The sequence below is a fragment of the Streptomyces sp. AMJ-169 genome, from assembly GCF_055597585.1.
Genome location: NZ_JBVLTJ010000012.1, coordinates 111,908 through 227,250 on the forward strand (window position 1 = coordinate 111,908; position 115,343 = coordinate 227,250).

The 115,343-nt window shown below is 70.9% G+C and carries 92 protein-coding genes, 1 tRNA gene, 1 pseudogene and 1 riboswitch (2 of these 95 running past the window's edge); of the genes and pseudogenes, 40 read left to right on the forward strand and 54 right to left on the reverse strand.

Translation table 11 applies throughout. The features are described 5' to 3' along the window. The 8 genes from ACYUD3_RS27680 to ACYUD3_RS27715 all read right to left on the reverse strand — a co-directional run. Positions 1-525, reverse strand: the 5' portion of a protein-coding gene (locus ACYUD3_RS27680) for a transglycosylase family protein (RefSeq protein ID WP_470975272.1). 222 nt of this gene lie to the left of the window's left edge; only the first 525 of its 747 coding nucleotides appear in the window; its start codon is at positions 523-525; the stop codon falls past the left edge of the window. 4 nt (positions 526-529) lie between these two features. Further along, a riboswitch (cyclic di-AMP (ydaO/yuaA leader) is annotated at positions 530-707 on the reverse strand. Positions 708-926: 219 nt separating this feature from the next. Continuing rightward, positions 927-1,997: a transglycosylase family protein gene (locus ACYUD3_RS27685; RefSeq protein ID WP_470975275.1), complete on the reverse strand. Its 1,071-nt coding sequence runs from the start codon at positions 1,995-1,997 to the stop codon at positions 927-929. Positions 1,998-2,133: 136 nt separating this feature from the next. After that, positions 2,134-3,426 (reverse strand): cytochrome P450 family protein, encoded by a 1,293-nt coding sequence (locus ACYUD3_RS27690; RefSeq protein ID WP_470975278.1) that lies wholly within the window; start codon positions 3,424-3,426, stop codon positions 2,134-2,136. A gap of 374 nt (positions 3,427-3,800) precedes the next feature. Beyond that, on the reverse strand, positions 3,801-4,568 hold the full coding sequence (locus ACYUD3_RS27695) for a tetratricopeptide repeat protein (RefSeq protein ID WP_470975281.1): 768 nt from the start codon (positions 4,566-4,568) through the stop codon (positions 3,801-3,803). A gap of 4,388 nt (positions 4,569-8,956) precedes the next feature. Then, the gene (locus ACYUD3_RS27700; protein WP_470975284.1) at positions 8,957-10,105 is read right to left on the reverse strand and encodes a nucleoside triphosphate pyrophosphohydrolase; all 1,149 of its coding nucleotides are present in this window, start codon (positions 10,103-10,105) and stop codon (positions 8,957-8,959) included. Between the two features lie 240 nt (positions 10,106-10,345). Beyond that, on the reverse strand, positions 10,346-10,972 hold the full coding sequence (locus ACYUD3_RS27705; RefSeq protein WP_470975286.1) for a SurA N-terminal domain-containing protein: 627 nt from the start codon (positions 10,970-10,972) through the stop codon (positions 10,346-10,348). 254 nt (positions 10,973-11,226) lie between these two features. Continuing rightward, entirely contained in the window at positions 11,227-12,057 is an 831-nt protein-coding gene (locus ACYUD3_RS27710; protein WP_470975289.1) for a glycoside hydrolase domain-containing protein, read from the reverse strand. 75 nt (positions 12,058-12,132) lie between these two features. Further along, positions 12,133-12,750: a LysE family translocator gene (locus ACYUD3_RS27715; RefSeq protein ID WP_470975292.1), complete on the reverse strand. Its 618-nt coding sequence runs from the start codon at positions 12,748-12,750 to the stop codon at positions 12,133-12,135. A 111-nt stretch (positions 12,751-12,861) separates the two neighbouring features. Between ACYUD3_RS27715 and ACYUD3_RS27720 the strand changes: the two genes are divergently transcribed. Continuing rightward, entirely contained in the window at positions 12,862-13,311 is a 450-nt protein-coding gene (locus tag ACYUD3_RS27720; RefSeq protein WP_470975295.1) for an Lrp/AsnC family transcriptional regulator, read from the forward strand. On the opposite strand, the gene ACYUD3_RS27725 is transcribed toward ACYUD3_RS27720, so the two are convergent. The 3 genes from ACYUD3_RS27725 to ACYUD3_RS27735 are packed head-to-tail and all read right to left on the reverse strand — an operon-like array spanning position 13,259 to position 14,504. Beyond that, positions 13,259-13,474 (reverse strand): DUF397 domain-containing protein, encoded by a 216-nt coding sequence (locus tag ACYUD3_RS27725; protein WP_470975730.1) that lies wholly within the window; start codon positions 13,472-13,474, stop codon positions 13,259-13,261. The two genes, ACYUD3_RS27720 and ACYUD3_RS27725, sit on opposite strands and share 53 nt — an antisense overlap. Before the next feature lie 8 nt (positions 13,475-13,482). After that, complete coding sequence (locus tag ACYUD3_RS27730; protein ID WP_470975297.1) at positions 13,483-13,659, reverse strand: DUF397 domain-containing protein; 177 nt, start codon at positions 13,657-13,659, stop codon at positions 13,483-13,485. Positions 13,660-13,667: 8 nt separating this feature from the next. After that, positions 13,668-14,504 (reverse strand): helix-turn-helix domain-containing protein, encoded by an 837-nt coding sequence (locus tag ACYUD3_RS27735; RefSeq protein ID WP_470975300.1) that lies wholly within the window; start codon positions 14,502-14,504, stop codon positions 13,668-13,670. A gap of 146 nt (positions 14,505-14,650) precedes the next feature. Here ACYUD3_RS27735 and ACYUD3_RS27740 point away from each other — a divergent pair, with 146 nt between their 5' ends. From ACYUD3_RS27740 to ACYUD3_RS27750, 3 genes are all read left to right on the forward strand, one after another. Next, complete coding sequence (locus ACYUD3_RS27740; protein WP_470975305.1) at positions 14,651-15,067, forward strand: ATP-binding protein; 417 nt, start codon at positions 14,651-14,653, stop codon at positions 15,065-15,067. Between the two features lie 80 nt (positions 15,068-15,147). After that, positions 15,148-15,858: a hypothetical protein gene (locus ACYUD3_RS27745; protein ID WP_470975308.1), complete on the forward strand. Its 711-nt coding sequence runs from the start codon at positions 15,148-15,150 to the stop codon at positions 15,856-15,858. A gap of 74 nt (positions 15,859-15,932) precedes the next feature. Next, positions 15,933-17,330, forward strand: coding sequence for a cytochrome P450 (locus tag ACYUD3_RS27750; RefSeq protein ID WP_470975311.1), 1,398 nt, complete (start codon positions 15,933-15,935; stop codon positions 17,328-17,330). Positions 17,331-17,344: 14 nt separating this feature from the next. Here the strand turns inward: ACYUD3_RS27750 and ACYUD3_RS27755 are convergent, their stop codons facing one another. The 4 genes from ACYUD3_RS27755 to ACYUD3_RS27770 are packed head-to-tail and all read right to left on the reverse strand — an operon-like array spanning position 17,345 to position 30,302. Next, a complete protein-coding gene (locus ACYUD3_RS27755; protein ID WP_470975314.1) occupies positions 17,345-18,187 on the reverse strand; it encodes a tetratricopeptide repeat protein in 843 nt (280 codons plus the stop codon). A gap of 19 nt (positions 18,188-18,206) precedes the next feature. Next, complete coding sequence (locus ACYUD3_RS27760; protein WP_470975317.1) at positions 18,207-18,725, reverse strand: hypothetical protein; 519 nt, start codon at positions 18,723-18,725, stop codon at positions 18,207-18,209. A gap of 32 nt (positions 18,726-18,757) precedes the next feature. Then, positions 18,758-19,306 (reverse strand): SUKH-4 family immunity protein, encoded by a 549-nt coding sequence (locus ACYUD3_RS27765; protein ID WP_470975320.1) that lies wholly within the window; start codon positions 19,304-19,306, stop codon positions 18,758-18,760. A gap of 40 nt (positions 19,307-19,346) precedes the next feature. Further along, on the reverse strand, positions 19,347-30,302 hold the full coding sequence (locus tag ACYUD3_RS27770; RefSeq protein ID WP_470975323.1) for a LamG-like jellyroll fold domain-containing protein: 10,956 nt from the start codon (positions 30,300-30,302) through the stop codon (positions 19,347-19,349). A gap of 236 nt (positions 30,303-30,538) precedes the next feature. Here ACYUD3_RS27770 and ACYUD3_RS27775 point away from each other — a divergent pair, with 236 nt between their 5' ends. Beyond that, positions 30,539-31,975 carry an MFS transporter gene (locus tag ACYUD3_RS27775; protein ID WP_470975326.1) on the forward strand — a complete coding sequence of 479 codons (1,437 nt, stop codon included), beginning with the start codon at positions 30,539-30,541 and terminating at the stop codon, positions 31,973-31,975. Here the strand turns inward: ACYUD3_RS27775 and ACYUD3_RS27780 are convergent. The 4 genes from ACYUD3_RS27780 to ACYUD3_RS27795 form a co-directional block, all read right to left on the reverse strand. Next, entirely contained in the window at positions 31,962-32,726 is a 765-nt protein-coding gene (locus ACYUD3_RS27780) for an HNH endonuclease family protein (RefSeq protein ID WP_470975329.1), read from the reverse strand. The genes ACYUD3_RS27775 and ACYUD3_RS27780 overlap by 14 nt on opposite strands. A 221-nt stretch (positions 32,727-32,947) precedes the next feature. Further along, positions 32,948-36,481, reverse strand: coding sequence for a transcription-repair coupling factor (mfd, locus tag ACYUD3_RS27785; protein ID WP_470975331.1), 3,534 nt, complete (start codon positions 36,479-36,481; stop codon positions 32,948-32,950). Between the two features lie 237 nt (positions 36,482-36,718). Further along, complete coding sequence (locus ACYUD3_RS27790; protein ID WP_470975334.1) at positions 36,719-39,301, reverse strand: ABC transporter permease; 2,583 nt, start codon at positions 39,299-39,301, stop codon at positions 36,719-36,721. Beyond that, positions 39,298-40,086 (reverse strand): ABC transporter ATP-binding protein, encoded by a 789-nt coding sequence (locus tag ACYUD3_RS27795; protein ID WP_470975337.1) that lies wholly within the window; start codon positions 40,084-40,086, stop codon positions 39,298-39,300. Before ACYUD3_RS27795 ends, ACYUD3_RS27790 begins: the two co-directional genes overlap by 4 nt. 408 nt (positions 40,087-40,494) lie before the next feature. Between ACYUD3_RS27795 and ACYUD3_RS27800 the strand changes: the two genes are divergently transcribed. The 3 genes from ACYUD3_RS27800 to ACYUD3_RS27810 all read left to right on the forward strand — a co-directional run bounded on the left by ACYUD3_RS27800 (position 40,495) and on the right by ACYUD3_RS27810 (position 43,509). Then, on the forward strand, positions 40,495-41,967 hold the full coding sequence (locus ACYUD3_RS27800) for an MFS transporter (protein ID WP_470975733.1): 1,473 nt from the start codon (positions 40,495-40,497) through the stop codon (positions 41,965-41,967). 559 nt (positions 41,968-42,526) lie between these two features. Beyond that, on the forward strand, positions 42,527-42,931 hold the full coding sequence (locus ACYUD3_RS27805; RefSeq protein WP_470975339.1) for a hypothetical protein: 405 nt from the start codon (positions 42,527-42,529) through the stop codon (positions 42,929-42,931). A 41-nt stretch (positions 42,932-42,972) separates the two neighbouring features. After that, positions 42,973-43,509: a GNAT family N-acetyltransferase gene (locus ACYUD3_RS27810; protein ID WP_470975341.1), complete on the forward strand. Its 537-nt coding sequence runs from the start codon at positions 42,973-42,975 to the stop codon at positions 43,507-43,509. Positions 43,510-43,591: 82 nt separating this feature from the next. Here the strand turns inward: ACYUD3_RS27810 and ACYUD3_RS27815 are convergent, their stop codons facing one another. From ACYUD3_RS27815 to ACYUD3_RS27825, 3 genes are all read right to left on the reverse strand, one after another. Next, entirely contained in the window at positions 43,592-44,476 is an 885-nt protein-coding gene (locus tag ACYUD3_RS27815; RefSeq protein WP_470975344.1) for a cellulose-binding protein, read from the reverse strand. Between the two features lie 162 nt (positions 44,477-44,638). Continuing rightward, a complete protein-coding gene (locus tag ACYUD3_RS27820; protein WP_470975347.1) occupies positions 44,639-48,265 on the reverse strand; it encodes an SUKH-4 family immunity protein in 3,627 nt (1,208 codons plus the stop codon). Positions 48,266-48,272: 7 nt separating this feature from the next. Further along, positions 48,273-49,256, reverse strand: coding sequence for an SMI1/KNR4 family protein (locus tag ACYUD3_RS27825; protein ID WP_470975350.1), 984 nt, complete (start codon positions 49,254-49,256; stop codon positions 48,273-48,275). A gap of 332 nt (positions 49,257-49,588) precedes the next feature. Between ACYUD3_RS27825 and ACYUD3_RS27830 the strand changes: the two genes are divergently transcribed. Next, complete coding sequence (locus ACYUD3_RS27830; protein ID WP_470975352.1) at positions 49,589-50,194, forward strand: YwqJ-related putative deaminase; 606 nt, start codon at positions 49,589-49,591, stop codon at positions 50,192-50,194. Between the two features lie 267 nt (positions 50,195-50,461). Next, on the forward strand, positions 50,462-50,959 hold the full coding sequence (locus tag ACYUD3_RS27835) for an SUKH-3 domain-containing protein (protein ID WP_470975355.1): 498 nt from the start codon (positions 50,462-50,464) through the stop codon (positions 50,957-50,959). Positions 50,960-51,127: 168 nt separating this feature from the next. Here the strand turns inward: ACYUD3_RS27835 and ACYUD3_RS27840 are convergent, their stop codons facing one another. After that, complete coding sequence (locus ACYUD3_RS27840; protein ID WP_470975358.1) at positions 51,128-52,390, reverse strand: sensor histidine kinase; 1,263 nt, start codon at positions 52,388-52,390, stop codon at positions 51,128-51,130. 196 nt (positions 52,391-52,586) lie between these two features. Between ACYUD3_RS27840 and ACYUD3_RS27845 the strand changes: the two genes are divergently transcribed. The 5 genes from ACYUD3_RS27845 (at position 52,587) to pth (ending at position 56,854) form a co-directional block, all read left to right on the forward strand. Continuing rightward, a tRNA-Gln gene (locus ACYUD3_RS27845) sits at positions 52,587-52,658 on the forward strand. Positions 52,659-52,776: 118 nt separating this feature from the next. After that, positions 52,777-54,228, forward strand: coding sequence for a bifunctional UDP-N-acetylglucosamine diphosphorylase/glucosamine-1-phosphate N-acetyltransferase GlmU (glmU, locus tag ACYUD3_RS27850; RefSeq protein ID WP_470975361.1), 1,452 nt, complete (start codon positions 52,777-52,779; stop codon positions 54,226-54,228). Between the two features lie 106 nt (positions 54,229-54,334). Further along, a complete protein-coding gene (locus tag ACYUD3_RS27855) occupies positions 54,335-55,315 on the forward strand; it encodes a ribose-phosphate diphosphokinase (RefSeq protein WP_470975364.1) in 981 nt (326 codons plus the stop codon). Positions 55,316-55,522: 207 nt separating this feature from the next. Beyond that, a complete protein-coding gene (locus tag ACYUD3_RS27860; protein WP_470975366.1) occupies positions 55,523-56,107 on the forward strand; it encodes a 50S ribosomal protein L25/general stress protein Ctc in 585 nt (194 codons plus the stop codon). Between the two features lie 147 nt (positions 56,108-56,254). Then, positions 56,255-56,854 (forward strand): aminoacyl-tRNA hydrolase, encoded by a 600-nt coding sequence (gene pth, locus ACYUD3_RS27865; RefSeq protein ID WP_470975369.1) that lies wholly within the window; start codon positions 56,255-56,257, stop codon positions 56,852-56,854. Here pth and ACYUD3_RS27870 read toward each other — a convergent pair. Then, the gene (locus ACYUD3_RS27870; protein WP_470975372.1) at positions 56,842-57,057 is read right to left on the reverse strand and encodes a DUF397 domain-containing protein; all 216 of its coding nucleotides are present in this window, start codon (positions 57,055-57,057) and stop codon (positions 56,842-56,844) included. The genes pth and ACYUD3_RS27870 overlap by 13 nt on opposite strands. Beyond that, complete coding sequence (locus tag ACYUD3_RS27875; RefSeq protein WP_470975375.1) at positions 57,054-57,908, reverse strand: helix-turn-helix domain-containing protein; 855 nt, start codon at positions 57,906-57,908, stop codon at positions 57,054-57,056. The genes ACYUD3_RS27870 and ACYUD3_RS27875 overlap by 4 nt, the downstream gene beginning before the upstream one ends. A gap of 132 nt (positions 57,909-58,040) precedes the next feature. Between ACYUD3_RS27875 and ACYUD3_RS27880 the strand changes: the two genes are divergently transcribed. Next, on the forward strand, positions 58,041-58,550 hold the full coding sequence (locus ACYUD3_RS27880; protein ID WP_470975377.1) for a hypothetical protein: 510 nt from the start codon (positions 58,041-58,043) through the stop codon (positions 58,548-58,550). Positions 58,551-58,640: 90 nt separating this feature from the next. On the opposite strand, the gene ppc is transcribed toward ACYUD3_RS27880, so the two are convergent. Beyond that, the gene (gene ppc / locus ACYUD3_RS27885; RefSeq protein WP_470975379.1) at positions 58,641-61,373 is read right to left on the reverse strand and encodes a phosphoenolpyruvate carboxylase; all 2,733 of its coding nucleotides are present in this window, start codon (positions 61,371-61,373) and stop codon (positions 58,641-58,643) included. Positions 61,374-61,660: 287 nt separating this feature from the next. Here ppc and ACYUD3_RS27890 point away from each other — a divergent pair, with 287 nt between their 5' ends. The 4 genes from ACYUD3_RS27890 to ACYUD3_RS27905 all read left to right on the forward strand — a co-directional run bounded on the left by ACYUD3_RS27890 (position 61,661) and on the right by ACYUD3_RS27905 (position 63,958). Beyond that, positions 61,661-62,677, forward strand: a complete 1,017-nt coding sequence (locus ACYUD3_RS27890; protein ID WP_470975380.1) for an acyl-CoA desaturase — start codon at positions 61,661-61,663, stop codon at positions 62,675-62,677. Continuing rightward, a complete protein-coding gene (locus tag ACYUD3_RS27895) occupies positions 62,674-63,351 on the forward strand; it encodes a TetR family transcriptional regulator (RefSeq protein ID WP_470975383.1) in 678 nt (225 codons plus the stop codon). The genes ACYUD3_RS27890 and ACYUD3_RS27895 overlap by 4 nt, the downstream gene beginning before the upstream one ends. A gap of 104 nt (positions 63,352-63,455) precedes the next feature. Next, the gene (locus tag ACYUD3_RS27900) at positions 63,456-63,710 is read left to right on the forward strand and encodes a type II toxin-antitoxin system Phd/YefM family antitoxin (RefSeq protein ID WP_470975386.1); all 255 of its coding nucleotides are present in this window, start codon (positions 63,456-63,458) and stop codon (positions 63,708-63,710) included. Then, positions 63,707-63,958: a type II toxin-antitoxin system RelE family toxin gene (locus ACYUD3_RS27905; protein ID WP_470975389.1), complete on the forward strand. Its 252-nt coding sequence runs from the start codon at positions 63,707-63,709 to the stop codon at positions 63,956-63,958. The genes ACYUD3_RS27900 and ACYUD3_RS27905 overlap by 4 nt, the downstream gene beginning before the upstream one ends. Before the next feature lie 4 nt (positions 63,959-63,962). Here the strand turns inward: ACYUD3_RS27905 and ACYUD3_RS27910 are convergent, their stop codons facing one another. Beyond that, the gene (locus ACYUD3_RS27910) at positions 63,963-64,757 is read right to left on the reverse strand and encodes a trans-aconitate 2-methyltransferase (RefSeq protein WP_470975392.1); all 795 of its coding nucleotides are present in this window, start codon (positions 64,755-64,757) and stop codon (positions 63,963-63,965) included. Between the two features lie 88 nt (positions 64,758-64,845). On the opposite strand from ACYUD3_RS27910, the gene ACYUD3_RS27915 reads away from it, so the two are divergent. After that, positions 64,846-65,343, forward strand: coding sequence for a MarR family winged helix-turn-helix transcriptional regulator (locus ACYUD3_RS27915; RefSeq protein WP_470975396.1), 498 nt, complete (start codon positions 64,846-64,848; stop codon positions 65,341-65,343). A gap of 691 nt (positions 65,344-66,034) precedes the next feature. Here ACYUD3_RS27915 and ACYUD3_RS27920 read toward each other — a convergent pair. Then, entirely contained in the window at positions 66,035-66,802 is a 768-nt protein-coding gene (locus ACYUD3_RS27920) for a LuxR C-terminal-related transcriptional regulator (RefSeq protein ID WP_470975399.1), read from the reverse strand. A gap of 273 nt (positions 66,803-67,075) precedes the next feature. Here ACYUD3_RS27920 and ACYUD3_RS27925 point away from each other — a divergent pair, with 273 nt between their 5' ends. Continuing rightward, positions 67,076-67,528 carry a GNAT family N-acetyltransferase gene (locus ACYUD3_RS27925; RefSeq protein ID WP_470975401.1) on the forward strand — a complete coding sequence of 151 codons (453 nt, stop codon included), beginning with the start codon at positions 67,076-67,078 and terminating at the stop codon, positions 67,526-67,528. Here the strand turns inward: ACYUD3_RS27925 and galK are convergent. Genes galK through galT form a run of 3 tightly spaced genes read right to left on the reverse strand, consistent with a single transcriptional unit; the run spans position 67,525 to position 70,716 of the window. Then, positions 67,525-68,673 (reverse strand): galactokinase, encoded by a 1,149-nt coding sequence (gene galK, locus ACYUD3_RS27930; protein WP_470975736.1) that lies wholly within the window; start codon positions 68,671-68,673, stop codon positions 67,525-67,527. The two genes, ACYUD3_RS27925 and galK, sit on opposite strands and share 4 nt — an antisense overlap. 19 nt (positions 68,674-68,692) lie before the next feature. Next, on the reverse strand, positions 68,693-69,658 hold the full coding sequence (gene galE / locus ACYUD3_RS27935) for a UDP-glucose 4-epimerase GalE (protein WP_470975404.1): 966 nt from the start codon (positions 69,656-69,658) through the stop codon (positions 68,693-68,695). Continuing rightward, the gene (galT, locus tag ACYUD3_RS27940) at positions 69,655-70,716 is read right to left on the reverse strand and encodes a galactose-1-phosphate uridylyltransferase (RefSeq protein WP_470975407.1); all 1,062 of its coding nucleotides are present in this window, start codon (positions 70,714-70,716) and stop codon (positions 69,655-69,657) included. The genes galE and galT overlap by 4 nt, the downstream gene beginning before the upstream one ends. A 103-nt stretch (positions 70,717-70,819) precedes the next feature. Here galT and ACYUD3_RS27945 point away from each other — a divergent pair, with 103 nt between their 5' ends. After that, positions 70,820-72,502, forward strand: a complete 1,683-nt coding sequence (locus tag ACYUD3_RS27945) for a sodium:solute symporter family protein (RefSeq protein ID WP_470975410.1) — start codon at positions 70,820-70,822, stop codon at positions 72,500-72,502. 20 nt (positions 72,503-72,522) lie between these two features. Beyond that, a complete protein-coding gene (locus ACYUD3_RS27950; protein WP_470975413.1) occupies positions 72,523-72,834 on the forward strand; it encodes a hypothetical protein in 312 nt (103 codons plus the stop codon). Positions 72,835-72,888: 54 nt separating this feature from the next. Here ACYUD3_RS27950 and ACYUD3_RS27955 read toward each other — a convergent pair whose 3' ends face one another. The 11 genes from ACYUD3_RS27955 to ACYUD3_RS28005 form a co-directional block, all read right to left on the reverse strand. Beyond that, entirely contained in the window at positions 72,889-73,239 is a 351-nt protein-coding gene (locus tag ACYUD3_RS27955) for a hypothetical protein (RefSeq protein WP_470975416.1), read from the reverse strand. Between the two features lie 9 nt (positions 73,240-73,248). After that, entirely contained in the window at positions 73,249-73,929 is a 681-nt protein-coding gene (locus tag ACYUD3_RS27960; protein ID WP_470975419.1) for a helix-turn-helix transcriptional regulator, read from the reverse strand. A gap of 263 nt (positions 73,930-74,192) precedes the next feature. Continuing rightward, positions 74,193-76,040 (reverse strand): outer membrane protein assembly factor BamB family protein, encoded by a 1,848-nt coding sequence (locus ACYUD3_RS27965; RefSeq protein WP_470975422.1) that lies wholly within the window; start codon positions 76,038-76,040, stop codon positions 74,193-74,195. Between the two features lie 58 nt (positions 76,041-76,098). Continuing rightward, positions 76,099-78,048: an outer membrane protein assembly factor BamB family protein gene (locus tag ACYUD3_RS27970; protein WP_470975425.1), complete on the reverse strand. Its 1,950-nt coding sequence runs from the start codon at positions 78,046-78,048 to the stop codon at positions 76,099-76,101. A gap of 487 nt (positions 78,049-78,535) precedes the next feature. Continuing rightward, positions 78,536-80,341, reverse strand: a complete 1,806-nt coding sequence (locus ACYUD3_RS27975) for an ABC-F family ATP-binding cassette domain-containing protein (protein WP_470975428.1) — start codon at positions 80,339-80,341, stop codon at positions 78,536-78,538. Positions 80,342-80,427: 86 nt separating this feature from the next. After that, positions 80,428-80,799 (reverse strand): hypothetical protein, encoded by a 372-nt coding sequence (locus ACYUD3_RS27980; RefSeq protein ID WP_470975431.1) that lies wholly within the window; start codon positions 80,797-80,799, stop codon positions 80,428-80,430. A gap of 8 nt (positions 80,800-80,807) precedes the next feature. Further along, complete coding sequence (locus ACYUD3_RS27985) at positions 80,808-81,275, reverse strand: glycine-rich domain-containing protein (RefSeq protein ID WP_470975434.1); 468 nt, start codon at positions 81,273-81,275, stop codon at positions 80,808-80,810. Positions 81,276-81,415: 140 nt separating this feature from the next. Further along, a complete protein-coding gene (locus ACYUD3_RS27990) occupies positions 81,416-82,264 on the reverse strand; it encodes a helix-turn-helix domain-containing protein (protein WP_470975437.1) in 849 nt (282 codons plus the stop codon). After that, entirely contained in the window at positions 82,261-83,001 is a 741-nt protein-coding gene (locus tag ACYUD3_RS27995; RefSeq protein ID WP_470975440.1) for a DUF6879 family protein, read from the reverse strand. The genes ACYUD3_RS27990 and ACYUD3_RS27995 overlap by 4 nt, the downstream gene beginning before the upstream one ends. A gap of 150 nt (positions 83,002-83,151) precedes the next feature. Continuing rightward, positions 83,152-83,652, reverse strand: a complete 501-nt coding sequence (locus ACYUD3_RS28000; RefSeq protein ID WP_470975443.1) for an NUDIX domain-containing protein — start codon at positions 83,650-83,652, stop codon at positions 83,152-83,154. A gap of 36 nt (positions 83,653-83,688) precedes the next feature. Further along, on the reverse strand, positions 83,689-85,044 hold the full coding sequence (locus ACYUD3_RS28005; RefSeq protein WP_470975445.1) for a tetratricopeptide repeat protein: 1,356 nt from the start codon (positions 85,042-85,044) through the stop codon (positions 83,689-83,691). A gap of 229 nt (positions 85,045-85,273) precedes the next feature. Between ACYUD3_RS28005 and ACYUD3_RS28010 the strand changes: the two genes are divergently transcribed. From ACYUD3_RS28010 to ACYUD3_RS28025, 4 genes are all read left to right on the forward strand, one after another. Continuing rightward, the gene (locus tag ACYUD3_RS28010; RefSeq protein WP_470975448.1) at positions 85,274-86,023 is read left to right on the forward strand and encodes a hypothetical protein; all 750 of its coding nucleotides are present in this window, start codon (positions 85,274-85,276) and stop codon (positions 86,021-86,023) included. A gap of 78 nt (positions 86,024-86,101) precedes the next feature. Further along, the gene (locus tag ACYUD3_RS28015; protein WP_470975451.1) at positions 86,102-87,013 is read left to right on the forward strand and encodes an aminoglycoside phosphotransferase family protein; all 912 of its coding nucleotides are present in this window, start codon (positions 86,102-86,104) and stop codon (positions 87,011-87,013) included. A gap of 2 nt (positions 87,014-87,015) precedes the next feature. Continuing rightward, positions 87,016-87,723 carry a class I SAM-dependent methyltransferase gene (locus ACYUD3_RS28020; RefSeq protein ID WP_470975454.1) on the forward strand — a complete coding sequence of 236 codons (708 nt, stop codon included), beginning with the start codon at positions 87,016-87,018 and terminating at the stop codon, positions 87,721-87,723. Between the two features lie 29 nt (positions 87,724-87,752). Continuing rightward, on the forward strand, positions 87,753-88,343 hold the full coding sequence (locus tag ACYUD3_RS28025) for an HAD domain-containing protein (RefSeq protein WP_470975457.1): 591 nt from the start codon (positions 87,753-87,755) through the stop codon (positions 88,341-88,343). Here the strand turns inward: ACYUD3_RS28025 and ACYUD3_RS28030 are convergent. Together ACYUD3_RS28030 and ACYUD3_RS28035 are read right to left on the reverse strand one after the other, a co-directional pair. Beyond that, positions 88,318-88,512 (reverse strand): DUF397 domain-containing protein, encoded by a 195-nt coding sequence (locus tag ACYUD3_RS28030; protein ID WP_470975460.1) that lies wholly within the window; start codon positions 88,510-88,512, stop codon positions 88,318-88,320. The two genes, ACYUD3_RS28025 and ACYUD3_RS28030, sit on opposite strands and share 26 nt — an antisense overlap. Further along, positions 88,509-89,375, reverse strand: a complete 867-nt coding sequence (locus ACYUD3_RS28035; protein WP_470975463.1) for a helix-turn-helix domain-containing protein — start codon at positions 89,373-89,375, stop codon at positions 88,509-88,511. Before ACYUD3_RS28035 ends, ACYUD3_RS28030 begins: the two co-directional genes overlap by 4 nt. A 165-nt stretch (positions 89,376-89,540) precedes the next feature. On the opposite strand from ACYUD3_RS28035, the gene ACYUD3_RS28040 reads away from it, so the two are divergent. After that, positions 89,541-90,269 (forward strand): ATP-binding protein, encoded by a 729-nt coding sequence (locus ACYUD3_RS28040; RefSeq protein ID WP_470975466.1) that lies wholly within the window; start codon positions 89,541-89,543, stop codon positions 90,267-90,269. A 20-nt stretch (positions 90,270-90,289) separates the two neighbouring features. On the opposite strand, the gene ACYUD3_RS28045 is transcribed toward ACYUD3_RS28040, so the two are convergent. The 8 genes from ACYUD3_RS28045 to rsmI all read right to left on the reverse strand — a co-directional run bounded on the left by ACYUD3_RS28045 (position 90,290) and on the right by rsmI (position 99,384). Then, positions 90,290-92,284, reverse strand: a complete 1,995-nt coding sequence (locus tag ACYUD3_RS28045; protein WP_470975469.1) for a sensor histidine kinase — start codon at positions 92,282-92,284, stop codon at positions 90,290-90,292. A gap of 95 nt (positions 92,285-92,379) precedes the next feature. After that, on the reverse strand, positions 92,380-93,159 hold the full coding sequence (locus ACYUD3_RS28050; protein ID WP_470975472.1) for an MHYT domain-containing protein: 780 nt from the start codon (positions 93,157-93,159) through the stop codon (positions 92,380-92,382). A gap of 204 nt (positions 93,160-93,363) precedes the next feature. Then, positions 93,364-94,269: a 4-(cytidine 5'-diphospho)-2-C-methyl-D-erythritol kinase gene (locus ACYUD3_RS28055; RefSeq protein WP_470975474.1), complete on the reverse strand. Its 906-nt coding sequence runs from the start codon at positions 94,267-94,269 to the stop codon at positions 93,364-93,366. A gap of 245 nt (positions 94,270-94,514) precedes the next feature. Then, entirely contained in the window at positions 94,515-95,381 is an 867-nt protein-coding gene (gene rsmA / locus ACYUD3_RS28060) for a 16S rRNA (adenine(1518)-N(6)/adenine(1519)-N(6))-dimethyltransferase RsmA (RefSeq protein ID WP_470975477.1), read from the reverse strand. A gap of 44 nt (positions 95,382-95,425) precedes the next feature. Then, entirely contained in the window at positions 95,426-96,724 is a 1,299-nt protein-coding gene (locus tag ACYUD3_RS28065; protein ID WP_470975480.1) for a ubiquitin-like domain-containing protein, read from the reverse strand. A 148-nt stretch (positions 96,725-96,872) separates the two neighbouring features. Further along, entirely contained in the window at positions 96,873-97,757 is an 885-nt protein-coding gene (locus ACYUD3_RS28070; protein WP_470975483.1) for a TatD family hydrolase, read from the reverse strand. A gap of 117 nt (positions 97,758-97,874) precedes the next feature. Next, positions 97,875-98,264, reverse strand: coding sequence for a hypothetical protein (locus ACYUD3_RS28075; protein WP_470975486.1), 390 nt, complete (start codon positions 98,262-98,264; stop codon positions 97,875-97,877). A gap of 265 nt (positions 98,265-98,529) precedes the next feature. Beyond that, positions 98,530-99,384, reverse strand: a complete 855-nt coding sequence (gene rsmI / locus ACYUD3_RS28080; RefSeq protein WP_470975489.1) for a 16S rRNA (cytidine(1402)-2'-O)-methyltransferase — start codon at positions 99,382-99,384, stop codon at positions 98,530-98,532. 63 nt (positions 99,385-99,447) lie between these two features. On the opposite strand from rsmI, the gene ACYUD3_RS28085 reads away from it, so the two are divergent. Together ACYUD3_RS28085 and ACYUD3_RS28090 are read left to right on the forward strand one after the other, a co-directional pair. Continuing rightward, complete coding sequence (locus ACYUD3_RS28085) at positions 99,448-101,211, forward strand: dolichyl-phosphate-mannose--protein mannosyltransferase (RefSeq protein ID WP_470975492.1); 1,764 nt, start codon at positions 99,448-99,450, stop codon at positions 101,209-101,211. Positions 101,212-101,260: 49 nt separating this feature from the next. Then, positions 101,261-102,883, forward strand: coding sequence for a penicillin-binding transpeptidase domain-containing protein (locus ACYUD3_RS28090; protein ID WP_470975495.1), 1,623 nt, complete (start codon positions 101,261-101,263; stop codon positions 102,881-102,883). A 394-nt stretch (positions 102,884-103,277) separates the two neighbouring features. On the opposite strand, the gene ACYUD3_RS28095 is transcribed toward ACYUD3_RS28090, so the two are convergent. Continuing rightward, positions 103,278-105,032: a CocE/NonD family hydrolase gene (locus ACYUD3_RS28095; protein WP_470975497.1), complete on the reverse strand. Its 1,755-nt coding sequence runs from the start codon at positions 105,030-105,032 to the stop codon at positions 103,278-103,280. Positions 105,033-105,311: 279 nt separating this feature from the next. On the opposite strand from ACYUD3_RS28095, the gene ACYUD3_RS28100 reads away from it, so the two are divergent. Next, positions 105,312-106,982, forward strand: a complete 1,671-nt coding sequence (locus tag ACYUD3_RS28100) for a penicillin-binding transpeptidase domain-containing protein (protein ID WP_470975500.1) — start codon at positions 105,312-105,314, stop codon at positions 106,980-106,982. A gap of 15 nt (positions 106,983-106,997) precedes the next feature. Here the strand turns inward: ACYUD3_RS28100 and ACYUD3_RS28105 are convergent, their stop codons facing one another. Further along, positions 106,998-107,345: an SsgA family sporulation/cell division regulator gene (locus ACYUD3_RS28105; protein ID WP_470975502.1), complete on the reverse strand. Its 348-nt coding sequence runs from the start codon at positions 107,343-107,345 to the stop codon at positions 106,998-107,000. A 156-nt stretch (positions 107,346-107,501) separates the two neighbouring features. On the opposite strand from ACYUD3_RS28105, the gene ACYUD3_RS28110 reads away from it, so the two are divergent. The 8 genes and pseudogenes from ACYUD3_RS28110 to ACYUD3_RS28145 form a co-directional block, all read left to right on the forward strand. Then, the gene (locus ACYUD3_RS28110) at positions 107,502-108,521 is read left to right on the forward strand and encodes an energy-coupling factor ABC transporter permease (protein WP_470975505.1); all 1,020 of its coding nucleotides are present in this window, start codon (positions 107,502-107,504) and stop codon (positions 108,519-108,521) included. Position 108,522: 1 nt separating this feature from the next. Beyond that, positions 108,523-109,272 (forward strand): cobalt ECF transporter T component CbiQ, encoded by a 750-nt coding sequence (cbiQ, locus tag ACYUD3_RS28115; RefSeq protein WP_470975508.1) that lies wholly within the window; start codon positions 108,523-108,525, stop codon positions 109,270-109,272. Beyond that, positions 109,269-110,018 (forward strand): energy-coupling factor ABC transporter ATP-binding protein, encoded by a 750-nt coding sequence (locus ACYUD3_RS28120; protein WP_470975511.1) that lies wholly within the window; start codon positions 109,269-109,271, stop codon positions 110,016-110,018. Before cbiQ ends, ACYUD3_RS28120 begins: the two co-directional genes overlap by 4 nt. 96 nt (positions 110,019-110,114) lie before the next feature. Further along, positions 110,115-110,570, forward strand: a complete 456-nt coding sequence (locus ACYUD3_RS28125; protein ID WP_470975514.1) for a MarR family winged helix-turn-helix transcriptional regulator — start codon at positions 110,115-110,117, stop codon at positions 110,568-110,570. Positions 110,571-110,751: 181 nt separating this feature from the next. Then, positions 110,752-111,198, forward strand: coding sequence for an organic hydroperoxide resistance protein (locus tag ACYUD3_RS28130; protein ID WP_470975517.1), 447 nt, complete (start codon positions 110,752-110,754; stop codon positions 111,196-111,198). Between the two features lie 91 nt (positions 111,199-111,289). Beyond that, the gene (locus ACYUD3_RS28135; RefSeq protein WP_470975520.1) at positions 111,290-112,669 is read left to right on the forward strand and encodes a serine hydrolase domain-containing protein; all 1,380 of its coding nucleotides are present in this window, start codon (positions 111,290-111,292) and stop codon (positions 112,667-112,669) included. 1,063 nt (positions 112,670-113,732) lie between these two features. Next, a pseudogene (locus ACYUD3_RS28140) lies at positions 113,733-114,686 on the forward strand (permease); the annotation flags it as partial. After that, a protein-coding gene (locus ACYUD3_RS28145) for a TIGR03943 family putative permease subunit (protein WP_470975523.1) crosses the window boundary here: on the forward strand, positions 114,683-115,343 show its 5' portion. Its footprint extends 35 nt past the window's final position; only the first 661 of its 696 coding nucleotides appear in the window; its start codon is at positions 114,683-114,685; its stop codon lies beyond the right edge, outside the window. The pseudogene ACYUD3_RS28140 and the gene ACYUD3_RS28145, both read left to right, overlap by 4 nt.

Below are 115,343 nucleotides of genomic sequence, written 5' to 3' on the forward strand. Positions count from 1 at the left end.
GCGGGAGGAGGCGGGGGTCTCGGTGCGGGTGCTGCTGGAGCTGCTGCCGCTGTTCGAGGAACTGGAGCTGGAGCTGCCGGAGTTGGAGCTCGACGAGCTGCTGCCGGAGTTCGAGCTGGAGGAGCCGGAAGAGCTGGAGGAGCCGCTGTAGCTCGCGCCGGAGAGGCCGGTGCCGCAGGTGGGCCAGGCGCCCTTGCCCTGCGCCGCCAGGACCTTCTCGGCGATCTCTATCTGCTGCGCCTTGGTGGCCCGGTCGGCGGTGGCGGCGTACTGCGTGCCGCCGTACGCGGCCCAGGTGGAGGCGGAGAACTGGACGCCGCCGTAGTACCCGTTGCCCGTGTTGATGGCCCAGTTGCCGCCGGACTCGCACTGCGCGACGGCGTCCCACTCGGAGGCGGTCGCGGCGGAGGCGCCACCGGCGGCCATCAGCGGGGCGGCGACGGCGACGCCGGTGACACCGGCGAGCGCGATGACACGGGTGGCCTTGGACGGGCGGCGGTGCTTGCCCTTGCCGGAGAACAGCATGGATCGATCCCCTCACCGACGCCTGCGAGGTGAGCTGTCGGGTTCGGGCCGGTTGAGTTGCCCGGCCGCACGCGCTCCCCTTCAGGAGCCGTACGGCTTCACCCCAAGCCGGGTCCGGCGTCAACTGCCGTTCCCAGCGCTTACCTTGGGTCCCCCGCTCCTGCCGACGGCGCTCGAAGCGACGACTGTTCCCGTGCGGCCACTGGCAGGATTAGGCGTGTGCGGCAGCAGGGGCCCGAGTTCTCAGGCGGCTCGACCGTAGACATGCCCGGAGCGGAATTTCAAAGACGATCAGGGCTTGTGAGACTCATCCCACACTTTCCCCAAAACCGACATACGACCCGAACCGCCCCGCCGAACTGCCGCTTTCGGACGCGTTCTTGGGGATTTCTTACACTGCCTCAATTACCGAGCCGAAGCGTCTGACCGGGGACGATGGCCCCGGGGTCGCCCCCGATGACGTTCCGATTCTCCGCATAAAGGGCACGCCATCCGCCGTCAAGCCCAAGGGAGTCGGCGATGGAGACGAGCGAGTCGCCCGCGCGGACGGTGTACGACTCCGGCGCGCTGACCCCGCGATGCTTTCCGGTGCCGTTGACCGAGAGGGTCACGGGGGCCGGATCGGCGCTGGTGTCGACGAGGCTCGAATACCCGGTGGGCTGCGGAGTGTTGTCCGAGTTGTCCTGGTACGAGGGTGTCGTGGGCTCGCTGTTGGGGGGCTGGACGATCCGGCCGCCGCCGGTGGAGGTGCCGGGCGTATCGGATGTTCCGGACGAGTCTGATGTACCGGACGAGTCCGATGTGCCGGAGTTGCCCTTCTCTGCCGGGGGGTTGCTCGGGGAGGGGGACGGGGAGGGGGTGGCGGGGTCGGTGTCGGTGTCGCCGGGGGTGGTGGGGGTGCTGGGGGTATTGGGAGCGCTCGGGGCGCTGGGGGTACTGGGGGTGGTGGGGGTGCTGGGGGTGTCGTCGCCGGTGCTCGGGGAGCTGGCGCTGGAGCCTGCGCCGGAGCCGTTGCCGTTGCCGTTGCCGGACGTGGATCCTGAGCCGCCGCTCCCGGGACCGGACGCCCCGGGGTCGACCGAGGAGGCGACCCCGTTCGCTTTGGTGAGCCCGGTGGTGATCGCGCAGACCGGCCAGGCCCCGACCCCCTGATCCGCGAGGATCTTCTGGGCGACGGTGATCTGCTGGTTGCGGCTCGCGAGGTCGGGCCGCTCGGCGAACTCCGTCCCGCCGTACTTCTTCCACTCGTCCAGCGAGATGTGCAGCCCGCCGTAGAGCAGGGAGCCGGTGTTCTCGCTCCAGGTGGCGTCCGTCTCGCATTCGGCGACCTTGTCCCAGACGGTCCCGTCCGCCGCGCTGGCGCCGCTCGCGCCGAGCAGGGGGATGGCGATCGCGGAGCCGGTCACTCCGGCGGCGACGAGCAGCGCCGGAGCCTGGCGGGGTCGACGGTGACGGCCGTTCCCGGAGAGCATGCGGGCACCCTTCTCACGACAGCAGTGACGCGTGCGGCGTGGGGACCGCACTGATGTGTGAACGTATCCGGACCCGATCACTTGTCACAAGTTAATGCCACACAGATCACGTGAAGATCACAGAGTTGAGTGTGTGTCATGTTTGCGAAGGACTACTGGTTCTGGCAGTGGACTTCGGAAAGCTTGGGTCAACGGGGTTGAATCGCACGGGAAGTGTCCGCAGCCCGCGCATGATGAGTCCGCCACGCCACCTCAAGTCTGTTGTTTCTGCTGCGAGTTGAAGATCAGGCAGCCTGGTCAGCAGGGTCGCGAGGGCGGTCTGTCCCTCCAGCCGGGCCAGCGGGGCGCCGAGGCAGTAGTGGATGCCGTGCCCGTATCCGAGGTGCTGGTTGTCGCGGCGGGCGAGGTCGAGGGTGTCGGGGTCGGTGAAGCGGGCGGGGTCGCGGTCGGCGGCGGCGAGGACGACGAGTACGGGGTCGCCGGGGCCGATGTCCTGTCCGCCGAGGCTGAGCGGCTCGGTCGCGAACCGCCAGGTGGCCAGCTCGACCGGGCCGTCGTATCGCAGCAGTTCCTCGACGCCGGTCTCCAGGAGTCCGCGGTCGCCGGCCGCGAGGGAGTGCTGGAGGCGGGTGCGCTGGTCGGGGTGGGTGAGGAGGGCGAGGGTGCCGTTGCCGATCAGGTTGACGGTCGTCTCGAACCCGGCGAACAGGAGGATGAACGCCATCGCGGCGGCCTCGTTCTCCGTGAGGTGTTCGCCGTGGTCGGAGGCGCGGATCAGGCCGGAGATGAGGTCGTCGCCGAGGTCGCCGCGTTTGCGGTGGATCAGGTCGAGGAGGTAGGCGCGCATCTTCTTGACCGACCGCGCGACGCCGCCCCGGGGGCCGCCCCCGTGCCGGATCATCATCCCGGCCCAGTCCCGGAAGTCGTCCTGATCCTCCCTCGGGACGCCCAGCAGGTCGCAGATGGCGTAGATGGGGAGGGGGAAGGCGAAGTCGTGAATGAGGTCGGCTTCGCCGTGCGCCGCGAACCTGTCGATGAGCTGGTCCGTCAACTCCTGCACCCTGGGGGCGAATTCGGCGACCCGGCGGGGGGTGAACGCCTTGCTGACGAGTCTGCGCAGGCGGGTGTGGTCCGGCGGGTCGATGTTCAGCAGATGCGTCATCAACTCGGCCTTGCGCTCGCCGGGGATGCCGGTCTTGCCCTTGGCGTGCGCGGGTTCGTCATGATGCGCCGGGTTCTTGGAGAGGCGCGCGTCGGCGAGGGCCTGCTTGGCGTCGTCGTACCGGGTGACCAGCCAGGCTTCTACGCCGCTGGGGAGGGTGGTCCGATGCACGGGGGCGTGCTCGCGGAGCCAGGCGTAGGCGGGGTAGGGGTTGGCGGCGAAGTCCCAGGTGAAGAGGGGTGGGGGGTGGGGGGTGTTGGAGGTCACTGGGTGACGGTATCGGGGTGGGGGGTGGTTGGGGGGAGGGGGTTGGGGGTTGGGGGTTGGTGGGTGTGGGTCGCGGGGCGCGGGTTGGGGGCGTGGGGCAGTGGGCGGGAGTGCGGTTGGGGGTGAGGGTCGGTGGGCGTGGGTCGTGGGTTGGAGGCGCGGGGCAGTGGGCGGGGTGCGGTTGGCGGGGCGGCCCGGTGGGGCGCGGGTCGGTGAGGGCGCGGGTCGGTGGGCTGGGGCTGCGGCTGGCTCGATGGGGGCGGGGGTGAGGGGCGGTCCGGCTTCGGGCGCCGCTGCCGTCGTGGCTGGGGCTGGCGGAGCTGGCGGAGCTGGCGGAGCTGGCGGAGCTGGCGGAAGGCTAGTCGTCGGGGTCGCTATGGCTGGCTGGGCCGGCGCAGTCGTCGTAGCTGGCGTTTCGCGAAGAGGTCGTTGGCGGCGGCTGCTTCGTCGTATGCCTGGATCGCCTCCTCTGTACGGCCCTGTCGCTCCAGTACTACGCCCAGATGCGCGCGGTCCTGGGGGTCGGTGCTGTGTCTGAAGTAGGACTCGGCGGCCTCGGGGGGCTGTGGGCCGGCGTCGGTGTCCGCCAGGAGGCGTACGGCTCTGTCGTCGCCCTCGTCCGCCGCGCGGGTCAGGTAGGCCCTGGCGGTCTCGGTCTCGCCGCGCAGGAGGTGGTGGACGGCGAGGCCGCGGGAGTCGTTGGCCTGGTCCCTTTCCTGCCGGAGCTGGTATTGGGCGGAGGGGGAGTGGGCGTTCGTCCGGAGCGGGTGCTGGGAGGAGGGGGGACCTGTGTCCGTCCGGAGCAGGTGCTGGGCGGCGCGGGAGGAGTCGCCGCGCCGGAGGAGGTGGTGGCCCAATTGCCGTGCGGCGTCCGTGTCCTGGGCCTCGGCTGCGGTGCGCAGCGCTTCTTCCGCGAGGGCGAGGTGGGCTTCGCCGAGGAGGCGGTGGGTGTGGGGGTCGGGGGTGTGGCGGGCGGCGGTCTGGAGGTAGGGGAGGGCGGCGGCGGGGTGACCGGCGGCGAGGAGGTGAGCGCCGACGTGTGCGGCTGAGGCGGTTCGTCCGGCGTCTGCGGCTTTGCGGAACCAGTGCAGGGCGGTTTGCGGGGTGCCGTCGGTTTCTTTGAGGAGGCCGAGGATGTGCATGGCGTCGGATTGTTCGGTGGGGGTGGGGGTTGCGGTTGCGGGGGGTTGGGCTGGGGTGGCTGGGGTCCGGGAGGCTTGGGCTGGGGAGGCGTCGGCTGGGGAGGCTGCGATCTGGGGAGTTTCGGTCCCGGAGGCTTCGGCTGGGGAGGCTCCGGCTCGGGAGGCTCCGGCTGCGGAGGCTCCGGCTGGGGAGGCTCCGGCTGCGGAGGCTCCAACTCGGAAGGCTCCGGCCATGGGAGCTTCGACCGAGGGCGCTTCAGCCGGGGGCGCTTGAGCTGATGGTGCTTCGACCGCTGAGACTTCGGCGGCCGGGGCTCCGGCTCGGGAAGCTCCAGCTGCGGAGACTTCAGTCCGGGAAGCTCCAGCCACGGGAGCCTCGACCGAGGGCACTTCAGCTGGGGACGCTTGAGCTGGCGGCGTTTCGGGCGCAGCGGCTCCGGCTCGGAAGGCTCCAGCCGCAGAAACTTCAGTCGCGGAGGCCCCGGTCCGGGAAGCTCCGGCCACGGGAGCCTCGACCGAGGGCACTTCAGCCGGGGACGCTTGAGCCGATGGCACCTCGACCGCTGAGGCTCCGACGGCCGGGACTCCGGCTCGGGAAGCCCCAGCCGCAGAAACTTCAGCCGCGGAGACTCCAGTCCAGGAAGCTCCAGCCACGGGAGCCTCGACCGAGGGCACTTCAGCCGGGGGCGCTTGAGCTGGCGGCGTTTCGGGCGCAGCGGCTCCGGCTCGGGAAGCTCCAGTCCAGGAAGCTCCGACTGCGGAGACTCTGGCTCGGGAGGCTCCAGCTGCAAAAGCCTCAGTCGCGGAGGCTTCAGTCCGGGAAGCTCCGGTCACGGGAACTTCGACCGAGGGCACTTCAGCCGGGGACGCTTCAGTCGCAGCGGCTCCGGCCCGGGAAGCTCCAGCCGTAGAAACCTCGACCGGCGAGGCCTCTGCCAGCGGGGTGAAGTGGGCGCGGGCGGTGCTGCGTACGGAGTGCTGGGTTTCGGGGTCGAGGGTCGTACCGGTGAGCAGGTGTTCCCAAAGGGCGATAGGGACCGGGCGGACCTGGGGGGCCCTGGGAAGTCGTACGGCGTCCGCGACGAGGGAACCGTACGGCCGCCAGGTGCCCTCCCCGGTCCCGGGCACAAGCATCCCGGCGACTCCCCGCACCGGACTGGAGGCCCAGGCCAGCGCCGACTCCATGCTCTCGTCGCCGTGCACGGGGTAGTACCGGCAGGCCTCCTCCAGCAGCCCCTCGGAGATGTCCCCGCCGACCCCGCACCGGACGAGATCGACGGCCGCGCACAAGACGGCCAGGCCCAGCGGGTGGGCATCGCGGGACATGTCCGCGCGGCGGCGCTTGGCCGCGAGGAGGTGGGAGAGGGCGAGGTATTGGGTGACTCCGGTGCTGCCTCGGTGGCGCAAGGCTTCGCCGGGGCGGGGGTCATCGGTGGGGCGAGGGGCGTCGACGGGGCGGGGGTCGTCGACGGGGCGAGGGGCGGCGACGGGGCGAGGAGCGGCAACGGGGCGAGGAGCGGCAACGGGGCGAGAGGCGGCAACGGGGCGGGAGACGTCGACGGGGCGAGGGGCGGCGGCAGGGTCATCGGCGAGGCGAGGGGCATCAGCTGGGCGAGAGCCGTCGGCGGGGCGAGAGACATCGGCGAGGTAAGGGGCGTCAGCGGGGCGAGAGGCGCCAGCGAGGTCATCGGCGGGGCCGGTGGAGGCACCGGCAGAGTCGACGGAAGCACCGGCGAGGTCGGCGGAAGCATCAGGGGTGAGGAGGGGGGAGGCCCCGGGGCCGGCGACAAGCGAGGCCGCGAAGTCTCCGACGCGGACGACCCAGTCTCCGGCCCCGGTCTCCGCAGTGAGGTCGGCTGCACCGGCAAGGCGGGCCAGCTCTCCGCCGCTCCAACTGGTCCGCAACCGCGCCTGCCTGGCCAGGGAGAGCAACTGTTCCGTCCGCCCGTAGTCGTCCATATGCCGGACGTACGTCTCGTCATGCATCGTGCCTACGACCGGGACACCCAGCGGCTTCAGCTCGTTCAGCAGCTGCCGGCTGAGCCCTTGTCCGCCGAGGTGTCCGTCGAGGTCGTCCAGCCAGAGGACGTATCCGTCCCCGGCGTGGCCCGACCGCCTGCCGTTGTCGAGCAGGTCGGGCAGCCCGCGCAGGTCGGTGCCCGGTTCGGGGGCGCAGATCCGGGTGCCGGGGGCCAGCTCTCTCCGTACGGCTTCCCAGGCGGTACGGGTCTTCCCGGAGAACGGCCCCCCGGTGATCACCAACAGCACGGTCCGGACCCACCCCTCCAACTCCGCGTCCACGTCCCGCCGCACGTACTCCGTCACCTGCGACAGCCCCGGCAGCCCCTGCGCCGCCCGCACTCCGAGCAGCAGGGGGTTCGCCGTTTCGATGATTTGCCAGTTGGCGGGGGCGGAGAGGCCGAGGGGTGACGGGGGTTGGAAGTAGATGAACTGACTGGATTCGTTGAAGACCACGCTGGAGCGCGTGCCGGCACCGGAGTCGACGTGGTCGTTGGCAGCGGGGTCGGGGGCGTCGGCTGAGCCGGGGGCGGGGTGCTGAGGGGAATGGGGGGTGCCGGGGGAAGAGCTGCTGTCGCTCGCTCCGAGAGACGGGGCCGTCTCGGATGGCTGCGCCGGGACGTCGTGCGGGGACATCGCGATGTCCGCTGGGCTTTGGCCCGGTGTCGGGGAGGGAGCATCGAGGCTCTGGCGCTCAGTCGCTGGGTCAGCTGTTCCGGAGGTCTCCCGGCCCTCGGCCACACCGACTCCACCGAAAGCCTCTGGCCCTGAGGCAGCCTCGCGCGAGACATGCCGTTCGCCGCCGGCGGAGAGAGCCCTCAAAAGTTCCCGTACCTCCTCTCCCGCAGAGGGTCGTCGTGCAGGGGCTCCTGGAATCTCCGCGCCCGGCGCTGCGGAATGCGCGTCCGGAATGCGCCCGTCCTCCCCCGCAGACTCCTCCCCCGAGACTTCCCGGCCGGAAGCCTGCTGCTCCAGCCGCCGGACCACTGCCTCCAGTTCCTTGAGACCGTCCGGCTCCAGCTCGGCACTGTCGTTCACCAACCGGTCCCACTCCTGGACCCGGCGCCCCGCCTCCACCCATTTCTCGGCTCCGGACGCCCTGAAGTCGAAGGCGTCCGACGCGCCTTCGCCGAACTCCCCCTCAGCCTCGGCCAAGTCCGGCTTTCCGCCGCTCTCTGCTGTCCCCTCAACCGAGCCTGCGTGATAGGTCTCCAGCAGCCGGTTGTACAGCTCCGGCCCCCAGCGGAGCACCGCAGGTTCACCCCCCGTGTCTGGCTCCCCTATATCCGCCGCCGACTCCGACCCGTACGCCGCTGCCAGCCTCCTCATCAGCCCATACGACATGAGACGACCGGACTGCCCAGGTCCCTCCAGCAGATCCGAACCGTAAGCCTCCGCCGGCCGGTGCAACTCCGCCTCGGGGCCAGCCGACCCATGCTCACCCTCTGAGCCCGGCTCCCCGAACTCCCCCATGTCCGCTGCCGATTCCGCCCCCTGAGCCTTCGCCGATCGGTGAGGCGCCCGCTGCCGATCGCCGCGCTCCCCCTCGAACCTCCCCACCAACTCGACAAGTTGCTCGGCGGCCCACTCCTCCTCGGCTCTCTCCAACACAGTGCGGAAGTGTCGGGGCCGCAGGAGAGGCAGTTTCTCTTTTTGGCGGGTTGGTGGGGCGAAGATGACTGATGGGTGGACGCCGTCCGGGTCCGCGTCGTTGAACCACTTCCGCAAGGCCGCGCGGGCTTCCGCGCCGTCGGGGGAGTACATCGCGGAGTTCAGCACCTCCGCCGCTCTGGCGGCCAGTCGCTCCAGTGCCGCCGACTCCCGCTCCATGCCAGCCCCCGCCGCCTTCGAACCGGATCAGAACTCCCACCGTACTAGCGCCGGTCCGGCGGATCGGGCTGGACGAAAGGGGGGCACTTATCGAACGTCCGGCGGTGTATAGCGACTTCTCGGAAACTCCCTGCCGCTTCCGAAGATGCCCTGCCGACTCGCCGCTCTCGAAGATGCCCTGCCGACGGGTATGCGCGGGGACGTCCGAGCGCGTGAGCGGGGACGTCCGGGACGGCTGGGCTGGTGCCGGGGCGGCTGGGCCGATGCCGGAGCAACTAAGCCAGTTCCGGGACGGCTGGGCCGAGGCCGGAACCGCAGAGCCAGTGCCAGAGCGGCAAGGCCGATACCAGAGCAACTGAGCCAGCGCCGCAGCCGCAGAGCCAGTTCCGGTGCGGCCAGGCTTCGATGCTCTCTCCACGACACCGCACCAAGGACCCTCAGACATCCCGGTGTCCCCGCACCACGGTGTCCCCGCAGAACATCCCGGCGAAGCTCCCCGAGACCACCCCCGTTCCCGGAACAAAGCGACAGCCGCCCCCTCACTCCCCCACCCCCTCAACCCCCCGAACCCTCTCCCGATACTCCCGAGCAACCCCCCGCAAAGCCGCCTCAGGATCAACCCCCTCCGCGTCAGCCTCCACCGCCAGCCCCAGCAGCCGGTACCCCACCCCTTCCCCCACCGGCAACGGCACCTCAAGCCCCGCCGTCCGCACCCGCGACGCCAGCTTCGCCGCGAGGGCGAGGGCGGGCTGGTGGACGGGGACGCCGTCGGTCACGGACTCCCGTTGCTTCTCCACCGCCTTGGTCCGCAGCCAATGCGCCTTGACGTCCTCCGGGGTCACGGCGACCTCGTCCCCGAAGATATGCGGATGCCGCCGGATCAACTTGTCGACCAGGCCCGCGGCGACATCGTCGATGGAGAACGCCACCCCAGAACCACCGCCCCCAACACCGACCGCCTCACCGTCCTCCGCGTCACCCACCCCAGCGCCCTCCAAGCCAGCCGCCCAAGCACCGGCCGCCTCACCGTCCCCAGCGTCCTCCGCACCGACCACCTCCCCGTCCCCAGCGTCCTCCGCACCGACCACCCCACCGCCGGCCACCCCACCCCCCTCCTCAGCGATCCGCGCATGAAACACAACCTGCAACAACACATCCCCCAACTCCTCCCGCAACTCCGAGTAATCCCCCTCCTCGATCGCCTCCACCAACTCGTACGCCTCCTCGACCGCGTACTTGGCGAGCCCCTTATGCGTCTGCTGCGAAGACCAGGGGCACTCGGCGCGGATGCGATCCATGACTTGGACGACGTCGAGGAGGCGGGCGCCGGGGATGTCGTACGAAGCGTGGAGGAGTTCCAGGTCGGGCAGGGTCGTACGGCCGCTTCCGGCGAGGCGGGCCAGGCCGTCGGTCAGGGTCGGCTCGCCGTCGGCGGCGGCGAGTACGACGACCGTCCGGCCCCCGCCGCACGCCTCCACCGCCTCCTGCGAGCTGAGCGCCGCGATGTCGACGCCGACGCCCGCCTCGGTGAGGTACGGCAACTGCGGGTGCGCGGGGTCGCGGCAGACCACTCGGTCCGCCTGATGCAGGGTCTGCCATGCCTGCCAGGTCAGCAGGCCGGGGGCGACCCGGTGGGTGGTGGTGAGGAGGACGATCCGGCCGGCGTTTTCAGCACTGTTCGTGTTCACACCTCGAACGTAGCCCACGTCCCCGTTCCGCCCCGGAAGTTATCCACAGCCCCGGTGAGACAGTCACACAACCCGACCGAACCAGCGCCGTCAGCCGCACGCCCACCAGCCCCCGCCGCCAGCCCCCGCCGCCAGCCGACCACCGCCCAGCGACCACACCGCCCTCGCTGACCACGCCGCCAGCCCCCTCAGCCCAGCCCCCCCCTCAGAGGCCAAACATCCCCTCCCCCCGCCCCACCCCTAAACCCCCGAAACCTCCCGAACCCAAGGCACCCGCCCCTCCACCCGGCTCACCTTCTCCGCATCCCAACTCCCGTACCGAGGATTGAGATCCACCCTCAACTCCTTGGAAGCCACGGACAACGCACTCCAGAACGCAGGCTGCCCCGTATCCGTCCCCAGCTTCGCCGCCAGCTTCTGCGCCTCCAGCTGCAACCGCAGATTCTCGTCGAGCCGCTCCGGCGGAATCCCGTACTGCTGGAGCCAGGCGGTCTCCAGCCCCTTCGCGCCCCCGGCCTGCTTCTCCAGACCGGACCGCATCTCCTGGATCTCGTGCCGGCTGACGCTGACCCCGGCGTTGGACGCGGCGCGTTGGAGGACCGCGTCGAGGACCATCCCGTGCAGCGTGTCCCGGGTGAGACTCCCGGTCTGGGCGATGACCTGCGCGTACTGGGCGCTGTCGGGAACGGCGGCACGCTGGGCGTCGCGCACCTCGTTCACCCGGTGCTCCAGCTGCGCGACGGTGATCCGCTGCCCGCCGACCACGGCGGCGGCGCCGGGGTGCGCGGCGGCGCCGCAGGCGGAGAGGAGGGGGGCCGCAACGATCGTGGCGGTCAGCAGGAGCGCGGTACGACGTCGGCGGTGCAAGGGGACCTCCTGTGGGAGCTTGTGCGGCGGTGCACAAAGTCTTGCGGTGATCGATGGTAGGCAGTGGTACGCCTGGGGCCAACCCATTCGACCAACGATTCACCGCCAGTTGGGGCACCGCCGCGCCCACGTCACGCCGTCAGGGGAGGGCTGTCCGGCAGGTGTTCGAGAAGCGGCCCCCTACGACGCCGGGTCCCCCTACGACACCGGGTCCGCCCAAGTCCCCGCGCCGCCCCTCCCCCGACTCACGCCCCTCAGCCGACGATCGCCACCGGCGCGTCCCAGGAGTCCCGGTCCACGGTGATCGTGTAACCCCCGCGCGTCTCCTTGCTGTTGACCTGATACTGATGCCCCCGGCTGTGATTCGTGAACTGATCAGCCCCCCAAGGCCAGTCCGCGGTGGTCGTGTCCTTCCCGTCCCACAGCGCGTACCAGAGATTCCCGGGCAGGTCCGTCTTGTTGGTGGCGGTGGCGATCGCCTTGGCGCTGGAGGAGGTGAACCCGTAGTACCCGGCCCGGTAGACCTTCGCGCGCAGCGTCTTCGTGAAGGACCGCACGTACGCCAACACGGCGTCGTTGCACGCCTTGTTGGTGATGTCGTACGCCTCCATGTCGAGGTAGATCGCGCTGCCGGCCTTCATGCCGAGCGCGGACGCCTTGCTGACGGCGTCGGCGGCGTCGGTGGCGCCCAGTGAGGTGGCGGTGGCGGCGCTGATCTTCTCGGGGCTGGCGCCGGTCTGGCAGGGCGGCTGCGCGCCGACGTACAGCGGGATCAGCTTCCAGCCCTGCGAAGTGACCGTCTTCACCCAGGAGTTGGTGAGGTTGGGCTGGGCGCAGCCGCGGTTCTTGCCGCCGATGTAGACGGCGGCGCCGCCGTAGTAGCCGTCCGCCTTCCACGCCTTCATCGCGGCCGACGACGGCGCGGTGCAGGTGTCGAACGCCCGTCCCGTGTACGTCTTCTGGGCCGGCCACACGGTCGCGGCCATCGACTGCTGCGCGGCGATCCCGCCCCCGGCGACCACCGCGGCGCCCGCGACGCCCCACGCGATGTATCTCCGCTTTCTGGACTGCCGGTGCTCTGCCATTTCCCCACCCCAAGTGTGTGCAAAGAGGCGCCGCGTACGTATGGACGACGGCCGGAAACACACCCTACCCAGCCCTCACACCACGACCTGCTCCCCCAGCAGCACCGCCCCGATCACGATCATCAGCCCCCCGGAGACCCGCGTCACCACCCGCGCGGCCCCCGGCCGGGCCTTCAGCACCCGCCGCGCCAGCAGCCCGACTCCCATATATACGACGGCACAAGCGCCGGTGTGCAGCCCGCCGAGCACCCCGCTCTGCACGCCCACCGACCACCCGCCGCCGACGTCGATGAACTGCGGAAACAGCGAGAAGTAGAGCAGCAGCGCCTTCGGATTGAGCCCACTGATCCCGGCCCCCTTGAGCATGACCTGCCACCCGGACCCGCGTACGACCCCCTCGGCGGCCGCCAGCACGGCCGGCCGCCGCAGCACGCCCCACCCCAGCCACATCAGGTACCCGGCCCCGGCGACGGTGAGCGCGGTCAGCAGGGTCCCCGAACCGGCCACGATCACCACCAGCCCGGCGATCGCGAGCACCGTGTACCCGGCGTACCCCACGAGCAGCCCCGCCACCGCCGGTACGACCGACCGGTCCCGCAGCCCCGCCGCGATGACGTACGCCCAGTCCGCGCCCGGGGTCAGCACCAGCAGCAGATCGACGGCGAGGAACGCCGCCACGGTGGATATCTCCACGTCAACCTCTCAGATGAGCCCAGCCCCCTGAGAGGGAAGATTAGGAAGAAACGGGCGGAAAGTGTTCCCGGATTTTCCGCTGCACTGGCGATTCCGGGGGAAAATCTCCTCATGGACGCCACCGACCGCAAAATCCTCACCGAGCTACAGCTGGACGGCCGCCTCACGATCACGGAGCTGGCGGCCCGGGTCCAGCTGAGCGTGTCCCCCTGCCACCGCCGCCTGCGCGACCTCGAACGCAGTGGCGCGATCCGCGGTTACCGGGCGGTGGTGGACCCCGCCGCACTGGGGCTGACCTTCGAGGCGCTGGTCTTCATCACCCTGCGCTGGGAGGACAGGGGGACGGTGTCGTCGTTCGAGGAGGCGGTGGCGGCGATCCCTCAAGTGGTCCAGGCGCAACGGTTGTTCGGGGACCCGGACTACTTGTTGCGGGTGACGACGGCTGACCTGGCGGCGTATCAGCGGCTGTACGACGGGGAGTTGGCGAGGTTGCCGGGGGTACAGCGGCTCAACTCGACGCTGGTGATGAAACATGTGGTGAGCGAGCGGCCGTTGCCGTGAGGAAGGGGGTGAAGGAGGAGGGGTGGAAGGTGAGGGTGACGAGGGCGGGGTCTTTGGAGTCGCGGACGGCGACTTCTGCAAGGGAGTTGGCGATCAGGACGCAGTGGTTGCCGTCGCCTTCGCCCGAGTAGGACGACTTCCGCCAGTTGTCGGGCGCGGCCATCAGATGCGTCACCGCTCTTTGAGTGAGGCGAGGAAGGGGGTGAAGGTCTCGGCCGGGAAGGTGAGGGTTGCCCGGGAGGGGGCCTTCGAGTCGCGGACGGCCACCTCCACAAGGGAGTTGGCGATCTCGACGCAGTTGTCGCCATCGCCGTCGCCAGAGTAGGACGACTTACGCCAGTTGTGCATGTGGTGCCTCACAGCTCCTTCGCCAGCTCATGAATGAAGTCACGCGATCGCTCACGCCCAAGCGATACGGCTTCAACCCTACGGAAGCGGATTCGATAAGTGTTCAGCTGCGCCTCGGAATCGACAAGGAGGGCTCCATGAGGCGCATCCCGCACCACGGTGTCCAGCTTGGGCACAGAGCCACCCGCGTACATCATCGAGCTTGAGGCCGAGGCGAAGTTGTCCAGGTCGAAGGGGATGACGCGCATGGTGACGTGGTCCGCCTCGGAGAGTTCCAGCAACTTGACGAGCTGAGCCCGCGCAGCGGGGCGATCGCTCACCCTGATACGCAGCGCCGACTCATGAATCAGCAACTCGTAGGGAATAGTTGTCTGTTGACGCCTCATCCGATGGGTGACGCGCAACTCAAGTTCTTCTGGGGTCAGTTCGGGCACCCTGGACGAGAAGACGGCACGAGCATAGCTCTCCGTCTGCATCAGGCCGGGCACGTACGGGATGGCCACCTCCCGCTGGAACAAGCTGTAGTGATCCAGCTCGGCGAGGTTCAGGAACGACGTCGGCAGCAACCCCCGATACTCCTCCCACCACCCCCGCGTCCGATCCGTCGCCATAGCGACCAACGCATCGACGAACTCCCCGTCCGTACACGCGTAGTGAGACGCCAGCCGCCGCAACCTCTCCTCGCTCACCCCCGCGAGCGCCGACTCGATGTGCGTGATCTGCGGCGCCCCCACCCCCAACAGCTCCGCCGCCTGACGGGCGTTGAGGCCGGCCGCTTCCCGGAGTCTGCGCAGTTCGACCCCCAGGCGCAGCTGCCGTGCCGTCGGCTCACGCCTCAGCGCCATTCACCACTCCTCACTCTCAACACACCCTTTCGGGGGCAGATTACGCGATCCGGTTGCACGACATGAATCCTTAGACCTACCGTCAGTGATGCGGCACACACGTTGCAGTGTGCCCCAAAACCCCACGCACCCCCTGGAGTTGAGCCATGCCCGAAATGAACTCCTCCCGGAAACCCTGGAAGTACTCCCTCCAGATCCCCAACGACCCCCGCGCAGCGACGATCTCCCGCCGCCTCGTCCGCCTCCTCCTCACCTGCCACGGCCACATCCGCCTCGCCGACGTAGGCGAACTGGTCACCGCGGAACTCGTCGCGAACGCGTTGCTCCACACCAACAGCCTTGTCGTACTGAGGATTTACTGGTCGGCCGGGGTCTTGAGGATCGGCGCCTGGGACGGCGACCCCCAGCCCCCGGACTTCCCCACCGCCCGGGCGAACCCGGCGCAGGAGGACGGCCGGGGCCTGGAGATCGTCAAGGCGTGTACGGACGACTGGGGTTGGCAGCTGATGGAGCGCAACGGCCAGAAGGGCAAGTACGTGTGGTGCGAATTGACGGCGGCGTGAGGGCGGCGTGAGGGCAGCGGCCCCTTTGAGATGATCATCGGGCCACCCCCTCAACTCCCAAGGTTCACAAGGACAACAAGATGCGTTCCTCCTCTCCGGCGCTCAGGGCGATCACGCTCGCGGCGGCCCTCCCCCTCGTACTGACGGCATGTGGCGGCTCGGACGAGGGAGGCAGGTCGGGCGGCGCCGCTTCCCCGGCCGCGGGCAAGCCGAAGGACCCCAACGCGGGCCTGCTGACCGGGACGCAGCTCAAGAAGGCGCTGGCACCGGCGAGTTACTTCGCGGCGGGCTTCGCGCTGGACCCGACGGTCACGCGGGACACCGGCGACAGCTACCGAGCTCCGGCGACGAAGAGCGCGGCGAGACCGGACTGCGCGTCGTTCGGCGCCACCGCGTGGATCAACCTGACCGGCATCGAGGGCGTGTCCTTCGCGCAGTCGTCGTACTTCGACAAGAACCGCACGGCGGAGCTGGACCAGGAGATCGACACGTACCGGGGCACGACGGCCACGGACGTGATGGCGGCGCTGAAGAAGGTCGTCGCCGCGTGCCCGGGTTACACGGACAGCGGCACCAGCGGCAAGGTGAAGATCACCGGTACGCCGACCTCGGCGCTCGGCGACGAGGCGTACACCATCACTCTGTCGAGTGACGTGTGGGAGACAGGGACGACCCTGATCGCGGCGCGGGTCGGCACGAACGTGGTGAGCGTCCTGTCGACGGACGGCGCCGACGACGGCGCGGCCAGCGCGAAGAAGCTCACCGCGCACATCGTCGCGAACCTCGGCTGACGCCCTCTCGCGCGGCGCGGACAGGGGCATGTTCAATGGCACCATGCCCCTGACCGTCGTACGCAGGAGGGCGCATGGCAGAGCGAGTACGGGCCTTCTTACGGCGCCCCCGCGCGTTCGTCCCCCGTACGTCCCGGCCGTTGGCCGTGCCGCCGGCCGGGAGTGGGCTGCATCCGGTGATGGGGGCGCCCGGGCTGCCGTTCCTGGGGCAGACGGTGGAGTTCCTGCGCGCGCCGCACGCGTTGTCCGCGCGGCTGATCGAGGCGTACGGGCCGATTCACTGGATGCGGTTCGCGGGGCGGCCGATCGTGCACGCCATCGGGCCCGACGCCGCTGAAGAAGTGCTGGTCAACCGGGACAAGGTGTTCCTCAACGGGCCGGCGTGGTCGTATTTCATCGGACCTTTCTTCCGGCGCGGGCTGCTGCTCCTGGACGGCGAGGAGCATCTGCACCACCGGCGCATCATGCAGCAGGCGTTCGCGCCGGCGCGGCTGCCGGGGTACGCGGAGCTGATCGCGCGGCGGGCGGCGAAGGAGTTGCCGGCGTGGCCGACGGACCGGCCCGTGCAGCTGTTTCCGCTGGTCAAGCGGCTGATGCTGGATGTCGCCGGGGACATGTTCCTGGGCGGCGGCACGCTGGACGCGGCGACCTCCGCGCGCGTCAACCAGGCATTCACCGACACCGTCCGCGCGGGTCTTGCCGTCGTACGCCGTCCGGTGCCCGGCGGGCGGTGGGCTCGGGGGCTGGCCGGGCGGGCGGTCCTTGAGGAGTACTTCCGTTCCCAACTCCCTTCGAAGAGGCGGGAGTCGGAGGGGTCCGACCTTTTCTCGGCGCTCTGTCAGGCGCGGACCGAGGACGGGGAGCGGTACACGGACCAGGAGATCGTCGATCACATGATCTTCGTACTGATGGCGGCGCACGACACCGTCACCATCACGGCCACGACGATGGCGTACCACCTCGCGACGAACCCGGCGTGGCAGGAGCGGCTGCGCGAGGAGAGCGCTCGACTGGGGCCGGGGGCAACGGACTTGTCGGCTCTGCACACCCTGGACCGGGCGATGCGCGAATCCCTCCGCCTGGTCCCCCCGGTCCCCGGCTTCCCCCGCTGGACGGCGCGGGACACCGCCCTCCAGGGCCACCACGTCCCCGCCGGCACCCTGGTCACAGTCTTCCCCCGCATCAACCACCTCCTCCCGTCCTACTGGCCCAACCCCACCACCTTCGACCCCGACCGCTTCACCCCCCACCGCCACAAGGAAACCCCGCACCGCTATGCCTGGACCCCTTTCGGCGGGGGTGTCCACAAATGCATCGGGCTGTATGTGGGCGGGGTGCAGGTGAAGGCGGTCATGCATCAGCTTTTGCTGCGGTATGCGTGGTCGGTGCCGGAGGGGTACGAATGGAGCTTGGACCACAGCACACTGCCGAAGCCGAAAGACGGCTTGCCGGTACACCTGAAACGGCTCTGAGCCTCCGGGTTCACCTATTTCCCGGTCAGCGCCGCGGCGTCGCCGGGGCGTCCGGCCAGCCGGCCGGCCTCCCTGACCTGTTCGGCGGTCATCTCCCTGGCCAGCTCGATCGCCTCATGGATACCGTCCCCGTTGCCGCGGTCCAGCATTCCGAGAAACCACCTGACCGCCTGCACCGGATCCGCCTCGACACCGGTTCCGTCCCGGTAGCGCCGGGCGGCGGCGAGCATGGCGGGCGCGTGGGACGAACGGGCCGCGCGCACGTACCACCGGAGGGCTTCCTCGTCCTGCCGTTTGAGGGCGTACTGGTCGGCGAGGACCGCGCAGGCTTCGGGGATTCCGAGGTCGGCGGCGATGCGCAGCCATTTGCTGAACTCGCGGAAATTCTTTCCGGCGCCGCGGCCCTGATAGAAATTGACGGCGAGGTTGAAGGCGGCGTATCCGTCTCCCATTTCAGCGGCCTGTCGGAACAGCTCATTGGCACGCACTGGGTCGGCCGCCGCCACCAGCCCGCTGTCCATCAGAAACCCGAGCTCCCGGACCCCCTCGACGACACCACCCCGGGCAGCCTCCTCCAACAGCCCGGCGGCTCGCTCAAGCCGCTCCTTCCTCTCCAGCAGCACCCCGGCCACCAGCACCTTCGCATCCAAATCACCGAGCGCCGCGGCTTCTTCCAGCCGGGGCAGCACCCGAAGAAGCCCGTTCACCCCCTCGACGGCCCCTCGGCGTTTGGCATGAAAATACCAATACCCACCCCCAACAAAATCCCCACCCTCGACCGCCGCCTCAGCCATCCCGACAAGCTCAGCAACAGAAAACCCTTCGGGAAAACCTCGCCAACTCTGCGTCATATCCATCACTGAAGAGGTTTTCCGTTCAGCTTACGCCCCTTGCGAGGTCGCGATAGTTGAGTTCTCGGGGGCCCAGCGCATCACGGAGGCCATGAATTCCGTCCACACGCAGCCGGCTGACTGATTCCCGCTGACAGAACCGCTCGAATTCTTGCAGGTCGGCATACCCCTCGACATCCACCGTCCCAGGCCAGAGCGCGGCAACCTCAACCGCCTTCCGGAACACCATGACATGGGATTCCGAGGTCTCGCCGAAGTCGGCTTCGACCACATCCAGCACCGACCCCAGGAGCCCGAACCCACCCAGAGCGAACTGGAATGTCCGCTCAGCTCCGGAGAACTCGGCGGTCAAACGGCGGCAGGCCTTCTTGGCGATACGAACCACATCGGCGTTCAGGCGCCTCCCCTCGCAAGACCTGAGCCCGGCACGTACACCGGCATCCACCTGGTAGTAAAGGTCTCCTTGCCCGGCCGCTTCAGCGAGGATATACAAACCGCCGCCCACACGAAGAGCCGCTACACAGCTCAACGCCTTTGAAGACATGCCGTCCAGAGAACACCTTCCCTCGCACCGGCTCACCAGCCTTCGATCACGCCGTTCCACCAGCTGAAGCGTGCATCGTCGCGGATTGCCTCGTCAACCCCTTGAACATACTCCTGGAACCTCTCCAGGGAATCGTAAAGATACTCGTAGTCCTCAACACCGAGGAGGATTCTTCTTACAAACGCCCATCTCCATGAGATGTCGACGAATCGAGCCGCGGAGGTGTTGATGAGGCTCACCCCCAGGGACTCATCATCAGGGACCCCCACCACTTCCCCGCTGGCGACGTCGACACCGATCTCGCGACGCCAGTAGGAACCCAGCGAGTAGGCCTCCACTTCACGGCGACGAATAAGCGGCTCGTTCCCCGCCTGAAGAGAACCGACCAGCTGAATCCCGCCCCGCCCGCCTCCTTCCTCGAAGACAGCGACTCCGTATTCCCTGAGGGCGAGAGCGTCATCATCAGCAATGACCCACTGCTGCTCACGCCCCAGCCGAGAGGCCGGAAGACCCCAGCCGGCCACCTGGGAGAGGGGAGCACTGAGACATTCTTCGACTGTGGGCGTGAACTCATGTCGCATGCGGCATCGCTTCTCTCTGACAGAACCCCATCATGAACAGCTACCCTACCCACTCGAACTTCGGGAGCCCAGGCGGCGCCCCTCGATAGCCCCCCATGACTCTTGCTATCGCGCCCGCGTTTTTGGCGCCATTTCTCACTCCGTCAGGGTTCAGGCTCCAAGAGATATCAGCGTTCTGGTATCTGCCCAGGCTACTGGCACAGTTATGCGGATCAGTACCACAGGGAACTCGTTCGGAATATATCTCCGTCACATCGTCGAGGGAAATACCTTGACTGTCGATGTGCTGGTTGAGGATTTCCTCCGAGTGCAGCCCACCAGGGTCGTTGGCAGCCGCCAGGAATCTGGAATCCTCCCCGCTGCCGATTCGGTAAACTGCCACATTCTGCCCCGGCTTCACCTTATTCGTCATACGCGCATGCATCGCGACCTGCGAAGCCTCGGACGACGCGTCGTTGAGGGGGCATACGCCGTTGACATTGTGAACGAGGACGGAAACGTCCCCCGCCACCACGTAGTACGTGTGCAGCGCCCCGACCGTCAGGTCATACGTCGTCGTGCCCGCGTGGTAGAGGCGGACGGCCACGACCTCGGCCGTCCCCGTCGGGGTCTGGAGGGTGTCTCCGGGGTGGAGGTCCTTTGCCTCTACGAATGCCGAGCGGGTCTCGTCGTAGAACGGGTGGTGGAACGTCGTCGTCAGGCGGCCTGAGTCCGGAGTGGCCGCCGTCGTGACCGATGCCACCGGAGCCGGGTCATGCGTCCCCGACACCGTCCCCAGCAACGCCACCGACGCCGCCAGACCGAGTGCCGCCTTGTGCAACACCTTCCTCGCCAGAGTCCGGGGCCTCTCGTCAACCGACCCCGCCCCCGACCCCTTCCTCACCGTCACATCCACAAAATCCCGGTCCGTCCGCGTCACGATCACCGCGGTCACCGCATGCGCCTGCGTCCCCGCCACCCCCGGAACCGAGTCGGCGATCTCATCCCCCACCCGCACCTGATCGATCCGCTTCGTCGCGCCGTCCGCCATCAGGACCGGCGTCGAGCCCGTGAAGCTGTGCGGCCGGCCGGGGACCGGGCAGTCGGTCTCGGCCGACTCCGCCGGCTCGTCCGACCGAGACTGCGACCGGGTCCCCGCCCCCTCCGACTCCGCCGCCGAAGCCGCCTCGTCCGTGGCCGAAGAAGAAGCCGAGGCAGCATCTGACGTCCCCTTCCCGAACAGCCCCCCGACCACCTTCATCGCCTTCGGCGCCACCTTCGCCAGCAGCTTGCCGCCCAGTTCGCCGAGCTTCCCGCCGATCGCCCCGGCGACCGCACCGGTCACCGCCGCCCCCGCGAACGCCCCGGCGTCACAGTCGTCGCCACCCTTCTGCGCGCAGGCGAAGCCCTGCTCCACCAGCGAGCCGACCGCGCCCGCCGCGGCCGCGCAGCCGATGGAGCCGACGCCCGCCGTCAGCGCCTCGCAGCCGGCGAAGACGGCGGCGGAGACCACGAAGGAGGTGATCGCGGCGGCGTGGTGCTTGACGAACTTCTCGGTCGCCTTGGCCGCCGAGACCGTCGCGCGGTACGCGGTGCGGGCGGCGTGGGCCAGGCCGTGGGCGGCCTTCTCCGCCACCTTGAGCACCTTGTGCGCCGCCTTCTTCACCACATGGACCGCGCGGTGCACCGCCCTCGACACCGCGTGATAGGCGGAGTGCACCGCGTGCACGACCTGGTGATAGGCGCGTCTGACGTGCCGTGACGCGTAGTGGTAGACCCGCCGCGTGTAGCGGACGGTGGCCCGGTAGGCGTCCTTCACCTGGTGGACGATCTTGTGCGCGACGTGCTTCACGGCCCGCACCACGTGGTGCACGGCCTGCACGGCGCGGTGATAGACGTGCGTGGCGACGTGCGTCACCGCCCGCGTCACCGTGTGCGCGGCCTTCTTCACCCCGCACACCACGTCGTACCAGGAGCAGTTGCCCGACGTGTCGGTGCCCGCGAGGGGGTTGTCGTCGACGTAGGCGAACGGGTTCGCCGAGACGGAGTTCGGGACCGGGTTCAGCGACGCGCTGTCCTTGTTGAGGAAGACGCCCGTCGCGGGGTCGTACCAGCGGGAGGCGGTGCCGACGCTGCCCGAGCCCGGCTCGGTCCAGCCGGACTGGAAGCCGAGGTGGCCGGCGGTCGAGGACAGGCCCAGGACCTTGCCGAGGGGGTCGTAGGACGCCGTGCCCGCCAGGGTCGTGGCGCCCGGGGCGAACGTGCCGATCACGTCGTCGTGCTGGTCCGTCATGGCCAGCACACCGGCGACGCCCGTCGCCTTGACGCCCACCACCCCGCCCGCCGGGTCGTAGGTGTACGTCGCGTCGCCGTCGGAGGCGATCGTGTTCGACGCCCCCGAGTAGGTGAAGGTGCGGCTGGTGCCCGTCGCGGTGTCCGCGTCGGTGATGTTCCGGCCGGCCGCGTCGAGGGTGTACGACTGGGTGCCGGCGACGATCTGGCCGCCGAACGCGTCCGCCTTCAAGGAGACGGTGCCGCCCGCGGTGGACGACTCCTGGGTCATCGTGCCGCGCGCCGCGTACGTGTAGCCGCGGGTGCCGTCGGAGGTCAGTTCGTCGCGCGCGTCGTAGGTGTAGACGTCGGCGCCGTTGCGGACGCGGTTGCCGCTCGCGTCGTAGGCGTACTGGGTGGTCGTCGTCCCGTTGTTCCAGGACGTCAGGCGGTTCGCCCAGTCGTAGCCGTAGGAGTTGACGGCCCCGCCCTCGGTCTTCGACGTCAGGTTGCCCGCCGGGTCGTAGCCGTACGCCACGCTCGCCACCGTGGAGGCGCCCTGGACGAGGACGTCGCTGGTGAGGCGGTGGGAGCTGTCGTAGCCGAAGGTGCGGGTCTGGCCGGTCGCGCCGTAGTTCACGGACGTCAGTTCGTTCAGCTTGCCGTAGTGGTACGACAGTCGGGTGCCGGTCGCCGGGTCGTCCAGGGTGGCCAGGCGGCCCGCGGTGTCGTAGCCGTAGCTCGTGGTGCCGGCCGCGTCGGTGCGGGTCAGGGCCGCGCCGTCGGCGTCGTAGGTGAAGGACGAGGTGCCGGCCGAGCCGGAGGCGGTGAGGAGGTCGCCGCGGTCGTCGTAGGTGAACGCGTCGTGGGTGGCCGCCTGGTGGTCGGCCGCGCCGGTGGCGCCCGCCTCTGCGGTGTCGGCGGTCAGGATGCGGCCGTCGGCGTCGTAGCCGAAGCTGCGGGTCGCGGTGGCCGCCTCGGCGTCGGTGCCGGACATCGAGGTGAGCCGGCCGAGTCCGTCGTACGCCATCTTCGTGTGCACCCCGCCGGGCAGGGTGACGTCGGTGGGGCGGCCGTCGGCGTCGTAGGCGTAGGTCGTCGTGGTGTCGGCGGCCGTGGTGTACGCGGCCGTCGTCGGCTCGGTCACCTTCTCCTGCTGGCCCCACGGGGTGTAGGCGTAGCGCCAGGAGTTGCCGCGGCCGTCGGTGAAGCGGGTGCGGTTCCCGGCCGCGTCGTAGCCGAACGTCGTGGTGATCGAGGTGGTCGCGTCGACCGGCTGGGTCTCCTGGGTGACCGTGCCGGCCGCGTCGTAGGTGAAGTGGCTGGTGTGGCCGCGCGCGTCGGTCGTCGCGACGACGTTGCCGACGCCGTCGTAGGTCTGTGAACTCTGCGACAGCAGCGTCCCGTTGGCGTCGTACTGGCGTACCGCGACCGGGTCGTCCGAGGCGTTGTAGTCGGTCTGGCTCGAAGTGCCGTCCGCCAGCGTGGTCCTGACCTGGTTGCCCGCGAAGTCGTAGCCGTACGACGTGGTGTCGCCGGCGCCGTCCGTCACGGCGGTCACGTCGCCCGCGCGGTTGTAGGCGTACGACGTCGTCACCCCGCCCGGGGTCGTGTCGGAGGAGGCGTGCGCCCCGTAGGGGTTGCCCGCCGTCACCGCGTAGGAGGTGGTGGCCGTCAGGGTGCGGGTGGCGGGGTAGCGCTCCAGGGTGGTGCGGGTGAGCGCGCGGCCCAGGAAGTCGTAGGTCGCCTGGGTCTGGGCGCCGGTGGCGTCGGACGCGGTGAGCTGGTCGCCGTCGGCGTCGTAGGTGGCGTGGGTCTTGGTGCCGTCCGGTGCGGTGAGCTGGGCGAGGTCGCCGCTCTGGTCGTAGAGGTAGGAGGTGGTACGGCCGCCGGGGGTGGTGGCCGAGGTCTGGTTGCCCTCGCTGTCGTACGTCCACACGGTGGTGCCCGAGTTGGGGCTCGTCGCGCCCGCCGGGGTGTACGCGGGGAGGGTTTCGGAGACCTTGTCGCCGTTCGCGTCGTAGGCGGTCGTGGTGATCCGGCCGTCGGGGTCGCTCTCCTCGACCGCCTCGCCGAAGGTGTTGAAGCCGGAGGAGGTGACCGGGCGGACGGTGGCGGCGGTGGTGCCGTCGGATTCGGCCTGGACCGCGGGGGCGGTGGTCGTGGCGAGGTTGCCGGCCTCGTCGTAGGCGTAGGAGGTGGTGTGCTGTTCGGCGTCCGTCATGGACGTCGGCAGGCCCCGGCGGTCGTAGGTGTACGTCGTCCGCTGCTCGGCGGAGGAGCCGAGTGTGCCGCCCGAACGGCCCTTGCCGTACAGGGAGTTGACGTCGGATGCGGTCAGGGCCCGCTGGTAGACCTGGACGTCGGCGACCGAACCGGGCAGCAGGTCGGCGATGTTGCCCGCGTACTTGTCCGAGCCGGCGGTGAGGGGGCCGGTGGCGGCCCAGGGGGCGGTGTCCGTGCCGGAGCCGGAGAGGGTCCCGTCGACGTAGATCCTGCTGGTGCCGGTGGCGGAGTCGTACACGCCGACGAGGTGGGTCCAAGTGGCCGTCTTCGGCACGGCCGTTGAATACGCCGAGGGGAAGGACGTACCGGAGGCGTCGGTGCTGGTCTGTTCCATGCTCCACAGCGGGGCGCCGGTGTGCGCGTAGTTGTACTGGAGCATGAACGCGCTGTTGGTGGTGCCGGTCTGGGCGACGACGGCCGCGTTGTGGGTGGGCAGCGAGGCCATGTTCACCCAGGCGGAGACGGTGTAGGACGAAGTCGTGTCCAGGACCGGGCCGTTGGTGGCGACCTTCTGACCGGCCGCACCCGCGAAGGAGGCCGCGCCGTCCGCCCACGTCACGCCGGTGGCCTGGGCGGTGTTGCCGCCGCCGGAGGAGTCGGTGACGGACGTGCCGGAGGCCTGGTCGAGCTTCCACCAGCCGGCCGGATGCCCGGAGGCGTCGCCGTAGAGGGTCTCGCCGAGCAGGTTGCCCATCGCGTCGTAACTGCTGCTGATGGTGCGGTCGTTGCCCGCCGCGTCGTGCTCGCTCTGGGTGGCGACCTGGTCGTCGGGGGTGTACGACACGCTGGTCACGCGGTCCACGCCGGTCGGGTCGAGGGTGGTGGACGTGGTGCGGGAGGCGGCGTCGACGGTGTGCGCGGTGACCTGCTCGCCGTTGTCGGTGGTCTGCCGCACGAGGTTGCCGGCCGCGTCGTACGCGTCGGACTCCAGGACATAAGCCTGGCCGCCGTCGGCGCTCTTCTTCGTCGCCGTGGCGAGCAGGCCGTCGTCGAGGTAGGTGTACGAGGTGGTGGTGCCCATCGCGTCGGTGACGGAGGCGAGGCGGCCCGAGGGGTCGTAGGCGCGGGAGGACTCGGTGAGCGCGGTCGCGGTGTGCGGGCTGACGGGGTCGCCGGTGGACATCAGGACCTGCGTCAGGAGGTGGCCCTCGGCGTCGTAGGTGTAGTCGGTCTCGTTCCCGGCGGAGGTGACCTCCTTGGTCTTCTCGCCGGACGTGTCATAGGTGTACGACGTGGTGTTCCCGTTGGCCGCGCCCGCCCCGGCGTTGGCGTCCGCCTCGGTCGCCACGTGGTCGTAGGCGTCATAAGTCCAGTTCTGGGTGCGGGACTTGTCGCCGCCGGAGGCGTCGGCCACGGTCTGCGCGGTGACGTCGCCGTCCTCGTCGAAGACGGTCGAGGTGACCGCGCGGTGGGTGGCGCCGGTGACCCGGTCGGTGATCTGCGGGTCGGCCTCCTGGACGACCTGGTCGGCGGCGTCGTACGTGTACGCCGTGGCCAGCCCGTCGGGGTAGGTGTCGGAGACCACCTTCTGCCCGGTGACCCGGCCGAGGCCGTCGTAGGTGTACGAGGTGACCAGGCCGAGGGCGTCGGTGGTGGCGGCGACGTCGCCGTCCGTGAAGTAGGAGACCTGGTTGACGGCGCCGCCGGGGGTCGTCGACCGCACCGGCAGCCCGGCCGGGACGGCCCCGCCGTCCGCCGAGGGGTAGGCGCTGGTGCCGTCGCTGTACACCGTGGAGGTGGTCCGCCCGTCGAGGGAACCGGCGACGGGCGGTCCCGTCACGGCGGTCTGGTCGCCCGCCGCGTCGTAGGTGTACGACGTCAGGTAGGTGCCGTCGGCCGCGGACGCCGAGCGGCCGTCGCGTTCGGTGAGCAGCTGGTCGTTGCGCGGGTCGGCGGTCGTCAGCTGGGCCGTGGTGTCGTCGGGGTAGTACGCGTAGTACTCGGTGGAGCACTTCGCGGCCGTCTGGTCCTGGCAGGTCGTCGAGGAGACGATGTTGCCGCGCACGTCGTGCCCGGTGACCGTGGTCGCCCCGTTCGGGTCGGTCACCGTGTGCTCGAAGCCGCTGGTGTCGTAGCCGAAGCGGGTGGTGTTGCCGAGGGCGTCGGTCTCGCTGAGCTGGCGGTCGCCGTGCAGGACGTCGTAGGTGTAGGTGAGGGTCGCCGCCGCCGGGGTGGTCACCTTGACCGTCTTCACCGGCAGCAGGCCGGTGGAGTTCCTCGCCGCCGCGTACTGCGCGTCCGCGTCGGCGGCCGTCAGCTCGGTGCGGTAGAAGGCGGGTTCGGCGATCGAGCCCTTGAAGTAGGTGGCGTAACCGGTGTTGCTGGAGGTGCTGGCGTGCGTCTCGTCGGGCCAGCCGCCGCCGATGAAGCCCGCGCCGACGTACACGTTCGACTGCGCGGACATCGCGGCCGTGCCGGTCTGGGTGCCGACCAACTCGCCGTCCAGGTACAGGGATTGGGCCGTCGCCGAGGAGGACAGGACGACGTGGTGCCACTTGCCGTCGGTCACCGCGGCGGCCGTCACCAGCGGTTTCCCGGTGCCGCCGCTGAACCAGTACTCGGCGTGCAGCTTGCCGCTGCTGCCGACGTACAGCACCGGCGTGTACCCGCCGGCCGTGGTGCCCGCGCCGAGCTGGTCCTTGGCCGCGCCGAGCAGCACCCCGTTCGCGGTGGCCGTGCTGAACCACAGGCTGACCGACTCGGCGCCCGAGCCGGGCACGCCGGCGGCCGGGAGGGTCACGGAGGAGCCGGTGCCGTTGAAGGACCCGGTGGTGTGGTCGCCGAACGGTCCTGCCGCGCCCAGCGTGACCGCGCTGTAAGTGCCGTCGCCGCCGCGCACCTCGTCCAGCGCCTTCGCCGCGCCGGCCGGCTCGCCGAAGCGGTAGTACTGGCCGGGCGCCCCGCCGAGGACCGCGCCCCGGTAGGTGTCGCTGGAGCCGGTCACCGCGGGCGCGCCGAGCGTCCAGGCGCCGCCGTTCTCGTCGGTCAGCCGGGTCAGGGCGGCGGCGTCGGTGTCGTAGGTCAGCGCGGCGAACGTCTTGCCGGAGGGCCGCTTGACCGAGCTGAGCAGGCTCGTGGCGTGGGTGCCGTACGTGTAGAGGGAGTTGACGTCGGCGGCGGTGAGCGGGCGGCTGTACCAGGCGGCGTCGGCGAGGGAGCCGTCGAAGTAGGTGGCGGTGCCGGTGGCCGAGGTCGTGGAGTGGTTCGGTTCGTCGGGCCAGGCGCCGCCGAGGAAGCCGGTGCCCAGGTAGTTGAAGACCTGGTTCTTGCCGAACGCGTCCGCGCTCTTGATGGAGACGGTCCCGGAGCGGGAGCCGACCTTCGCGTTGTCGAGGTACAGCGTCTGGGAGGTGCCGGCCGCCGACAGGACGAGGTGGTGCCACTTGCCGTCGGTCACCGCGGCGGACGTCTGGATGGGGTTCTCGCCGCCGCTGTACCAGAACTCGGCGTTCAGCTTGCCGTCGGTGCCGACGTACACGGACGGCGTGTAGAAGCCGGCCGCCGTCTTCGAGCCGATCGGCTGGGAGGCGTAGGAGTAGAGGACGCCGGGCCCGGCGGAGGTCTTGAACCAGAGGGACAGCGCCCCGGAGTCGGTGTCGTTGCCGAGGTTCTTCGGCAGCGAGACGTCGGAGGAGGTGCCGTTGAAGACGGCCGCCTTGGCCGCCGAGCCGGTCAGCGGTCCCGCCGATCCCGCGACGGTGACGTTCTCGTACGTCGCGTCGGTGGTGCCCTCGTTCGCGAGGACCGCGTCCTTGGCGCTCGTCCCGGCGGTCTCCGACAGCGGCCAGAAGGCGTGCGGGTCCAGGTCGAGGGCGGCGCTCTGGTAGGGCGAGCCCGAGGTGTAGCCGTACGTGGTGCACTTGGTGGCGGACACGGGCGGGCAGACCGTGGTCAGCTGGTCGCCGCTGTAGCCGTAGGTCCAGGTCAGCGCGGTGGACGCGGTGCCCTTGGCCACGGGGTCGGTGACGACGGTCGCCACGTGCGGGGCGAGCGCGCCGGACGGGGTGGACCAGGTGAGGGTGAGCGAGCGGCCGGAGACGGCGGACGCCAGCTTCACGACGTGCCCGCTGCTCCAGCTGAGGTTCAGGGAACGGCCGTTGGAGTCGGTGACCTGGGCCAGCCCGTACGCCCCCGAGCCGAGCGACGTGGTGAAGGAGTACGTCGTGTCGTCCTTGTCGGTCAGCGTGTAGCCGCCCGCCGACACGGACTTGACGGTCGCGAACCGTCCGCTGCCCGAGGTGAAGGAGCCGTCGCCGTTGCGGCCGTAGCCGACCTGGGAGCCGTCGGGATAGGTGACCTGGAGGCTCGCGACGGCGCCGGCGGCGGTGTACTGCTCGCTCGCGCGGGCGTCGGCGAGCGAGGACCAGCCCGCGCCGAACGCGCCCGTCCAGCGCGGGTCACGGGAGTTGTAGTCCCGCTGGACGTCCAGGGACGGGCCGACGGTCGAGATCGAGGCGTCCGTGTCGGACGTCGTGTAGTTGCGGCTGGTCGCGTCGAAGCCGTGGTCGCTGCTGTTCTGCGAGAGACCGGAGGTGATCACGGTCTGCGGCACCTGCACCGCCAGCGCGTACGGCACGGCGGTGGAGTAGAGGGCCGTGGCGGAGTCGTAGGCCTGCGCGGTCCAGGTGTACGTCTGTCCCCAGGCGAGCTTGCCGGCCGGGACCGTCCAGTCGCCGGACGCGCTCGCCGCGAGCAGGCCCGAGTCGGCGACCTTCGCGCCGCTCGCGTCGTACACGCGGAACAGGTACTGGTTGCCTGTCCCGGCGGTGGAGTTGGCGCCGCCCGCCCAGGCCGTCAGCTCGGGGGTGGTCGTGTACGCGGTCGCGTTGTCCGCCGGGAACTGCTCGTACAGCTGCGGCGCGGTGTTGCCGGTGTAGGTGACGCGGATGTGCGGGCCGTCGGCGGGGTCGTTGAAGGAGCCGAACTGCTTCCAGTGCAGGGCGTCGGTGGTCGGCGCGTAGATCGCCAGGCCATGGTCGGCGGTGGTGCCGCTGAACCAGCCCTGGATCGCGGACGTCGACAGCGGGACCTTCAGCCAGTCGCCCACCGTGCGGTCGGCGTCCTTGTTCGCGCAGGCGGTGGGGACGTCCGGGGTGAGGCTGCCGATGGCGGCGCCGTGCGAGGGGCCCGGGTAGGTGGTGACGCTCTCGGGGGTCCAGGCGCTCGTCACCAGCGCGACGTCGAACTCCTCGGGCGTGCAGGTCGCCGCCCAGGTGTCGAAGAGGTCGAGGTGGGCCTCGGTGACGGTGGCGCCGCTGGCGTCCCAGGCGGTGTCCCAGTGATTGGCGAAGCCGATCGCGCTGTGCGTGCCGGAGTCGTAGGAGCCGGCCTTGATGGTCTGCTCGTAGGAGCGGTCCTGCGGGTCGTACCCGGACTCGGCGTAGGTGGTGGTCCAGCCGTCGTCGACCGTGGGGTCGACGGTGACCGGGAAGACCCGCGCCGGATCGCGCAGCCAGTCCGCGTCGAGGGTGACGCGCAGCGCCCACCCGTCGCCCTGCCGGATCAGCTCGGTGGTCACCGCGTGCGTGGTCGCCGGGTCACCGGAGCGGGGGTCGACCTTCGCGTCATAGGCGTACGACGGCGGGATCCGCTCGACGGTCCTGCCCGAGGTGTCCTTCAGGTCGGTCCAGCCGTCGCTCTCCTGCTGCGGGGTGAGCCCGCGCAGCGTCAGCGGGAACGTCCAGCTGTTGCCGGCCGCCGCCGAATCGAGGACCAGCGACTCCTTCACCCCGGTCGCGGTCGGCGCGAGTTCGAGATCGGTCCCGCCCAGCACGTTCTTGTACGACACCGTCGAGCCGACCGCCGTGCCCTGGACGTCGGCCGCGCCCTTCAGCCCGTAGGCGACGGAGTGCGCGGAGTCGGGGGCGAGCCGGGCCAGCGCCGGGTCGGTCGCGCCGGGGGCGAAGTCGACGGCCACGGAGTTGGCCTTCTCGTGCCAGCGGCCGTCCGCCCCGGCCTGGACGTCCACGTCGATGGGCGCCCAGCTGTCCTTGGCCGCCTGGTAGTTGACCGGCCCGGTGGACAGGTCCCGGGTGCGGCTGCCGTCGGCGTTGTCGTAGACGGTCTCGGTCCGGGTGGACGCGCCGGCGTCCCGGCGACTGGTCCTCGCGTCGAAGTGGCCGCCGCGGCTGCGGCCCTGGCGTACGGCGGTCTTGTGCGGCCGGTAGGCGGCGAGTTCGCCGCGGCCCTTGCCCGCCTTGTGCCCGGCGCCCCGGCCGGCGGCCGTCGCGGTGGCCGGGACGTGGTGGGCCCTGCCCGCGGCGGTGCCCGAGCTCTGCTTCGGCACCCTGCCCCAGTGCGGGTCCTGGAACCAGGCGGCGACCGACGCGAGGCTGAGGTGCGGCAGCCGTACGGCGCCCAGTTGCCGGCCCTCGGCCGCGGCCTGCTGGGTCGTCAGCATCAGGGCGAGCGCCGTGAGGACAAGAAGCGCCACCCGGCGCCGGACACGACGAGTACGCACAGCAGGACTCCCCCGAGCAAGAAGCAATCAAGAAACAGACAAGACAGGCACAGAAACGATGAGGATCGTGCCTGTTGTGGTGGAGCTGTGAACAGGGGGGAAAGGGGATCTTGGTCCGGTCTTGAGCGTGTGTTGCCGAACCTGACCGTAAGGTCACCAAGAGTGGCGTTTGCCCCTTGTGAAGCCCTTTACAGAATGCCTACTTCGGGTTGTACTGCCGGGGGAGGTGATCAGGAATGCCGGTCGGGCTGATCGCGCTGGCCCTCGGAAGTTTCGGTATCGGGCTCACCGAATTCGTGATCGCCGGGCTGCTGCCGCAGGTCGGGGCGGATCTGGGGGTTTCCGAGGCCGCCGCCGGGTGGCTCATCTCCGGGTATGCGCTGAGTGTCGCCGTCGGGGCGGTCGCGCTCACCGCGCTCACGCATCGGCTGCACCGCAAGACGGTCCTCGTCGCCCTCGTCGGACTCTTCGTCCTCGGCAACCTCCTCTGCGCCCTCGCCCCCGACTACCGAATCGCCCTGCTCGGCCGGATCGTCGCCGCCCTCTGCCACGGCTCCTTCTTCGGCATCGGCTCCCTCGTCGCCCGCCGGATGGTCCCACCCGAGCGCGCCTCACGGGCCGTCGCCGTCATGTTCGCCGGCCTGACGGTCGCCAACGTCCTGGGCGTACCCTTCGGGGCGCTCGTCGGGGAGCGGTGGGGGTGGCGGGCGACGTTCTGGGCGATCACCGGGATCGGGGTGGTGGCGATGGGGGCGATCGGGGTGGGGGTGCCGGGTTGGGCGGGGGGACATGAGGCGGCGGGACATGAGGCGGGGGGACATGAGGCGGGGGGACATGAGGCGGGGGGACATGAGGCGGGGGGACATGAGCGGCGGCCCGCCGGGCACGCCGACCGGCCGCAAGCAACCGGGCTCCACAGCCGAACGCCCGCAGCCGGCCTCCGCAGCCGGACGCCCGCCGCCGAAACCCCCATCGGCCTCCGCGCCCAACTGCACACCTTCCGCTCCCCCCAAGTCTGGCTCACCCTCACCGCCACCGCCCTCAGCTACGGCGGCATGTTCGGCGCGTTCAGCTACATCGCGTACACGTTCACCGAGGTCAGCGGGTTCGGCGACGGAGACATCGCCTGGCTGCTCGTCGTCTACGGCTGCGGCCTCGTCCTCGGGAACGTCCTCGGCGGACGCGGCGCCGACCGCAACCGGGACGGGACCCTCCTCGCCGCCCTCACGGGGCTCGCCGTCGTCCTCGCCCTGTACGGCGCCCTCGCCGCCAGCCGGCCCGCCTCCGTCGTACTCCTCTTCCTCATGGGCCTGTTCGGCTTCGCGAGCGTCCCCGGGATGATCACCCGCGTCACCGACGCCGCCCACGGCGCCCCCCTCGCCGCCAGCGCGAACGTCTCCGCCTCCAACGTCGGCAACGCGCTCGGCGCGTGGCTCGGCGGCGCGGCGATCAGCGCGGGGCTGGGGTACACCGCGCCGCTGTACGTGGGGGCGGGGGTGGTGGGGGCAGGGCTGGTCGTGATGGTGGCGGCGGCGCGGACGTCGGCTACGGAGACGGAGCCGAACCCGCAGCCCGGCGCAGCCGCCTGTCAAGGGGCGCGGGGAACCGCGCGACCAGCCACGAAGACGCCGCACCGGCCCAACTCCCCGCCCCCACCCCCTACTTCGCCTTGAACCTCTCCGGCGCCTTGGTCGGATTCCCCCCGCTCGGCAGCTTCTGCTCAGGGCACCCCTTCAGCACCGTCACCATCGCCGCCTTCTCCGCATCGCTCACCCACAGCTCGTACTTCGCCTTCACCGCGACCTGCCCGGCGACATACGCGCAGCGGTACTTGGCGTTCGGCGGCAGCCAGGCCGACGCGTCGCCGTCGCCCTTGGAGCGGTTGGTGCTGGAGTCGACGGCGAGGAGGTTGAGGGGATCGTTCGCGAGGGCGATCCGCTTGCTGGCGTCCCAGTACTTCGCGCCCTTCTGCCAGGCGTCGGAGAGGGCGACGACGTGGTCGATGTCGACGAGGCTCTTGCCCCGCTGATACGTCACTTCCTTGGCGGAGTACGGGTCCGACTCCAGTATCCCGTACGTCACTTTGCAGGTCCCGTCGCTGAACTTCACGTCCGCGAGGTCCCGTTTGAGGATGTCGTCACGGGTGTTGCAGCCGTTGGAGTCGGTGTCCGCCCAGGCGGAACCGAACGCCTCGCGGGAGTAACCGGTCTTGGGCGCCCGCCCCTTGACCGGCAGCGCCTCGGCGGCGGCGAGCGCGGCCCCCGCCTGAGCGCCACCCGCACCGCTGCCCGCACCACCGCCACCGCTGGCACTGGGACTGGCGCTCGCCCCACCACCGCTCTTCGCGTCGTCGCCGCCGCTACAGCCCGTCAGTACCCACACCAGCGCGACGGCCACAGCCGCCCCGCCCCGAACACGCTTCACGCGCGTCCCTCCCCTTGACCCTGCCCGGTAGTTCCTAGATCACCCCGTACCGGAAACGTTTCCCCCGGTCACGGGCAACTACACGGTAGCGAGGAGGCGTTCGGGGTCGAACGGGAGGTGCGGGGTCAGCGACGACCGACGCCGGTGACCCCGCCGGACACCCCGCACGACCCCGGTACCTGTTTACGACTCCGGCGCCCCTTCATGCCCCCAGCCCCTGTTCACGACCCCAGCACCGCCGCCAAGAACTCCCCCACCCACCCCAGCAACTCCCGCCCGACCAACGGCTTCCCCCCCACCTTCGCGGTCTTCGGCCGAGGCACCAGCACCTGATGCGCCGCCCCCTTCACCACCGACCCCGGATACAGCCGCTTCAGCCGCAGCTCCTGCGACTCCCTCAACTCCACCGGCGCGAACCGGATGTTGGTCCCCTGAAGGACGACTTCCCCCACCCCGCAGGCCCTTGCCAGCATCCGCAGCCCGGCCACCAGCAGCAGATTCTCCACCGGCTCCGGCAACTTGCCGTAACGGTCGGTGAGTTCCTCCCGTACGGCCTTGATGTCGGCCTCGGAGTTCGCGGCCGCGATCGACCGGTACGCCTGGAGGCGCAGCCGCTCGCCGGGGGCGTAGTCGTGCGGGACGTGCGCGTCGACGGGCAGCTCGATCTTCACCTCCAGCGGCGGCTCCTCCTCGATCTCGCCCGTCTCCAGCTGCCGCCGGTAGTCCGCGACCGCCTCGCCGACCATGCGGACGTACAAGTCGAAGCCCACGCCCGCGATATGGCCGGACTGCTCGCCGCCGAGGAGGTTGCCCGCGCCGCGGATCTCCAGGTCCTTCATGGCGACGTACATGCCCGCGCCCATCTCGGTGTGCTGGGCGATCGTCGCGAGCCGCTCGTGCGCGGTCTCCGTCAGCGGCTTCTCCGGCGGGTACAGGAAGTAGGCGTAACCGCGCTCGCGGCCACGGCCGACTCGGCCGCGCAGCTGGTGGAGTTGGGACAGGCCGAAGGTGTCGCCGCGTTCGACGATCAGCGTGTTGGCGTTGGAGATGTCGATGCCGGACTCGACGATCGTCGTGGAGACCAGGACGTCGAACTTCTTCTCCCAGAAGTCCACCACCACTTGTTCCAGGGCCTGTTCGGACATCTGGCCGTGCGCGGTCGCGATCCGCGCCTCGGGGACGATCTCACGCAGCCGGGCGGCGGCCCGGTCGATGGACTCGACCCGGTTGTGGATGTAGAACACCTGGCCCTCGCGCAGGAGTTCACGCCGGATCGCGGCGCCGATCTGCTTCTCCTCGTAGGGGCCGACGAACGTGAGGACCGGGTGCCGCTCCTCAGGAGGCGTGGTGATCGTCGACATCTCGCGGATGCCGGTGACGGCCATCTCCAGCGTGCGCGGGATCGGCGTCGCCGACATGGTGAGGACGTCGACGTTCGCGCGCAGCTTCTTCAGCTGCTCCTTGTGCTCGACGCCGAAGCGCTGCTCCTCGTCGACGATGACCAGGCCGAGGTCCTTGAACCTGGTCTCGGCGGAGAACAGCCGGTGGGTGCCGATGACGACGTCCACCGCGCCCTCGCGCAGCCCCTCCAGAGTGGCCTTGGCCTCGGTGTCGGTCTGGAAGCGGGACAGCGCGCGGACGTTGACGGGGAACTGCGCGTACCGCTCGGAGAACGTCCCGAAGTGCTGCTGGACCAGCAGCGTGGTGGGGACGAGGACGGCGACCTGCTTGCCGTCCTGCACCGCCTTGAACGCGGCCCGCACCGCGATCTCGGTCTTGCCGTAGCCGACGTCGCCGCAGATCAGCCGGTCCATCGGGACCGTCTTCTCCATGTCGTCCTTGACCTCGGCGATCGTGGTGAGCTGGTCCGGGGTCTCCGCGTACGGGAAGGCGTCCTCCAGCTCGCGCTGCCAGGGCGTGTCGGTGCCGAAGGCGTGTCCGGGGGCGGCCATGCGGGCGCTGTACAGCTTGATCAGGTCGGCCGCGATCTCCTTGACGGCCTTCTTGGCGCGCGCCTTCGTCTTCGTCCAGTCCGCGCCGCCCAGCCGGTGCAGGGTGGGCGCCTCGCCGCCGACGTACTTGGTGATCTGCTCCAGCTGGTCGGTGGGGATGTACAGGCGGTCGCCGGGCTGGCCGCGCTTGGCGGGGGCGTACTCGACGACCAGGTACTCGCGCGTCGCGCCCTGGACCGTGCGCTGCACCATCTCGATGTAGCGGCCCACGCCGTGCTGCTCGTGCACGATGTAGTCGCCCGCCTCCAGCGTCAGCGGGTCGATCGTCTTCCGGCGCCGCGCGGGCATCCGGGCGCCGTCTTTCCCGGCCGCCTTCTGCCCCGACAGGTCGGTCTCGGTGAGCACGGCGATCTTCAGCCGGGGGTCGACGAAGCCGTAGTCGATGGAGCCGCACGCGACATGGACGACGGAGGGTTCGACGGCGCGCAGTTCGATGTCCAGGCGGGCGGCGATGCCCTCGCCGCCCAGCACCTCGACCGTGCGGGACGCCGGGCCGTGCGCCTCGGTGACGTACACCGTGCGCCAGCCGTCGGCCAGCCAGCCCTTGGTGTCGGCGAGCGCCTTCGCGGTGTCGCCCCGGTAGGTCTCGGGGGCGTGCATGGACAGCTTCAGCGTGTCCGCGTCGAGTTCTTCGTCCGCCGCGAACGGCGACACCGACCACCACATCATGTCCAGCTCGCGCGCCCGGTCCCGGACGTCGGCGATCGACCACAGCGAGGCCGCGCCCACGTCGATCGGCGCCTCGCCGCCGCCGGCCGTCGCCGCCCAGGAGGCGTGCAGGAACTCCTGCGAGGTCGCCACCAGGTCCGACGCCCGCGTCCGCACCCGCTCCGGGTCGCAGACGACGGCCATCGAGCCCTTCGGCAGGACGTCGATCAGCAGCTCCATGTCGTCGACGAGCACCGGCGCCAGGGACTCCATGCCCTCGACGGCGATCCCCTCGGCGATCTTGTTCAGCAGCTCGCCCAGCTCGGGGTGGTCCTCGGCGAGCGCCCGCGCCCGCTGCCTGACCTGGTCCGTCAGCAGCAGCTCACGGCAGGGCGGCGCCCACAGCCCGTGCTCGGCGACCTCCAGCGAGCGCTGGTCGGCGACCTTGAAGTACCGGATCTCCTCGATGTCGTCGCCCCAGAACTCCACCCGCAGGGGGTGTTCCTCGGTGGGCGGGAAGACGTCCAGGATGCCGCCGCGGACGGCGAACTCGCCGCGTTTCTCGACGAGTTCGACGCGGGCGTAGGCGGCGGCGGAGAGCGCCGCGACAGTGTCGTTCAGATCCGCCCGGCTGCCGGTGCGCAGGGCCACCGGCTCCAGGTCGCCCAGCCCCTTCACCTGCGGCTGGAGCACCGAGCGGACCGGGGCGACGACCACCGAGACCGGGCCCGTCTCCGGGTCGTCCGGGCGCGGGTGCGCGAGCCGTCGCAGCACCGCGAGCCTGCGCCCCACCGTGTCGCTGCGCGGGCTCAGGCGTTCGTGCGGGAGGGTCTCCCAGGAGGGGTACTCCGCGATCGTGTCCGGGGGCAGCAGCGAGCGGAGGGCCGCCGCCAGATCCTCGGCCTCCCGCCCTGTCGCGGTCACCGCCAGCAGCGGCCGGCCCGCCTCCCTCGCGAGCGCGGCGATCGCGAACGGTCTCGCCGCCGGGGGGCCGACCAGGTCGACGTGCATGCGGTTGCCGTCTGTGGCCGCCTGGACCGCTTCGGTGAGGGCGGGGTCCTTGACGACGGAATCGAGCAGACCGTACAGGCTCATGGAGCGGCAATCTTTCGAGAGGGGGCATCAGGGGCTGCGGGCAGCACCATGGGCCCGACGCGTGTCACGGGGCGGGGTGTCCAGCGTACGACTTACCGTCCGACGGCGCCGGAGATGCCCTCGCCCCGGCCGCCCCTTGTCCTCGAACGCCGGACGGGCCGAAAGACGCCGGCGCCGGGAGTCCCCCAAGACTCTCCGGCGCCGGACCTTCCCCCGCAACCCCCGTATGCGGTGGCTCTAATCCGTCGCGATCGCGTTCAGTACGTTCATCCTGCCCGCCCTGAACGCCGGTACCAGCGCCGCGAACAGCCCCACGAACGCCGAGCCCGCGAACACCGCGATGATCGTCGGCCAGGGGATCTCCAGCGTCGTCAGGCCTTGCAGCGCCAGCAGTTTCTGCGCCGTCGCCCCCCAGCCCATCCCCAGCCCCAGCCCCAGCAGCGCGCCGAACAGGGCGATCACCACCGACTCCAGGCGGATCATGCGGCGCAGCTGGCGGCGGGAGAGGCCGATGGCGCGCATCAGGCCGATCTCGCGCGTCCGCTCGACCACCGAGAGCGCCAGCGTGTTCACCACACCCAGCACCGCCACGATGATCGCCAGCGCGAGGAGACCGTAGATCAGGTTCAACAGCTGCCCGATCTGGTCCTTCAGGGCCTGCTTGTAGTCGGTCTGGTCGCGGACCTTGTACTGCGGGTAGTCGTGCAGCGCCGACTTCAGGGCGGTGTACGCCCGCCCCTGCTCGCCGTCCTTCGCGGAGGCGAAGACGATCGTGTCGAGGGGCATCTTGTCGGCCGGCACATACTTCGCGAGGGTCGCGATGGACATGTACTTGGCGCCGGAGTCGATGACGTCGTCGCTGCGGGTGATGGCGCGGACGGTGAGATGGGCCGTCGAGCCGCCCTTGAAGGCCACGGCGATCTTCGAGCTGAGGGTGATCCCGTGCTCCTTGGCGAAGGTCTCGTGGACGGACATCGAGTCGGGCCGGTAGGCGTCCTCCAGATCGCCCGCGACCGTCTTCTTGCGCAGGTCGGTGGCGTAGGACGGATCGGCGGCGGTGATGTCGGTGTCCTTCAGGACCTTGCCGTCGGGCGTGGTGTAGTCGGCCTTGAGCCACTTGTACTCGGTGACGTGGCTCAGCCCCGGCGTCCCCTTGACCGCCCGCACGGCCTCGGGCGTGATCAGCTGCCCGTTGTCGGACTGGACGATGAAGTCGGTGCCGACGGTCTTGTCGAGCTGGTCCGTCGCGGAGGCCACCATCGACGAGCCGACCACCGACAGACACGCGACCAGCGCGAGCCCGATCATCAGCGCCGCCCCCGTGGCCCCCGTACGCCGCGGATTGCGCAACGCGTTGCGCTCGGCCATCCGCCCGACCGGACCGAAGGCCCGCAGCAGCAGCGCCCCGAGGACGCGTACGACCCCACTGGCGAGCAGCGGTCCGACGACGATGAAGCCGAGCAGGGACAGCACGACCCCCGCCCCCAGCCACAGCGAGCCCTCGCCCGCCTTGGCGGCCGTGCCCGCGAGGTAGAGCGTGTACCCGCCGGCGCCGGTCAGCAGCAGGCCGAGCACCGCCCGGATCCGCCCCGCCCGCGCGTCGGCGGGCGCCCCCGCGTCCCGCAGCGCCGCCATCGGCGACACCTTCCCGGCCCGCCGGGCAGGCAGATAGGCGGCGAGGACGGTGACGACGATCCCCAGCACCATCCCGATCACGGGCGTCGTCCAGGCGACGGTCAGATCGTCGGTCGACAGGTTCATCCCGGCCGCGCCCATCAGCTTCATCAGCCCGACGGCGATCCCGACCCCGGCGCCCACCCCGAGCACCGAGCCGGCCGTCCCCAGCAGCAGCGCCTCGATCAGCACCGACCGGTTGACCTGCCGCCGCGAGGACCCGATGGCCCGCATCAGCCCGATCTCCCGGGTGCGCTGGGCGACCAGCATGGAGAACGTGTTGATGATGAGGAAGATCCCCACGAGGAACGCGATCCCGGCGAAGCCGAGCATGGCGTACTTCAGTACGTCCATCAGGGCGCCGACGCTCTCGCGGTTGGCGTCGGCCGTCTCCTTGGCCGTCTGGACCTTGTAACTCCCCGCGCCCAGCGCCTTGGTGACGTTCTGCTTCAGCTGCTCGTCGGAGACCCCGGCCGCCGCCGTGACGTTGACGTTCGTATAGACACCGGCCTTGCCGGCCAAAGCCTGCTGCGCGGTCGCGGTGTCCAGGTAGAAGATGGCCGCGCCGGGGTTGGTGACCTGGAAGGCGGCGACGCCCGAGACGCGGGCGGTGTGGGTGCCGACGGCGGTGATGACGCCGATCCGGTCGCCGAGCCCCAGATGGTGCTTGTCGGCGGTGTCCTGGTCGACCATCACCTGGCCGGAACCCTTAGGGGCCGCCCCCGAGACGATCTTCATCGTGCGGGCGTCGTTGCCGTTCCAGCTGCCGACGATGGTCGGGCCGCCGCCGGACGGACCGAGGTTGTCCTTGTCGGCGTCGACGACGGTCACGGAGGTCGAAACCACCGTCCCTTCCGCCGACTTGACGCCCGGCACGCGCTGGACATCGGCGACCACGGACGCCGGCAGCACCGGCGGACGCCCGTTGCCGGACCGCGTCTGCCCGGAGTCGGTGGCGTCCTTGGCGCTCACCGTCACGTCCGACGAGGTCGCCGCGAACAGCTTGTCGAAGGTGGTGGACATGGTGTCGGTGAACACCAGCGTCCCGCAGACGAACCCCACCGACAGCAGCACCGCCACCGCCGAGAGCGCCATCCGCCCCTTGTGCGCGAGGAAGTTGCGCATCGAGGTCTTGAGGACGGTCATGACGTACGCCCCCGGGCGTCGAAGTCCTTCATACGATCCAGGACGGCGTCGGCGGTCGGGCGCAGCATCTCGTCGACGATCCGCCCGTCCGCGAGATACAGCACGCGGTCGGCGTACGACGCGGCGACGGGGTCGTGGGTCACCATCACGATGGTCTGCCCGAGTTCGTCGACGGACCTCCGCAGGAAGCCCAACACCTCAGCTCCCGCACGGGAGTCGAGATTCCCGGTCGGCTCGTCACCGAAGATGATCTCCGGGCGGGCCGCCAACGCCCGTGCCACGGCGACGCGTTGCTGCTGTCCGCCGGAGAGCTGGGCGGGCCGGTGCTTGAGCCGCCCGGCGAGCCCGACGGTCTCCACGACCCGCGCCAGCCACTGCTGGTCGGGTTTACGGCCGGCGATGTCCATCGGCAGCGTGATGTTCTCGATCGCGTTCAGCGTGGGCAGCAGGTTGAACGCCTGGAAGATGAACCCGATCCGGTCGCGGCGGAGCTGGGTGAGTTTCTTGTCCTTCAGGCCGGTGATCTCGGTGTCGTCGAGATAGATCTGTCCCGAGCTGACGGTGTCGAGCCCGGCCAGGCAGTGCATCAGCGTGGACTTGCCGGACCCCGAGGGGCCCATGATCGCGGTGAACTCCCCCCGCGCGATGTCCACATCGACGTGGTCGAGCGCGACGACCCGGGTCTCCCCGGCTCCGTACGCCTTCACGACCTGCCGCCCCCGCGCGGCGACGGCCGTACGCCCTCCGGTGCCCCCGGGGAGGGGGATTGTCACGGCCGATGTCATGGAAGGTCTCCTCAGTAGGTGATGGCTTGTGGGTACGCCGATGAGTCTGGCGTCGGGCGGAGGTGCGGCGCGCTGGGGCCGGACCCCCTTTTGCCGGGGGGTTATCCCCACCCCCCGATGTAAAGCCAGGCTAAGAAACCCGCACGGCCGTTCTCGTCCTCCGCCGGGACGAACCCACCCCGAGACTTCCTACGGAGGTTCCCCTAGGGGATCTCCACCGCCGGGTGGAGCATTTCTCGGGGCCGTCTCCACCCTGCCGCGACCGCAGGTCAAGTGAGAAGCTGGCCTCCGGCAGGTAGCTGCAAGGGGCACGGAAGTGCTCGGCTCGGGGAGGGGCTTGCGGTGGGAAGCGCGGGAAGTACCGGGGACACAGGGAGCGCCGGGGACACCGGCAGCGCGGAAGCGGCGATACGCGGCGCGGCCGGCGGCCGTACGGAGCACCGGCACCGGGGCCCGGTCGCCGCCGCGCTGATGCTGGCGATGGCGCTGGCCGCGCTGGACTCGACGATCGTGTCGACCGCCGTCCCCCAGATCGTCGGCGACCTCGGCGGCTTCTCCGTCTTCTCGTGGCTGTTCTCCGGCTACCTGCTCGCGGTGACCGTCACCCTGCCCGTCTACGGCAAGCTCTCCGACACCTTCGGCCGCAAGCCGGTGCTGGTGGTCGGGGCGGCCGTGTTCATCGCCGGGTCGCTGCTGTGCGCGGTGGCCTGGAACATGGCCGCGCTCATCGCGTTCCGGGTGGTGCAGGGCATCGGCGGCGGGGCGTTGCAGGGGACCGTCCAGACACTCGCCGCCGATCTGTATCCGCTGGAGCAACGGCCCAAGATCCAGGCGAAGTTGTCGACCGTGTGGGCGGTGTCGGCGATCGCGGGGCCCGCGGTGGGCGGGGTGCTCGCCGAGTACGCCGGCTGGCGGTGGATCTTCCTCGTCAACGTCCCGGTCGGGGCGGTCGCGTTGTGGCTGATCGTGCGGTATCTCCACGAGCCGGTACGGGAGTTCACGCGGGCGCGGGTCGACTGGGCGGGCGCCGTCGCCGTGTTCGTCTGCGGGGGTGTGCTGCTGACGGCGCTCGTGCAGGGCGGGGTGGCCTGGGCGTGGCTGTCGGCGCCGTCGCTCGCGCTGTTCGGGCTGGGGCTCGCGCTGGTGGGGCTGGTGGTCGTGGTCGAGCGGCGGGCAGCGGAGCCGATCATTCCCGGGTGGGTGTGGCGGCGGCGGACGATCGCGGCGGTCAACTTGGCGTTGGGGGCACTGGGGTTGCTGATGGTCGCGCCGACGGTGTTCCTCCCGACGTACGCCCAGTCGGTGCTCGGCCTCGGCCCGGTCGCGGCGGGCTTCGTCCTGTCGGTCTGGACCCTGAGCTGGCCCGTCTCGGCGGCCCTGAGCCAGCACGTGTACCGGCGAATCGGCTTCCGGGACACGGCACTTGTGGGGATCGGGGCGGCCACGCTGTTCCTGCTGGCGTTCCCGTTCCTGCCCTATCCCGGGTCGGCGTGGCAGCCGACGCTGGTGATGCTGTTCCTCGGCGCGGCGCTGGGTCTGTTCCAACTCCCGTTGATCGTAGGGGTGCAGTCGACGGTCGGCTGGAGCGAGCGGGGCACGGCGACGGCGTCGATCCTCTTCTGCCGCCAGACCGGCCAGACGATCGGCGCGGCGGCCTTCGGCGCGATCGCGAACGCGGTGCTCGCTGCGCGGCTGGGCGGGGGCGGGGACCTGGACTCGGTGACGCGCTCGTGGGGTTCGGGGGGTGCGCCGGAGGAGGTGCGGCGGGCGGTGGCCGATGCCGTGCACGCGGTGTATTTCGGGACTGCGGGGGCGGCGGCGGTGGCGTTTTTGGTGTTGTTGTTCTTGGCGCCTAGGAGGTTTCCGGTGTTGGAGAAGTGAGGGGGCGGGCTGGGGGGCGCCGGGGCGGTTGGGGGTGCGGGGCGGTCTGGGGGTGCGGGTCCATCGGGGCACGGGGCGGTCGGGGGCACAGGTCGGTCAGGGCACGGGCCAGTCGGGGGCACAGGTCGGTCGGGGCACGGGGCGGTCTGGGGGCACAGGTCGGTCTGAGGGCGCGAGTCGGTCGGGGGCGCGGGGCCGCGAGGTTCGCCCGGCGGGTCTTGCCGGGCCGCGAGGTCGGCTCGACCGACCCTGCCCGGCTCGCGGGGTCGAGGAGTTCGCCCGGCGGATCCCGCCCAGCTCGCAGGGTCGAGAAGTTCGCCGACGGATCCCGCCCAGCTCGCGGGGCCGCGAGGTACGCCCGGCGAGTCTTGCCGGGCCGCGAGATCGGCTCGACCCATCCCGCCCACCTCGCGGAGTCGAGAAGTTCGCCCGGCCGATCCCGCCCGGCCCGCAAGGTCGTTCACCCGTTCGGAGGACTGTCGGTATATCCGGCATGCCGGACCCCGGCCCGCTCCTAGGCTGGCTGGCCCGCTCTCGCCCGACCGGAAGAAGGCCCCCCATGCGACCCGCACGCTTCCAGAGCTGGCTGATCGACACGGTGAAGAACACTCCGGGAGCCGACGGCGTACGCCCCCTCTCCGAGGCCGACGACGCCGTCCACCCCTTCGGCGTCGCCCTGACCCGCGCGGGCCGGGAGGAACGCTGGCAGCTCACCCACCAGTTAGCCGACGGCGAGAAGCACGAGCACGACGAACGCCCGGTCCAGTCAACGCCGTTCACCGCCTCGCCCCCACCGCCGGACGCCCCGCCCGACCTGTGGCTGATCGGGGCGATCGGCGCGTCGGAGTCCCCGGAGATCGCGGCGGTGACCCGCTGGACGGACCGCCCGGAACCGTCGTCGCAGACGGGGTTCACGGTGGTGTTCCACTCCGGCGCACGCTCCTTCGTACGCCCTCTGTCCTAATTGGTTTGCGGTGGCCCGATCCGGTCGGATAGCAAGCTCACATGCTTAAAGGCAGCAAAGTCGGGCTCAGAGCCCGGCACGCGGAGGACATCCCGGTCCTGCGGACCGAGCTCTACGACGACGTGGCCGGCGCCTCGCGCGCGGAGGGCGGCCCGTGGCGCCCGGTCACGCCGGGTGCGAAGGACCCGAGGCTGGTGGTGGACGACCCGAAGCCGGACGTCGTCCCGTTCTCCGTCGTCGAGCTGGAGAACAACACACTGATCGGCACGGCGACCCTGTGGGGCATCGACACCCACAACCGCTTCGCCCACCTCGGCCTAGGCCTCCTCCCCGCCGCCCGCGGCAAGGGCTACGGCACCGACGTGGTCACCGTCCTGTGCGACTACGGCTTCACCGTACGAGGCCTGCACCGCCTCCAGATCGAGACGCTGGCCGACAACACCCCCATGCTCGCCGCCGCCGAACGCAACGGTTTCACCCGGGAGGGGGTACTGAGGTCCTCGGCGTGGGTGATGGGGGAGTTCTTGGACCAGGTGGTGCTGGGGGTGTTGGCGGGGGAGTGGAAGAGGGGGGTGTAGGGGACGGGGGCGCGGGTCCGGGCGGGCGTAGGCCGGGGCGGGCGCCGCTCCCCCGCCCCGCAACTCAGCAGCCGACCCCTGCTTACTCCACCGCCCGCCCCGTCAACGCGCTCAAACTGCTCCGTACGTAATCCATGTGCGCCCGCACGTCGTCCCACCGCTCCCCGTGTTCCCTCAGCACCGCCTCCGTCTCGCGGGCGATGCGGTCGGCGCGGTGGTGGGCGGTGTCGAGGAGTTCGGTGGCGTGGGTGCGGGCCTCGGTCTGGAGGCGGCGGGCGGAGTGCTGGGCGGCGGCGCAGGACTGGTGGGCCTCGGTGAGGCGCTGCTCGGCGGCGGCCAGGAGGGCCGCGTGACGGGACTCCAACTCCTCGGCCTGCCCTACGAGTTGACGGTCCAGCTCCTTCCAGCGGGCCTCCCACTCCGGCTCCCGCCCGGCCTTCAGCTCCTCCGTCCGCCGCCGCACCTCCCGCAGCCCGGACAGCACCTCCCCCCGCCCCTCCTTGATCTCCCGCCGCGCCGCGACCCGGATCTCCTCGGCCTCCTCCCGCGCCGCCGCGACCCGCCGCACCGCCTCCGCCTCGGCGCGAGCGCACAGCTCACGCGCCCCCTCCTCCGCCTCCCGCCGCACGACAACGGCGCGTTCCTGAGCCCGCACGCCCTTCTCCCGCGCCTCCCGCCGGGCCAGTTCCCAGACCCCCGCCGCCTCCTCCCGCGCGAGCCGGAACACCGCCTGGGCCCGCTCGCCGAGTTCGCCGTACGTCTGGGGCCTGAGCCCCACGACGGCCTCCCGCAGCCGCGCCGCCTCAACCTCCAGCTCCTTGACCCGCGCCGTCAGCCGCGCGGCCCGCTCCCAGGCGGCGTCGCGGTCGGCGGAGAGCACCGCGGCGAACCGCTCGACCTGCGCCGGGCGGTAACCGCGCCCCCGGGCGGTCATGAATCCGTACGGCGGGACCGACGCACTGGCCATGCTGAGACTCCCCACGACGTCCGAACGATTTTCCGCATATCTTGACGTCTTGGGATGAAAAGAGTGAAACGTGACACTCCGTCAAAAGTAACGCAGAGAATACGAAAAGGGCCGGGCGGGTTCACGAATGAACCCGCCCGGCCCCTCACCGAGAAGGACGGCTTACAACAACCCGTCCCACATCTGCTCCAGCAGCACCGACCACCAGCTGTCCGGCGACCCCAGCGCCGCCGGGTCCAGCGAGGCGAGCTGCGCCTGGAAGTCGACGGTCCAGCGCCCCGCCTGCTCCGGGTTCAGCCCGTACCGCAGCCGCCACATCCGCCCCAACAGGGCGAGACAGCGCGCGAATTCGGGCAGCCCCGTGTTGACGAACTGCGGCGGCACAGGCGTCCCGCCGGGCCCGGCCTCGACGGGGACGGCGACGATGTTGGCGGTGCCGTACTGCACACAGACCGCCTTGCCGAAGTCGCTGCCCATGACGAGGTACGACCCCGCGTCCGGCGCCGCCTGCACCCCCCGCTCCTGCGCCAGCTCCGCCAGCGTCGGCACCGGCCGCCCCGGCTGGGCCTGCGCCCAGAAGAACGGCCCCATGTCGGCGGGCAGTCCCGCGACGACGAGGGTGTGCGCCACGATCGGCGGCACCCCCTGCCGGGCCACCGCCGTCTGCTCGAACCGGAACACCCCCGGTCCGAACGCGGCGGCCAGTTCCTGCCCTATGACCTCCGGCGGCACCCCCGGCACCTGCTGCACCGGCGGCAACGGCGCCCGCACCGGCGCGGGCCGCTTGGGCCCATCAGCAACCTGATGCAACTCCCCCTGGTGCGCCAGGAGTTGCTGCATCCCCTGCTGCCGGCTCGGGTGATCCGTCCCGTACGGCGCGATACTCGCGATCCGCGCCTGCGGCCACTGCTCCCGGATCATCCGCGCACAGTACGCCCCCGGCAGCTCACACGACTCCAACTCCGTGTGCAGCTCCAGCACTTGATCCTGCGGAACGTTCATAGCCCGCAGCTCGTGAAAAATCTGCCACTCCGGGTGGGGTGTGCCCGGGGCACTCCGCCGAATGAGCTGCTGCTCGGAGCCGTCTTGGGCGCGGTACCGGAGGACGGCTTGGTAGCCGGGGCCGACGGTGGGGTGGGGGGTGGGGTTGGGGTAGCCGTAGGTGGGGGTGGAGGGGGTGCCGAGGCCGGGGGCGCCGGGAGCACCGAGGCCAGGGGCACCAGGAATGCCGAGGCCGGGAGCGCCGTGGGCGCCTGGAGCGGCTGCGCCGGGGGCCCCTACGGGGGCTCCCGGAGGCATGCCGGGGGCGCCCGGGAAGGCGGGGGCGGCGGGGGGCATACCGGGGGCGGCGGGCGCTCCCGGGGGAGGTGAGGTGGCCTGGCGGCCTGCGGCGCCGGGTACCCCGGGGGCACCTGGCGGGGGCGGGGGCATGCCGGGGCCGCCGGTGGAGGGGGAGGCCAGCATGGTCGCGGCTTGGTGCATGCCGGCGGGGGCGGAGGGGGGAGGGGGGGTGGCACCGGCGGGTGGGGTGGGGGCGCCGGGTCCGCTGGGAGCGCCGGGTACGCCAGGAGTGCCGGGCCCGCTAGGAGCGCCGGCTGCGCCAGGGACACCGGGTCCGCCAGGAACTCCGGCTGCGCCGGGGACACCGGGTCCGCCAGGAGCGCCAGTTACGCCGGGAACACCGGGCGCGCCAGGAGTGCCGGGGGCACCAAGGACCCCGGGCGCGCCAGGGACGCCGGGAACCCCGGGGGCGCCGGGAGCGCCAGGTACGCCGGGAACCCCGGGGGCGCCGGGAGCGCCAGGTACGCCGGGAACCCCGGGGGCGCCGGGAGTGCCAGAAGTTCCAGGGGCGCCGGAAGAGCCGAGTGCACCAGATGCACCGGAAGTTCCGGGAGCGCCAGAGGCTCCAGGGACGCCGGGAGAGCCGGGTCCACCGGGAGAGCCGGGTCCACCGGGAGAGCCGGGTCCACCGGGTGCTCCAGGCACGCCAGTTGCGCCAGGCACCCCGGCCACTCCAGGTCCGCCGGATGCGCCGGAAACCCCCGGTGCCCCGGGTGTACCGGGAGCGCCAGAGACGCCGGATGCTCCAGGCATGCCGGAAGCGCCGCGTGCCCCAGGAGCCCCGGGCGGCTGAGGTGCCCCCGGTCCGCCGGGCCCGTCCGGACCCAGTGAGGACACCAACTGCGTGGGTACATAAGCCCCGCCGGTCCCGGCGGCACCGGCTCCTGGTACTCCGGGCGGCGCGGGCGGAGGCGGAGTGGACCCGCCCCGGCGCGGCGGCGGCGCCTTGCTGGTCGCCGCGTCCGAGATGTCCGCGACCTGCGTGGGAGCGGCGGGCTGCCCGGCGGGGGGCTGGGGATAGCCGGAAGGAGGCGTACTGGAGACGGCGGGCGAGCCCGGAGGGGGCGTGCCGGGGGCGGCGGAACCTTGGGGGTAGCCGTACGAAGTAGGCGTACCCGGAGCGGGAGTCGACCCCGGAGCGGGCGCCCCTGGAGGGGTGACCCCCGGGGTAGGCGTGCCCGGCACGGCGGCCCCCTGCGGGTAGCCGTACGAAGTGGGCGCACCCGGCGCGGGAGTCGACCCCGGCGCGGGCGCCCCCGGAGGGGTGGCACCCGGAGCTGCCGTACCCGGCGCAGCCGAACCCTGCGGGGAGCCGTACGAGACAGGCGCGCCCGGCGCAGGAGTCGACCCCGCCGCAGGCACCCCCGAAGCAGACGCCCCCGGCGTGGCAGGACCGCCCGAAGCAGACGCCCCCGGCGTAGAAGGACCGCCCGAAGCAACAACCCCCGGCGCAGCCCCCCCACCCGGCCTCACCACCCCCGCCGCATCCATCGCCGGCGCCACAGTCGTACGCGGCAACTGGCTCCCCCCAGCGATCAGCTCAGTCCTCGCCTCAGCGCTCACCCCAGCCCCCCGCCCCCGCTCCTCGTCCACCCCGCTCAGCGGCGGCGCGAACACAGTCGCGGGCAACGGGACCGAACGGTCGTCGCCCTCATCGGCGTTGGTGTCGGTACCGGCCCAGGGCGTCGCACCGACAGGAGCAGCCGGAGAGCCAGGAGCAGCCGCCCCCGAAGCCCCGGAAGCCCCGGAAGTCCCCGAAGCCCCGGCCCCGGACGGACCCCCGGCGCCGAAAGGATCCGAGCCCGGCCGGAAACCGCCACCCGAAGAACCCGGGCCCGAACCCGAACCCGAACCCGAGCCCACGCCCAAGCCCCCTCCAGCCCCGGCCACAGCTCCAGCACCAGCCGCCCCTCCAGCAACCCCAGCGCCACCAACAACCCCAGCCCTCGACCCCCGAGAGCCCCCCGGAACCCCGGCCCCCGGACCACTCACCCCAGCAGCCCCGGAGCCGCCCGGAACCCCGGCCCCCGAACCCCTCGTACCGTCCCCCCGCGAACCACCCGAACCCCCCCGCTCCCCAACCCCCAACTTGTCCGCCGCCTCCTGCAACCACTCCGGCGGAGTCAGCAGGAACGACGTCTGGTTGAGGTCCACCCGGGCCGCGGGAGCCGGCGCCGCGGGGGTCTGCTCGCGGCCGTACAGCTCCTCGTACCGCCGGATGACCTCCCCCACCGGCAAGGACGGCCACAGCGTCGCCTCGCCGCTGTCCTTCGCGAGGACCAGCCGCTGCGCGCCGCCGTCCGAGCGGGGACCGTCCGCGCGGTCCTCGGCCCAGACCACGAAACCCAGGTCGAACTCCCGGACCCGCACCTCACGGTGCTGATAACCGGGCAGCTCCCCGTTCACCCACTCCTCGGCACGCTCCTGCGCCTGCGCGAATGTCACCATCGTCGGATCACTCCCCCGAAGCGGTAGGGACGGCACGGGCGAAGCCGCCGTCGACCATCAGATCGGCCACGGTCACCAGCTCCGGCGGATCACCGGCCAGCCGGGACAGGAACGCGTCGAAGTCGTCGCCGCACGGCACCAGCAGCCGCGCGGTCCGCTCGGCGGGCGGCAGGGCCGGATCGGCGTCGCGGACGTCGTCGTACGCGCAGAACCACACCGAACCGGTCCGCTCGCCGCGCACGCGGACCGCCAGCAGGCCGCCCTGGACGAAGCCGACGCCCAGGTAGTCCTTCGTGAGGTGGTCGCGCAGGCATTTGTTGACGTACACGAGGTCGTTCATCGCGGCCTCGTCGCGGACCGTGAAGAACGGCTGGTCGACGAGGAGCCCGAGTTCCGCGTCCAGCGCGACGGCCACCGGGGCGCAGCCGCCCGCCGCCTTCAGGAAGGAGCGGTAGGCGCCCGGGAGGCGGTAGCCGAGGTCCTCCTCGACCCCCTGGACCTGCGACTCGGTCACGGCGACACCGGACTTGGGCAGCCGGAAGTGCGCGGGCCGGGTCTCCTGGAGCGGGCGGGTGCCGCGCTTGGCGTGGTCGACGCGGGCGGTGGCTATCCCGCCGTGGTGCCGCAGCAGCGCCTTCACCTCGACGGGGACCAGCTCAAGGCGGCGGGTGCCGGCCACGTGGTGCCAGGTCCAGCCGTGCGGGGTGGCCACGTCCGCGACCGTGTCCCACAGCTCGTGCCCGGACGCCGCCAGCGCCTTGTTCGCCGACACGTAGTCCGTCAGCCGCAGTTCGTCCACGCCGAAGCCCTCGGGCGGCTCGGCGATCTCCGCCGCCGCCCGCGCGTACGGCGCGAAGTCGGGGTAGCCGCGCTCGTCGACCCGCACCCCTCTGGGATGCCGGGCCGCCCGGACCGGATCCGGGAAGTGCACGACCTGCCCGGCGTAAGCCGCGTTCGGCGGCACGGCCTGCCCGAGCCGACCTGTCGTCATGGCGGTTGCCCCCTGCGGCACTCTGTACGGGGCCCGCCGCCTCGTAGCGGGGCGCGCGGCCTCGTATCCGAACTCCGTACGGGGCACCCGGCCCCGCACCCGATCTGTGTCCCGCGAGCATGCACACGACCCGCGGTGCGGACAGCCTATGCGGTACGACAAGAGGGGTCACCGGCCCTCCGCCCGCCCCTCCCCACGCCGTGACCAGCCGTCACGAAGCCGTGACAGCGCGCCGGGAACCGGGCGTGTCGCGCGGCCCCAGCTTCCGCACAGGCCACGCGGTTTGGCACTCTGTGTCCTCCGGGGGGAATCCCTGGGGAGGGAAAACGATCATGAACGCGACGCAGACAGGGCCGCACGGCACGGACCGCGGCACACTCCACAGACTGCCGAACGCCCCCCAGTCCAGCCCCCGTAGAGCGGATGGCACAGGCCACGGCGACCCCCGCGGGGTGGGCGACGCCGGCCGGGGTGACCCGCGTATCGGCTGGTCCGCCCAGGACGCGCCGCTGGTCCCGGCCCTGCGCCACCGCCGTGACGGCATACTCCCGACGGTCGCCGCGGCCCTGTCGGTACGCGGAGCGACCCTCACGGGCACGGCCGCCCGCGGCGACCACCCCCCTCAACTCCACCACCTCGTCCAGGACTTCCTGGACTCCCTCCCGAGCGACCGCCGCGACCGCTTCACCGGCCGCTGCGCCGAGGCCCTGCTCATCTCCCGCCACCTCACGGCCGCAGACGCCGCCCGCAGCAAGCGCGCGGCCCGTAAACCCATGACCAACGGCGAGGCACGCAAAGCCCTCAAACAGGCAAAACTCACGGCCCGCCGCATCCGAGAGGACGGCGACCCCCTCCACGGCACCTTCGCGGCCCCCTGCCGGGCGTGCACGGCGCTGAGTTCACATTTCGGGATCCGGGTGGTGGAGAGCGAGGAGTAGCCGTCCGGCGGCGGAGGGAAAGCTGCGGGTGCCGGGGCAGGGTCCGGCCGGAGGCGGAGACCTCCGAACTCTCCCAGGCAGAGCGGGACTTGCGGGAGCAGGACCGGGACCCGGAAGAGGGCGGCCACCGCCTGCGGGCGGCCGGGCCGGAGAAGCCGCCCCGCCCCCCGGACCGACCCCGACCGCCCCCTCGGCCGGCCCCGCACCACCCAGCCCCACCGACCGCCCCTCCTCGCCCGCCACGAACTACGCACGAACGAACGGCAGATGCAGCACACCGACCGCACCACCACCCGCTTCCCCGCCCCCGTCGACACCGCCCTGCGCGCGGCCGGCTGGCAGCCGGGGCGCTGGGACATCAAGCAGGCGGAGTTCTGGGCCGACGCCCTCCGCGACCACACCTCCCCCGCCGGCCACCGCCACGCGGTCTTCCCCGCGGCGGTGGAGGCGTGGGCGGAATTCGGCGGCCTCCACATCACCCCGCCGGGCCCCGGCCGCCAGATCGCCCCGGTGACCTTCCACCTGGACCCCCTGCACGGCCTCCATCTCGCCCGCACGCTAGGAGATTTGGGCAGAGCTTTGGAAACGGACCTCAGCCCCCTGGGGGCGGAACCGGAAACCCACTCCCTGCTGGCGATCGACGCGGAGGGGAGGGTGTACGCGCTGGATCACACGGGGGACTGGTACGTGGGGGCGAGCATCGATGTGGCACTGGGGACGTTGATAGCGGGGGCGGCGCCGAGGAGGTTGGTGATGGAGGGGTAGGGGAGGCTCTCGGCGGAAGCCGGGCCTCTCTTGAAAACGCCGGCACTGCAACGAGGTTCAGGGGCGCGGGGCTGTACCAATTTGCGGCTCCGCCGCGTGGGCGCGACAAGCCCCAACGGCGCCGCACCCGGCACCCCCCAGAACCCCCCACCCCAGCCTCCGCCCCCCTCACCCCACCGGAATCACAGCAGAAACCCGAAACCCCCCCGCCTCAGTAGCCCCGGAAACAAACACACCCCCCAACGCCACCACCCTCTCCTTCATCCCCACCAACCCATTCCCCCCCGAAGGCAACCGAGCCGAAACCACCGCCTCAGGCGCCGCCTCATTCTCGACCTGCATCGCGATCTCACCCCCCCGATGCGCGAGCCGCACATACGTCTTCGCCCCCGCCGCATGCTTATGCACGTTGGTCAACGCCTCCTGCACCACCCGATAAGCAGTCTGCTCGACCTCCGCCGCATACCCCCGCACCTCCCCCTCCACCCTCAGCTCCACCACCATCCCGGCAGCAGCCGACTGCCCCACCAACTCCTCCACCTCCGCAAGACACGGCCCCTCCCCCTCCTCAGAAACCACGACCGCCGCGGAAACCGCCACCGGCGGCGAACCCCCACTCCGCAACACCCCGAGCATCTCCCGCAACTCCGTCAACGCCTGCCGCCCCATGTCCCCCACCAGCACGGCGTTGCGCACCGCCTTCTCAGGATCCTTACGCGCGACGGCCTGCAACGCGGCCGCATGGACGACCATCAGACTCACCCGATGCGCGACGACATCATGCATCTCCCGAGCGATCCGCGTCCGCTCCTCATTACGCGCCCACTCCGCCCGCTCCTCCGCCCGCTCCGCCAGCAACTGCAACTCCCGCTCCAGCGAGTCCGCCCGCTCCCGCAACGACTCCATGAGCCGCCGCCGCGCCCCGACATACAGCCCGAGCAGTACGGGAGGCGCCGTGATCCCCAGCGAGGTCGCGATGGAGGCGAACGGGATGAACCAGTCCCCGAGCGTGAAGTCCCCCCGCCCGACGACCCCCTGCTTCAACCGCACGAACGCCACCACCAGCGTCCCCAGGAACGACATCCCGGCGAGCGCCCCGATGATCCGCCGCGGCACCTCGGAGGCGGCGAGGGTGTAAAGCCCGGCGATCCCCATGAGGAACCCCATCTGGGCCGGCGTGATCGCGATGGCGACGAGCACGACAGGAATCGGCCACTTCCGCCGTACGACGAGCACGACCCCGGCGAGCACCCCGAACACCACCCCGGCGACGACGGGAATCCCGGCGTCCCGGGCGAACGGCACCCCCTCGACCCCGCATTCAAGGCCCGACAACACCCCGAGCCCCACATCGAACACAGCGCTACGCCGCCGAGGCCACCACCACAGCCCTCCCCGCCCGCCGACGCCCTCTTCCCCCGTCCTGGTCATACCCCCACCCTACGGGCGCCCCCCACCCCACACCGGGCGAGTTTCCTCACGCCGCCCCGGCCCTCTCCCGCCGGGCCCGGGAATGACCGCCGGAAGAAGGGAGTGGATCTGTACCGTCGCGTCGAAGGCTCTTGGTACGGCATAGTATTGAGAGCCGCTCGGCCACTTGGACAACTGTCCGTTTAGCCGGGTTTGATCCCCTGTGGTGTAATTGGCAGCACTGTGGCTTTTGGTGCCATCTGTCCGGGTTCGAGTCCTGGCGGGGGAGCACACCACGTTCGGGCCCTGACCGGCACAGCCCCGTCAGGGCCCGCTCTCATGTCCCCAAAGAAACCCCCCGGTATCCTTCGGATGTCCCCACCTCACCCCACCCGAAGGGCCACTCCGTGAGCGCCATCCGCCCGGCCGCCGTCGTCGTACTCGCAGCGGGTGAGGGCACCCGTATGAAGTCGGCCACACCGAAGGTCCTGCACGAGCTCTGCGGTCGCAGCCTGGTCGGCCATGTCCTGGCCGCCGCGGGGGAGTTGAGCCCGCGAGAGCTGATCGTCGTCGTGGGGCACGCCCGGGAGAAGGTCCGCGCGCACCTCGCCGAGGCGGAGGCCGACACCGGCGTCCGCACCGTCGTCCAGGAGCAGCAGAACGGCACCGGCCACGCCGTCCGCATCGCGCTGGAGGAGCTGGGCGGGAGCGTCGAGGGGACCGTCGTGGTCGTCTGCGGCGACACCCCCCTCCTCTCCGGAGCCACCCTCTCCGCCCTCGCCGCGACCCATCACACCGACGGGAACGCCGTCACCGTGCTGACCGCCGAGGTGCCGGACGCGACCGGGTACGGGCGGATCGTGCGGGATGACCAGGGCGCCGTCACCGCGATCGTCGAGCACAAGGACGCCTCCGACGCCCAGCGCGCGATCCGTGAGATCAACTCCGGGGTGTTCGCGTTCGACGGGCAGCTGCTCGCCGAGGCGCTGAAGAAGGTGCGCACGGACAACAGCCAGGGCGAGGAGTATCTGACCGATGTCCTCGGCATCCTGCGCGAGGCGGGGCACCGGGTCGGGGCGTCCGTCGCCGGGGACCACCGGGAGATCGCCGGGATCAACAACCGCGTACAGCTGGCCGAGGCGCGCCGGATCCTCAACGACCGGCTGCTGACGCGGGCGATGCTGGACGGGGTCACCGTCGTGGACCCGGCGACGACGTGGGTCGACGTGACCGTCACCTTCGGGCAGGACGCCCTCGTCCACCCGGGCACGCAGCTGCTGGGCGCCACGCACATCGGGGAGGGCGCGGAGGTCGGGCCCAACACCCGCCTCAAGGACACGCATGTCGGCGCGGGCGCCCGGGTCGACAACACCGTCTCCGACTCCGCGCGGATCGGTGAGGGCGCGAACGTGGGGCCGTACGCCTATCTGCGGCCGGGGACGCGGCTGGGGGCGAAGGCGAAGATCGGGACGTACGTCGAGACGAAGAACTCCTCGATCGGGGAGGGCACGAAGGTGCCGCATCTGTCCTATGTGGGGGACGCGACGATCGGGGAGCACACCAACATCGGTGCCGCGAGCGTGTTCGTGAACTACGACGGCGAGAACAAGCACCACACGACCGTGGGCTCGCACTGCAAGACGGGTTCGGACAACATGTTTGTGGCACCCGTCACCATCGGGGACGGCGCGTACACCGCCGCCGGCTCCGTCATCACCAAGGACGTACCGCCCGGTTCGCTGGCCGTGGCCCGTGGCCAGCAGCGGAATATCGAGGGCTGGGTGGCCCGCAAGCGGCCCGGAAGCGCCGCCGCGCGGGCCGCCGAGGCCGCCTCCCCCGCGGGAGACGGCGCTAGCTGACCGAAAACGGGTGCGCTGAACAGGGCGTACCGTGATAGAGCCGACGCCATTCGGCCCAAGTGCACACCCGCACCCCACCGGCTGACACCTCTGAGGAGACAGTGCTGTGACCGGGATCAAGACGACCGGCGAGAAGAAGATGATGTTCTTCTCCGGCCGCGCCCACCCCGAGCTTGCCGAGGAGATCGCCTACCAGCTGGGCGTCGGGGTCGTGCCGACCCGGGCGTTCGACTTCGCCAACGGCGAGATCTACATCCGCTACGAGGAGTCGGCGCGTGGTGCGGACTGCTTCGTGATCCAGAGCCACACCGCCCCGATCAACCAGTGGATCATGGAACAGCTGATCATGATCGACGCGCTGAAGCGGGCTTCGGCGCGGTCGATCACGGTGATCGTGCCGTTCTACGGCTACGCCCGCCAGGACAAGAAGCACCGCGGCCGCGAGCCCATCTCGGCCCGCCTGATCGCGGACCTGATGAAGACGGCGGGCGCCGACCGCATCCTGACGGTCGATCTGCACACCGACCAGATCCAGGGCTTCTTCGACGGCCCCGTCGACCACCTCTTCGCCCTCCCGCTGCTCGCGGACTACGTGGGCGCGAAGGTGGACCGCAACAAGCTGACGGTCGTCTCCCCCGACGCCGGCCGTGTCCGGGTCGCCGACCGCTGGTGCGACCGGCTGGGGGCGCCGCTGGCGATCGTCCACAAGCGCCGTGACAAGGACGTGGCGAACCAGGTCACCGTCCACGAGGTCGTGGGTGAGGTCGAGGGCCGGGTCTGTGTCCTCGTCGACGACATGATCGACACCGGCGGTACGATCTGCGCCGCCGCGGACGCGCTGTTCGCGCACGGTGCGGAGGACGTCATCGTCACCGCCACCCACGGTGTCCTGTCCGGCCCGGCCGCGGACCGGCTGAAGAACTCCCGGGTCAGCGAGTTCGTGTTCACCAACACCCTCCCCACCCCGGGCGAGCTGTCGGCCGATCTCGACAAGCTGACGGTCCTGTCGATCGCGCCGACCATCGCGAGCGCGGTGCGTGAGGTGTTCGAGGACGGTTCGGTGACGAGCCTCTTCGACGAGCAGTGAGGTTTCTGCACGCTCGGTGACGGGCGTGGATGATCCTTTTGGGTACGGCCTCCCCGCCGGGTAAGCTACGAAAGTTGCTCGGCGAGGGAGGCCGTCCCGCTTTTACGGGGGCCGGTGATCCGTTATCGACGCGCTCTTCGTAGCAGGCCGTTGTACATGGCCGGGTGACCAGCTTCCGCCACCTATCTCTACGAGGAGTTGATCCCCATGTCCGAGGTCAAGCTCGCCGCCAGCCCCCGCACCGAGTTCGGCAAGGGCGCCGCCCGCCGCATCCGCCGTGCCAACCAGGTTCCGGTCGTCCTGTACGGGCACGGCACCGAGCCCCAGCACCTCACCCTCCCGGGTCACGAGCTGCTGCTCGCCCTGCGTACCCCGAACGTCCTGATCTCCCTGGACATCGACGGCAAGGGCAACGAGCTGGCGATCCCGAAGGCCGTTCAGCGCGACGCGATCAAGGGCTTCCTCGAGCACGTCGACCTGCTGCTGGTCAAGCGCGGCGAGAAGGTCACCGTCGAGGTGCCCGTGCACGCCGAGGGTGAGCTGGCGGCCGGCGGGAACCTGCTGGAGCACGTCCTGAACACGCTGACCGTCGAGGCCGAGGCCACGCACATCCCCGAGGCCGTCACCGTCTCCGTCGAGGGCCTGGAGGCCGGTGCCTCCATCCACGCCAAGGACATCAAGCTGCCGGCCGGCACGACGCTGGCCATCGACGCCGACGCGGTCGTCCTCCAGGTTCTGGCCGCGCAGGCCGAAGAGGCCGAGGCTTCCTCCGACGAGGCCGCCGAGGCCTGAGCCCAGGCCTTCGGCGAGTAAGCCGACAGGCGTGAGTTGCTCTGGGCCTCTGCTTGACGGGCGCCCGGAGCCGCTGGCTGCCAGTGTGGGCCGTCGTCTCCCTCCGGAGGCGGCGGCCTTCGCACATCCCCCAAGGAGACCCCTCTCATGACCACCCCCTCCCCCACCGACCCCTGGCTCGTCGTCGGGCTCGGTAATCCGGGACCCGAGTACGACATGAACCGGCACAACGTCGGGTTCATGGTGGCCGATCTGCTCGCGCGGCGGATGGGGGGCCGGTTCAAGCGGGCCGGGAAGGCTCAGGCGCAGGTCGTCGAGGGGCGGATCGGGGCGCCGGGGCCCGCTTCGCGGCGGGTGGTGCTGGCAAAGCCGACGTCGTACATGAACCTCTCCGGCGGCCCCGTGAACGCGCTGCGGGACTTCTACAAGGTGCCGGTCGCCCACATCGTGGCCGTCCATGACGAGCTGGACATCGACTACGGCGTGCTGCGGCTCAAGCTGGGCGGCGGGGACAACGGGCACAACGGGCTGAAGTCGATGACGAAGGCGATGGGGGCCGACTACCACCGGGTCCGGTTCGGCATCGGCCGGCCCCCGGGCCGGATGCAGGTCGCCGACTTCGTGCTGAAGGACTTCTCCTCGGCCGAACGCAAGGAGCTGGACTACTTCGTGGACCGCACCGCCGACGCCGTCGAGGCACTGGTGACCGAGGGGCTGGAGCGGGCGCAGCAGTCCTACAACTCCTGAAGCGTCCCGCCCTTCACCGCGCCGACGAACGCGGACCATCCGGTGTGCGGGACCGTGAGGGCGCCGCGCTCGGGGGTCTTGCTGTCACGGACGGGGACGACGCCGGGGAAACCGTCGGCGACCTCGACGCAGGACCCGCCCTCGCCATTGCTGTACGACGACTTGCGCCAGGCGGCGGCGGTCAGGTCGGGTGTAGTGCTCATAGTCGTGTGTAGTCCTCCGCCGCCGATGCGATCAGGGCCAGGGACGCCGACGGCGACAGAGCGGCGGCCCTGACCAGATCGTATGACCTCTGGTACCTGGCCACCAACCTTGGTTCTTCAAGGAGTTGACCGCTGTGCGCGCTCTCCGTGTACACCACGGGAGGCGCGTCGGCGAAGGTCATGAGACTGAACATTCCGTGGTTGAGCGCGTAGGCCCCTTCCGTGAAAGGCAGGACCTGCACCAAGACTTGGGGGTGGCTGTCTCCCATCTCCGCCAGATGCGCCAACTGCGCGGCCATGACCGCCGGTCCGCCGATCGGCGTCCTGAGCATCGCCTCGTGGACCACCACCCACAGCTCGGGGGCTTCCGCCGAGTCGAGCAGCTTCGCGCGCGCCAGCCTCTTGGAGACGTGTCCCTCGATCTCGTCCGCCGGAGCGAACGGCAAGGTGGCGCGCGACAGGGCCCTCGTGTATTCCTCCGTCTGCAACAGCCCCGGCACCACCATCAGCGCGTACTCGCTGATCGTCCGCGCCCGCTTCTCCAGCTCCGCCGCGTCCACGAAGTACTCCGCGTACCCGGTCTTGCGGGCCAGGTGACAGAGCCGCTCGAAGTGCTTTCCGGTGCCGAAGATCCGGTCGAACTGGATGGACAGGTCGACCTGCGGCAGCCGGAGCGCGGACTCGAACAGGCCGATGTACGCGCCGGAGCAGAAGACCAGCGCCGCCAGCTGCTCCTGCGAGTACCCCGCTTTCTCCCGCTCGCGGCGGAGTTCGGCGCCGTAGAAGACCCTCGGCGACGCGTACGGGTCGAACCCCGGTACGCCCTCGCCCTTGGCGGTGGGCTTGGTCATGTCGGTCACGCTCCTTTTGTCGGCAGTCGTCTTCTACCGAAGGTAGCGCCGTGATGCCGCTCCGTGAGCGGGAATCAGGAGACTCAACTCCCCCATTGACGGACCGCGCAGGCATGGCCAATGATCCCCGCCATGCCAGCCTCCCGTGCCCGGTCCCGCCGGAAGGGCAAGCCCCGTCGTACCCCGTCGGCCGCGCTGCGTGCCGGGCGGCTCGGGGGGATGGGGCTGGTCATGCTGCTGATCCTGGTCGCGGGGGTGTGGGCGTCCTGGGGGACCGCGCAGCACGTGATGCTGACGCAGGGCAGGGAGCAGGGGACGGTGACCGTCGCGCGCTGCGGCGAGGAGTCCTGCACGGGGTCCTTCACGCCGGTCTCGACCGGGGCGACCGCCCGCGAGAGCGTCGTCATCGCCGAGCCGATCGCGGTCGAGGAGGGGCGGACGTACGCGGTGGTGGTGAAGCCCGGCTCCGACGAGGTCGTCCGCTCGGGCCCGGCCGGTGTGCTGTACGCCTGGGTCCCGTTCGGCGGGGCGCTGCTGCTGGCGTCGGCGGTGGCGGCGGGCGGGCTGCGCAGTACGCGGCTGGGGTGGGTGTTCGCGGGGGCGGGGGTGGCGTTGGTGACGGCGGCTTTCCTCGCCGTATAGACGAAGCGCCGCCGCGGCTTTCCACGACGTAGGGGGCGCCCAACTCCTGGACGCCCCCTATGACTTGACCGACCGTCAACTCCCGCTGGCTCAGCCGGTGTTGCGCAGCCCCGCCGCGACTCCGTTGACGGTGAGCAGCAGTGCCCGGGACAGCACCGGGTCGGGCTCGGTGCCGGCCGCCGCCGCGTCGCGCTGCCGCTTCAGGAGGGTCACCTGGAGGTAGGAGATCGGGTCGAGGTAGGCGTCCCGGATCGAGAAGGTCTGCTTCAACACCGGGGTGGCGTCGAGGAGTTCACCCTCGCCGGTGATCTTCAGGACCTCGGCGACGGTGAGTTCGTGCTCGGCGCGGATGCGGTCGAAGACGTGCCGGAGGTTGTCCGGGACGAGGGTGTCGACGTAGTGCGCGGCGATCCGCAGATCGGTCTTGGCCAGGGTCATCTCGACGTTGGAGATGAAGTTCTGGAAGAAGTGCCACTGCCCGTGCATCTCGTCCAGGACGCTGTCGAGCCCGGCCTCGCGCAGCGCCTTGAGGCCGGAGCCGACGCCGAACCAGCCGGGGACGATCTGGCGGGACTGGGTCCAGCCGAACACCCACGGGATGGCGCGCAGCCCGTCGAGCCCGGCGCCGGAGTCGGGCCGGCGGGAGGGACGGGAGCCGAGGTGGAGTTCGGCGAGCTGGTCGACGGGGGTGGAGGCGAAGAAGTACGCGGGGAGGTCGGGGTCCTCGACGAGCCGGCGGTAGGCGGTGTGGGCGGCGTCGCTGACGACGTCCATCGCCGCGTCCCAGCGGGCCAGCGCCTCGTCGGACTGGCGGGGCGCGGTGTGCAGGGCGGAGGCCTGGAGGGTCGCGGCGACCGTGAGTTCCAGGTTCTCCCTGGCCAGCGACGGGATGAGGTACTTGTCGGAGATGACCTCGCCCTGCTCGGTGACCTTGATCTCGCCCTCCAGGGTGCCCCAGGGCTGGGCGAGGATCGCGTCGTGCGAGGGGCCGCCGCCGCGGCCGACGGTGCCGCCGCGGCCGTGGAAGAGGCGCAGGCGTACGCCGTAGCGGTGGGCGACGTCGCGCAGCCGGCGCTGGGCGCGGTGGATCTCCCACTGGGAGGTGGTGATGCCGCCGAACTTGGAGGAGTCGGAGTAGCCGAGCATGACCTCCTGCACATCGCCGCGCAGGGCCACGAACCGCCGGTAGGACGGGTCGGACAGCATCTCCTCGAGGATGGTGTCGGCGGCCTTCAGCTCGTCGGTGGTCTCCAGGAGCGGGACGATGCCGATCTTGGCCCAGCCGGCGTGCAGGTCGACGAGTCCGGCCTCGCGGGCGAGGACGGCGGCGGCGAAGACGTCGTCGGCGCCCTGGCACATGGAGATGATGTACGACTCGACGACCTCGGGTCCGAAGACCTCCAGGGCCCGCTTGACGGTCTGGAACACGCCGAGCGTCTTGGCGCCGGCGGCGTCGACGGGGGCGGGGGTGCCGGCGAGCGGGCGGCGCGAGCGGAGTTCCTTCGCGAGGAGCTTCGTACGGTATTCGCGCGGCATGTCGGTGTAGCGCCAGGACTCCTCGCCGAGCCGGTCGAAGAGCTGGCCGAGGGCGTGGTGGTGGGCGTCGGCGTGTTCGCGGACGTCCATGGTGGCGAGCTGGAGGCCGAAGGCCGCGAGGGTCCTTATCGTGCGGTTCATGCGGCCGTCGGCGAAGAGGCCGCCGCGGTGGGCGCGCAGGGAGGTCTGGATGAGGGTGAGGTCAAAGAGGAGTTCGCTGGTGCCGAGGTAGTCGCGGCCCTCTTCGTGCGGGATGCCCTTGGCGAGGCGGGTCTTGGTGTTCTCCAGCTTCTGGCGGATGCAGGTGGCCTTGAGCCGGTAGGGCTCCTCGGCGTTGAGCCGCTTGTAGCGGGGGCTGATCTCGGGCAGCCGCTCCAGGTCCAGGGCCAGCGAGTCCAGAAGTTCCTGCGTGGCGCCGGTGTAGCGGATGGAGTTGGAGAGGAAGCCGCGCAGCTCGTCGATGGTCTCCAGGGCGTCGTTGATGCCGTGCTCGTGCTGGAGGATCAGGACGTCCCAGGTGACCTGGGGGGTGACGTTGGGGTTGCCGTCGCGGTCGCCGCCGATCCAGGTGCCGAAGGTGAGCGGCCGGGTCTCCTCGGGCAGCTCGACGCCGACGCGCTCCAGCTCGGCGGTGAGGTCTTCGAGGACGTCGCCGACGGCGCCGGCGTGCAGCTCGTCGAGGTAGTAGATCGCGTTGCGGGCTTCATCGGCCGGCTCGGGGCGGACCACCCGCAGTTCATCGGTCTGCCACACGAGGTCGATGTTCTCGGCGAGGCGGGTGTCGTAGCGGCGCCGGTCGGACTCGATGACCGGGGTCTCCAGGAGGGCGGCGATGCGCCGGAGCTTGTTCAGGACGGAACGCCGGGCGGCCTCGGTCGGATGGGCGGTGAACACGGGCCGCACATTCAGATTCCGCACGCTCTCGCGGACGTGCTCGGGGTCGGCGTCCTTGAGCCGGTCGGCGGTGCGGGCGAGCAGGCCGCCCTCGGCGGCGCGGCGGGCGCGCAGCTCACGGCCGCGGTGCACCTGCTCGGTGACGTTGGCGAGGTGGAAGTACGTGGAGAAGGCGCGGACGAGCTTGGCGGCGGTCTCCAGCTCGGTGCCGCGCAGCAGCTCGGCGGCGGCCTCGCCGTCCTCGCGGGTGAGGCGGCGGACCCTCTCGACCAGTTCGAGCAGTTCGGGGCCCTCCTGGCGGACGAGGGTCTCGCCCAGGAGATCACCCAGCCGGCGGATGTCGGCGCGCAGCTCGGCGGAGGTCGTCGTGCTCTGGTCGTCGGCACTGCTCACAGGTGCGGCTCCTTGCAGTGGTGAAGCTCGTCTGGCATCTGGAGAAACCCGGAGGTCAGGCGGGTACGCGGAGACTTTCGCATACGGGCCGGACATCAGGGAAGAAAACAGAGCGGACCGCGCTGTCCGACCGAACCCAAGGATAGGTGCCCGGCGCGGCGCGCAGTCGGTCGGGCTCTTGCCGCTCCGCGATGCACTGCCATACTTACGACGCCGTAGGTTACGCAACCGTAGGAAACCGCGGCCCGGTATCTCTCTCCCATCTCCGACCCCACAGGGGACGCCCCATGGCCACAAGCTCCGATGTGATCGACGACGCCCCGAAGGGGGCGCACTCCCCTGACGCGCCGCCGCAGTCGGCGACGCTGGGCGGGGAGCAGAAGCGCTCGATCGAGCAGATCGCGCTGCTGATCTTCATCATCGTCCCGTTCCTCGCCGTGCTCGCGGCGGTCCCGCTGGCCTGGGGCTGGGGGGTGAGCTGGCTGGATCTCGGGCTGATGACCGGGATGTACTTCCTGACCTGCCACGGCATCACGATCGGTTTCCACCGCTACTTCACGCACGGCTCCTTCAAGGCGAAGCGCCCGCTGCGGATCGCGCTGGCCGTCGCGGGTTCGATGGCGGTGCAGGGCCCGCTGGTGCGCTGGGTGGCGGACCACCGCAAGCACCACAAGTTCTCCGACGCGGACGGCGACCCCCACTCGCCCTGGCGGTTCGGCGAGACGATCCCCGCGCTGCTGAAGGGCCTGTGGTGGGCGCACATCGGCTGGCTGTTCGACGAGGAGCAGACGCCGCAGGAGAAGTACGCGCCGGATCTGATCAAGGACGGTGCGATCCGGACGATCTCGCGTCAGTTCGTGCTGTGGACGCTGCTGTCGCTGGCGATCCCGCCGCTGGTGGGCGGGCTGGTGACGATGTCCTGGTGGGGCGCGTTCACCGCGTTTTTCTGGGGTTCGCTGGTCCGGGTGTCCCTGCTGCACCACGTCACCTGGTCGATCAACTCGATCTGCCACGCGGTCGGCAAGCGCCCCTTCAAGTCCCGGGACCGCTCGGGCAACGTCTGGTGGCTGGCGGTCCTGTCCTGCGGCGAGTCCTGGCACAACCTCCACCACGCCGACCCGACCTCCGCGCGGCACGGTGTGGAGCGCGGCCAGATCGACTCCTCGGCGCGGCTGATCCGCTGGTTCGAGCTGGCGGGCTGGGCGACGGATGTGCGCTGGCCGTCACGCTCGCGTATCGATTCGCGCCGTAACGGGGGCGAGGGGCGCTCCCGGCAGGGGAAGGCGGCGGCCGAACCGGCATGATGGACGGCGTGGCCATCGATCCCAGCAGCACCGCGAGCAACGAGAAGCCCCGGCGGGCACGCCGTACCCGCATGACCGGTGCGGAGCGCCGCCAGCAGCTGCTGGAGATCGGCCGCACCTTGTTCGCCGCGAAGGGTTTCGAGGCGACGTCGGTGGAGGAGATCGCCGCCAAGGCGGGCGTCTCCAAGCCGGTCGTGTACGAGCACTTCGGGGGCAAAGAGGGGTTGTACGCGGTGGTGGTGGACCGCGAGATGCGGCGGCTGCTGGACATGGTCACGAGTTCTCTGACGGCAGGGCATCCCAGGGAGCTGTGCGAGCAAGCGGCGTTCGCGTTGCTGGACTACATCGAGGAGTACACGGACGGCTTCCGCATCCTCGTCCGCGACTCCCCCATCCCCCAGTCCACGGGCTCCTTCGCCTCCCTGATCTCGGACATCGCGACCCAGGTGGAGGACATTCTGGGCCGCGAGTTCAAGAGCAGGGGTTTCGACCCGAAGCTGGCGCCGCTGTACGCGCAGGCGCTGGTGGGGATGGTCGCGCTGACGGGGCAGTGGTGGCTGGATGTACGCCGCCCGCGGAAGGCGGAGGTGGCGGCGCATCTGGTGAATCTGGCGTGGCACGGGCTGGACGGGATGGAGGCCAAGCCGCATCTGATAGGGCGGCGGAAGAACTGATTCCGTCAGCCGGTGGGGGTTCGGTCACTCGCCTCGGGGACAAGATTCACACGAAGGTGCGTAACCAATAAGGCGAAACGTTAACCTTGTGTCATCATGCCCTCATGACCGAAATCACGATCAGCGCAGCCCGCGGCCAGCTCGGTGACCTGGTCCGCCGCGCGGCCCACAACCGCGAGACCATCGCTCTCACCGACCACGGGCATGTGGCGGCGCTGCTCGTCTCTCCGCAGGTGATAGAGGATCTGGAAGACTCGCTGGCTCTCGCCGACTTCCAGCGGCGCAAGGCCGAGGGGACTCTTGAGCCGGGCATCCCGATGGCAGAGGTACGCAAGCGACTGGGGCTCGAACAGAAGTGACCTACGAGATCATCTTCGAGCCGCACGCCCTGAACGCTGCCGCTCGATTCCTCGAAGAAGACCCGAACGGCCTGGCGTTACTCCTGGACACCATCGACAAGCTGGCCGACAACCCTCGGCCGACCGGCTCGTACGCATACGGCTCGCCCGACATCCGCCGTATGCGCATGGGCGACTACCGCGTCCTCTACTTCATCGACGACGAAGTGATTCGCGTCCTCATCACCCACCTGGGCCGCACGACATAGCCCTTCACGCCCCCTTCGTAGCCACCGCGAACAGCCTGCGGAACGGGAAGACCGTTCCGTACGGCTCTCTCGGGTACGCCTTTCTGAGCAGACCCCGGTATTCGTTGACGAATGTCTCCTGGGCCTCTGGGTCGTCGGTCAGGGCGTCCAGGGCCGGGCGTAGGGCTGTGCCCTTGACCCAGTCCAGGACCGGGTCTTCGCCCTGGAGGGTGTGGAGGTAGGTCGTCGTCCAGATGTCGGGGGTCAGGTCTTCTCCCGCCAGGATCCTCAGGTAGGTCTCCGGGAGTTCCACCGAGTTCTCGCCCCGCAGGACGTCCGCCAGCCGGTGTCTCCAGCGGGGCGCCGACGCCAGTTCACGCATCAGGGTGTGGTGGGGGGCGTCGAGGTTGTACGGGATCTGGAAGGCGAAGGTGCCGCCGGGTCTCAGGGACGCCAGCCAGGCCGGGAACCTCCTCACATGCCCCGGGACCCATTGCAGGGCCGCGTTGGAGATCAGGAGGTCGTACTCCTCGTCCGGGGTCCAGGTCGTCAGGTCGGCAGGCGCGAAGTCCAGCCTCTCCGTCGCGTACCTCTCCGCCTCCGCCAGCATCCGCGGCGAGTTGTCGTACCCCGTGATCCGCGCCTGCGGCCAGCGGTCCGCGAGGAGTCTCGTGACGTTGCCGGGGCCGCAGCCGAGGTCCGCGATGCGGGGGGTCGGGGCGGGGAGGGCGGGCACTCTCGACAGGAGGTCCGTGAAGGGGCGGGAGCGGTGGTCCGCGTGACGGAGGTACTGGGCCGGGTCCCAGGAGGGGTTCGTCATGCTCCCAGCCTCCAAGAGTCGGTCTCTCGATGTCAAGAGACTCGACATCAAGAGACTTCACGTCGACACAACCACTACACTGATCCGCATGGAGGACGAGGTCGATCGGCTGGTCGCGGCATGGCGTCGGGAGCGCCCGGACCTCGACGTGGAGCCGCTGGAAGTGCTGAGCCGCGTCAGCAGACTGGCCCGCCATCTGGACCGGGCCCGCCGGCTGGCCTTCGCCGAGCATCACTTGGAGCCCTGGGAGTTCGACGTCCTGACCGCGCTACGCCGCGCAGGCGCCCCCTACCAACTCTCTCCCGGCCAACTCCTGACCCAAACGCTGGTCACCTCCGGCACGATGACCAACCGCATCGACCGCCTGACCAAAAAGGGCCTGGTGGAACGCCTCCCCGACCCCACCGACCGCCGAGGAGTCCTGGTCCGCCTCACCCCAGAGGGCCAAGACCGAGCAGACCAGGCCTTGGCAGGCCTACTCACCCAGGAACGAGCCATCCTGGCGGAGCTGTCGGGCCATCAGAGGGCCGAACTGGCAGCGTTGCTGAGGCAGTTGACGGCCCCGTTCGACAATATCCCGGGTTGACGCATCGGTTGAGGGGTGGGGGGGATGAGGGGCGGGGCTGACGGGGCGCGGGCTGAGGGCGCGGACTGAGGAGCCGAGGGCTACAGCCCGGAGGGCCGAGGGCGAGGGGCTGCGGCTGAGGGGCCGAGGGCTGAGGGGCTGGGGCTTGAGAGCCGAGGGGCTGGGGCTTGAGAGCCGAGGGGCTGGGGCATCGAGGGCCGAGGGGCTGAGGCTTGAGGGCCGAGGGCGAGGAGCCGCGAAGGCCGAGGTCGAGGGCTGAGAGGCCAGGGCTAAGGGCGAGGAGCTGAGGCCGAAGGCGAGGGGCTGAGGAGCCGAGGCGAGGCCGGGGCTGACGGGGCGAGAGCTGAGGCCGCAGGCCGGAGGGCCTACAGGCTGGAAGGGCCAAGGGCGGGGAACCACGTACGGCGGGCAGGTGTTGACGGAACCCCCGCCGACAGGCAGCCGCCCACGGCGGGAAGGGGACGTGGCGGGGGGTGTCCGCCCGCAGCGTCCGGCGTCAACTCCGGTGCAGGCATGAGAAGCAGACCCGCCGGACCGAGGACGGACACCCCCCGGCGCGGCACCGACCCACAACCGAACCGCAGGCGACCACCCACCGGCCGAGCCACAAGCACCCCCACCGGCGGAAAGCCGAAGAAGCACCCCCAACCCCCCTTCAGTACCCCCCGCTCAGCCGCCGGACGGCACCCCCCTACGCCAACCGCCCACCCCTCTCCGCCACAGCCACCGCCAGATCCACCGGCCCCACCCCCGCCCGCCGGGCCAACGCGACCGCCGCCAGCGTCGAATGCACCCCCAACTTCCCCAGCACATTCTGCATATGCGTCCGCACAGTATGCGGCGACAAGAACAACCGCTCAGCCACCGCCTTCCGCCCCAGCCCCGCGACCATGCACCGCAACACCTCCCGCTCCCGAGGCGTCAGCGACTCCACCAACCGCTCGCTCTCGGTCCGATGCTTGCGCGCCGCCGTCAACTCCCGCAGCACCCCGGTGAGAAGAGCCGGCGGCAGATGCGTCTCGTCCCGCAGCACCCCACGAATCACCGTCAACAACCGCGACAGCGAACAGTCCTTGGCCACCCACCCCGACGCCCCGGCCTGAAGAGCAAGCGCCGCCCGCCGAGGATCGTCCTTCTCGGCGAGGACCACCGTCCGCACGTACGCCTGGGCCGAACGCACCCCCGCCACAAGGGAGATGCCGTCCACCTGCCCGTCCTCCCCCGCCTCCTGGAGCGGCGGAGCGGCCCGCAGCCCAGGAACGCCGGCCCCCAAGTCGGCGTCGACCAGCAGGACATCGAACCGCCGCCCCTCGGCGGCGGCCCGCTCAAGACTGCGCAGCGCGGCGGGACCGCTCCCCGCCGCGGAGACCTCCACATCAGGCTCGGCCGCCAGCGCCGCGGCCAGCGACTCGGCGAAGATACGGTGATCGTCGACGACCAGGACTCGGATACGAACCACGAAACCCCCTTCCCCTTCAGCTCCTAGACGGAAGCAGGGGACACCCCGGACGGACCGGAGAACCGGTGAACGGACGGCTGCGGGTACGACGCCCCGGGATGCGGATGCCGCACGGCCGCCGCCGTACGCGTACTGCCACCCCCATCACGAGCGTCGTACCCGACTGTCTCGCCCCCTGAACAGACATCGGCCCCCCGCCGACGTCAGTTCACAGCCTAGGCCCGGGAGCAGGGAGCGGAAGGAAAATCACAGAACTGGCCGACTTCCGCGTTTATGGTGTGCCGCATGTTTCGTCTAGAGGCAGAAGTCGACAACACCCGGCGCGATCTTCTCCGCTCCCGGCTGCGCGCGACGAACACCGCGGCCTCGCCGGTGCTGCGAGCGCTCCGCGACAGCGGGCAAGCGCATGAATCCCCGCTGCACCTCTGGGCGATGACCGACACGGGCGATCTGGCGGGCGGTCTGGTGGGCCACACCTGGGCGGGCTGGCTGCACGTCACGTTCCTGTGGGTGGCCGACGCGCACAGAGGCATCGGCCTGGGCGGCGAACTCCTCGCCGAGGCCGAGCGCACGGCCCGCGAGGAGCGCGGCTGCATGGCCGTACGCCTGGAGACGTGGGACTTCCAGGCGCCGGGGTTCTACCGCAGGAAGGGGTACGACGAGGTGTGCGTGATCCCCGACTACCCGCCGGGGATCACGGAGTACACCTTCACGAAACGGCTCTAGGACAGGCGGCGCGCCCCCGGCGCCGGAGTCGCCTCGAAGACGCGCGGAGCGGTGAAGCCCGCCGAGGCGAACGCCGCCTCCACCGCCTTCGTGACCGGCTCGACGTCGGTCTCCTCGACCAGCACGATCGCCGAACCCCCGAAGCCGCCGCCCGTCATCCGCGCGCCGAGCGCCCCGGCCGCGACCGCCGTGTCGACCACGAGGTCCAGCTCCGGGCAGCTGATGCGGAAGTCGTCCCGCAGCGAGGCGTGCCCCTCGACGAGGATCTCGCCGATCGCGCGCGTCCCGCCGCCCGACTCCAGTACCGCGACGACGCGTTCGACCCGCTCGTCCTCGGTCACGACGTGCTTGACCAGCCGGCGGATCTCCTCGTCGTCGATCCGCGCCAGCGCCGCCTCCAGCTCCCCGTAGGGGACGTCGCGCAGGGCGGTGACGCCGAGCAGCGCCGCGCCCTCCTCGCAGCCCGCGCGCCGCTTGCCGTACTCGCCCTCGCTGTGGGCGTGCTTGACCTGCGTGTCGACGACCAGCAGGCGCAGTCCCTCGGCGGCGAGGTCGAAGGGGATCTGCTTCTGGGAGAGGTCGCGGGTGTCGAGGAACAGGGCGTGGCCCTCTTCGCAGCACGCCGAGGCCGTCTGATCCATGATGCCGGTGGGCGCGCCGACGTAGACGTTCTCGGCGCGCTGGCACAGGCGGGCCAACTGCCAGCGCTGGAGGCCGAGTTCGTACAGGTCGTTCAGAGCGAGCGCTACGACGACCTCCAGCGCCGCCGACGACGACAGGCCCGCGCCCGTCGGGACCGTCGAGGCGAGGTGGATGTCGGCGCCCTTGACCGGGTGCCCGGCCTCGCGCAGCGCCCAGACGACGCCGGCGGGGTAGGCGGTCCAGCCCTTGTCGGCGCCCGGCTCAAGCGCCGTGACCTCGACGACGCCGCCCTCGATGTCCGCCGAGTGCAGCCGCAGCGCGTCGTCCTCGCGGCGGGAGACGGCCGCGATCGCGGTGTGCGGGAGGGCGAAGGGCATGACGAAGCCGTCGTTGTAGTCGGTGTGTTCACCGATGAGGTTCACGCGGCCGGGCGCGGCCCAGACGCCCTCGGGCTCGGTGCCGTACAACTCGGCGTACGCGGCCCGGACTTGCTGTGCGCCCAGCTCAGCCGACTCGGCCAACTCAGCTCTCCTCTGCGATCTTCTGCGCGAATTCCCACGCGTCGGCGACGATACCCGCGAGGTCCGCGCGGGACGGCTGCCAGCCCAGCCGCTCACGGGCGGCGCGGGCGGAGGCGACCAGGACCGCGGGGTCGCCGCCCCGGCGGGGGGCCACGACTTCCGGGATCGGGTGGCCGGTGACCTGGCGGACGGTCTCGATGACCTGGCGGACGGAGAAGCCCTCGCCGTTGCCGAGGTTGCAGATCAGGTGCTCGCCGGGCTGCGCCGCCTCGAGGGCCAGCAGGTGGGCGTCGGCGAGGTCCGCGACGTGGATGTAGTCGCGGACGCAGGTGCCGTCCGGCGTCGGGTAGTCGTCGCCGTAGACGGAGATCGCCTCGCGGCGGCCCTGGGCGACCTGGAGGACGAGGGGGATGAGGTGGGTCTCGGGGTCGTGCCGCTCGCCCTGGGCGCCGTACGCGCCCGCGACGTTGAAGTAGCGCAGCGAGACCGCGCCGAGGCCGTGTGCCTGGGCCTCGCTGGTGATCATGAAGTCGACGGAGAGCTTGGAGGCGCCGTAGGGGTTGGTCGGCTTGGTGGGGGCGGTCTCGACGATCGGGACCTCCTCCGGCTCACCGTAGGTGGCGGCCGTGGAGGAGAAGACGAGCTTCCTCACGCCGGCCTCGCGCATCGCGCCGAGCAGCGCCATCGTCCCGCCGACGTTGTTCTCCCAGTACTTCTCGGGGCGGACGACGGACTCGCCGACCTGGGAGAACGCGGCGAAGTGCAGGACGGCCCCGTACGAGGCGTCGAGCCACTTGCCGGCGTCGCGGATGTCGCCCTCGATGAAGGCGGCCCCGGCGGGCACGCCCTCGCGGAAGCCGGTGGAGAGGTTGTCGAGGACGGTGACCTCGTGGCCGGCCTCCAGCAGATGCTGGGCCACCACGCTGCCGACGTACCCCGCACCGCCCGTGACCAGGTACTTGCTCATGAACTCGCTACCTCTCGCAATCGCTCGGCCGCGGCTTCCGGGGGCACGTCGTTGATGAAGACGCTCATGCCGGACTCGGAGCCCGCGAGGAACTTCAGCTTGCCGGACGTACGGCGGATCGTGAAAAGCTCCAGATGCAGCGCGAAGTCGTCGCGGCTGACGCCGTCGAACTCCTCCAGCTGGCCGAACGGCGCCTGGTGCCAGGCGGCGATGTACGGCGTCACGGGCTGTCCCTCACCGAAGATCCGGTCGAAGCGCTTCAAGAGTTCCAGGTAGACCTTGGGGAATTCTGTGCGCGCGTCCTCGTCGAGCCCGAGCAGGTCGGGGACCCGGCGCTTGGGGTAGAGGTGCACCTCGTACGGCCAGTGCGCGGAGTACGGGACGAACGCCACCCAGTGCTCGGTCTCCAGGACGACGCGCTCGCCGGCGAGTTCGCTCGCGAGGACGGCGTCGAAGAGGTTCTCACCGCCCGTCGCCTCCTTATGAGTTGCGACAGAACGCAGCATGAGCGCGGTGCGCGGGGTGACGAACGGGTAGGCGTAGATCTGTCCGTGCGGATGGCCGAGGGTGACGCCGATCTCCTCGCCCCGGTTCTCGAAGCAGAACACCTGCTGGACGGAAGGAAGATGCGACAGCTCCGACGTGCGGTCCGTCCACGCCTCGAGCACCAGCCGCGCCTGGTCCTCGCTGAGCGCGGCGAAGGACGAGTCGTGGTCGGAGGTGAAGCAGACGACCTCGCAGCGCCCGGAGTCCCCGGCGAGCGAGGGGAAGCGGTTCTCGAAGACGACGACGTCGTACGCCGAGTCCGGGATCTCGCTGAGCCGGTCGCCCTGGGTCGGGCAGAGCGGGCACTGGTCGGCCGGCGGGTGGTACGTGCGCCCCTGCCGGTGGGAGGCGATCGCGACCGCGTCGCCGAGCAGCGGGTCCCTGCGTACCTCCGAAGCGGTGACGGTGCGCTCCAGCGGGCGGTGGTCCACCGCGTCGCGCACCGAGTCGTCGCGCAGGTCGTAGTAGATCAGCTCACGACCGTCGGCCAGCCGGGTCGAGGTCTTCTTCACCGTCGGCGCTCCATCCCTGTTTCCACTCAGCGGAACTACTCCAACAGAACCGAACACATCAAACCACAAACACACACATCCGGTCACCCTTAAGAGGCGCCCTGTGCATCCCCCCGCCCTCCCGCTCGCCGCAGAGCTGCGGCTGCCGGTCAACGCCCTCGACTACACGATCCTCGGCATCTATTTCGCCGTCGTCCTCGGCATCGGCTTCGCCGCCAGACGCTCGGTCAAGACCAGCCTCGACTTCTTCCTCTCCGGCCGCTCGCTGCCGGCCTGGATCACCGGTCTCGCCTTCATCTCCGCGAACCTCGCGGCGACCGAGATCCTGGGCATGGCCGCCAACAGCGCGCAGTACGGCGCGTACACCGTCCACTGGTACTGGATCGGCGCGATCCCGGCGATGGTCTTCCTCGGGCTCGTGATGATGCCGTTCTACTACGGCAGCAAGGTCCGGTCCGTCCCCGAGATGCTGCTGCTGCGCTTCGACAAGTGGGCGCACGTCCTGAGTTCGGCGCTGTTCGCATTCGCCGCGATCCTCATCGCCGGCGTCAACCTCTACGCCCTCTCGATCGTCGTCGAGGCGATCCTGGGCTGGCCGCAGTGGGTGGCGATCGTCGTCGCCGGGTTCTTCGTGCTCGCCTACATCACCCTCGGCGGGCTGTCCTCCGCGATCTACAACGAGGTCTTGCAGTTCTTCGTCATCCTCGCCGCGCTGATCCCGCTCTCGGTGCTCGGGCTGAAGAAGGTGGGCGGCTGGGACGGGCTCACCGACAAGCTGACCGCCACGCACGGCTCCGACTTCACGACCGCGTGGGGCGGGACCGGCATCGGCAGCGTCAACCCGCTCGGCGCGAACTGGCTGACGATCGTCCTCGGCCTCGGCTTCGTGCTGTCCTTCGGGTACTGGACGACGAACTTCGCGGAGGTGCAGCGGGCGCTGTCGGCGAAGAACCTCAGCGCCGCCCAGCGCACGCCGCTCATCGCCGCGTTCCCGAAGATCTTCATCGTGTTCCTCGTGATGATCCCGGGCCTGGTCGCGGCGGCGCTGGTGCCGAAGATCGGTACGAGCGCCTCGGACCTCCAGTACAACGACGCCATCCCGTACCTCATGGAACGGCTGCTGCCGAACGGGGTGCTGGGGATCGCCGTGACCGGGCTGCTCGCGGCGTTCATGGCGGGGATGGCGGCGAACGTGTCGTCGTTCAACACCGTGTTCACCAACGACATCTGGGCGAAGTACGTGGTGCGCGGCCGGGAGGACGGCTACTACGTGCGCTTCGGGCGGCTGATCACGGCGATCGGGGTGGCGGCGTCGGTGGGGACGGCGTTCCTGGCGTCGTCGTTCTCGAACATCATGAGCTACCTCCAGACGCTGTTCTCCTTCTTCAACGTCCCGATGTTCGTGGTGTTCATCATCGGGATGTTCTGGAAGCGGGCGTCGGCGCGGTCGGGCTTCTGGGGCCTCCTGGCCGGTACGACGGCGGCGATGATCAACTACTTCGTCCTCTACAAGCAGGACGTCATCAGCATCCCCTCCGACCAGGGGGCGAACTTCGTCTCGGCGATCGCGGGGTTCGTGGCCGGGGCGGTCGTGATGGTGATCGTGTCCCTGTTCACGGCGCCGAAGCCGGCGGAGGAGTTGCAGGGGCTGGTGTACGGCACGCGCTCGCCCGGGATGCAGGAGCCGCCCGGGGTGGGCGACGACGCCTGGTACCGGCGGCCGGCGCTGCTGGGCTGGGGCGCGGTGGTGCTGGCCGCGCTCTGCTACATCCCGTTCTCGTTCTGACCGCCTGAGGGAGACTTGAGATGTCGGACCACTATTCGGAGAAGGACGTCCACCGCGAGGTGACGGCCCTGGAGGAGCAGTCGGCCACCGCCGCCCGCATCTTCGACCTGCGGCGCATCATCGGGGGCCTGTTCGTCCTGTACGGCGTCATCGTCACGATCACCGGCATCACGGACGGCGACGCGGAGATCGACAAGGCCGAGGGCATCAACATCAACCTCTGGACGGGGTTGGGGATGCTGCTGCTGGGCCTGTTCTTCCTGGCGTGGCTGTGGCTGCGCCCGACGACTCCGCCCCCGCCGCCGGACGCGGAGGAGCCGGGCTCGGAGTGAGAGAGGGTGCCTGTCCCGGGGGAACCGGGACAGGCACCGCTTGTGTCCGGACAGTCAGAGCCAGCGCCGGGCGGCCTCGTAACTGTCACTGATGCTGGTGTTGAAGGCGATCGCCGCCTGCGGGGCGTACTGCCGGACAAGATTGACGGTCGCCTCGAAGAGCGGCAGCAAAGGCTCGGCCTTCCGGATCCCGCCCCCGACGACGACCACACTCCACTCCCGCTCCCGCAGCCCCCGGACGATCGCCGGCTCAGCGCTCTCGTCGGCGACCACCAGCACGGTCCCCGCCTCGATCCCCTCCGCCTGACACTTCGCCAACTCGGCATCAAGGGCAGCGACCATGGGGGCGGCATCGACACCGGGGATGGCTTCGGGGTCGTAGCCGATGATGAGTACGGAAGTCATGGCCGCAACCTAACCCTCGCTCCCCCTGGGCGCAGCCCGGTCGAGCAAGCCTGTCCGGGCGGCGAGGGCCGCTGCTTCCAGGCGGGAGCCCACGCCCAGTTTCATCAGGACGCGTTGGACGTGGGTGCGGGCGGTGGAGGGGGCGATGCCCATTCCTGCGGCGATCAGGCGGGTGTCTTCGCCGTCGGCCACCCGGACCAGGACTTCTACCTCTCTGGGGGTCAGCATCTGGAGGAGGCGCTGGCCTTCGTCGTCCGGTTGCGGGGTCGGGTTCAGGAGGTCGCTGAAGGCGCCCTGCAAGAGTTGCGGGGCTACCGCCGCCTCGCCCGCTCTCGCCTTCATGATGGCCCGTTCCACGCCCTCGATGCGTTCGTCGTGGCGGACGTAGCCCGAGGCGCCCGCCGCGAACGCCGCCGCTATGCCGCGCGGGCTCGGCACCGGACCCAGCACCAGCACCGCCACCTGCGGCCGCTCCCGCTTGATCCGGGCCACCGGGTCGAAGACCCCGGGTTCGGCGGGAGCCGCCGTGCCCAGCAGGCACACCTCGGGCGCTCTGGAGATCACCAGTTCCGCGGCCCCCGCGGACGGCGCTGCGGCGGCGAGGACGCGGTGTCCCCGTAGTTTCAGAGCCGACGCCAGCGCCTCGGCCAGCAGACGGTGATCGTCGACCACCATCAGCCGCACTCCCATAGAGCCACCCCCCAGTCCCCCCACCATGGATGCCCAACCCGGACAGAATCACGCGAAGGGCACCCCCCGGCACCCCTGTCTTTCATGCCCCCGGAAGCTACACGCTTGTTCGACGTCGCGCTCCCCCTACGCGTGAGAAGTGCCCCGGATCGCCGATATTCCTCTCATACGACGGCGATGAGTAGTACGCGTACGGCCCCGTCCCTGAACAGGTGCGGGGCCGTAAAAACTTCGGAAACCGATCAGATGGAGCTAGTGATCGATCAGCTCGCGCCGCCGAAAGCGATCACCAGACGTTCGTCCCCGACCGACACACTGCTCGTGTACGTCTCGGACATGAACAGCCGCCCCTTCGCGTACCGCACCTCCGCGTACTTCGGCGACATCCCCGACTCGATGTCGACGCTCGCCCCGGTGTCGGGGTTCTTCAGCAGGACCGTCGCCTTGAACGTCGTCCCGTCGATGCTGACGACCTCGCCGCCCTTGTCGTACGGCGCCCGCTTGTAGGCGATCAGGTTCGGGCCGTCCATGCGCAGCGGGAAGAGGGTGTGGCCGTCGCCGGCGTCGGCGCGCTGGCCGGTCTGCTTGCCGGTGGTCACGTCGAAGGCGACGATCTCGTTGGTCTTGGAGTACGTGTCCGAGGTCCCGTCGTGCTCCTCGGTGAGGATGTACAGCTTGCCGCCGCCGGCGGTGACGCCCATGCAGCCGTCGACCTGGAGGATGTCGCACTCGGCGCCGAACTGCGCGCTGGGCACGGAGATCCGGGCCAGCAGCTTGCCCGTCCTGTTGTCGATGGAGAACAGGTCGGACAGCGCGCTGCCGTCGGTGGCGCTGTCGCCGACGTCCGCGCCGACGACCAGCGGCTCGGTCGAGATGACGCTGGCGTACTTGATGCCGGCGGTCATCTGGTAGTCGGAGAGCACCTTCCCGGAGGCCGGGTCGAGAGTCTGCACCTTGAGGACCTGGTTGTCGTACCCGCCGCAGCGGCGCAGCGCGACCAGCTTCAGGCCGCCGCCGTACCCGGCGTCGTAGCAGGAGTCAGTGGTCTTCGGCTGCCACAGCTCCTTGCCGCTCGCGAGGTCGAAGGCGGCCCCGCCGCTGGTCCCGCCGACCGCGACGGTCCCCGCGCTGACGGTGATGTTGTCGAGCGGGACGACGCTGTCGCCGGCCGCCACCGTCTTCGTCCACAGCAGCTTGCCCGCGTCCAGGTCGAGCGCGCCGACCTGGGTGCACGGCGCGGAGGAACCGGCCGTCGGCATGGCCGACTTGAAGAGGACGGCCGTCTTCGTGCCGTCGCCGCTGAGGAACCTGCTGGCGCGGCAGACCGGCCCCGGCAGCTTGACCGTCCACAGCTTGGTGCCCTTGTCGAGGTCGTACCCGTCGACCTCGGCGACCCCCGACTTGGCGTACACCTTGCCGGTGATCCACGACCCGTCCAGCGCGATGCTCTGGTTCTTGTCGGCCTTCGGCATCGGCAGCTCGAAGAGGACCTTCGAGGCGGGGTTCGCGGGGGCCTTCTCGCTGGGTACGGTGCTCTCGGCCGAACCGCCGGTGCCGCCCGGACTTCCGCCCGCCGTACCGTCGTTCGCCGGGCTCGCGCTCGACTTGTCGTCCTTCTTCGCCGTGTCGGAGGAGGAGCCGGACTTCGAGTACAGCACCCCGCCGCCGATGATCAGCGCGATCGCGACGACCGCGGAGACGATGATGAGGAGCTGGGCGTTGACTTTACGGCCGCCGTTGCCGGGGGCGCCGGGCTGGGGGTGCGTGGCGAGGGTGGGGGGCTGGGCGGGGTAGCCGTAGCCGGGCGGGGCGGGGTAGCCGTAGCCCGGGGGCTGTTGGGCGTAGGGGTTGGGCTGCTGCGGCGGTGCGGCCGGGTAGCCGTAGGCGGGTTGGGGGGACTGCTGGGGGTAGCCGTAGCCGGGGGGCTGGGCGGGGGGCTGCGGGGTGCCGAACGCCGGGGGCTGCTGGGGCTGCTGCGGCGGGGGCTGGGGCGCGCCGAACGCCGGGGGCTGCTGGGGCGGCTGCGGCGGGGGCTGGGGCGCGCCGAACGCCGGGGGCTGCTGGGGCTGTTGGGGTGCGCCGAAGCCCGGCTGCTGGGGAGGCTGGGTCATGGTGTGGGTACCTCAAAGGGGAGCGCGTTGACAGGGACGTGGGAAAGGGAAGGCGCGCTCACTTGCCGTACGCGAGCATCAGCTTCTCCTTCGCGTCCTTGTCCCCGGACAGCCGCGTCGACGAGATGTAGAACCGGCCGCCGGCCCAGGCGATGTCCCGGCTGTAGAAGCTGTCCTCGATCCCGGCGGTGGCCTGCGGGAGCTGGAGGAGGGTGCTGGGGGTGTGGACGGCGCCGGCGGTGGGGAGGGAGACGACGCGGCCGGGGCCGTCGTACGAGGGCTCGACGTAGGCGACGAGGGACGCGCCCTCCGTCCGGACCGGGCGCATCGGGTTGTCCGTCGGGGACTTGGCGCGCCACTTCTCCTTGCCGGTGGCGAGGTCGATCGCAACGATCTCGTTCGCCTTGGAGCTCGAATCCGTCGGCAGATAAAGGGTGTCGGCGTCGGCCGCCGTGCCGTCGCAGCCCGCCAGGTCGCGGCCGGCGAACGACCAGGCGCAGTCCGTGCCCAGCTTGAGGTTCACCTTCACCTGGGAGCGGAAGGAGCCGTTCGCGTTGAACGCCGTGATGTTCCAGGCCTTTTGGTCGCTGTTGGTGCTGTAGACGACCAACGGGTCGACAGAGAAGACCCGTTCGACCTCCCAGCCCTTGGCGAACTTCTGCGTCCAGCGCGCCTTGCCCGTCGCCGGGTCCAGCTCCTGGATCTCCTCGTGCTCGCCCGCCTCCATCGCCGCGCAGGACGCGACCGACACCAGCCGCGCGGCAGAGCCCGCGAAGGCCTTGGGGAAGCAGGCGTCGCCGTACTTCTGGACGTCGTACAGCTTCTTGCCGGTGCGGACGTCGTACGCGGTGCCGGACTGGGAGCGGCCGACGAGCAACTTGTCGCCCGCGAGGGTCAGTTCGACGCTGATGGCGCTGTCGAAGAGCTGGCCGTCGGCGACCGTCGCGGTCCAGCCCTTGGCGCCGGTCCTCAGGTCTATCTCCTGGAGGAGATTGCATTTCGCCCGGTCGCTGACGCCGCTCATGTAGGCGACGACGACCTTGTCGTCCGCCGTCCTCGCGCTGGTCGCGGCGCAGATCTTCTGCGGCAGCTCGACGGTGTTCCACGCGGGCGCGCCGTCGGAGATCCTGTACGCGACGACCTCCTTGTACGCCGCCTTCGCCGCCACCGTGTCCGTGATCCACATCGCGGGGGCGTCGGCGCCGCCGTTCGGCGTCCTCGGGGCCTCCTTGTACCAGAGGACCTTGGCCTCGCCGGGCTTGCGGTTCGCGTTGAGGTCGGTGGTCTCCTGCTTGCCGTCGCCGGTGCCGTCGCCCGGGTCGACGGGGGTGTCGGAGGCGGGAGTCGTGGCGCTCGGGCTCTCCTGGGCGACCGGTTTCTTGTCGCCGTCGCCGCCGGAGGTGGCCGCGTAGACGGTGCCGCCGACGATGAGGAGCGCGGCGGCGGCGAGGCCGGCGATGAGGGCGGGTTTGCGGCGGGACTTGGGGGCGGGAGGCTGGGGGGAGGTGGGGAATTGGGGGTGGCCGTAGTTCTGGGGCGGCTGTTGGGGGTAGCCGTAGGGGGCGCCGGGGGTGGGTTGGGCGTAGGGGCCGGCGGGGGGCTGGGCGTACGGGCCGCTGGGGGGCTGGGCGTACGGGGCTGTGGGCGCGGGGGGTTGGGGGTAGCCGTAGGCCTGCGGGGGCTGTTGGGGCTGCGGGGGCTGGTACGGGCCTGGGGGCGCGCCGAACCCTCCGGCGGGCGGCGGGACTTGGGGCGGCAGCGACCCTTGAGGCGGCAGCCCTTGGGACGGCGGCGGGCCCTGGAGCGGCGGGCCTTGGGACGGCGGCGGGCCCTGGAGCGGCGGGCCTTGGGACGGCGGCGGGCCCTGGGACGGCAGCCCCTGGGACGGCGGCGGGCCCTGGAGCGGCGGGCCTTGCGGCGGTGGCGGGCCCTGGGGCGGCAGCCCTTGGGACAGCGGCGGGCCCTGGAGCGGTGGCGGCCCCGGTGTCGGCGTCGGCGTCGGCCCCATTGGCGGCGGGCTTCCGAAGCCCCCCTGTGACGGCGGCTGTTCAGGCGGCTGAGCCATCAGCGTGATCCCCCGTAATGCACTGTTTCCGGCCACGCGCGGGACCGGCAGGGGTCCAGCGGCGTGCGCGCACAGTTGTCGACAGTTCTCAGATGGCTCTTTCTATCACTCGCCTCTGACACCGAAACGGCTCAAATCCACCCCCGTTTCCAAGGGCGAACCGGCCCGTGATGCCTCCGTGACGCGCGACGCCGGGTCTTCACACGGCCTCCACCAACTCCGGCGCCGGAGGTGCGCGGTCGGGACCGCCGTACGCCTCCGCGGCGGGCGCGCGCCTGTCAGCGGGCGCATACCCGCGCCCCGAGCCCGTCCGTGGGGGCGCGCCCCTGTCCCGAGCCCGTCCATGGGGGCGTGCACGGCGCATTCACTCCCGCCGCGACGCCCCCACCCGCCTCACCCCACCCCGCTCACGCCCCCTCCCCGCACCCCCCTACGCCTCCTCGGCCAACTCCAGCCACCGCAGCTCCAGTTCCTCCCGCTCCCCGGCCAGGGCCCGCAGCTCGGCGTCGAGTTCGGCGACCTTCGCGAAGTCGGTCGCGTTGTCGGCGATCCGGGTGTGCAGCTTGGTCTCGGCGGCGGAGATCTTGTCCAACTGCCGCTCGATCTTCTGGAGTTCCTTCTTGGCGGCGCGCTGGTCGGCGGCGCTCTTCTCGGTCGTGGCCGCCTTCTGGGGGACGACGGTCGCGGCGGCGGCTGCCTCCTCCATACGGGCCCGGCGCTCCAGGTACTCGTCGATGCCGCGCGGCAGCATCCGCAGCGTGCCGTCGCCGAGGAGGGCGAAGACGCGGTCGGTCGTGCGCTCGACGAAGAACCGGTCGTGGGAGATGACGATCATCGAGCCGGGCCAGCCGTCGAGGAGGTCCTCCAGCTGGGTCAGGGTCTCGATGTCGAGGTCGTTGGTGGGCTCGTCGAGGAAGAGGACGTTCGGCTCGGCCATGAGCAGCCGCAGCAGCTGGAGCCGGCGCCGCTCACCGCCGGAGAGGTCGCCGACCGGCGTCCACTGCTTCTCCTTGCTGAACCCGAACGTCTCGCACAGCTGCCCGGCGGTCATCTCCCGCCCCTTGCCGAGGTCGACGCGCTCCTTGATCTCCTGCACGGCCTCCAACACCCGTAGAGAGGCGGGGAGTTCGGTGACGTCCTGGGAGAGGTAGGCGAGCTTGACGGTCTTGCCGACGACGACCCGCCCGCCGGCCGGCTGGGTCTCCCCGGCGCTGCGGGAGGCGTCGGCGAGGGCGCGCAGCAGGGAGGTCTTGCCGGCCCCGTTGACCCCGACGAGCCCGATCCGGTCGCCGGGGCCGAGCTGCCAGGTGATGTGCTTCATCAGCACCTTGGGCCCGGCCTGCACGGTGACGTCCTCCAGCTCGAAGACGGTCTTGCCGAGCCGGGAGGAGGCGAACTTCATCAGCTCGCTGGAGTCGCGGGGCGGCGGTACGTCCTCGATGAGCGCGTTGGCGGCCTCGATCCGGAAGCGGGGCTTGGAGGTCCGGGCGGGCGCCCCGCGCCGCAGCCAGGCCAGCTCCTTGCGGACGAGGTTCTGCCGCTTGACCTCCTCGGTGGCGGCGATGCGCTCGCGTTCGGCGCGGGCGAAGACGTAGTCGGAGTAGCCGCCCTCGTACTCGTACACGTCCCCGCGCTGGACGTCCCACATCCGGGTGCAGACCTGGTCGAGGAACCACCGGTCGTGGGTCACGCACACGAGCGCGGAGCGGCGTTCGCGCAGGTGGCGGGCGAGCCAGGAGATGCCCTCGACGTCGAGGTGGTTGGTCGGCTCGTCCAGGATGACCAGGTCCTGGTCCTCGATGAGCAGCTTCGCGAGCGCGATGCGGCGGCGCTCGCCGCCGGAGAGGGGGCCGATGACGGTGTCCAGCCCCTGCGGGAACCCCGGCAGGTCGAGCCCGCCGAACAGTCCGGTGAGCACGTCCCGGATCTTGGCGTTCCCGGCCCACTCGTGATCGGCGAGGTCCCGGATGACCTCGTGCCGCACGGTGGCGGAAGGATCAAGGGAGTCATGCTGCGTGAGCACCCCCATCCGCAGCCCGCCGGCCTGGGTGACCCGCCCGGTGTCGGCGTCCTCCAGCTTGGCGAGCATCCGGATGAGCGTGGTCTTCCCGTCCCCGTTCCTCCCCACGACCCCGATCCGATCCCCTTCGGAGACCCCGAGCGAGATACCGTCCAAAAGCGCACGCGTCCCGTACACCTTGCTGACGTTCTCGACATTGACGAGGTTGACGGCCATTTCTCTCCTGCATAAGGGGATGGATCGCTTACCAGCGTAATGCGCTGGGGGGACGGCCTTGGCGGAGAGCCGCCCGGCCCCCTCTTTCAGAGATCCAGCAGGGTCATCCGGCCGGTCATCAGTACGTCGTGGTTGGCGTAGAGGGTGGCGAGGGTGTGGCGGCGGTGGATGGCGGCGGTCCAGGGGGTGTGGGGGTGGTCGCCGGCGGCGGTCACGCGGGCGCGGGTGGCCTGGGTGAGAATCCAGCGGGCCTGTTCATGGAGGGCGGTACGGCCTCCGAGGTGTTCGGCCAGCTTCCAGAGTTCCTCGCCCTCGCTGTGGGGCCTGTCGAGGAGGGCTACGACGCCGATGTCGCCGAGGTTTCGGGGGTCGCTGGAGCGGGTGGTGTAGGCGACGGAGAGGCCGTCGAGGGCGAATACGGTGACGCGGCCGGTGCCGGCGAGTTCGGTGAGCGGCATGGGACGGGTCAGCAGCAGGGGCCGTCGCCGCAGCAGGCGGGTGCGTTGCAGCTGGCGGCCGTCCCCCAGAGGCGTTCGTCGACCTCGAATCCGGCGGCACGGAGCCTGGTGGTGACGTCGGTCATGAGACCCCGGGTGCGGGTCTTGCTGTTGGGGGCGTGGTGGAGGAAGTAGCCGAACTGTTCCTGGCACCAGGCGGCGTACCAGTCGGTGTGCAGGATCAGCGTGTGCCAGCCGGGGTCGACCTGCCGGGAGGGGGCCATGTCGGCGCCGGCGCGGGTGGTGCCCATGACGTGGACGAGGGCCAGGGCCTGGTCGACGACCCGGTCGGCGACGGTCCGTTCCAGGCCGTACTCGCCGGCACAGAACGCGGCCAGCGTCTCGAAGTCGGAGGCGGGGACGAGGGAACGGCCGGTGCGGGATGCGGTGAGTTCGGGGGTCAGGTCTGCGGCGCGGGCGGGGGCGTGCACAGGCATGGGCACCTCACAGAGGAGAGACGCTTGCCGGACTTGCCGGGCGGCATGTCCGTTGCCTGGACGCTAGGGGGCACGATTGCCGTCTTGTTTGGTGATTGCGTGCGATTGCGCATGAAATCAGGGCACTTGAGCATGATTGCTCAGGGTAGGTCCAGCGATGCCCTCGCACGGCCGATGAGTCGGCGGGCGGCTGTCCCGTACACGGCGGATGCGGCGAGCCAGTCCCAGGCCCGCTCGTACAGCTGGATGTCCTCGTCCTCTTTGAGCCACAGCTCTTCGCTGATGGTCTCGACGTTCACCAGGCGGCGGTCGAAGATCCAGAACCCATGGGACGGCAAGCGGCGCATCTGCACGCCGAAGGGGAGGATGCCGAGTTCGACGCGGCGCTGCCCGACGAGGTTGTAGAGCCGGTCGAGTTGTTCGGCCATGACGTCCGCAGGACAGTGCCGGAAGTAAAGGGCGGCTTCGCAGAGGAGGAAGCGGAAGCTCTTCTCCGGGTCGTACAGCGTCTCCTGACGTCGCATCCGGGCCTCGACCGCGGCTTCGGTGGTCGGCGGGATGCCCTGGAACTCCGCCAAGGTGTCGAACATATGGCGGGCGTACTCCGGCGTCTGGAACAGGCCTGGGACACAGGTCACTTCGACGCCCCGGATCAACGTCGTCGCCTGGGACTGCCGCACCGCGACTTCTTGACGGCCCCGGTGCCCGCCCGCCAGCTGACGCCGCCAGGAACGGTGCCGTTGTTGTATCTCCAGCCCGGACAGGAGCCCTTGAAGCTCAGCTTCCACGTCCGGCCTGCCACAGGCGTGCGCCCACGCGGTCAGATCAGCCGGAGACGGCGTCTGCTTGCCGTTCTGTAAACGGGAGACCTTAGACGGCTGCCACCCCAGCCGGTCGGCAAGGCCCTTGCCACTGAGTGAAGCCTCGGTGCGCAGCTCGCTCAGCCGCGCGCCGAGGGCTTCTCTGGCGGTCTGGTAGTCCGTGCTCACATAGCCGAACGTACCCGCCTGGCGAACTCTTCGGTACGGACGGCGTGGTGCCAGGCGGCGTCCCGGGCCTGGCAGGCGACGAGGACTTCGGCCGGGTCCTCGGTGACGTACACACCGAGGGTGGTGTCTTCCTCGTCGATCAGGAAGCGGGCGACGACCTTGGAGTCGAAGAGCCAGAAGTCGTAGTCGGGAAGCCTCAGTTGCTTGGCTTCGGCTCGGGTGAGGTTCCGGATGTCCTCGCCGGCGGCGATGTTTCCGGGTGCGGTGGCGAGGAGGAACTCCTGTCCCTGGGTGGGCGGTTCATCGACCAGGCGGACCCGTTCGAAGCGCTTGCCCTGCGCTGTCTGAGCCTTGACGTTCTCACGCCAGGGGTTACGCGGGTCCTTCGAGACGTCCTCACCGGCGAGGAACCGGCTCCACTTGGGGCTCTCGCGGTCGGACGCGTAGCCTCGCTGGGTTTCCAGGCGCCAGGCGGTGTGCTCGAAGTCGCTGAACAGGTGGGTGATGGCCTCGAACGGCTGGAGTTCAGGGGCTTCGTGCTTCGGTGCGTACCGGGTCAGCAGGTCGCGCGGGACGCGGACGAATGTCTCGGACTCCTTGACGTCCTTGAGTTGCGCCAAGTGTCCGGGATCGGTCTCCCGCTCGCCTTGTACGAGGATCTCGTCCGTGCCCTCGATCTCGTACAGGGTGGGGCAGTTGCCGTGATCGCTGGTCGTCCCGATGAACCTGAGCGTCATGTAGCCCTCCGTTCTTGCTGGTTGGAGGATCAGCATGGCGGAACGGCCAGGGGCGGGGGCGGGGATTGCGGGAGATTGCTCACATAGGGCAGGGGGCGGGATTGCGTGCAAGCAACCCCGCCGGCCGGGTCAGTGCTTGGCCGGCTGAGGCTACCGCCATCCGTCCAGCGACACCTGTGGTCCGCCGGTCAGGTAGTGGTGGAGGGCGCTGGCGGTCGTGTCCACGAACTGCTCGGGGATGGCGTCGGTGTCGGTCCAGCGGACCTGGGCGTGTTTGAGGGGTTCGCGGTTTTCGGGTTCGCCGGTCCATTCGTGGGTGGCGAAGACGACGGTGAGGAACCCGCCCGGGGCTTCGACGCCCAGGGCGCTGTGGATGACGTGGACGACTTTGAGGGATTCCGGTTTCACGGTCAGGCCGGTCTCCTCGTACAGCTCGCGTACGGCGGTGGTGGTGATGGGTTCGCCGGGTTCGCTCTTGCCGACGGGGAGGTCCCACAGGCCCTGGGCGAACTTGGCGTTCTGGCTCCGCTGGAGGAGGACGACGCGGCCTGCGGTCTGGTCGTGGACGATGACGGCGGCGACCAGCAGGGTCATGGATTCGAGGGCGGGCGGCAGGGGTGTGGGCTGGTTGTCGGTTGTCCGCTGAGCCACGGCTGGTGTCCCTTCGTCGGCCGGTTGGTGGGCAGCTTAGGCGAGTGTTTCGCGTGCGCGGCGGGCGAGTTCGGCGGCTCCGGGGACTTTGCGGCGCCGGTAGACGGCGAGGGTGGAGTGCAGGGAGGTGATGGCTTTGCGGGTGCGGTCGGAGGTCATGCCGTCCATGAGGGTCAGGGCCTGGGTCCAGGCGGCGACGGCTTCGTCGGCGCGGGCCTGGGCGGCGAGGCTGTCGCCGAGGTCGGCGTGGGTGAGGGCGTGGACGCGCTGGTACTTGTGGGGGTCCCAGCGGGTGAGGGCGTGGCGGTGCTGCTGTTCGGTGCCGGTGTGGTCGGCGAGGTCGGTGAGGGTGCGGGCGGTGTGGCTGGCGATGGTGCCGGCGGCGGGTCCGCTGACTTGGGAGTAGGCGGGCTGGGGGCCGTCGTCGCGCAGGAGGGCGTCTTCGGCGGCGAGCAGGGCGCGGGCGGCCAGGGGGTTCTCGCCGGTGGCGGCGTAGGCGCGGGCGTGGGTGATGTGGAGGAGGGCTTCGGTGCGGCCGTCGACGTGGCCGAGCCCGCGGGTGAGGGCGCCTTCGACGAGGTCGACGCAGTGGTGGGGCTGTTTGAGGCTGAGGGCCTGGTGGGCGAGGGCGCGCATCATCCAGGCGGCGTGGCCGTGGGGGTCGGCTTCGCAGGCGAGGCGGTAGCCGCTCTGGTAGTAGCGCTGGGCGGCGCCTTCGTGGCCGAGGTCGTGGTGCTTCCACCCGGCGAGGTAGGCGAGTTCGGCCACGGCCCCGAAGGCAGCCCGGCGTGCGGTGTCGTCGGGGAAGCGGCCGCGGAGCATGGGGGCGGCGGTGTCGGCGAGGTAGGCGGTGACGGTGGTCAGGCCGTGTCCGCCGCCGAGGCGTTCGTCGGCGGCGGAGAAGGCCGCGGTGATGTGGCGTACGACGTCCACGTCCTGTGCCCCGACCAGGGAGGTGCCGGTGCGGGCGCGCAGCATGCGGGCGGTGGCCTCGTGGTCGTAGGCGAGCGGCATCGCGACGCCGGCCGTGGTGAAGGCCGCCACCGTGAGGAAACGGCGGCGTTCGACGTCGGCCCGGCCGAGCCCGGTCACGGCCGCGACCGGGTCGGGCTCCTCCAGCAGTGCGGTCTCGGGCGGGCGCAGGCCGATCCCGGCCGGGGTGATGACGCGGCCCGTCCGGCGTGACAGCGCTTCGGCGAGGTACTGGCCGGTCCGCCCGGCGGGTCTGCGGGTGCCGTTCACCCAGTGCGAGACGGCCGACTTGTTGGTCTGTAGCATCTCGCCGTTCTCGGCGGCGACGCGGCGCACGTCCCTCGCCAGGGCCTCGTACGTGCAGCCGGCCGCTTCGACGGTGTCGCGTAAGCGGGAGTCGGGTTCTTCGGGTGCTGTCACGCCGGCCTCCCGTCCGGGGCTGTACACCGTGTATACCGCTTCGGCTGCCGCCCACCGTACCCACGGTGCGTGACGGACGGTTCACTGAAACAGCAGCCGCCCACTGCCCGGCCGGGACCTGAGGCCGGGCTCCGCGTCCGGCCGGGCGGCTGCGCTCAAGTTCCGTACGCCCACGCCGGGTTCACGCACCACTGTGTCCTGGGCCCGGCCGATCAGAGACGGAGGCACGGTGACCACCACCGACACCACAGCGATCACGGTCGAACTGCCCGGGGAGTTCGACGCACGCTGGAGCCGCCTGCCCGGAATCCGGGCCGACGGCCGGCGCATCACCGTCGACCCGGCCGAGTACTTCTTCCGCTTCGAGTCCCACACCTGGCTCGTCGCCGACTGGGAGCTGGTCAAGGACCGGCTCCTGGACGTGGAGGAGACGGCCGAGAGCGCGGTCGAGCAGCTCGCCCTCGACTTCATCAAGCAGCACGGCGAGTCCACCTCCGACGCGGCCCGGGTCCTGGCCACCGCCTACGAGGTGTACGCCTACCTGTTCCGCGAGGAGCACCTCGCCGGCCTCGGCCTGCCGCAGGTCACCGCCGGGCATCTGCGGATGCTGCGCGAGGCGGCGACGCTGATGGCGCTGAACAAGGTGGAGCTGGACGGGCACATCTCCAACGTCGGCCCGTGCTGGTTCTTCCCCGCCGCCACCTCCGTCGTCTTCGACCTCGACGACGACACGGGCGGCATGCTGGACGAGGTCTACCACGGCGGCTGGTTCAACGAGCACCGCCGTATCGAGTCCGTCAAGGCCCATGCCGCGCTCGGCGGGCGGCTCGTGCACGGCTGCCAGTCCGTGCCGGACCAGACCGGCGGTGTCGTCGCCCCCTACGGTGCCTCGATGAACGCCTTCCGCGACGACCTCGCCGCGTTCAAGACGGGCTGGATCGCCCGGGTCCACGCCCACCGCGCGCACCCCGCCGCCTAGCCCCCGGTGTCCGGGGCCGCTGCCGGCACCTGCTGCCCGCCCCGGACGCCGCGAACCGCACTGGAGCACCCCTTCCCCATGGACGCGAACCGCACCACCGAACTCCTGGACCACCTGCTGACCCTCACCGGCCGGCCCGCCCCGGTACGGCAGGAGGTGCGGGTGTGGTCCATGTCCGGCGTCGAGCGCCTTACCTTCCCCGACGCCGCCACCGTCATCTTCAAGTACGCCAAGAAGCCCTTCGACGGTGAGGACCGGGCACTGCGCCTGGCCCGCACGCTCGGCGTTCCGGTCCCCCGGGTTCACGCCTCCGCCGTCCTGGACGGCCACCTCGGCATGCTCCTCGAAGACCTCGGCACCGCCGTCCGTGACGCCGACGACCTCGACGGCGCCGTGGCCGCAGTGGTCCTGCACCGCACCCGCGCCGCTGCCGCCCTGCCCGTCCTCGACCCCGAACAGCTGCGGGCCCTGCCCGGCCGGGCCCTGGACCACCTCGCCGCACTCCGCAAGGCAGACCGGTGGCCGGACGCGGACGACGTCGAGGACATGCTCGGGCGCACCGCCCGGGCCGCCAGCGCCCGCTCGGCAGGCACGACTACGCCTCCGTTCGGCTGGGCGCACTCCGAGTTCCACCCCACCAGCCTCCACATCGGCCAACAGAGCTGGCGGCTGCTGGACCTGGCCCGTGCCTTCACCGGCCCCGGCCTCCTCGACCTCGCCAGCTGGCACGGCACCCTCGACACCCCCGACCCCGACCGTCTGCGCGCCTTCCTGGAGACCTATGTCGCCCAGGGCGGCACCCCCGACGCCCTCGCCCGGCGGGGCGGCCTTCCGGCCGAGCAGTGGGCGCTGGGCTGGCACCGCATGTGGGCCGTGGAGTGGTTCATGGAACAGTCCGTCCGCTGGATCGACGACCCGGCCACCGACCCCGCCTACCTCAAAACCGTCCGCCGCCACCTCACCGACGTCCTCCGCCTCCTGGAGATCTGACCGTGCCCGCCCCCGCGTCCCCATGGCACGCCCACGCCCTCCAGCGCACCACGACCGCTCCCGCCGGGCCGCTGCCCGTCCCCGCCCGGATGGAGTGGACGACCCGGCCCGGCACCGGCCCCGGCGCGGAAATCCTCGGCCCGGAGCTGGCGGGCAGACGGCTGCTGGAACTCGGCTGCGGCCCCGGCCACAACGCCGCCCACCTCGCCGCCTCCACAGAAGAACCATCAACAAGTGCCCAGGTAACGGGAATTGATGTGGTGGTCCACCAGGTACGCCGGGCCCGCGCCCACTACGGCCGGCTGCACAACCTGACCTTCACCGCCGCACACGCCCTGCACTACCTGCATGTCTCCGCCGAGCGCTTCGACGCCGTCTGCTCCGTCTTCGGCGCCGTCGGCCTCGTCGCCCCCGAACTCCTGCTCCCCGCCATCGCCCAGCACCTCAGCCACGGCGGCGTCCTCGCCTTCTCCGTCCCCCACCCCCATCGCGACGGCCACCCCCCCTCCACCGACGACCACCCCGTCCACGGACATCTCGCCCTCCCCGACCACACCCGACTCCCCCTCACCCGCTGGGAGTTCGACACAAGCCGCTGGGAGAAACACCTCAGCCGGGCCGGACTGCGCCTCACCTCGGCCCAGGGCTTCCCCGACGCCCACCACACCGGCCGGCCCGCCACCCTGCTGATCACCGCCCGCAAACCCTGACCCCGCCCCGGCTCCCCTGGGAGAACCCGATGCGCCCGCCCTACCTGCTCCTCGACATCGACGGCGTCCTCATCCCCTTCCCCGACCCGGAAGGAACCACCCCCGCCACCCACACCCGCCACCAGATCGTCCCCACCGGCCGCACCACCGACAACCCGGTCACCGTCTGGCTCAATCCCGCGCACGGCCCCCTGCTCACCGACGTCCTCCAGTCAGGCATCGTCACCCCCGTCTGGTGCACCAGCTGGCGCCACGACGCCACCACCCTCATCAGCCCCCTCCTCGGCCTCCCGCCCTTCCCGCACATCGACCTCCCCCGCCCACAGATCACCACCAGCCACCCCCACGGCTACCTCTGGAAACGCGACCACGTCGCCCCCTGGCTCGGCACCGCACCCGCCCTCTGGATCGACGACGACTTCACCCGCCTCGACCACCAATGGGCCACCGACCGCACCACCCACGGCCACCCCACCACCCTCATCCAGCCCGACCCCCACACCGGCCTCCTCCCCGAACACCTCCTCAAAGCCCTCGCCCAGGCGGCACGGTGGACATACCGGCCGACTGGGCCGGGGCGGGCTTCGTCGCTGGTCAGCGGAGGGGGAGGCTGCCGATGAAGGTGGTGAAGGCGGTGTCCGGGACGGCGAGGGTGCCGAGGTGGGGGGCCTTGGAGTCGCGGAGGAGGATCGCGGTGCCGGCGAAAGCGGCCTCTACACAGTTGTCGCCGCCGTTGCTGTAGCTGCTCTTGAACCAGGCAGCGTCAGCGAGGTCGATCTTCTTGTTCATGTGTAGCGGTCCTTGATCAGGTCGTGGATAGCGCGCCGCGAGGCTTCCGTTTCGAGCGCCTCACTGCGCAGATGGCCGAACGCCATCTCGTAGCGCCCGATGTCGCTATCTTCCTCCAGGTACAGCGAAGTTGTCATCGGCTCGACCACCACCACGGGCGGTCCGACAGGGAAATGCAGCAGGTGGAACGGCCCGTCGAAGCCGGCGTGAGCCCCCTGCGTGAACGGCAGTATCTGGAGGGTCACATGCTTGTGCTCTTCGGTCACTGCCAGCAGATGTTCGAGCTGAGCCTTCATCACTTGCTTGCCGCCGACCTCTCTTAGGAGCGCCGACTCGTCCAGCACACACCAGAGATGGAGAGGACTCTCTCGCAACAGCGCTCGCTGCCTGGCCATCCGTAGCTCGACGAAGTTGTCGATCTCCCGAGTGGTCTGCCACTTACGGCTGCGCTCCACAACCACGCGAGCGTAGTCAGGGCTCTGGAGCAGGCCAGGGATCATCCAAGCGAACGTCTCGCACTTGGAGGCCAGCTCCTCCAGGTGCAGGTACTCGGCGAACGGGTCACGGACAGACTGGCGGTACTGGTCAAGCAAGTTGGTGCGCTTATTCGAGTTCGCCAGCGACGTCAGCTTCCGGATCTTCTCGATGCGCCCCTTGTCCTGAAGCTCGTACACCTCGAAGAACCCCGCGAGCGCGATGCCCGGCACCCTCTGCTTGCCGTTCTCGATCTTGCTCAGCGCCGAGGCTCCGGAAAAGCAGAGTCGTTCGGCGGCCTCGGTCAGGCTCATGCCCGTGGCCTTGCGTAGGGCGCGCAGTTCCAGGCCCAACCGGCGTCGGTGCAGGTTGGGTTGGGCGTCGGTCATGTTTCCCACCTCCTGGCGCGGAGAGTACCGCCGGCCGGACAGGGCGATGCCAGTTTTCGTACAAGCCACTCGTTAGGGTGATGGGCTTGCGAGACAATTTTCTTGCTGGAATCTTATTGTGAGTCAGGCGACAGCCAACTGCCCAACCCCACCCCTGGAGTTGCCGTGCTGATCAACCACAACGGAGACCACCAGCCCGAGTTCATCCGCCACCTCCCCCACCCCACCGCCTCAGGCCGCCCCGCCCTCCTCATCTCGGACACCCCCTACGGCCCCGTCTCCCGAGTAGCCGCCCAGATGGAGACGGCCCAACTCGCCCTGGCGGAACGCCTGCTGGCCCGGGCCCGCAAAGCAGACCCTCACCGGACTCACCAACTGGCAAGCCTGCTACCCCAGTTGGCGAACGCCCTGGCCGACACCCTCCACATCGCCCACGGCAGGGGCACCCCGTACGACGGCCCGATCCCCCGCTACGACGACACCCTCACCCTCCCCGGCACCGAGGGCACGACTTCCCGCGCCGCCCGCCATCACATCCGGGACGCGGCGCACGCGAAGGGTCTCCCCCCACAGCTGATCGACGACTTGGAGATCGTCACGGGCGAGCTGACCGCCAACGCCCTTGAGCACAGCGGCAGTCGCACGATCACCGTGAGCTTTGTCCTGACCTCCCGCACGGCGGCGGTGACGGTGACGGACGAGGGGAACGGCGGGGACGACGGCCCGGCGCGGAAACACCCGGCCCCCGCCCTGACTCTCGTCCCCACCCAACGCCCCGCCCCCGACGAGGAACACGGCCGAGGCCTCCTGATCACCGCAGCCCTGTCCGCCCGCTGGGGCACCTGCCGCACCCGCAGAGGCCTGACGGTCTGGGCCGAACTCGCCCTCAACTAGCCTCCGTTACCCCCAGCCCCCTAACCCCCCACCCGCTGCTGCGGAATCAACGCCGAAGCCGGCGCCAACCCCCTCCCCCTCTCCCCCGCCGGCATGTCATCCCGGATCAGCTGCTCCGGGATGAAGACCGCCGCGACGACACCCCCGCTCTGGGACCCCCGTACCTCCACCCGTATCCCCTGCCGCTCCCGCAGCCGGTTCACCACGAAGAGGCCGATCTGTTTGGCGTCGAGGAGGTCGACCTTGTCGGACTGGATCTTCCGGTTGGCCTCGGCGAGGGCCTCCTCGTTCATGCCGAAGCCGCTGTCCTCGACCTCGATGAGCACGCCGTCCCGCATCCGGGCGGCGCGCAGTTGGACCTGGGTGGACGGCGGCGAGAAGGAGGCCGCGTTCTCGACCAGTTCGGCGAGCAGATGGATGACGTCCGCGACCGAACCGCCGACCACGGAGACCCGGGGCACGGCCCAGATCTGCACCCGCCCCGCCGACTCGATCTCCGCGACCGCCGCCCGCAGGACGTCCGTGAGCGCGATCGGGTCGCGCCAGCCGCGCCCCGGGGTGATCCCGGAGAGGATCAGCAGACTCTCGGAGTGCCGCCGCATCCGCGTCGCCAGGTAGTCCACCCGGTACAGCTCGTGCAACTCGGCCGCGTCCTGCTGCCGTTGCTCCATCGCGGAGAGCAGATCCAGCTGCCGGTGCAGCAGCACCTGACTGCGGCGCGCGAGGCTGACGTACACCCCGGAGATCCCGCTGAGCAGCTCCGCCCGCTCCGCCGCCGCCTTCAGCGCGGCCCGCTGCACAGCCGTCAACGCGGTCCCGACCTGGGCGAGTTCATCCCCGGCCAGCCGCCGCATGGGCGCCTCCGCGTCGATGTCGACGCCCTGCCCGGCGTGCAGCCGCCGCATGGCCTGCGGCAGCCGCCGCCCGGCGACCTCCAGCGCGGAGTTGCGCAGATCCAGCAGCTCGACGATCAGCCCCCGGCCCACCAGCACCGACACCAGCAGCGAGAGCAGGACGCCTACGAGACCCAGCACCACGGCGACCCCGGACGCCCCCAGGGTGTCCCACCCGAAGGGGTCCGCCTTGGCGGTCGCCCCGACCCCGGCCGCCGCCTCGGCGCCGGCGAGCCCGCTCAGGACGTGCGCGACATCGCCGTCCCAGCCCGCGAGCGAGGGCAGCGCGCCGGGCCGCACCTGGTCCTCGACGGCCTTCATCCGGGCGAACTGCTTGCTGTCCAGCACGTTCTGGTACGCCGTCTGATGGGCGGGCCGCAAGTCGTCGACGGCGGACCGGAGCAGCGCGCGCTGCGTCGCGACGGCACCGACGAAGAGGGCGTACTCCTCGTCGGAGAGCTTCCCTGAAGCCGAAGCCGAAGCCGAAGCCGAAGCCGATTCCGAAGCCGACCCCGCCCCCGAAGCCGCCCCCAACAGCGCCCCCTCCCTCGCCACCGCATCCCGCGCCCGCCCCAACTCCAGCACCACCCGCGCCTCGGACGCCGCCGCGCTCCCCTTGTCCCCGGTGAGCGCCCCCGCGACGGCGAACGCGTGCTCCACGACCGCCGAGTACCGCCCGTACGTCTGCACGGCCGTCGCCGACCTCTCCGTGACCTGCCGCCGCAGCGCCGCGAACCCCCCGGTGTCCGCCTTCAGCTTCGAAAGCCGCCCGGGCAGCGCGGAGTTGAGCAGCCCGGCGTCGGAACCCGCCGAGTCGATGCCCTCGCGCACGGCGGAGGCGGCGTCCTCGGTCGCGGACTGGGCCCTGGTGTACGCCGCCGGATCCGCCGCGTACCGCAGCGCGGCGGCCCGCTCGGCCTGCACGGCCGTCACCAACTCCCCGACCGGCTTCAGGAGTTGGGAGTTGACGGACTTCGCGCGCTCGGCGTCGCCGATGCTCTGCGCGGTCGTCACCGCGGCGAAGCCCCACAGGGCCATCAGGGAGACGACCGGCAGCATCAGCAGCGCGACGATCTTCGCCCGCACCGATCGGGGCCGCAGCCAGGCGGGGGGTCGGGGCATACGCATGGGGACCTCGTCCGGGTCGGGGTACAGGGAAAGTACGGGGGCGCGCACCCCCGTCGCGCGCCCCCGCCGGTTCAGGAAAAGAACAGCCCTCAGGCCGTCGTCAGCTCCACCTCGCGCAGCAGCGCCGCCGCCATCGCGGAGTCCTGCCGCCGCCCGGCCGGGGACAGCGCCACGTACGCGGCGGTCAGGAAGAGGAAGGAGCCGAGCAGGACGGCGAGCGGGAAGATGAACTCCGTGGCCGGCGCGCCCGGCAGGGCCGCGCCGCTCGGGGTGAGTTCGACGCTGACGGCGTACATCGCGGTGTAGTGCATGCTGCTCACTGCCAGGCCCATGACAAGCGCACTGAGGCCGGCGAGGAGGGCGCCGCGGACGACGAGGGTCAGCATCAGCGCGACGGTCGCGGCGACGACGGCGATCACGACGGACGCGATGACCAGCATCGGGTTGTAGCTGACGGTGCCGTGCAGGTTGAGCGCCGCCATGCCGGTGTAGTGCATCGCGGCGACCCCGAGCCCGGTGCCGAGCCCGCCGAAGAGGACCGAGGTGACGCGGGAGCGGCCGTACCCGGCGGTGAAGACACCGGCCGCGACGACGCCGACGGACATCAGCAGGCTCAGGACGGTCAGCGGTACGTCGTAGCGGATCGGGGTGCCCTCGACGCCGAAGCCCAGCATGGCGATGAAGTGCATGGTCCAGATGCCGGAGCCGATGGCGAGGGAGGCGAGCAGCAGCCAGTTGCGCTTGGACGCGCCCTCGGCCTCCAGCGCGCGGACGGTGCAGTGCAGACCCAGCGCCGAGCCGACGCACGCCATCGCGTACGACAGGACGGGGGTGACCCATCCGGCGCTGAAGTGGTCCATGTGTCCCATGGGGGATTCCTCTCGACCAGGGGTTGGCCGATCATGCCACCCCGCGCCGACCGATCAGAGTGGCGCGAAATGGACCATGAACCCACATTGCCGAACATTGGACCGGTGTGGCCTAGCTAACATATCCATGCAGGTCAGCACCGCCCTTACGGGATCATGCGCACCTCTTCACAAGCTCTCCCCAGCGTTCACCGGAAGGTGATTTCAAGCCACCCCGGGTACGACGGTCGCCCCGGCCGCCGGTCCCGGCGCGGTCCGTACGCTCCGGCACGTCCCCGACGCCGCCAGCGCCGCCGCGACCTCCGCCGCGCCCGCCGCGTCCCGGGCGAGGAACGCGGTCGTCGGCCCCGACCCCGACACCAGCGCCGCGAGGGCTCCCGCCGCGCGGCCCGCGTCGAGGGTCGCGGTCAGCTCCGGGAAGAGGGAAAGGGCGGCCGGCTGAAGGTCGTTGGAGACCGTGGCGGCCAACGCCTCCGGGTCCCCCTTCGCCAGCGCGGCCAGCAGCTCGGGCGAGGCGACGGGCTCCGGGATCACCCGCCCCTGCGCGAGCCGGTCGAACTCCCGGTACACGGCAGGCGTGGACAGCCCGCGCACGGCGGTGGCGAACACCCAGTGGAACGTCCCCCCCACCTCCAGCACACTCAGCTGCTCCCCCCGCCCGACCCCGAGCGCGGCTCCCCCGACGAGACCGAACGGCACATCACTGCCCAACTCGGCGCAGATCTCCAGCAGTTCAGCCTGGGACGCCCCGATCCCCCACAAGGCGTCACACGCGAGCAGCGCCCCGGCCCCGTCCGCACTCCCGCCCGCCATGCCGCCCGCGACGGGGATGTCCTTGGCGATGTGGATGTGTACGTCGGGGGCCCGCCCGTACCGCTCGGCGAGGGCGAGGGCCGCGCGGGCGGCGAGGTTGGTCCGGTCGAGGGGGACTTGACCGGCGTCGGGCCCGCTACAGGTGACGCGCAGTTCGTCGGCGGGGGTGACGGTGACTTCGTCGTAGAGGCCGACGGCGAGGAAGACGTTGGCGAGCCCATGAAACCCGTCGTCCCGAGCGGCACCGACGGCCAGCTGGACATTGACTTTGGCGGGGACGCGGACGGTGACGGTCACGGGGGTCTCCTTAGGGGGCGGAGGAGGTGCGGCGGGCATCTCTGCGGGGCGGGGGCGCGGCGGCCCAGGCACATTCTTCCGCCTCAAGGACCGCGACTTTCCAGCGCACGCCCGCACAATCCAGCCCGTCCGGCGCTTGAGGACAAGGCCCGTTCAGGGCCGGAGCGGGGGTCTGGGGGCGCAGCCCCCAGGGGACGGCGCCCGGAACACCGGCACCCTCACCGACCCCGGCCAGTACAGCTCCCTCACGCCGCCCCCTTGCACTCCGCGATCCGCGCGAACTCCTCCACCGTCAAAGACTCCCCCCGCGCCTGAGGCGAAACCCCGGCCCCCACCAACGCCGCCTCCGCGGCGGCAGCCGACCCCGCCCACCCGGACAACGCCGCCCGCAACGTCTTCCGCCGCTGCGCGAACGCCGCGTCGACCACCGCGAACACCTCCGCCTTCGTCGCGTCCGTCTTCACCGGCTCCGCCCGCCGGACCAGCGACACCAACCCGCTGTCCACATTCGGCGCCGGCCAGAACACGTTCCGCCCGATCGCCCCGGCCCGCTTCACCTCGGCGTACCAGTTGGCCTTCACCGACGGCACCCCGTACACCTTCGACCCGGGCGGCGCGGCCAGCCGGTCGGCGACCTCCGCCTGGACCATCACCAGCGTCCGCTCGATGCTCGGGAACGTGTCGAGCATGTGCAGCAGCACCGGCACCGCGACGTTGTACGGGAGGTTCGCGACCAGCGCGGTAGGGGCGGGCCCCGGCAGCTCCCGCACCTGCATCGCGTCGGAGTGCACCAGCGCGAACCGGGAGGCCCGCTCCGGCATCCGCGCCGAGATCGTCGCGGGCAGCGCGCCCGCGAGGACGTCGTCGATCTCGACGGCGATCACGTGATCGGCGGCTTCGAGCAGGGCCAGCGTGAGAGAGCCCAGCCCGGGACCGACCTCCACGACGACGTCGTCCGGCCGGACCCCGGCGGTACGGACGATCCGGCGGACGGTGTTCGCGTCGATGACGAAGTTCTGCCCGCGCTGCTTGGTGGGGCGCACGCCGAGAACGGCGGCAAGCTCACGGATGTCGGCGGGCCCGAGAAGGGCGTCGGGAAGAGGGCTGCTCACCAGGCAAAGGGTACGGGGTCCCCCGTACGCGGCGCCGGACACCGTCACCCATGAAGCCGCCCCCCGCAATGCGGCCAAGGACTGGCCCCCCGCCGCACATACAACTTCTTCGCCCGGAACGTCTGCTCGGCGGCCGGCGCGTCCTGCGGCCGCCCGCTCCCCCCGAGCCCCTGCCAGGTCCGCGTGTCGAACTGATACAGCCCCCCATAAGTCCCGGACGCGTCAACGGCGTTGGCCCGCCCCCCGGACTCGCACGCGGCCAGCCCGCCCCAGTTCAGCCCGTCCGCCCCGGCCACGGACGACGGCAGCGCCCTGGCCCCCACCCGCACCACCTGCGTACGCGCCTCCCGCACGACCTCGACCCGCATCCGCCGGGGCTTCTGCTTGACCCCGTTGACCACCCGCAGCGCGTACGTCACCCGCCGCAGCCCGTACTCCCCGACCTGGTCGACGACCTCGGTCCCCTTGAACAGCGACGGATCCTGGGTCCGCTCGATGTCGAAGGGGATCGGCTCCTCGCGGACTTCTCTGGTCCCGGTGATCCGCAGAACGGTGACCGTCTGCCCGTCGCGGGGGAAGCTCCCCGGCGCCACGGACGTCGTGTCCTGCCCGCCGAGCGTGACCCCGGCCGCCTCGACCGCCTCCCGGACGGTCGCCGCGTTGGTGCGCACGACCCGGGCCCGCCCGTCGGCCATGACGGTCACCTGCCGCTCGGTACGGACGTCCAGCTCCAGCCCCTCCCGCCCGATCCGCCGGGCGCGCGAGGTGGAGATGTACGCCCCCTCCGCGCGCACCCCGAGCTGCCTGAGCGCCCCCGCGACGGTCCGGGCAGTGGTCCACACCTCGCGCCGGGTGCCGTCGAGGGTGAGGCGGACGGGACGGCCGTAGTGCACCTGGACCTGGTCGCCGCTGGACAGGGCGTCGCCGTCGCCGTGCACCACGACGTCGTGCTCCCCGACCTCGACGCCCTCCTGGTCGAGCAGCCCGGAGACGTCGTCGGCGAACGTGTGCAGCGTGCGCGGGGTGCCGTCCACGGTCAGCTCGATCGCCTTGTCCTGGGCGACGAACGCGGTGGTCCCGCCGGCGAGGAAGGCGACGACGAGGGCCTGCGGCAGCAGCCGCCGCACCCCGGACTCGGAGCGGCCCGAGCGTCCTGAGCGGGTCCGGCGGCGGCGGGCGGCGCGGCGGCCGGGGTCGGCGGGGCGGGCGGCTTGGCGGGGGAACTCGGCCGGGGGGCCGGGCACAGGCACGTACGCCGGCGGGCCGGGGTCGTAGGGGTCGACGTACGGATCGTCGTACGCCGGAACCTGCGCGTACTGCTGGCTGCTGCTCACGCCGGACACGCTCCAGGGGGCCGATGGTTCGATCGGGCCCACAGAACCTAGCGGGTCGGCGGTGACTCTCCAAAGCGACACAGTTACGGACGGTCGCGTTCGGAGTTTTTACGACAACTCCCGTCCAGCAAACGACAGGCGCCCCCCGCGCGAACCCTCAGTACCCGAACGCCCGCGCCGTGTTCGCCCCCAGCGCCCCCGCCAGCGCGTCCTCCCCGATCCCCCGCACGGCGGCCATCGCCCGTACCGTCACCGGGATCAGATAGGGGGCGTTGGGCCGGCCCCGGTACGGCGCCGGGGTGAGGAACGGGGCGTCCGTCTCGACCAGCAGCAGCTCCAGCGGCGCCACGGCCACCGCGTCCCGCAGGTTCTGCGCGTTCTTGAACGTCACGTTCCCCGCGAAGGACATGAAGTACCCGGCGCGCGCGCAGAGTTCGGCCATCTCGGCGTCGCCGGAGTAGCAGTGGAAGACGGTCCGCTCGGGGGCGCCCTCCTCCTTCAGGACGCGCAGGACGTCGGCGTGGGCCTCGCGGTCGTGGATGACGAGCGCCTTGCCGTGCCGCTTGGCGATCTCGATGTGGGCGCGGAAGGAGTCCTCCTGCGCCTCTTTGCCCCCGGGCCCGGTGCGGAAGTAGTCGAGGCCGGTCTCGCCGACGCCCTTGACGTGAGGCAGCGCGGCCAGCCGGTCGATCTCCGCCAGCGCCTCGTCCAGCGCCTGCCGTCCGCCCGCCTCGCGCTCGCCTTGGCGGGACCAGCCGTCGGGGTCCCCGTGCACGATCCGGGGCGCCTCGTTGGGGTGCAGGGCGACGGCGGCGTGCACGGCGTCGTACGCCTCGGCGGTCGCGGCGGCCCACTGGGAGCCCTTCACGTCGCAGCCGACCTGGACGACCGTGGTGACGCCGACCGACGCGGCCTTCGCCAAAGCCTCCTCGACCGTGCCCGACTGCATGTCGAGGTGGGTGTGGGAGTCGGCGACCTCAACCCTCAGAGGGGCGGGCGGCGGCGGGGCCGTGTTCTTGTCAGGGGCGGCGTTCGAGGGCATGCCCCGATCTTACGGAGGGGGCATGCCCTCGGTGCCGGGCGGCTGGGTCCACCCACGAGCGGTGAACCGTTTCGCCCAGGCCGGCCCGGGCCGCGCGGGCCGGCCCCTCGGGACAGGTCAGCTCGCCTTGCGGAAAGGGTGCAGCAGATCCGAGAGGTGCCAGTGGTGCTCGGCGGGCTCCCCGGACACCGGCTCTCCTTCGGTCCCGGCCGCCCGCGCCCCCGGCACCCGCGCCGCGTCCCGCACCGAGGACACCTGGCCCGCCCGCATGATGCGGACGACGTGCCCGTCGCAGTTCTGGCAGCCGGGCTGGGACAGCGGCGACGGGACGACCCTCCCGTCGGCGACGTACAGGACGAACTGGTGGCCGTCCCCGTCGGTGTGGTGCTCTATCTCGTACGACTGCTCCCAGCCGTGGCCGCAGCGCATGCAGGCGAAGGAGTAGGACTCGTTGACCACTGCCGTCGCTCCGTCGCGCAGGCCGGTCCGCCCTGAGATCTCGCTCATGCCAGCTCCTCTTGTTCCGCTGGACACGGGACGTTCTTGCGTCCCCTGTACCAGTGGACGCCCGAGGGGCGCCGAACGCATCAGCCCCTGTCGTCTGTTGGACCGGATTTGGCGTTTCCTTACCAAAGGGGCTCAGTAAGAGGCCGTTCGCTTTGCAATTGGGGAAGCGACTTTGCGGGCACATGGGGCGCGCGCTCAAACGGTGTGCGCCCCGCTCAAATCCCCGGTGACCTGCTTAAACGCGAGATCAATAAAGGCCGGTTCATCAGCCCGAATTCTTTGCAGCAACCACCGCGTCGAACACCACCCGCTTCGGCACCCCCACCTCTGCGGCCACCGAGGCGATCGCTTCCTTGCGCCGCTCCCCCGCTTCCTCCCGCACCCGCACCCGCCGCACCAGCTCCTCGGCCCCGAACTCCTCGGGCCCGCGCTCCGGCGCCCCCGAGACGACGACGGTGATCTCCCCCTTCACCCCGGCCGCCGCCCACTCGGCCAGCTCCCCGAGCCCCCCGCGCCGCACCTCCTCGTACGTCTTGGTCAGCTCCCGGCACACCGCCGCCCGCCGGTCCGCGCCGAACACCTCGGCCATCGCGGCGAGGGTGTCGTCGAGCCGGTGCGGGGCCTCGAAGTAGACCAGCGTGCGGCGCTCCTCGGCGACGTCCCGCAGCCGGGAGAGGCGTTCGCCGCCCTTGCGGGGCAGGAAGCCCTCGAAGCAGAAGCGGTCCACGGGCAGCCCGGACAGGGCCAGCGCGGTCAGCACGGCGGACGGGCCCGGGACGGCCGTGACCTTGAAGTCCCGCTCCACGGCCGCCGCGACGAGCCGGTAGCCGGGGTCGGAGACCGACGGCATCCCGGCGTCGGTGACGAGCAGCACCCGCGCGCCCCCGGCCAGCTCCTCGACCAGCTCCGGCGTCCGGGCGGCCTCGTTGCCCTCGAAGTAGGAGACGACCCGCCCCTTGGGGGTGACCCCGAGCGCCTGGGTGAGCCGGCGCAGCCGCCGGGTGTCCTCGGCGGCGATGACGTCGGCGCCCGCGAGCTCCTCGGCGAGCCGGGGCGGGGCGTCCGAGATGTCACCGATGGGCGTGCCGGCGAGGACCAGGGTTCCGGGGGAAAGAGTCACGTTTCCATCCTCGCAGCAACCGATGCACGGGACTCACACAGACGTGTTCCCTACGATGGCGCGGTGACCAGTACCGCGTCCTCCACGGACTCCACGGACCACCGGCCCGCGCAGGACGCGGCCCAGGACGAGGCCCAGCAGGGCGAACAGGCGTCCTGGCAGCGGCGGTTGCGCGGGTTCGGCTACACGGCCCGGCCGGCCACCGGGGTCCGGGAACGGCTGGTCCCGCCGTACGCCGAGCCCAGTCCGCGCATCTGGGAGGCCTTCGGGATCGCCCCAGCGCTGGCCGACAAGATCGCCCGCTGGTCCGCCTGGCTGGGGCCGCTGCTGGTGACCCTCGTCGCGGGGGTCGTCCGGTTCTGGAACCTGGGCAGTCCGAAGGCGGTGATATTCGACGAGACGTACTACGCGAAGGACGCGTGGGCGCTCGTCCACCGGGGCTTCGAGGTCAACTGGGACAAGAACGTCAACAGCCTGATCCTGTCGGGCGGCCATGTCACGGTCCCGTCGGACGCCGCCTACGTGGTGCATCCGCCGGTCGGGAAATACGTCATCGGCCTCGGTGAACTCCTCTTCGGCTTCGATCCGTTCGGCTGGCGGTTCATGACCGCGCTGCTGGGCACCCTGTCGGTCCTGCTGCTGTGCCGGATCGGCCGGCGGATCTTCCGCTCGACGTTCCTGGGCTGTCTCGCGGGCGCCCTGATGGCCGTCGACGGACTGCACTTCGTGATGAGCCGGGCCGCGCTGCTGGACGGCGTCCTGATGTTCTTCGTGCTCGCCGCGTTCGGCTGCCTGGTGGTGGACCGGGACAAGGCGCGCGAGAAGCTGGCTCTTGCTTTGGTGGCGGATTCCGACGGCCGCTACCGCCCCGACCCGGCGGTCGGCGACGGGCTGCGGCTCGGCTGGCGGCCCTGGCGCTGGGGGGCCGGCCTGATGCTGGGCCTGGCGGTCGGCACGAAGTGGAACGGCCTGTACATCACGGTCGCGTTCGTGATCATGATGCTCCTGTGGGACGCCGGCTCCCGCAAGGTCGCGGGCGCCCGCCACCCCTACGAGACGGTCCTCAAGTACGACACCGGCCTCGCGTTCCTCGCGACGATCCCCGTGATCCTGGTGACGTACCTGGTCTCCTGGACGGGCTGGATCCTCTCCCCGGCGGACGGCACCGGCGGCTACTACCGCAACTGGGCGGCCACCGACGGCAAGGGCGGCCACTTCACCTGGCTCCCGGACTGGCTGCGCAGCCTGTGGCACTACGAGCACGAGGTGTACGAGTTCCACACCCACCTCACCTCGCCGCACACCTACCAGTCCAACCCCTGGAGCTGGCTGGTCCTGGGCCGCCCGGTGTCGTACTTCTACGAGTCCCCCTCGCCCGGCACCGACGGCTGCCCGGCGGACGCGGGCGAGAAGTGCGCGCGCGAGGTCCTCGCGCTGGGCACGCCGCTGCTGTGGTGGGCGGGGTGCTTCGCGCTGGTGTACGTGCTGTGGCGGTGGTTCTTCCGGCGCGACTGGCGGGCGGGCGCGATCGCGTGCGGGATCGCGGCGGGCTACCTGCCGTGGTTCATGTACCAGGAGCGGACGATCTTCCTGTTCTACGCCGTCGTCTTCCTGCCGTTCCTCTGCCTGGCCGTCGCGATGATGATCGGGGCGATCGCCGGGCCGCCGGGGTCCAGTGACACCCGGCGGGTGGCCGGGGCGACGGGCGCGGGTGTGCTGGTGCTGCTCATCGCGTGGAACTTCATCTACTTCTGGCCGATTTATACGGGCACGGCGATCCCGATAGACCAGTGGCGGTCCCGGATGTGGATCGATACCTGGGTGTGAGCCTCCCCGCTGACCTAGAGTGCCAGGGTCTACGGGGAGGGGGCGCGGTATGCGCAAAGGGGCCAAGGCGGCCATAGTGGGGTCGGTGTTCGCCGTGATGGTCGGGGGCGCCGGGTACGGGGCGTTCAACCTGGTGTCGGCGGTGGCCGGCGGCTCGGCCGCGGCGGGCCCGGAGCCGGTACGGACGGGACCGCCCACCTCCGGCGAGGTCCGGGAGACGTCGGCCGCCTTCTTCGCCGCCTGGACGAAGGGCGACACGGCTGCGGCGGCCGACCTGACGGACAACGCGGGCAAGGCCCTGACGCTGCTGCGGGCCTACCGCGACGAGGCCCACATCACGGACGTGAGGATCACCCCGGGCACGCCGTCCGGCGGCACGGTCCCGTACGCGGTGACGGCCAGGGTGGTGTACGGCGACCAGAGCCAACCCCTCGCGTACCAGAGCCAGTTGACGGTGGTCCGGGGCGAGACGACCCGCAAGCCGCTGGTGGACTGGCGCCCGGCGGTCCTGCACCCCGAGCTGAAGGACATGGACGACACCCTGGTCACCGGCGGCTCGACGGCACCGGCGATCGAGGCGGTGGACCGGAACGGGAAAGTCCTGACGAAGGATCAGTTCCCGTCCCTGGCACCGATCTTGGACCAGCTGCGGGAGAAGTACGGCGCGCAGGCGGGCGGTACGGCCGGTGTCGAGCTGACCATCCGGCACGCGGACGCGAGCCTCCCGGACACCTCGCTGCTCACCCTCACCGAGGGCAAGGCGGGCGAGCTGCGGACCACGCTGAGCGCGGACGCGCAGGCCGCCGCCGAGAGAGCGGTGCTGAAGTACCCGCAGTCCTCGGTGGTGGCCGTACAGGCGAGCACCGGCGAGGTGCTGGCCGTCGCCAACCACCGCGCGGACGGCTTCAACGCGGCGTTCCTCGGCGAGCGCCCGCCCGGCTCCACCATGAAGATCATCACGGCGGCCACGCTGATCGACAGCGGCCTGACGACCGCGAGCGGCCCCGCCCCCTGCCCGCCGGACGCGCTCTGGGAGGGCCAGACCTTCCGCAACCTCACCGGCATGGAGCCCGACGAGGGCGCGACCCTCGCGCAGAGCTTCGCCCGCTCCTGCAACACGGCCTTCATCAAGTACACCGACGACCTCCAGGCCGACTCCCTGACCCGTGAGGCGCAGGAGCGGTTCGGGATCGGCATGGACAACTGGAAGACCGGCATCGCCTCGGCCGACGGTTCCGTCCCCGCGACCGGCGGCCCCGACATGGCCGCCGCGCTCATCGGCCAGGGCCAGGTCCAGATGAACCCGCTGAACATGGCGTCGGTCACGGCGACCGCGATGACCGGGGCCTTCCGTCAGCCGGTGCTCGTCCCCCAGTCCCTCGACGACCGCCAACTGGCCACCGCGCAGGGCCTGTCGGCGTCGACGGTGGAGCAACTGCGGGCGATGATGCGGCGCACGGCGGTCTCCGGGACGGCGGCCAAGGCGATGGCGGGGCTGAGCGGCTCGATCGGCGCGAAGACGGGCTCAGCGGAGAGCGACGGGTCGGCGAAGGCGGACAGCTGGTTCACCGGGTACCGGGACGATGTGGCGGCTGCGGCGATGGTGGAGAACGGGGGGCACGGCGGGGATGCGGCGGGGCCGGTGGTGGCGGAGGTGTTGCGGGCGGGGTGAACTTGCCTCGCGGGGAGACGCCGACCGGGCCGCCCCGCAAGGGAACGGGGACGCCGGAACCCTCGCGGAGTTCCCTTGCGGGGAGGCCGGAACCCTCGCGGGGAGGTGCCGACTGGGCTGTCCCGCAAGGGAGTTCGGCGCGGGGAGCGCCGGCCGGGCCGCCCCGCAAGAGCATCCGGCACAGGAAGGTGCCGACTGGACTGCCCTGCAAGGGAGTTCGGCGCGGGGAGCGCCGGCCGGACCGCCCCGCAAGAGCGTCCGGCGCGGGAAATCGCCGGCCCGGCCGCCCCGCGGGGAGCCCGCCGCCGAGCCGCCCCGCAAGAGCCTGCGGCGGCCTCGACCGGGCTCCCCTCAAGGGGGTCCGCCAACTGCCCCACCCCGCCCGGGACTCCGCTCAGCCCAGCGGCAACTCCAGCTTCGCCGGGGCCCCTTCGGCCGAGCTGACCGTCGTCGTGCTGCCCTCCCGCTCCGCGTCCGTCTCCGCGTCCGAGTACAGCTTGTCCTTGCTGCCGACGACCAGCATCAGGCGGTGCCCGGCGGCGAGGTCGTACGCGGCGGCCTGGAGGCGCCAGTTGACCGTACGGTCCTGCCCCGGCGTCAACTCGTCGAGCGTGCACGGCTCGTGGGTGATGATGCGGGCCGTGTCGTCGGGGGCGACGTCGAAGAGGTAGGCCACCAGGGTCGCCGAGTTCGCCGAACTCCGGACGGTCAGGGCCAGTTCAGGGACGCCACGGACCTTGCGGGCGGCGTCGAGCGGCGAACTCGTCCACACACCCAAGTAGTTGCGGTCGAACTTGCCCGTCTCGTACGTCTTCGGGCTGCCCTTCCACTCCGCCTGGCCGGTGGTGATGATCTCGTCCACGGCGGTCGCCTCGGTGAGCTGACCGGCGGTGAACTCCTGGGTCCAGCCGGTCGATTGAGCGGTCTGGAGCCCGCTGGCGCCGAGGTACCAGGACTCGGTGGACTGGGTGACGTCCGCCCAGGAGTCACTGGTCTCGCGGACCGCCGGCTCGAACATGACCTGGCTGCGGACCGGCGTCGACACGTCCACCTGGGCGGTGCCCAGGAGGTGGTGGTCCAGCCAGGCGAACGCCTCGTCGACCACCGGGTTGGGCCCGCTGAAGGGGATGGTCAGCCCGGCGCCCTCAGGAGCCGCGTGGTCGCCGATCCAGAGGTTCAACCGCTTGGGGACGGTCAGCCGCTCGAAGTGCTCCACGACCTGGTTCACCGGGAACAGCGTCTCGTGCCAGGTGTTGGAGAGGAACGTGGGGACGCCCCGGGCGTTGGTCTGGTCGACGTACGAGGAGGGCGAGCGCTCCTTGCCCCACGCGACGACCTCGTCGAGGTTCCGCCCCTTCCGGAAGTCCTCCAGGATCTGCCGGGTCGCGGGGTCGAACTTGCGCTTCTCCGGGCCGCCGGTGAAGGCGGTCAGCGCGGCCACCGCCGCGAGGTGCCGGGTGCCGTTCTGGTACAGGCTGTCGGCCAGGTCGCCCCAGGTGCTCAGCGCGACGACCGCGTCCACCCGCGCGGCGGGGTCGTTCGCGGCGACGAGCTGGCTGATGCCGGAGCCGTAGGACTCGCCCAGGAAGCCGATCTTGCTGGGCTCGAAGCGCTGCTGCGCGTAGTCGATGACGGTCGAGCCGTCGGCCCAGTCCTGGGGCCCGGCCACGTCGATCGTGCCGCCGGAGGTGTAGGGGGCGTCGAGGTAGCCGCCGCCCGGGATCGGGAACGTCTGTCCCATCCCGCGCGGGGTGTAGGCGAGGACGTGGTACCCGCGCAGCGCCAGCTTGAGGTAGGCGACCATGAACAGGGTCCAGCCGTACGGCGTCCAGCCCGACGGCATGATGACGACCGGGCGGGATTCGTCGCCGTTGAGCTTGATGGTGAACGCGGACAGCCTGACGCCGTCGTCGGCGGTGATCCGGGGGAAGCCGAAGACGGCCTTCGCCTTCACCTGGTCGACGAGCTGCTGGAGGTCCTGGGGCAGCACCGGCTGCTCGGCCCGGCCCTGGATCACGGCGACCAGCGCCTCGGAGATGCTGACCGCGTCCGGGTCGGCGGACGTGGCCGAGGCGTAGATGCCGCGCGCGGCGACCCCGTCGACCTGTGCGGAGGTGACCGGGGTGATCTCGCCGTCTTCGTTGCTCACGTAGCTGTTCCTGTTCCGTCGAAAACTTGTCTGACGAAGATCACCGCATACCAAACTCGGGCCCCCGCCAAGGGATTTCCTTCAAACTCACCCCTTCCGGTGAACCTGCGCCTAGCGTGGCCCCGACACCGCGATAGACCCCTGGTGTCACAACCCCGCTACGGACCGGTGGCCGAGGTCACAACCGAGTCACCCCGGGCGGACGGGACCCTAGGCTGGGCGCCGTCGTTGGGGTGAGTGAGGGCAGTGGGGTCCCCGGGGAGCGCGGAGGTCACGCAGGTGGGCAAGAGAAGGCGCGTCGAGCAGCGGCGGAGCAGGAAGCGTCCTGCCGTGGTCGGCATGGCCGCCGTGGTGGTCGGCGGCGCCGCGTTCGGCGTGTACGCGCTGTACGGCGGCGGCGCGGCGGCGGAGGGCCAGACCGCCTCGGCGGCGCAGGACGACAAGCCGAAGATCAAGACGGGCCCGCTGACGGCGGTGGAGGTGCGGACGGCGTCCGCCGCGTTCCTGACCGCGTGGCAGCAGGGCCAGGTCGCGAAGGCGGCGGCGGCCACGGACGACGCGACGGCCGCGACGGCTCTGCTGACCGGCTACACGAAGGACGCGCACATCACGGCCGTCACGCTGACCCCGGGCGCGGCGACGGGCGCGAAGGTGCCGTTCACGGTCAAGGGCACGGTGACGTTCGACAAGACCAGCAAGCCCCTGGCGTACGCGAGCGTGCTGACGGTCGTGCGCAGTACGACGACGGGCGAGCCGGAGGTCGACTGGCACGCGTCCGTCGTCCACCCGGACCTCGCCGACGGGGACACCCTGGTCACGGGCGAGTCGGGGACCCCGCCGGTGAAGGCGTACGACCGGGACGGGGGCGAGCTGTCGGCGAAGACGTACCCGTCGCTGGCGACCGTCCTGGACGGGCTGCGGGAGAAGTACGGCAAGAAGGCCGGCGGCAAGGCGGGCGTCGAGCTGCGCGTCGTACGCGGCAAGGCGTCGAAGGAGAAGGAGCTGTCCGACAAGACGCTCCTGGAGCTGAGCGAGGGCACGCCGGGGAAGGTGGAGACGACGCTCAGCCCGGTGATGCAGGCCGCCGCCGAGAAGCAGGTGGCGGCTAAGGCGAAGTCGTCGGTGGTCGTCGTGCGGCCGTCGACGGGGGAGATCCTGGCGGTCGCCAACAACGGGACGTTCAACGTCGGGTTCCTGGGGTCGCTGGCGCCGGGTTCGACGATGAAGGTGATCACTTCGTCGCTGCTGATCGAGAAGGGGCTCGCGGCGGCCGACAAGACGCATCCGTGCCCGAAGTACTTCACGTACGGCGGCTGGAAGTTCCAGAACGACGACGAGTTCGAGATCAAGAACGGCACGTTCAAGGCGAGTTTCGCGCGCTCCTGCAACACCGCTTTCATCAGCCAGGCGCCGGAGCTGGACAACAACAGCCTCACCAAGCAGGCCCAGCAGGTGTTCGGCCTGTCCATGGACAACTGGTCGGTGGGCGTGCCGACCTTCGACGGCCGGGTGCCGGTGCAGTCGGCGGCCCAGATGGCGGCCTCGCTGATCGGTCAGGGCGGGGTGCGGATGAACCCGCTGAACATGGCGTCGGTCGCGGCGACCGTGAAGTCCGGGACGTTCCACCAGCCGTACCTGGTCTCCCCGAAGGCCGACGGCCGCACGCTCGCGACCGCGTCGCGCACGATGTCGGCGGACACCCTCTCCCAGCTGCGCGAGCTGATGAAGTACACCGCGCAGTACGGCACCGCCGCCGGGGCGATGTCCGGGCTCGGCTCCGACATCGGCGCCAAGACGGGCTCCGCCGAGGTCGACAACCAGGACAAGCCGAACGGCTGGTTCACCGCGTACCGGGGTGACCTCGCGGCGGCGGGGGTCGTCCAGGCGGGCGGGCACGGCGGGGACACGGCGGGCCCGATCGTGGCGGCGCTGCTGAAGATGGGCGGCTGAGTCTTTCCGGCGTTCTCAGACGGCCGTCCCGGTGAGATAGGTGCGGCGCAGGAACCGTACGAGGGTCTTCGACTCGAACTGCACGACGGAGACGCCCTGCGCGGTGTGGAACTCGACGACGGCCTGCACCCGCCCGCAGGGCCACACCCGCACCTCACCGGTCCCGGCCGGCGCCCGCAGCCCCTGTTCGAGGAGCTTGCGCGAGACGCTGCGGACGGGTCCGCCGGGCAGCCGCATCCGCACGGAGCGCGGGTCGTCGTCGGGGTCGTACCTGAGGACGACGGGCACGGACTCGCGTTCCGCCTCCACCAGGTCCTCGTCGGTGACGATATGAGCGCGCGCGTACTGTTCGACCACCGACATCGGACAACCCCTTACGCTGCGTGACCTTTGCGGAACTTGTGTAACCCGCTTGTTCTCCAATGTCGCATATTTCCCGTTCGACGCCTCGGGCGCGGTAAATAATTACCCAAGGGATGCTCTTGCAAGTCTTTCGCAAGAAGCCGCATCATCTGATCCGTGCATGTACCTGACGGATTCATCGACGCCCCCACGTCCGCCGTGACCGGCGCCGTCGCGGCGGCGGCCGTGGCGGTCAGCCTGCGCGGCGCCCGGCGCGAGCTGGAGGACCGGGCGGCGCCGATGGCCGGCCTGGTCGCGGCCTTCGTGTTCGCGGCGCAGATGCTGAACTTCCCCGTCGCGGCGGGCACCAGCGGCCACCTCCTGGGCGGCGCCCTGGCAGCGATCCTCGTCGGCCCCTACACGGGCGTCCTCTGCGTCTCGGTCGTCCTCCTCATGCAGGGCCTCCTCTTCGCCGACGGCGGCCTCACCGCGCTCGGCGTCAACATCACCGACATGGCGGTCGTGACGACCGTCGTCGCCTACGCCGTCTTCCGCGCCCTGGTGAAACTGCTGCCGCGCGGCCGGCGTACGGTTACCGCCGCCGCCTTCGCCGCCGCGTTCCTGTCGGTGCCGGCCGCCGCCGTCGCCTTCACCGCGCTGTACGCGGCGGGCGGGACGACGGACGTGTCGATCGGGAAGGTCGCCGGGGCGATGGTCGGGGTGCATCTGCTGATCGGGGTCGGGGAGGGGGTGATCACGGCGCTGACGGTGGGGGCGGTGATCGCCGTGCGGCCCGATCTGGTGTACGGGGCACGGGGGTTGAGGGAGCCGTTGAAGCTGCGGGTGGGGGGTGAGCTGGTGGATACGGTTGAGGTGCGGGGGCCGGTTCCGGGACGGTCGCGGCGGAAGGTGTGGCTGGCGGGGCTCGCAACATCCCTTCTGCTGGCCGGAGTTATGAGCTTCTACGCGTCGGCGGATCCGGACGGCCTGGAGAAGGTGGCCGCCGATCACGGGATCGACGCGAAGGCGGAGGAACACGCCTCCGCCGACTCGCCGTTGGCGGACTACGGGGTCAAGGACGTCTCGGACGCGCGGATCTCCGGCGGTCTCGCCGGGGTGATCGGGGTGGGGGTGACGGTGGCCGTGGGGACCGGGGTGTTCTGGGCGGTGCGCAAGAGGCGTACGGGGGACGTCTGACATGGACCGTCGGCTTTACGTGCAAAGGAGTTCGCGTGTCCACGCCCTCCCCCCGCACACGAAACTCGCGGCGGTCTTCGCGTTCGTCGTCGTGGTCGTCTCCACGCCCCGCGAGGCGGTCTGGGCGTTCGGGGCGTACGCGCTGCTGCTGGCGCTGGTGGCGACGGCGGCGCACCTCCCGGCCCCCCTGCTCCTGCGCCGCCTCCTGATAGAGGTCCCGTTCGTGGCGTTCGCGCTGCTGATGCCGTTCGTGGCGGAAGGGGAGCGCACGGAGGTCCTGGGCGTCTCGCTGAGCGTGAACGGCCTGTGGGGTGCCTGGAACGTCCTCGCCAAGGGCACGCTGGGCGTCGCCGCGTCCGTCCTGCTGACCGCGACGACCGAACTCCGGGAACTGCTCCAGGGGTTGCAGCGCCTGAAGCTGCCGCCGCTGCTGGTGCAGATCGCGAGTTTCATGATCCGGTACGGAGACGTCGTCACCGACGAGATGCGGCGGATGCGGATCGCGCGGGAGTCGCGGGGGTTCGAGGCGCGCGGGGTGCGGCAGTGGCGGGTGCTCGCGCAGTCGGCGGGGGCGCTGTTCATCCGGTCGTACGAGCGGGGGGAGCGGGTGCATCTCGCGATGGTCAGCCGGGGGTACACCGGGGTGATGCCCGGACTCGGCGAGGCCGGGGCGTCCGGGGCGCAGTGGTCGTACGCGTTGGCGCTGCCGGTCGCGGCGGCGGGGGTGTGTCTGCTGGGATGGACGGTATGACGGCGTCTCTTGAGGTTTCCGGTCTGGCGTTCGCGTATCCGGACGGCCATCAGGCCCTGTTCGGCGTGGACTTCACGATCGCGCGGGGTGAACGGGTCGCGCTGCTGGGCCCGAACGGGGCCGGCAAGACGACCCTGGTCCTCCACCTGAACGGCATCCTCACGGCGGGCGCGGGGACGGTCCGGGTCGCCGGACTGCCCGTGGAGAAGGGGAACTTGGCGGAGATCCGGCGCAAGGTCGGGATCGTCTTCCAGGATCCCGACGACCAGCTCTTCATGCCGACGGTCCGCGAGGACGTGGCGTTCGGCCCGGCGACGGCGGGGCTGAAGGGGGCGGAGCTGGAGGAGCGGGTCGACGAGGCGCTGCGGCAGGTCGGCATGGAGGAGTTCAAGTCCCGTCCGCCGCACCATCTTTCGTTCGGTCAGCGCAGGAGGGTGGCGGTGGCGACGGTATTGGCGTCGCGCCCGGAGATCCTGGTCCTGGACGAGCCGTCGTCGAACCTGGACCCGGCGTCGCGCCGTGAACTGGCGGAGATCCTGCGGGAGTTGGACGTGACGGTGCTGATGGTCACGCATGATCTGCCGTATGCGCTGGAGTTGTGTCCTCGGTCGCTGATCCTGAGCGAGGGGGTGATCGCGGCGGACGGGGGGACGGGGATGCTGCTGGGTGATGGGGAGTTGATGCGGGCGCATCGCTTGGAGCTGCCGTTCGGGTTCGATCCGGGGGCGGTGCGGGCGGGGGCGTGAGGGCGGGGCGGTGCGGGCAGGGGCGTGAGGGCGCGGTCGGTGCGGGCGGGGGCGTGAGGGCGGGGGCGGGGAAGCGGGTGCGTGCAAAATAGGCGGGTGACGAACCAGGACCCCGAGGGCCCGCTGCGCCTGGACGACCAGCTCTGCTTCGCCCTCTACGCAGCCCACCGCGCGGTGACGGCGGCCTACCGCCCCCTGCTGGAGGAACTGGGCCTGACCTACCCCCAGTACCTGGTCCTCCTGACCCTCTGGGAGCGGGGCGAGACGACGGTGAAGGCCTTGGCGTCGACCCTGCACCTGGACTACGGCACGGTCTCCCCCTTGCTGAAACGCCTCGAGTCAGCGGGCCTGATCCACCGCCAACGCTCCCCGAAGGACGAACGCTCGGTGCTGGTGACGTGCACGGGGCGGGGGGAGGAACTGCGGGCGCGGGCGGAGCGGATACCGGGGGCGCTGATGTCGTCGACGGGGTTGGCGGGGGCGGAGGTGGAGCGGTTGCGGGGGGAGTTGTGGGGGTTGGCGGAGCGGGCGAAGGGGACGGCGGACCGATAGAGGCGCGGAGCTGTATCGATTCGCGCCCCCCATACCCGGCCACGCCCCCCGATCTGCACACCCCCTCCACACCCCCCACCTGGCGTTACCCCCGGTTGCCACCCCCTGCCAGGGACACCCGGCCCTACCGGCCGGTACCTTGTGCACGAGGTATTGGACAAAACCGTGGGGGAGGTACCGCATGGGCGAAGGTACGCGCGTAGACACCCGGCCGACAAAGATCATGTTCGTCGCCGAGGCGACAGCGCACGGCGGCCGGGACGGCTACGTCACCAGCCAGGACGGCCAGCTGGAGCTGAAGGTGGCGATGCCCCCGGAACTCGGCGGCGACGGCAACGGCACGAACCCGGAGCAGCTCTTCGCCGCCGGCTACAGCTCCTGCTTCCACAACGCCCTGATCATGGTCGGCAACCGGCACGGCTACGACCTCAGCGGCTCGACGGTCGCCGCGAAGGTGGGCATCGGCCCGAACCGCGACCGGGGCTACGGCCTCGCCGTCGCCCTCAGCGTCTCCCTGCCGATCCTCGACCAGGAGATCGCGGCCAAGCTGCTGGACGAGGCGCACCTGGTGTGCCCGTACTCCAACGCCACGCGCGGGAACATCGACGTAACGATCCTGCTCGGATAAGCAGAGTCTTAAGCCGCCCGTAACCCAGGAATCCCAGGCTTGCCGACATGGTTGGACCAGGAGTCGAAGGCAAGCCGAGAGGGCAGTGGGCGTGGACGTGAACGCGGTCAGCGGGACGGTCGTACCCGGTTTCGAGCCGGTGCGGGAGGCGTTCGCGCGGAACTTCGCCGCCCTGGGCGACCGGGGCGCGGCGGTGACGGTGTACCGGCACGGCCGGAGGGTCGTACACCTCTGGGGCGGGACGAAGGATGTCGACGGCACGGCGCCCTGGACGCCGGACACCGCCCAGATCGTCCGCTCGGCAACGAAGGGGGTCGCGGCGGCGGCGCTCCTGCTGCTGCATCAGCGCGGCGAACTGGACCTGGCGGCGCCGGTGTCGGAGTACTGGCCGGAGTACAAGGCGGCAGGCAAGGACCGCACCCTGGTCCACGACCTCCTGTCCCACCGAGCAGGCGTCCCCGTCCTGGACCGCCCCCTGACCCCCGCCGAGGCGGCGGACCCGGACCGGGGGGCGGCGGCGGTGGCGTCCCAGCCCCCGGTCTGGACGCCGGGCGAGGATCACGGCTACCACGCGCAGACGTACAGCTGGCTGACCGGAGAACTGATCCGCCGCGTGACGGACCGTTCGGCGGGGGAGTGGATCGCGGGGGAGGTGGCGGGGCCGGCTGGGGCGGATTTTTGGCTGGGGGTGCCGGTGGAGGGGGGTGGGGCGGCTGAGGCCGGGGGCGGGGTTCCGGGCGGATGGGGGGACTTCGCTGACCGAGTTCGGGGCGGACGGGACGGCTTCACTGACCAAGTTCCGGACGGACGGGGAGACTTCGCCGACCGAGTTCCGGGCGGACGGGGAGACTTCGCCGGCCGAGTTCCGGGCGGACGGGGAGACTTCGCCGGCCGAGTCTGCGGCGCCCGGGGCGACCGAGTCGGCCGCGTGGCCCAGATCGAGGTCCCGCCCCCGCCCGGCGCCCTCAAGTCCCGCCCGAAACAAGCGGTCACCGCCGCCTACGCCGACCCGGACTCCCTCACCCGCCGCGCGTTCGCCGCGATCACCCCGGCGCCCGACGAGAACGACCCCGCCTACCGCGCCGCCGCCCTCCCCGCGTCCAACGGCATCGCCACGGCGGACGGCCTGGCCCGGATCTACGCGGCCCTGATCGGCGAACTCGACGGCGGCACGCGTCTGTTCACCCCGGAGACGGTCGAACTGGCCCGCACGGAAAGGTCGTCGGGCCCCGACCGGGTCCTGATCGTCAACACCCGTTTCGGCCTGGGCTACATGCTCCACGGCACCGCCTCCCCCCTCCTGGCCCCCACCTCTTTCGGCCACCCCGGCAGAGGCGGCGCCCTGGGCTTCGCGGACCCGGAGTCAGGAATCGCCTTCGGGTACGTGACGAACGGCTTCCGCAAGAGCGTCACGGCGGATCCAAGGGCGCAGGCGTTGGTGGCAGCGGTACGAACGGCACTCGCCGGGTAGCCGGGCAACGCCGGCTGGGGCGGACCTCGCCGGGCAGGCGGGCTCCGCCGGGCAGGCGGGCTCCGCCGGGCAGGGCGGCGGTACTGGTGCCGGACGCCGGGCAAGGCTGGCGGAATCCGGGGCCAACACCAGCTGAGGCGGACGGGATCCGGGGCGAGCGCCAGGTAGAACGGCCCCCGCCAGTCAAGGCGAGCCCCGCCAGCCTGGACGGCGGCACCGGTGGCGGACACCGAGCAAGGCAGGCAGGCTTCGGGACTGACACCGGCTGAGGCGGACGGGATCCGGAGCGAGCGCCAGGCAGACCCGCCAGTCAAGGCGAGCCTCACCAGCCTGGGCGGCGGCACCGGTGGCGGACGCCGAGCGAGGCGGGCTAGATCCGGGGCCAACACCGGCTGAAGCGTACGAGGTTCAGGGCAAGCACCGGGTAAGAAACGGGCCCGCTATGTTGGTCGGACATGTGTGGGACATGTGACGACCGGGTGGGGCGGGGATGAAGTCGACGGAGATACCCATAGCGGCACAAAGCCCAGCGGCACCCTCAGCACCCCCGACACCTCCCGGAGCACCCCTGGCACCCCCCTCGGGCGAAGCCCACCCCACAACCCACCCAACAACTCCCCCCACGGCCCGCCACGCAGCCCGTCACGCACCCCAACTCCCGCCCACAGCACCACAGTCGGAGCCACTGCCGCAGCCGCAGCCACTGCCGCAGCCAAGATTCCAACCGCAGCCGGAACCTCCATCGCACCCCCAGCCGAAGTCAGCCCCGAAGCCGCAGCCGCAGCCAATGTTCCAGCCACAGCCGGAACCCCAGTCGCAGCCCAGCCCAGCCCCACAGCCGCAGCCGGCCCCCTCCCCAGAGCCGACCCCGCAGTCCACCTCAGCACCCCACCCAGCCCCACAACCGCACCTCCAGCCGCCCCCAGCACCCCACCCAACCCCACAACCGCACCCCCAGCCGCCCCCAGCACCCCACCCAACCCCACACCCCCAGCCAGCCCCCGAACCAGACCCGGCCCCGCAGTCACCCCCCACCCCCAACTCCCCCTCCTCCCCCACCCCCTGGCCCCGCCACGCCCCCCTCCTCCTCCTGGCCGCAGCCACCCTCCCCGGCCTCACCCTCTTCCTCCTCGGCCGCTGGGCCGAGTCCCCGGCGATGGCCGCCTGGCGGACCGTCGCCATGGCCGTCACCGTCCAGGCGATCCCCTTCCTCCTCCTCGGCACCGCCCTCTCCGGCGCGATCAACGCGTTCGTACCGGAGTCAGTGTTCCGCCGCCTGCTGCCGAACCACCCCGCACTGGCCGTCCCGGTGGCAGGCGCCGCAGGCGTGGTGCTGCCGGGCTGCGAATGCGCGTCCGTCCCGGTGGCAAGCAGCTTGATAGCAAGGGGAGTTCACCCGGCAGCGGCGTTCGCGTTCCTGCTCTCGGCCCCGGCGATCAACCCGATCGTCCTGACCGCGACGGCGGTAGCCTTCCCCGGCAACCCGGAGATGGTCGCCGCCCGCTTCACCGCCTCCCTCGCGACAGCCGCGGCGATGGGCTGGCTATGGCTCCGCTTCGGCCGCGCCGACTGGCTGAAGCCGGCCGTACGCCACACCGGCCACACCCCCGGCGGCAGCCGCTGGCTGGAGTTCAGGCAAGGGTTCCAGCACGACTTCCTGCACGCGGGCGGCTTCCTGGTCGTCGGCGCGATGGCGGCGGCCACCTTCAACGTCGCCGTCCCCCGCGCCTGGGTCGACACGTTCGCGAACTCCCCTTGGCTGTCCGTGCTGTTCCTCGCCGCCCTCGCGATCCTGCTGGCCGTCTGCTCGGAGGCGGACGCGTTCGTCGCGGCCTCCCTGACCGGCTTCTCCCCCACCGCCCGGCTGGCGTTCATGGTGGTCGGCCCGATGGTCGACCTGAAGCTGATCGCCTTGCAGGCCGGCACGTTCGGACGGGCCTTCGCGGTCCGCTTCTCGACGGCGACCGTCGTCGTGGCGGTCCTGGCCGCCGCCCTGACCGGAGGAATCCTGCTGTGAAACGCCTGCTCCAGGCGGCGATGCTGGCCCTGATCGGCGCCGGCCTGCTGCACGCCGCGCTGCTGACGGACACCTATCTGCGGTACGTCAAGGAGGGCATGCGCCCGCTGCTGATCGCCTCCGGCGCCGTCCTCGTCGTCCTCGGTCTCGCGGAGGTCTGGGCGACGCACCGCAACACCGGGTCGGAGGGTCATGTCCCGCGCGTGGCCTGGCTGTTGTTCCTGCCGGCGGTGAGCCTGCTGCTGTTCGCGCCGCCCGCGCTGGGCGCGTACACGGCGGCCCGGGAGACCCCCCAAGTGGTCACGGAGGAAACGGACTTCGACCCGCTCCCCGCCACCGCCCCGCTCCCCATCACCCTCGGCGACTTCACCAGACGCGTCCAGCAGGACCGCACGAAGGCGATCGCGCACCGCCAGGTCACGATGTCCGGCTTCGTCACCCCGGCCGCCGACGGCCACTGGTACCTGACCCGCCTCCTGGTCAGCTGCTGCGCCGCCGACGCCACCGCCCTGAAGATCAAGGTGTACGGCGCCGACGCCCCGAAGGCGGACACCTGGGTGTCGGTCACCGGCGCCTGGCACCCGCAAGGAGCCATCGGAACTCCCTCCGCCCAGGCGGCACTTGACGCCCGCACGGTCCGCGAGACCCCCCGCCCCT

What these genes read in the sequence shown, in the direction of transcription:
- ACYUD3_RS27880 (WP_470975377.1), top strand. Translation starts at nt 58,041, where the DNA reads ATGCCAGCCTCCCGTGCCCGGTCCCGCCGGAAGGGCAAGCCCCGTCGT.
- ACYUD3_RS28105 (WP_470975502.1), bottom strand. Translation starts at nt 107,345, where the DNA reads ATGTCGGTGGTCGAACAGTACGCGCGCGCTCATATCGTCACCGACGAG.
- ACYUD3_RS27760 (WP_470975317.1), bottom strand. Translation starts at nt 18,725, where the DNA reads ATGTCTTCAAAGGCGTTGAGCTGTGTAGCGGCTCTTCGTGTGGGCGGC.
- ACYUD3_RS28070 (WP_470975483.1), bottom strand. Translation starts at nt 97,757, where the DNA reads ATGCCCTCGAACGCCGCCCCTGACAAGAACACGGCCCCGCCGCCGCCC.
- ACYUD3_RS27820 (WP_470975347.1), bottom strand. Translation starts at nt 48,265, where the DNA reads ATGGTGACATTCGCGCAGGCGCAGGAGCGTGCCGAGGAGTGGGTGAAC.
- ACYUD3_RS27890 (WP_470975380.1), top strand. Translation starts at nt 61,661, where the DNA reads ATGGCCACAAGCTCCGATGTGATCGACGACGCCCCGAAGGGGGCGCAC.
- ACYUD3_RS27875 (WP_470975375.1), bottom strand. Translation starts at nt 57,908, where the DNA reads ATGACCAAGCCCACCGCCAAGGGCGAGGGCGTACCGGGGTTCGACCCG.
- galE (WP_470975404.1), bottom strand. Translation starts at nt 69,658, where the DNA reads ATGAGCAAGTACCTGGTCACGGGCGGTGCGGGGTACGTCGGCAGCGTG.
- ACYUD3_RS28045 (WP_470975469.1), bottom strand. Translation starts at nt 92,284, where the DNA reads ATGCCCCGACCCCCCGCCTGGCTGCGGCCCCGATCGGTGCGGGCGAAG.
- ACYUD3_RS27750 (WP_470975311.1), top strand. Translation starts at nt 15,933, where the DNA reads ATGGCAGAGCGAGTACGGGCCTTCTTACGGCGCCCCCGCGCGTTCGTC.
- ACYUD3_RS28120 (WP_470975511.1), top strand. Translation starts at nt 109,269, where the DNA reads ATGACGGCGTCTCTTGAGGTTTCCGGTCTGGCGTTCGCGTATCCGGAC.
- ACYUD3_RS27735 (WP_470975300.1), bottom strand. Translation starts at nt 14,504, where the DNA reads ATGGCGCTGAGGCGTGAGCCGACGGCACGGCAGCTGCGCCTGGGGGTC.
- ACYUD3_RS27695 (WP_470975281.1), bottom strand. Translation starts at nt 4,568, where the DNA reads ATGCACATCCTCGGCCTCCTCAAAGAAACCGACGGCACCCCGCAAACC.
- ACYUD3_RS27860 (WP_470975366.1), top strand. Translation starts at nt 55,523, where the DNA reads ATGTCCGAGGTCAAGCTCGCCGCCAGCCCCCGCACCGAGTTCGGCAAG.
- ACYUD3_RS27960 (WP_470975419.1), bottom strand. Translation starts at nt 73,929, where the DNA reads ATGGGAGTGCGGCTGATGGTGGTCGACGATCACCGTCTGCTGGCCGAG.
- ACYUD3_RS27995 (WP_470975440.1), bottom strand. Translation starts at nt 83,001, where the DNA reads ATGACGCTCAGGTTCATCGGGACGACCAGCGATCACGGCAACTGCCCC.
- ACYUD3_RS27710 (WP_470975289.1), bottom strand. Translation starts at nt 12,057, where the DNA reads ATGGCAGAGCACCGGCAGTCCAGAAAGCGGAGATACATCGCGTGGGGC.
- ACYUD3_RS27915 (WP_470975396.1), top strand. Translation starts at nt 64,846, where the DNA reads ATGGAGGACGAGGTCGATCGGCTGGTCGCGGCATGGCGTCGGGAGCGC.
- ACYUD3_RS27980 (WP_470975431.1), bottom strand. Translation starts at nt 80,799, where the DNA reads ATGCCGCTCACCGAACTCGCCGGCACCGGCCGCGTCACCGTATTCGCC.
- ACYUD3_RS27840 (WP_470975358.1), bottom strand. Translation starts at nt 52,390, where the DNA reads ATGACCAGGACGGGGGAAGAGGGCGTCGGCGGGCGGGGAGGGCTGTGG.
- ACYUD3_RS28015 (WP_470975451.1), top strand. Translation starts at nt 86,102, where the DNA reads ATGGACGCGAACCGCACCACCGAACTCCTGGACCACCTGCTGACCCTC.
- ACYUD3_RS27815 (WP_470975344.1), bottom strand. Translation starts at nt 44,476, where the DNA reads ATGGCCAGTGCGTCGGTCCCGCCGTACGGATTCATGACCGCCCGGGGG.
- ACYUD3_RS27975 (WP_470975428.1), bottom strand. Translation starts at nt 80,341, where the DNA reads ATGGCCGTCAACCTCGTCAATGTCGAGAACGTCAGCAAGGTGTACGGG.
- ACYUD3_RS27985 (WP_470975434.1), bottom strand. Translation starts at nt 81,275, where the DNA reads ATGCCTGTGCACGCCCCCGCCCGCGCCGCAGACCTGACCCCCGAACTC.
- ACYUD3_RS27725 (WP_470975730.1), bottom strand. Translation starts at nt 13,474, where the DNA reads ATGGCCGCGCCCGACAACTGGCGGAAGTCGTCCTACTCGGGCGAAGGC.
- ACYUD3_RS27810 (WP_470975341.1), top strand. Translation starts at nt 42,973, where the DNA reads ATGCTTAAAGGCAGCAAAGTCGGGCTCAGAGCCCGGCACGCGGAGGAC.
- ACYUD3_RS27805 (WP_470975339.1), top strand. Translation starts at nt 42,527, where the DNA reads ATGCGACCCGCACGCTTCCAGAGCTGGCTGATCGACACGGTGAAGAAC.
- ACYUD3_RS27900 (WP_470975386.1), top strand. Translation starts at nt 63,456, where the DNA reads ATGACCGAAATCACGATCAGCGCAGCCCGCGGCCAGCTCGGTGACCTG.
- ACYUD3_RS27795 (WP_470975337.1), bottom strand. Translation starts at nt 40,086, where the DNA reads ATGACATCGGCCGTGACAATCCCCCTCCCCGGGGGCACCGGAGGGCGT.
- ACYUD3_RS27790 (WP_470975334.1), bottom strand. Translation starts at nt 39,301, where the DNA reads ATGACCGTCCTCAAGACCTCGATGCGCAACTTCCTCGCGCACAAGGGG.
- ACYUD3_RS27745 (WP_470975308.1), top strand. Translation starts at nt 15,148, where the DNA reads ATGCGTTCCTCCTCTCCGGCGCTCAGGGCGATCACGCTCGCGGCGGCC.
- ACYUD3_RS27955 (WP_470975416.1), bottom strand. Translation starts at nt 73,239, where the DNA reads ATGACTTCCGTACTCATCATCGGCTACGACCCCGAAGCCATCCCCGGT.
- ACYUD3_RS27835 (WP_470975355.1), top strand. Translation starts at nt 50,462, where the DNA reads ATGCAGCACACCGACCGCACCACCACCCGCTTCCCCGCCCCCGTCGAC.
- pth (WP_470975369.1), top strand. Translation starts at nt 56,255, where the DNA reads ATGACCACCCCCTCCCCCACCGACCCCTGGCTCGTCGTCGGGCTCGGT.
- ACYUD3_RS28025 (WP_470975457.1), top strand. Translation starts at nt 87,753, where the DNA reads ATGCGCCCGCCCTACCTGCTCCTCGACATCGACGGCGTCCTCATCCCC.
- ACYUD3_RS27685 (WP_470975275.1), bottom strand. Translation starts at nt 1,997, where the DNA reads ATGCTCTCCGGGAACGGCCGTCACCGTCGACCCCGCCAGGCTCCGGCG.
- ACYUD3_RS27965 (WP_470975422.1), bottom strand. Translation starts at nt 76,040, where the DNA reads ATGACCCAGCCTCCCCAGCAGCCGGGCTTCGGCGCACCCCAACAGCCC.
- ACYUD3_RS27830 (WP_470975352.1), top strand. Translation starts at nt 49,589, where the DNA reads ATGAACGCGACGCAGACAGGGCCGCACGGCACGGACCGCGGCACACTC.
- ACYUD3_RS28090 (WP_470975495.1), top strand. Translation starts at nt 101,261, where the DNA reads ATGCGCAAAGGGGCCAAGGCGGCCATAGTGGGGTCGGTGTTCGCCGTG.
- ACYUD3_RS27755 (WP_470975314.1), bottom strand. Translation starts at nt 18,187, where the DNA reads ATGGATATGACGCAGAGTTGGCGAGGTTTTCCCGAAGGGTTTTCTGTT.
- ACYUD3_RS27730 (WP_470975297.1), bottom strand. Translation starts at nt 13,659, where the DNA reads ATGCACAACTGGCGTAAGTCGTCCTACTCTGGCGACGGCGATGGCGAC.
- ACYUD3_RS28030 (WP_470975460.1), bottom strand. Translation starts at nt 88,512, where the DNA reads ATGAACAAGAAGATCGACCTCGCTGACGCTGCCTGGTTCAAGAGCAGC.
- ACYUD3_RS27895 (WP_470975383.1), top strand. Translation starts at nt 62,674, where the DNA reads ATGATGGACGGCGTGGCCATCGATCCCAGCAGCACCGCGAGCAACGAG.
- ACYUD3_RS27950 (WP_470975413.1), top strand. Translation starts at nt 72,523, where the DNA reads ATGTCGGACCACTATTCGGAGAAGGACGTCCACCGCGAGGTGACGGCC.
- ACYUD3_RS28050 (WP_470975472.1), bottom strand. Translation starts at nt 93,159, where the DNA reads ATGGGACACATGGACCACTTCAGCGCCGGATGGGTCACCCCCGTCCTG.
- ACYUD3_RS27925 (WP_470975401.1), top strand. Translation starts at nt 67,076, where the DNA reads ATGGTGTGCCGCATGTTTCGTCTAGAGGCAGAAGTCGACAACACCCGG.
- ACYUD3_RS27775 (WP_470975326.1), top strand. Translation starts at nt 30,539, where the DNA reads ATGCCGGTCGGGCTGATCGCGCTGGCCCTCGGAAGTTTCGGTATCGGG.
- ACYUD3_RS27970 (WP_470975425.1), bottom strand. Translation starts at nt 78,048, where the DNA reads ATGGGGCCGACGCCGACGCCGACACCGGGGCCGCCACCGCTCCAGGGC.
- ACYUD3_RS27870 (WP_470975372.1), bottom strand. Translation starts at nt 57,057, where the DNA reads ATGAGCACTACACCCGACCTGACCGCCGCCGCCTGGCGCAAGTCGTCG.
- ACYUD3_RS28035 (WP_470975463.1), bottom strand. Translation starts at nt 89,375, where the DNA reads ATGACCGACGCCCAACCCAACCTGCACCGACGCCGGTTGGGCCTGGAA.
- ACYUD3_RS28130 (WP_470975517.1), top strand. Translation starts at nt 110,752, where the DNA reads ATGGGCGAAGGTACGCGCGTAGACACCCGGCCGACAAAGATCATGTTC.
- cbiQ (WP_470975508.1), top strand. Translation starts at nt 108,523, where the DNA reads ATGGACCGTCGGCTTTACGTGCAAAGGAGTTCGCGTGTCCACGCCCTC.
- ACYUD3_RS27910 (WP_470975392.1), bottom strand. Translation starts at nt 64,757, where the DNA reads ATGACGAACCCCTCCTGGGACCCGGCCCAGTACCTCCGTCACGCGGAC.
- mfd (WP_470975331.1), bottom strand. Translation starts at nt 36,481, where the DNA reads ATGAGCCTGTACGGTCTGCTCGATTCCGTCGTCAAGGACCCCGCCCTC.
- ACYUD3_RS27765 (WP_470975320.1), bottom strand. Translation starts at nt 19,306, where the DNA reads ATGCGACATGAGTTCACGCCCACAGTCGAAGAATGTCTCAGTGCTCCC.
- ACYUD3_RS27720 (WP_470975295.1), top strand. Translation starts at nt 12,862, where the DNA reads ATGGACGCCACCGACCGCAAAATCCTCACCGAGCTACAGCTGGACGGC.
- ACYUD3_RS28075 (WP_470975486.1), bottom strand. Translation starts at nt 98,264, where the DNA reads ATGAGCGAGATCTCAGGGCGGACCGGCCTGCGCGACGGAGCGACGGCA.
- ACYUD3_RS27740 (WP_470975305.1), top strand. Translation starts at nt 14,651, where the DNA reads ATGCCCGAAATGAACTCCTCCCGGAAACCCTGGAAGTACTCCCTCCAG.
- ACYUD3_RS27825 (WP_470975350.1), bottom strand. Translation starts at nt 49,256, where the DNA reads ATGACGACAGGTCGGCTCGGGCAGGCCGTGCCGCCGAACGCGGCTTAC.